Raw genomic sequence first — 115,343 nt, forward strand, 5'->3', positions numbered from 1 at the left:
CTAGCGCCGAGCCGCCAAAACCGACTAAGATGGCAAAGGTCGCCCCTAAGGATGCGCCGGAAGAGATTCCTAGGATATAGGGATCTGCCAGCGGATTTTGGACCACTGCCTGCATCACTGCCCCGCTGATCGCTAACCCCATCCCCACAAAAATAGAAAGCAAGACCCGCGGTGCCCGAACAAACCAGACGATATTGATGTTTGCGTCTGAAATGCCTGAAAGATCACCAACCAACCCGTGGCTGATTTTATAGAAGAGAATTTGGTAAACTTCGCCAAGGGTGATATTGGCTTGGCCGTTTGCCAAAGCAACTCCTGCAGATAAGAGAATGGCGACAACTAAAACACAGCAAATGATTGTCGACACCATCCAACGATTTGATTTAATCAACCCTACCGACATGTGATTCTCCTTTATTCAGCACGAACTCCTCTGATTTCACAGCAAAAACAACCTGAGTGTTGCCTCGCCGCCATCATAAAAGAAGCATCTGTGCGTTTTTTCGCTTATAAAAGTTCTTCTCATGAAAAGCGCCAAAGCCATGTGCTACTTTGACATCTATTTGCAAATGAGAATCACTCTCAATGAATAGAGTCATTATAAGGAACCTTTTGTGAAATGTAAATAATTTTCTGAAAATTTCCTTAAATAAGAGTTATTCTAATGTTCGGGATTGATTGGGCATTTTCCTTTCCATTGACCTATCGAAAACACGGTATCCGTGAAGAAGCAAATTCTTCGGCAAAATAATCCAGTTTTTTTAATGATGAAAAAAGACAGACTTCATTTCGTACGAAGTCTGTCTCCAGTCTGAAGCCTATGCTTAGGCAGGCTTTTTCTTGCTAGCTTCCCTTTGTTAGCACGTGAAACCTATGCGTTGCCAAGGATTTGCTGATTCAACGAAATCATCTCCAAAAGACCTTGAGCGGCTTCACTGCCTTTATTGCCGGCTTTGGTTCCCGCTCGTTCAACGGCTTGTTCAATCGTTTCAGTCGTCAATACACCAAACATGATCGGAATGTCGGCATTCAGACCAATTTGGGCTACGCCTTTCGCCACTTCATTTGAGATCAATTCATAGTGGGTCGTTGCTCCGCGAATCAAGGCACCTAATGTCACGATCCCATCGTATTGTTTGTGGTCAACGATTTTTTTGGTAATATACGGAATCTCATAAGCACCTGGTACCCAATACACATCGATGTTTTCTGCTTTGACTCCATGACGCACCAAATTGTCTTTGGCGCCTTCCACTAACTTGGAAGTGATAAACTCGTTGAATCGTGAAACCACGATCCCTACTTTGACTGCCTCTCCCTGAAACGTTCCTTCAAATACTGTCATCGCTCATTCTCCTTTGGTTGATTAAATAGATAGGTAATGGTGAAACTTTTCTTTCTTCGTTTTCAAATAGCTGCTGTTTTCTTTATGCACAGGCATCTCCAGCGGTACCCGTGCTACTACCTTGATCCCTAAGCTTTCTAATTCCTTCACCTTGTCAGGGTTGTTGGTCATCAGTTGAATCTCCTGCACTTCTAAGGAACGTAAAACATCGGCAGCAAACGTGTAATGACGGGCATCTGCTGCAAACCCTAATGCAATATTTGCTTCATACGTATCCATGCCTTGTTCCTGCAGCTGATAGGCACGGAGCTTGTTCCGCAAGCCAATACCGCGGCCTTCTTGGCGTAGATACAAAATCGCACCGCGGCCTTTTGCTTCGATCTGCCGCATCGCTTCTTGCAGCTGTTCGCCACAATCACAGCGATGAGAGCCGAAGACGTCGCCTGTTAAACACTCTGAATGGATCCGTAGTAACAGCGGCTCGGTAGTATGTTGAATCTCGCCTTTGGCTAGTAAAAGGTGTTCATTGCCGAATTCATCTTCAAATAAGGTCAATTGGAACGCCCCATAAGCCGTTGGCAGATCCACCGTGATAGGTGCAGTTCCTCGTAGATATTCCGCCAACTCATCAATGGTCAAAAACGGCAGCTGCCATTTTTCTGCTAATTTTTTCAATTCTGGGACCCGAGCCATTGTGCCATCTTCATTTAAAATCTCACAAATGTAGGCTGCTTCCACGCTGCCAGCAAGCTTTGCTAAATCCACAGCCGCTTCTGTATGTCCTCTGCGTTCCAACACGCCGCCAGGTTGAGCGGTCAATGGGAAGATATGGCCAGGGCGATAAAAATCCGCAGCCTGTGACGCAGGATCAGCCAACTTTTCAATCGTCACTGCCCGGTCTTTCGCAGAAATTCCCGTACTCGTCATAACGTGATCGACACTGATGGTAAACGCGGTACCAAAGGCATCCGTATTATTGGCGGTCATCTCAGGCAACGCCAGCTTTTCAGCGATCGCTTGTGAGAGGGGTGCACAGATCAAACCGCGGCCATAAGTCGCCATAAAATTGACGGCTTCTGGCGTTGCGTATTCAGCGATCCCAATCAAATCTCCTTCTGATTCCCGATTTTCATCATCGGCGACAATCACTAAGCCGCCTTTTTTTAGCCATTCCACTGCTTGTTCTACTTTATGCATCGTCTGCCTTCTTTCATTTTCGTTGGTATTTGACATATTTCCCAATCATATCCGTCTCGATATTGACCCACTCCCCTTGTTTCAACTGCCCCAGTGTCGTCTGGTCTTTGGAATGGGGAATCAAGCTAACGGAAAAGGCCTGTGCCGTCGTCTGGGTGACCGTCAAACTGACGCCATTGATCGCAATTGACCCTTGCGGAATGATTTCTCCTTGCACACTGGCGGGGTAAGCAAATGTCAAGATCAAGGCATTTTCCAACTGCTTTTTCTGGATCAAACGAGTCGTTACATTGATGTGGCCTGCGATAAAGTGGCCTTCAAACCGCTGCGTTGCTGCCATCGCTCGCTCCAAATTGACTTCGGCACCCACCGAGAGTTGTTTAAAGGTCGTTCGTTGAAAGGTTTCCGGCATGATATCCACCGTAAACGTCGTCGCTTGTTTGGCGATCGCCGTCAAACACGTCCCGTTGATCGCCATGCTGTCTCCGATCTGGTAATCCGCCAGCAAGCCTTCCGACGCACTGCAGGTTAGCTGGATCGTGCGGCTTTGCTTGCGGATCTCTTTGATGCGGCCTTTTTCCTGAATCAATCCTGTGAACATTTCTCTTGTCTCCTTCCTCGGATGCAAACATCTTCCCCAACTGCCGTCACCGTCACCTCTGTTAGCTGCTGCAGCTGTTTCGGGGTACGTTCACTGGCAAAACTAGCGAGACTATTGCCCCCAAGAAACTTTGGCGCCACATAGGTAATGCTTTCTTGCCACAGTCCGCTGGCTAAAAAGGCATCATGGATCGCAGCGCCTCCCTCCACGTAAAGCGATTGGACCTGTCGTGTGGCAAGCTCCTTCAACAATGCAGCGATCGTCAATTCTTCCAGTTGGATCACTGAGACATGCGCTGGCAAATCATTGACAGCTGCCTGCTGCGTAAAAACCCACACAGGTGCCGAATCGTCGGCAAACAGTGCCAGTTGGGGTTGCGACAGCGTTCGTCCCCGACGGTCTACCACGATGCGAATCGGCGGAAAGCTGGTTTCAATCGTGGTCAATAAGGTGGGATCATCCGTCAACACCGTCTGACTGCCCACTAAGATCCCTTGGTAGTCCCCACGTTCTTGATGAACGTTTTGCCAAACCCCTGAACCAGTGATCGCACTGCGGGTTAACGCATCATGAGCGATCCGACCATCTAAAGTGATCGCTTGCTTCAATGCCACGTAAGGTCGCTGATGCTGATGGTAAAAATTATAGTGTGGATTCAAATGGCGCACTTCTGTTTCTTCGATACCCACCAACACTTCGATGCCCTGATTTTCTAAAAAGCGCTTGCCTTGTCCAGCCACGATCGGGTTAGGGTCTAACTGGCCGACAACTACTTTTTTGATGCCGCTGTCGATGATCAGCTGGGTGCAAGGCGGCTGTTTTCCTTGATGGTTGCAAGGTTCTAACGTCACGTATAAAGTCGAATTGATTAGGTCTTCGGAGGAATGGCATTGTTCGATGGCGTTTCGTTCCGCATGGGGCTGCCCATAGACTAAGTGAGCCCCTTTGGCAATGACCCGTTGCTCTTTGACGATCACAGCGCCCACTAGCGGATTGGTAAAGGTTTGGTAACGCCCTTTTTTGGCTTCTGCGATCGCCAAACGCATGTATTCGTTATGCATCTTCCTTCCTCCTTTCAATAAAAAAATGCCTCGTGAGAATCTCACGAGGCATAGACAAACAAGACCGGCAAAAAATCAGTTTTAGACGCACTGCGCCCCTTGAAATTTTGTGGTTTTTCTTCTCCCATCCAGACTTTCACTGTCGGTGCCAGATTCACACTGGCTCCACCGCATAGCTATGCGGGTCACGGACTTCAAGCATTGTACTTGTCACCGTCGGTCGGGAATTACACCCTGCCCCGAAGAATACTATTCAATTCATGTGCATTTTAGCCCGACCATTTTTGTTTGTCAATAGGCCTGATTACAAGCCGAGAAGAATTCCTCTTGGCTTTTTCTTTTGGCAAACCCAAAGCAGCGACAGCAGAAATCCCTTGTCGTTCCGCCATTTTTCTAAGCTGCAACAAGGCGATTTTGCCTGTAAAAAAACACGAGAAAACCTAGGTTAAATATTTTTTCTCGAACGAAGCCATTTATCGAACTCCGTCACGAGTAAGACGACCATCCCAGAAGCTGCTGAGATGACCCAGCCGATCAAGGACATGTCCTCCGTATGAAAGGCGCTTTGCATAAATGGAACATAGGTCAATAACAGTTGCAGAACCAGCATCACACCAATGATCAAGAACGCTTTTGGATTGGTGAAGGAAGCTTTAGAAAACGCTGGTGCACTGGTACGGATGTTGAACAAATAGAAAATCTTACTCAAGACCACGATATTGACCATCATGGTACTGGCAACGGCTTCGCTGACGCCTTGCAGCAAGAGCCAGTCATGGGCGATCAAACTGATGACTGCCATCAAAATCGATACATACGCCATCTGCCAAATATCGTGGCGATTCAACAATTTATTGCCTGTCTTTCGCGGTTTGCGGTTCATGATCCCAGACTCTGCTGGTTCAAAGATAAACGCAAACTGGATCGTAATAGCAGAAACCATGTTGATCCACAGCAGTTGTGTCGCCTGCAACGGCAATTCTTTTTGCATCATGATCGTAAAGGCAATGATCAGCCCTTCGGCAAAAGATGTCGGCAACAGAAACAGAATGCTCTTTTTGATGTTGTCATAGATCCTGCGTCCTTCGCGAATCGCTAAGGACATGGTACCGAAATTGTCATCGGTCAAGATCATATCAGCAGAGTCTTTGGCTACATCCGTGCCGCTGATCCCCATCGCTACACCGATATCCGCCCGCTTCAACGCAGGGGCATCGTTGACCCCGTCCCCTGTCATCGCCGTGACTTTGCCTTTGGCTTGCAGCGCTCTGATAATGTCCAATTTATTTTTCGGCGTGGTTCGTGCAAAGACTTGATTCGTCAAGGCAGCATCTTGAAATTCAGCTTCACTCATCTGATCCAACTCGGCACCTGTCACGACGTGAATCTCATCCGCTAAGCCAAGCTTTTCCCCAATCGTTTTGGCGGTCAGAGGGTGATCCCCAGTGATCATTTTCACTTGAACACCGGCTTGGTTCATTTCCTTCAGGGAGGCAATCACTTCTTCTCGCGGCGGATCGATGATCCCGGCGATCCCTAGTAATTGCAGCCCTTGCTCAAAAATCGTTTCATCAATGTGATCAATCGAAACTTTCTGATAGCCCACCGCTACCACTCGTTTGCCTTCTGCCGACAAGCGGCGAACATGACCTGTCCAATAGGCTTCATTAAAAGGTGCCGCTTGTTTTTGCACCATTTCAAACAATTTATCTGGGGAGCCTTTAACAAATAACAAGCGTTCCCCCGCAGGGTTTGCCACTAGTTTCGCCATGTAGCGGTTGTCCGAATCAAAGGGCAGCATATCCAGTTCTTGGTAAACGGGTGCTTGCGGATAGGTAAATTGCTTATGATACAGCGTCAAAAAGGAGCCGTCTGTTGGTTCCCCATTGATCGTCCAGTGATTTCCTTCTGGGACTAATACCGTATCGTTGGCTTCGTAGCCAGCTTCCAAAAACAACTGCAAGGTGTCTTGCGCGTGGACGTCCTCCTGCTTTGGACGAATTTCTCCCACCGGCGCATAGCCGTCACCCGTCACTTCGTATTCCTGCTCAGCCAATACGATGTCTTTGACCGTCATTTCATTTTTGGTCAGGGTACCGGTTTTATCCGTCGCGATCACATCCACTGAGCCTAGTGTTTCAACTGCTGGCAGTGTTTTGATGATGGTGTGCTTGTTTTTTGCCATGTCGCTGACACCCATCGCCAAAACCACCGATGTCGTTGCTGGCAATCCTTCTGGGATCGAGCCGACGATCATGGTGACGACGGCTAAGGACAAGACAGAGATCGCATAGGTTTGCTGGAACAAACTGACGACAAACAGCAAGACCGCCACGCCCATGATCACGTAGGTGATGCCTTTCCCCAGTCCATCGATTTCTTTCATCAACGGCGTTTTTCGTTCTTCCGTTTGATTGACTTCTGTGGAGATTTTCCCGATCTCAGTCGTGGCGCCGGTAGCGATCACGATTCCTTTCCCGCTTCCTGACGTCACGGAAGTCGAAGCAAACGCCAAATTCCGTTGTTCCGCTAATGGGGTTGCTTCATCCACTAAGGTCTCTGTTATTTTTTCCACCGAATCGGCTTCGCCAGTCAAGGCGGATTCTTGGATACGCAAGTTGTCCGCTTCGATGATCCGCAGATCCGCAGGCACATTGTCGCCGGCTTCTAAGAATACGACATCCCCCGGAACGACTTCGGCAGCTGGAATATCTTGCCGAATCCCATTCCGATAGACCGTGGCTTCTGCTGATAGCATCTCTTTGATCCGCTCTAACGCATCGGAAGCATTGGCTTCTTGGTAATAACCGATCAACGCATTGACCAGTACGACGATGCCAATGATCACGGCATCAGAGAAATGCCCCATCAGCAGCGTTAAGATGGCGGAGAAAATCAAAATGTAGATGATCGTGTTATGAAATTGCCGCAGCAGCAACCGCCACTTGGCGGTTTTTTTGATCGCTAATTGGTTCAATCCGTAGGTTTCTAACCGCTCGGTTACTTGTGCCTCAGTCAATCCTTGATCGATAGAGGGCACCTGATACTGTTCGATTGTTTCTGACACTGATAACTGAAACTCTTTTTTATTCATTTTTTTTCTTCCTTTTCTTTTTCATTGATGGATAACACAAATAAGCCCCTTATTTAGAAACTGCTCCTAAATAACGCGCTGTTGTTGGTCTCCTATTCAATTAAAAAGTAAGGCAAGTCAAAATAGTGTTTCTGCTCACCGTCACTCGAGTCGCTTGACATTCGTTTACCACCCCCTCTAAAGTTAGCAATAAGCGTAACAAACTATTTTTCCAAAGTCAAGAGTCATCGCTTTCATAGCAATGAAGAGGCTTCTCAAAGTTTTTACGAAAAAAAGCCGCACGACAACGATTCGCTGCCGTGCAGTTCCTTCAGTACATTCTCTTCAAGCCCAAAGGCACGCCTTAAAGCTGATCCAGTGCCTCGCTGATCGGTGTTTCTCCTGCTTGGACTTTGATGACTTTTTGATAAGTTGCTGGACGTTCCAGCATTTCACCTAACAATACGGCGACATCCTCGATGGGGATCGCACCAGAGGTCGTTTCACTGATCTCGATCAAACTAGATCCTGGTGTTTCTTTCAACGCACCCGGCTGCAAAATCGTATAGTCTAGTGCGGTATTGTCGATCAGCCAGCGATCAGAGAAAAATTTGGCGATCGTGTAATCCATCAATGACGCCATGCCTTCCCTTTGCCACTGTTCAGGTTCTAAGGCATAGGCTGAGCTAAGGTGGATGTAGCGCTCGATTCCTTTTGATTCAGCGGCTTGCATCACTTTGACCGCACCATACAGATCAGATTGCAGCAAGTCTTTGCCTCGGGAACCCGCCACGAAGTATACCGCTTCCGCATCTGCGAATTTGGCCGCCATCTCTTCCGGTTCCGTGTGTAAATCAAAGAACACGGGCTTGATATTCTCCGTTTCTGTGATTTTCTCACTGCTGCGCGCACCAGCATAAACGATGTGTCCTTGTTTTTCTAGAAAGGCGATCAATTTTTGGCCCACCCGTCCGGTAGCACCAACGACAAAAATTTTCATTTTCTTTACTCCTCTCGATTCTTTTTCCAACTCTTTCTAGTATCATCGTAGGACAAAAACCTAGATCCAACAACTATTCTGTTTCTAAACGAAGGAGAAAAAGGCACAGCACAAACCAATTCTTGCTATTTTTCCCCATAGAAACCCATGTTTTTAAAAAAACACCCAAAAAAATGAAAAAAATCTTCTCAAACGATTGACAAAGCCTTGACTCTTTTGTAGACTAGGTAGAAATAATTTAAATATTTAGAAAATTCCAAATAAAGAAAAGGACGGTGGCGTATATGACCTGCACCAATGATAGCAAACGAATTATTTTATTATTATAGCCGGGACTGTTTGATTTATACATTCAAAGAGTCCCTATTCACATTGCATCCAAAAAGAAGATCAACTTCTTGAGATGGAGTGTTTTTTTATACCCATTTTCAAGGAAGCGGCCTTTTGCAAACTGACACATTGATGTCAGATAGATCCAAAACGCTCGTTGAACAACTGCTGCCGATTCCCCGCGGTTATGCACTGCACTTATTCTAAAGACCCCTTCTGTTTGAACACTTGATTGGTCAAGCAGAAAAAGGAAGGATGATTTTTCTTATGAAAACCGTCAACACGATCGCTGCTTTTGTAAACAAGTATTTGATCTATATCATGATTTTATTGATGATCGTCTCTTATTTTTTCCCGCAACCCTTCTTATGGATTCCGCCTCGTACAACGATTCTTTTGAGCATCATCATGTTTTGTATGGGGATGACTTTAAACGTTGCTGCTTTTAAAATGGTCGTCTTACAGCCTAAAGCATTCATCTTAGGGGTGCTTTTCCAGTTCACCATCAGTCCTTTGGTGGCTTACGGCTTAGCGCAGCTGTTTGGTCTTTCTTCCGGTTTGATCATCGGGTTTGTCCTACTAGGTTGCGTTTCTGGTGGAACCGCCAGCAATGTCATGACCTTTATCGGCAAAGGCGATGTCGCCCTCACCGTTTCCATGACCACGGTATCGACCTTGTTAGCGACCGTCGTTACCCCCTTTTTGGTTTACATCTTGGCTGGTCAGTATACTGAGATCTCCTTCTGGGAAATGCTCTTGTCTGTCTTGCAGATGGTGCTTTTGCCGATCATTTTAGGGGTGATCGTCCACAAACTCATTGCCAAGCACATCGAGCGATTTCTGCAATCATTTGTGTTGATTTCTTCCGTTAGTATCTTATTGATCGTTGCCGGAACTGTCGCTCGCAACGGTGCCGTGATCGTCCAATCTGGCTTGATCGTGATTTTCTTAGTCTTGCTCCATAACTTGATCGGCTACGGCGCAGGCTATGGTCTGAGCCGTGTGATGGGCGTCAGTGCCACCCAAGCCAAATCCATCATGTTTCAATTAGGGATGAAAAATACCGGCCTAGCGATCTCGTTAGCCAATGCCCACTTTGCCGCCATTGCTGCAGCCGTTACCCCTGCCGCAGTCGGCATGGTGATCCATCAAATTACCGGACCAATTTTAGCCAATCTCGTGGCCAAGAAAGAAGGAAAACAGTATGAGTCAAAGTATCTTTTTGCCAAACTACACAATCGGGGCGGACGCCTACGAAAAAGTAAATGACATCGTAAAACCATACGGCACCAATGCCGTGATCATCGGCGGAAAAACCGCCCTTGAAAAAGCCGAAGACAAGATCAAAGCCGGTTTAACGTCAGAAGTCAAAGTGACGGATACCTTGTGGTACGGCGGCAACTCGACCTATGAAAACGTCGATCAGCTGTTAGCCAATCCAAGCGTCCAAGCCGCCGATGTTCTATTCGCCGTTGGCGGCGGCCGCGTTTGCGATACCGTCAAAGTGGTTGGAGAAAAAGCAGGCAAACCAGTCTTCACCTTTCCAACGATCGGCTCCAACTGCTCACCAGTCACCGCGGTCTGTGTCATCTATAAAGAAAACGGCGAGATGCAAGGGCTGTTTTTCCCTTCGCAACCACCGACCCATGCCTTTATCGACAGTGAGATCATCGCCCAGGCCCCCGATAAGTACTTATGGGCAGGAATCGGCGATGCCCTCTCCAAAGAGATCGAATCGACGTTTTCAGCGCGGGGCGATGAGTTAGACTACACCGATGGGTTAGGCATCCAAATCGGCAAAATGTGCACGGAACGCTTATTGCAATACGGCACACAAGCCTTGAAAGACAGTGCCGCCAATCAGCCATCTTATGCCATTGAGCAAGTCGTCTTGGATATCATCGTGACTACCGGCTTAGTTTCCGTCTTAGTCATCAATGATTACAACTCCGCCCTTGCCCATTCCTTTTACTACGGAACGACCGTTTTGGAAAAAATGGAAGACTATTTACATGGTGCTTCCGTTAGTTACGGCGTTTTGGCCTTGTTGCAGCTAGATCAGCAAGAAGCCCTCTTCCAGCGCATCTACGCCTTTATGAAGGAAAACAAACTGCCGGTTTGCTTAGCTGATATGGGTCTTAACGCCACCAGCGACCTTGAGGCAATCTTAGACAAAGCAATGACCACCAATGACATCGTCCACGTGCCTTATGAGATCACGCGAGAAATGTTCAAACAAGCAATCTTAGACGTAGAAGCCTACCATGCCAAGCAAAACCAAGCGTCATTGGCAGCTGCGAATTAAATGAAGCCCTCCAGCAATTCGTTGCTGGAGGGTTTTTGTATGGCCTTTTTTTCTCTTACGTTTGATTGCAGTCGGTTTGGATTTCATAAAAAATATTCATAGCAAGTTCATACGATACTACTCATTATCTAGGTCTTTAGAAAATATTAAAAAGCACAATCAGCCTATGATACGACTGAGAGACTGCTTACCTCCCTAATTATCTACTTGTGAATAAAAGCGCATGTAAAAGCAATCCTTGTTATACTTATAAATAACACGAAGTCCTTAGGAAAAGGAGGAACCCTCATGACCCGTTACAAACGATTTCGCTTTGTTCATTTAGGCGCTTTTTTGGTGTTGGGCTTACTTCTCACTGGCTGCAGTGCGGATACGGCACCAATTGAAGAACAACCGACTACTGACACGGTCACTCCTTTTGAACCAGCGGTTTCCTATGAAACTTTTCCATTGCCGCAACCGATCTTAGATGGGGAAACCAGTGTGGCGGAAGCTCTCTTCAATCGGCGCTCGCAACGGGATTTTCAAGACACCGAGCTAACACAAGAACAGCTGGCACAGCTTTTATGGGCCGCTGCCGGTGTCACTACAGAAGATGGTCGCCGGACAGCGCCTTCGGCTGGTGCCTTGTATCCCTTAGACCTCTATGTCGTGGTCACACAGGTAACGGGGCTTGAGCCAGGGCTTTATCTGTATCAACCTGAGCAACATGCCTTAGAAAAAATCCTTGCTGGTGATTTCCGGACCGCATTGGCGGAAGGTTCGTTGGATCAGCAAGCGATCCAACGAGCACCTGCTACATTGCTTTATACAGTGGTTTATGAACGACTGATCGAGCGCTATGGGGACCGAGGAATCGAACGTTATGCCTATATCGAAGTCGGACATTCCGCCCAAAACGTCCTTTTGCAAGCCCAAGCGTTAGGATTAGGCGCTGTGCCGATCGGCGCCTTCACGGATCATGAACTTACAGAGCTGCTGCAGCTGCCATCGGAAAATGAACCCCGCTATTTGATTCCTGTAGGCGTTATTGAGTAACACTGCCGACGAACGAAACCCAATTTTAATGGGACTTCCGAACTGCTGTTAGAAAACGGCAACTGGCAAGGTTGATTTTCCCAGCAAAACCAGTAGAATCGAAAAACCACCTGCAAAAACAGCAGGTGGTTTTTCGATGGACTTACAGTTTGTATGCTCGGACTTCTTCTGGTATTTCTTCTAGCGGTAGCTCTTTTACTACCGCTTCGGTACCTGCTGCCATCGCTGTATCGTAGTACCAGCATTTGTATTTGATCGTATTCATCGTTTCTTGCAAGGCTGCCATTTGCTTGGTGACTTCTTCCAAACGTTCATGAAACAGCTGCTGCCGTTTCTGCAAAGACGCATCGCCTTCTTCGCCCCAATCCAAGAAATTCTTGATGTCTTTGATGGGCATGCCGGTATTCTTCAAACAATCGATCACTCTGATCGTCGCCACTTCTTTTTCTGAAAACACCCGAATGCCGCCATTGCTACGGGCCATATTCGGAAACATTCCTTCTCGATCGTAGTAACGTAGTGTCGAGATGGGGATGTTAGTCGTTTTTGATACTTCACCAATCGAGTAACTCACTTGCATCGCTCCTAAAAAAAATTTTGTTTATCGCTTGACCTAAACCTAACTTCAGGTTCTACAATAAAAATACACCGCAAGCACTGTACTGTCAATCACCCGTCATCTCGCAGGTTTGGGTTTGGCAGCAGCAGGATTCGATGAAAAAATCATTCACTGGAGGAAAGACAAATGACAGAAATCAAAGAAAAAGTTATCGTAATTATGGGAGCCTCTTCGGGAATTGGGGAAGCAACCGCCGTTAAGCTAGCCGAACAAGGGGCAAAAGTAGTAATCGCAGCCCGCCGCGAAGAGCGCATTAAAGCCCTGGCTGAAAAACTAGGAGAAAATGTTTTGTATCAAACAGCCGATGTCACGAATCGCGAACAAGTCCAACAAGTCATTGATTTAGCCATGACCTCCTTTGGTCGTATTGATGTCCTTTTCAATAATGCTGGCATCATGCCTCAAGGAAACTTGGCAGAGTTGAACTATGACAGCTGGCAAAAAATGCTGGATATCAATATCATGGGGGTATTGAACGGGATCGGCGCTGTGCTGCCCATCATGCAAAAACAACAAGACGGCTTGATCATCGCCACTGACTCAGTTGCTGGACATGTCATTTACCCGGGATCTGCCGTGTACAACGGGACAAAGTTTGCGGTTCGTGCAATCATGGAAGGTTTGCGCCAAGAAGAACGTGAACATGGCATTCGTTCCACCATCGTCTCTCCGGGAATGGTCTCCACGGAATTGTTTGAAACCGTCGGTAATGCTCAACTAGAAGCAGCCTTGAAAGAAACCTCTCGCGTAGAAGGCAACAGCCTAACGCCAGAAGATGTAGCAAATGCAGTGGTTTATGCCATTCAACAGCCCAAACATGTGGCGATCAGCGAAGTCTTGCTGCGCCCAGCAAAACAAACCGTTTAAGCTATTTCTACTAGCCCGTGAAACCTGCTACCCGCCTGAGGCGATCGCAGGTTTTTTTGTCGTCAAATCCCGCCGTTTCCCTGGAAAAAATTACTTGTTTTTCTTGTAACACCCACTTGTCCGAGTAATGTAAACCAATCGTTGCTTAATGTAAACGACTAGGTTCTGTTGCTACGGGGGAAATTTTTTTATACTTAGTACAAAGCTTCCGTATAAAACGACCAATCAGAAACGAACCTACCGTATTTCTCTTATTTATGAATAGCCGAGCATGATTGATATCCCGCCTTCACCGTTGACTTGCAAGTATTATTAGCTGTCCTCTTTTAGTACTTGCTTTTTATAAAAGAATGGAGTGAGTGTATGAATGTGAAACAGCTGCTCGTCATTGCCGAGCAACGAAGAAACATCACGAATCAGAAATTGACCTATGCAGAAAACTTCTTGGCGGCCGGCTACTCCGCGGCCGAATTGCTGGCAGACGAAACCTTTCTCGAATTAGAGCGAAGGGAAACCCAACTGATTGCAGAACGCAATGCTATCTTTTACGAAGAAGTCAGCCACAATTAATCTCCCCTGTCCAATTGTAGGCGACGAAAAAGCGAAGGATCAGCAGCACCTTCGCTTTTTTCTATCCCCCTCAAAGGCGTCCTTTGCCCTGAGGATAACGCTGCTTGATCGTCCAATAAAACAGCCCTGCAAAGAAACTGCCGAGAATCAGGAAATTCAAGCCGTATAGACAGTAGAGGAAGAAAAAGTTCAGCTGCCCAACGCTCCAAAAGCCCATGATTCCCATTAAAACAAGACTGTTGACACATCCTGTCAACACACAAACCATGCGACTGCGCTCCAAGCTTTGTAATAGGTATTTTGTAATTTCATATAACGGACTGACGAGCATTATCCCCAACATGATTGGTAGAATAGCTGGCAACAAGTCTAAAACTACGACATCTGTAGTAAACAACTGAAAAAAAGCGGGACGAAAGACCCAAATCAGACTGGCGATTCCGACATAAGCCACGAAAGAAGAAGCGAAGGTACTTTTTCCCACTGCTAAAATCTTCTGACGATTTTTCTGACCATTCGCCTCACTCGCAAAGACGGTCACTGCGTTGCCATACATCAAAGCAGGCAACCGTGCGATCATCAATCCTTGGCTGCCGATCGCATAGGCGGCCAGCGTACTAACACCCAACCGTGAGACGAAAGCTTCAAAAGCAATAATAAAGACTAAGCCTTCAAAGCATTCCTGAATCATTAAGGGGATCGATTTTTTCAATAAAAAGGCGCGTTTTCGTGGTCTTTGTTTTAGCCCTCTTGCTAGACTTTCTCTTAAAAGAACCCCATAAATCCCCAGCAAGCACAAAGTCGCAAGCATATTTGCGATGCCACTGCCTAAGACCCCCATGGCGGGAAAACCGAGATTGCCGTTGATCAATAAATAGCTAAGCAACACCTGTACCAACGCACTAATGATCGAAACACCGAGGATGTAGTTCGTTTTCTTTTCAATTTTTAAAAGGCTAGTAAAAACAAACGTGACTAACGTAAGTAAAATATAGGGGGACATGATTGCAAGATACAACGTCGCAGTTCCTAGCAGCTCCCCGCTAAATCCGTAGACAAGCTGTAAAATGTCTCGTCCAAAAAGCAGGAAAATCAGCAAAAAGCTCACACCGATCGCGACTGCTAGAGAAAGAACCGACGACAGATAATCATTTAACTGCGTCTCTTCTCTTTGCCCGACTGCCTTTGCACCATAAATATTAAAAGCCAGCCCAATCGCACCTAAGATACCCGCAAAAGCATAGAGAAACCCGTCGATCAGTGCGATCGCCGCCAGCGCTTCCGTGGATCTTCTTGAAATAATCGCTAATGAAACTTGTGCAATAATGATTTGAAACAAATTGGAAGCAATCAAAGGCAATGTAAAAGACTGTATTTTTTTGTTCAAGAAGCTCTCCTCTCTCCTTCGCCATAACTGCGCAACGCCCACCCGCTAATTGTGATTCACATCACAATACAAGCGATCGTTAATAGTCGCAAATACTCAACGACCCATCAGGCGTTTTGACGTTTCTCCCTCCATTTAACCATACAGCCTTCTCGGTGTATATTCCTTCATAATTAAAAAACAAAACATCCCGACAATCTCCGCTTGTTTCCTCTATTGGTGTCGACAAGCAATCACTGATGAAGAATAAAAAGGTTCAGAAGAACATACTGCTCTTCTGAACCTTTTCTATGGGATGATAAAAAACGCGACAAACCTTTCAAAAATCCCGCTATTTCTTCACGATCAGCTGAACGGCTTGATCGATTTTCTGCTTTTGGGTTTCCGTGTCGCTGTCTGGATTTTCCAAACAATTTTTCAAATTCTCAGCGACAATGATCCCCATAATACGGTTGACGCTGGAACTGACGGCGGACAATTGCGTGATGACATCGACGCATTCTTTCTCGTCTTCGATCATTTTTTGAATCCCCCGCAACTGGCCTTCGGTTCGTTTTAACCGATTCAAAATATCTTTGTTGCATGCGGTCATCGTTTGATTTCTCCTCTCCATGCTGACATGCCGCCGAGGACATTGGTCACTTGAAACCCTTGCTGGTTCAAAAACTCAGACGCCATTTGCGAACGAGCCCCTGAATGACAGATGACATAGTAATTTTTATCCTTCTCTAAGTTGCTGATTTGTTCCGTAAGCTCGCTCAACGGTAGGTTTTGTGCTGTTTTGATGTGTCCTTGTGCAAACTCATCAACTTCTCTGACATCAAGGATCTCAAGCGCCTCACGTTTTTCTTTTTGGGTAAATTCCTCCATAGATATTGCTTTAATCATGAATAATCATCTCCGGCTTAATAGTATTATACAACGAAAAGGCACCATCGAGGTTTTGACAATTGATGCCCGCTTGTTTTAAGATGCGTTCGGCAATGTAGCTTCTCAATCCGCTATGACACGTAACAACATACGAAACACTTGGATCCAATTCAGACAACCGATCTCTCAATTCATCTAACGGAATGTGGAGCGCCTCTTGAAAACGCCCATTATTGGCTAATTCCATCTCTGAACGAACATCCAACAACTGCTTACCGTTTTCTAAGGCCTCCGTCAATTCGTGCCATTGGATATTCTCACTGATTCCTTCTGCCAGATTGATCGCTGCATAGCCAATCATATTCACTGGATCTTTCGCTGAGCCAAAAGGCGGCGCGTAGGTGAATTCCAGTTCAGGCAAGTCAAAGATCGTTAAGCCGCCTTTGATCGCTGTTGCCAAAATATCGATCCGTTTATCGACCCCTTTGGCACCGATGCCTTGCGCACCATAGATGTTTCCAGTGTCAGCATCAAAAATCAGCTTCAAATAAATATCCGTCGCATCAGGATAATACCCAGCATGGTCTTTGCCTGAAAGATGAACCACCTGAGGATTTAGCCCCGCCAGTTTGGCACTGCGCTCACTCAACCCAGTGGACGCTGCGGCAAGATCGAATACGCGCACGATCGCCGTCCCAATACTGCCTTTGTTTTTGCGAGTCAGTCCTCCCAATACATCAGCCACTTGCCGACCTTGGCGATTGGCTGGTGACGCCAAGGAGATCAGCGTGTCTTCGTTAGTGATTTGTTGTTTCACAACGATGGCATCTCCCACCGCGTAAATGCCTTTCTTGCTGGTTTGGTATTGCTCATCTACTAGGATACCCCCCCGGTGTCCCAGTTCAATACCGGCACGTTTCGCCAAATCCGTTTCTGGTTGGACACCTACCGAAAGAATCGTGATATCTGAGGCCAAGACCGTGCCATCTTCCAGAACGATTTCTTGCCCTGCTTTTTCAAAAGCAGTCGCTGACTGCGAGGTCAAAACATTGACCCCTTGCTTGATCAATTCATTTTTGATATACGCCGCCATTTCTTCATCCAAAGGCGGCAATACGTGGGGTGCTTTTTCCACGATCGTTACTTCTAGGCCCTTTTTATGTAAATTTTCAGCGACTTCTAAACCAATAAACCCAGCGCCAATGATCGTCGCTTTTTGAGGCTTTTTGTCTTCAAGATGCGCCATGATTTGGTCCAAGTCAGGAACATTGCGCAAAGAAAAGGCGTTGGTTGCTTCTTCTAGCCCTTTGATCGCTGGTACTAGCGGTTTTGCCCCCGGCGATAAAATCAACGCATCATAAGATTCCGTGAAGACGTGTTCGCCATGTTTGACCGTCACCGTTTTCTCCTCTGGCTGGATCGCCAGTACTTCATGAAAAGGTCGCACATCTAAGTTGAACCGTTTTTTTAGTGCTTCAGGTGTTTGGACCAATAGGGCGTCCCGCTCTTCGATCTCACCAGAAATGGCATACGGCAGCCCACAATTCGCAAAAGAGACAAAAGGCCCTTTTTCAAAAACAATGATCTCCGCTGCTTCTTTAAGCCGACGTAAGCGCGTTGCTGCAGACATTCCTCCTGCTACCCCACCGACAATAACTATTTTTTCCATCATTACTTTCCTCCTTTGGTTGTTCCCCGCCATTGATTCATGCCACCACGAACGTTGGCCACATCAAAACCTTTTTTATTTAGGATTTTGGCTGCTTGTTTGCTTCGCATCCCTGATTGGCAAATGACTGCCAGTTTCTTGTCACCTTTTTGAGTGAAGCCCGCAATCTTGTTTAACGGTACATTTTTGGCGTAGGCAATGTGTCCGCTACGGTACTCCGCCGGCGTGCGAACATCCAGAACCGTCCATTCTTTGGCTCCTTCTTTTTGTAAATCTGCTGTTGACATACTTGGTATGCGTTTAAATAATGAAAACATTTCTTGCTCCTCTCTTATACCCTTCGGGGTATATTAAACAAGATGTTTCCCTATTTGTCAACTAAGTGATTTTCTTTAAGAAAAGAAACTTGCTGTTGCGTTGCTCCCCACTCGATACTCTCGACAGCTGTCAGACAGCTACCGATCAAGCAGCGAAAGACCAGTATCACACATTTCCCTCCCATCGATCACAATGCTATAATAAAAGAAAAGATACACTGTAAAAATAACACATATAAAATCGTTTATTTAGCAGCTGATTGCTTCGGTTATTACAGATGATTGGCTCCCGCCCTAACCAAGAGCGGACAAAAAAGCGACGCAAGCACCACTTTCCCTTGATTTATCAAGCAGCAAGCCCTGCTTTCTTGGAAGCAACGCGGGTTTCGACTATGCTTAAGTCACATCAGCGAAAGGAAAAAAAGATGGAATTTGGCGAAAAAATCAAAGAAGTACGCACAAGAAATAACTTGACCCAAGAACAATTTGCCACTCAACTACACGTGACGAGACAAGCCGTTTCGAACTGGGAAAACAATCGCAATCTACCAGATTTAGAAATGTTGATTGCCATCGCCACGATTTTTCAACTCTCGCTTGATGAATTGATTTTAGGAGGAACTCAAGTGAACAAGATCACTGAAAAACTAATCAAAGACGGCAGCGAGACCCGACGCGCCAAACTCAATTTGATCACGACCTTGATCGGAACATTTTTACTACTATTCGGCTTTGCCTGCTTCTTCATCAAAGCAAGCTCCGTGGAATACATCGATCAATCCGGCATTTTACATGAAAATTTCTATCTAATCCCCGTAGGATTTTTGTTCCTATTGGCTAGTTTCGTAGTATTTGCAGGAACCGGGATCAATTATTTTCGAGCTGCTAGAAGAAAATGACGCAAAAAAACTCGATTCCAGATGATGGAATCGAGTTTTTTTCTCTGTTCACTATCTTCCTTCAAAGAATCGGAACAAACAAGCCACTGATTTTTTCTTTTGTTTTCGTCAAAAGGCTTCTGGCTTGCCATTCTTCTTTTTCTACTAATTTTGCATGAGCTAAGTCTTCCATAAATTGCTGATTTAACTCTGTGATTATTTTCGACGGCCCATAGATGAACATAGATAACTCATGGTTAAGGTAAAAACTACGAATATCAAAATTTGTTGACCCGATCGTTGCAGCAAACTCATCGACGATCATATATTTACAGTGAATAAAAGCAGTCTCATCATAGGTGTAGACTTCGACGCCGGCAGATAATAATTCATCAATAAACGAATTCGTGCCATGAAAAGAAATTCCTCGATCCCCTTTTCCCGGCACAATCAATTGCACGTTGATCCCACACCGTGCTGCTCTTCTAAGCGCACCTAAACTTTCTTCATCAGGAATAAAGTAAGGCATTGCGATCTTAATCGAATCCGTTGCCTTTCCAATGAGGTCATTAAAGGAATCCTTAATGATTCGCTCGCTATCATAGGGTCCGCCGTAGATTACCTGAACGATTTCCGAACCGCTTTGAACGTCGGTCTTCAACGGAAAATACGTAGCTGTCTGTGTCAAAAAATGAGTGACCGTTTCTTCCGTTTCATCAAGAAAGAGCCAATCATAAATAAAGCACTCTTGTACTTCTAGAACAGCAGGTCCTTCTATCCGGATGTTTGTGTCTCGCCAATAAGAAAACTTACTGCCTCGCCCACTATATTCATTTCCAATATTCATGCCTCCTGTATGTGCAATCTCACCATCAATAACGACCATTTTACGGTGATTGCGCCAGTTCGCTTTATTACTTAGCCAAGGCGAGTTCAACAAATCATACGTGCGTACCTCTACCCCATTCTTTCTCATCAATAATAATAATTGATTAGGAAAGGCGATCGACCCCACGCTATCGTACATAAACCGAACTTCCACCCCTTGTTTGGCCTTTTCGACCAGAACATTTGTCAGCTCCTCCCCTGTTTCATCCCCTTTAACGATATAAAAAAACACATGCACATGATGCTTGGCTTTCTTGATATCTTCTAGCAAAGAAGCGAACGCCTCAGCGCCTTCATTTAATACAGTCAGATGATTATTGGTTGTGGGATATTTGCCTGAAAGATGAAAAATCTCAGTGGAGAGATCATGTTTCCCATGAATGACCTCTGAATGTTCTTGCAAAATAGCCGAAACCGTTCGCTGCACTTCCCGTTCATTTTGTATCTGCTGTTTGGGCAACTTCCTTAATCGAGGTTCACGACCAATTAAATAATACAACATGACTCCTACAATCGGTAAAAACAATAAAGCTAAGATCCAAGCAATCTTCGAAGTTCCATCCCTTTGATCAAAAACCACTAAGTAGCCACAAAGAAGAATCGCCAAAATTTCAATGGCCTGCCAAGCATAAATCATCTGATTTAAAAAGAGAATTAATCCAACCGTCACAAGTATCAGTAAAATCGTTAAAATTTTGTATTGCTGTAATTTGTTTTTGATCATCCTTCACTCCATCCAAATATGCGCTTATTAATAAACGCTAAAGTAAAAAGCCTCACTATATACTATGATTATATACGTTCTCGTTACGCAAATGTAACTCATTTCATCCCCTACTACTCATTTTTTACCTATTATTTATTAAGAAGAGACGATTTGCAGAAACGAAACGGTAAATGACAAGCGCCTATTCAAATCGGTGCACCAATTAAAACAAACCCTGTAAGCATCCTCGACTTGTTGCAACAGCAATTTTCCTTACGCAATCGCCAAATTTGAATAAATCCCATCTTTCCTTTACTATAAACGAAATCCGATCGTTTTTTTAGCACGGTTATACTATCAAGGAGGTTGTTATGGCAATTCATGTGATGTGGTTTAGAAAGGATCTGCGCTTAGAGGACAATACGGCGCTTACTGAGGCACTTTTGTCTCTTCAAGCAAACGACCAATTGTTGTGTGTGTTTCATCTCAATGAAAAGCAGTTTCTCCCCGATGCACCAAGCCATGATTACTTTTTTAGCGCGGTTGCTCACTTTATCGAGGCTGCCAAAAAGCAAAATCTGACGATCCACCTCTTGACGGGGACTTTGACAGAAGCCTTTGATCAGTTGTTCGCTCACTATCCAGAATGGAGCCAACTGTACTTCAACTTTGATAACCGTGGATTTGGTCGTAAACGCGACCTCTATATAAAAGAATTGGTCGAGAAAAAAGGCGTCACTGTCCATTTCTTTGAAGAACATCATCTGCACCAACCAACGGAAGTCACCAAAGAGGACGGGACGTATTACAAAAAATTTACGCCCTATTATAAGAAATGGATCCAGCTGCCCAAACCGGTCTATCAAAAGCAGGCCCTTGATTTTGAAAAAGCCGCTCATTTTAATGATGCCCCTCACTTCAAAGCAGGGACAGCGCTGCTTGCTGAGCTGCTAAACAATAGAAAGACCGATTTTTCAACGATCGTTGGGGAAGACTATGCGCATAAACAATTGCAGGCCTTTGTGCAAAAGCGTTTGGCCGCCTATGAAAAAGACCGTGATCTCCCTTCGATCAAAGGAACCAGCCGCCTGTCCCCTTTCTTGTCTTTTGGACAAATCTCTATTCGGAAGGTTTGGGCCGCTTTCCAAGGAATGCCACCCAGCACTGGCAAAGCGACCTTTTTAAAAGAACTGGCTTGGCGAGATTTTTATCATATGATCTACTTCACTCATCTGGAGCAAAAAAACTATGAACTCATTGAGAAATATCGAAACATGGATTGGCAAAAGGATGAAGAGGCGTTTAACAAATGGCAAGCAGGACAAACCGGCTATCCGATCATTGATGCCGCGATGCGGCAGCTGAATCAAACCGGTTGGATGCATAACCGTCTACGGATGATCGTCGCTTCCTTTCTAACCAAAGATCTACTGATCGATTGGCGGCAAGGAGAAGCCTATTTTGCTCGACAATTGATCGACTACGACGCTGCCAGCAATATCGGCGGCTGGCAGTGGGCAGCTTCGACCGGCACCGATGCCGTTCCTTACTTTCGAATTTTCAACCCCATCACTCAGGGGAAAAAATTCGACAAAGAGGGGACGTTTATCAAACAATTTGTTCCCGAACTCGCCCAGTTGCCGCTAAAATTCATCCACGAACCTTACCTGATGACTGACGAAGAACAAGCCGACCTAAAGGTAGTTTTAGGCACCAACTATCCGTTGCCTATAGTTGATCACAACGAAGCCAGAAAAAGAGCCCTCGATTTGTATAGTAAAATCGAGCCGTAAGCAGCTGTCATGGCCTGCGCTCAAACATTTTCAGTAGAAAAAAACCAGCAAAGACGCTCCGTAAGAGCTCGTCTTTGCTGGTTTTTTATTAAACTGATGCGCCGTTTTTCATCTTTCTATAGTGAAAAAAACAACGACACGTCTTATCAAATAGTCTGCTGGTGAGCATACAAAAAAGAAACATTTTCCATGCTGCGTTTTTTTATTAAGGTCTTTTCGCCTGATTCCGCACTTATTTCTAGTCACTATAAGCAACAATCCCCTGACGATTTATAGATAGAACCCTTTATTAGCGGCGTTTCCCACTTTTCCACGACTGGCTAGTAACATTTCTCCTTGCAAAACTGTTCGTCTGATGAAAGGTCATCTATAGAACCATTCTGTTATAATAGCTCCATATTTGAGGATAAGGATGGTTTATATGAAAAAAATAATCGGATTCGTCTTAGTCGTACTTTTAGGGTTTGCCGGATACAAAGGCTATGAATATTATCAATCCACCTACTCAGGACAAACAGCTTACGCGTATGTCCCATCTGAGATTCCCCCTAAGGTAGAACATGAAAGTAAAAGCGGCATCGGCGACCAGTCGCCTTGGTATTCTTACGATTACACGTTAAACTTTGTAAAAGAAGATGGTAGCACACAAACACTCGAGGTTTCATTATCAGAAGATAACGCAAAACCCTTAACCCCAAATTCTTATGTAAAAGCGGTAATCAGTGAAAAGCGTACAATAAAAGGCCCGAATAGCGTTGAAAAAAACGCAATTCCCAAAAAGGTTCTAGAGAAATTAGAAAATAAGAACTAACGCTTGCAGACTCACATCATTATGTGGGTCTTTTTTTACATCTTTCTAAAATCAGCATTTTGAATCCCTTCTGTTATTTTCACGCTTGATGTCTTCTGCTCTGTTGCGATACGTTATACAAGGATACTGGACACATTTATCTAGCAGAAAGCTGCTTGACTGACTCTGTTTTCATCTCGGCATCAATGACAAGAGCAATTCAAGCGCCTTTTCCTTTCCCTACTTCGCAGATAATTGAAAAAGCAGCGAATCACCTATCCGTTGACTCGCTGCTTTTTAACTAACAAGTGATGGCTCACACCACAAAAGAATGATACTTAGAATAAGCAATTTGATCGACGATCGCAGAAACCTGATTGACATCTAAATCGGCACCAATGGCGGTCACTTGATAAAATTGGTCATAATTGTTCCCTAATTGGGGGAGATTGGCATTGGAAATCAACAAGTCAAATGTCTCGTCCGGAGTATAGGGTAAAACAACAACATTTTGCTTGCCTTTTAGTTCATTTTTTAACAAGTAAATCGAAGCATCCGCCAAAAGACTGGAGCACATATTTAAGACCCCGATCCGTACCCGATATTCTTCTTTAGGCGATAACATATAAATTAAAAAGACTAGGCGTTTCTTGAGATAGTTGAGTTTCGTGGGCGTAAACAAGTTGGTCGGTGCAATAATGTGTTCCAGAATGTCTGAGATCACTTGATCCCGCAAGGAATTGTGAAACATTTTGTGGTAATAATTTAGCGTGACTCGATCGATGGAATAATTCACTCCATGAAAGTAATAAACTTGTGCGATTAAGGAAAAGACATTGGCTTTGATATCGATCGTCGTATGCGAGGCATCAAGACGATAAATGGACTGGATTGCTGCCATGACTTCATCGGTGATCTCAAAGACGGGATTTTTATTAGTGTACAGTCCTAAGCGAAGTTCCTCGTAAGGAATCCCGCCCACCGTAATGAGGAAGAGACAGATAAAGAATGGCACGATCTTCGCTTCATCTACTGAGCAGATACATTTTTTAGAAGCATAGATCTGTCGAATAAAGTGACAGAGGGGCATCTCTTGGCAACGCTCAATTTTGGATTGTTCTTCCGGACTTAAACTTCCCAAGGTCGTGTGAGACGTGACTTTTTTCATAATCACAAACAACCAGATCTTCAGCTGCTTTTGTTGGGCAATCGATAAGGTTATTTTTTTCGCTAACTCCGCAACCAGGTCATCGATCAAAACAGAATCGATCGTTGTTGCACCCATTTTGAAAAAATTATAGTAAAAATAAATGCGTTGTGTCATCGTTCCAACTAGTTTTTTGTTTCTGATCTTTAATTCAAAATGCTGCAACAACTGATTGCACTCAGCAATCAATCGATTGAGGGTCCCCACACTTATGTTTAATTCATCAGCCAATACGAAGGCATCATAGCCTGCATGTTGAAACAAATAATGGATGATTTGATATTTAGCAGATTTTTTCAATAGCGTGTCGGTCAAATCATCCAGTGAGACACTATCGGTTACTTGCAGTTCCAACGTATAACGATTGATGATAAATGAGACCTTCTCATTTTTTAGTTGCCGTTGAAGGCTCTCTGATAATTTCGTCAAGGTCGGCATCGTAATATCTAATTCCCGACACGCATCACTTTTTTTGATATGACCGGTCGATAAATACAAAAATTTGAGCAAGATATACTCTAATTTTAAGTCCTTATCCAGTAAGTCTTCTTTATACATGACTGTTTTTCCTCCAGTGTAAATCTATATTCATTCAGAATAGTTACAACCAATTTACAGAAAAAGATAGCAGTACGTTACTTATGAAACAAACAAGCGCAGTAAAAACAGGCCCTTTCTACACATACTTTTCCTTCACTTACTCCCCAACAAACCATGACTGACAAACAAAAACCCTCGATGCAAGACGAATTTCCCTAAGAATTCCCTCACGACAACGTTCTAAGATTTCCTTTTTGTTTATGTAAAACGTTCTTCTCTAAAAAAATATATTTAGACCATAATTATTAATACTATCACAAGCCAGAAATGTCAATAAATGAAATTATCAAGCACTGTTTTTTTACTTTCTCTTAAAAAACGACACTATCAAGTGCTTACCCGTTCTTACAAACAAAAAAATCAAAGGCAGTCGATGCAACCGCCTTTGATTTTTCTATAAACCAATGTTCATTCAGTCTTGCAAAAAACGTTTCATAAAGGGACTTTTTATTCATTGAAAAAAGCAATGAAAGGGTTTCTAGCGATACCGTTTCTTAATGTGAAAAGCCATAGGTTTGATCGGATGAAACATGACGGCTTGGTCGCTTGTTCAAGCGCTCGATTCCTTCTTTCATGTCTTGCACCAGATCCATTGCCATTTGCATACTTAAATCTGCCCGGCAGACAAAGCGTTGGATATTGATATGTGATAGATTATCAGGTAATGGATAGGTAGGGACTTGCCAGCCTTTCATCGCAAATTCATCCGTCAAATCATACAGATTCCAAGAAATATCGGCATCTTCTTTTAATTTGTAGCAGACGATCGGCAACCGTGAACCATCATTATAAATATCGAAGTAACCCATGTTTTCAATCTCTTTTGCTAAATATTGGGCAACATCGCTGGTCTTTTTGTGGATCAAGCGGTAGCCTTCAAACCCATTGCGGATAAAGGTGTAATATTGTCCGATGATTTGGCTGGCGCTTCTTGAAAAGTTGATGGCCATCGTTGGCATTTCACCGCCAAGATAACTTACTTTAAAGACCAACTCTTCTGGTAAGAAATCTTTTTCTTTCCAAAGCACCCAACCGATACCAGGATAGACTAACCCATATTTATGTCCAGACGTACTGATGGAACGAACGTTTTTCAAACGGAAATCCCATTCAAGTTCTGGTTCCATAAATGGTGTGTACAATCCCCCACTAGCCGCATCCACGTGGATGTAGACTTTGTAGTCGGTGTGTTTGTTGTATTCCTCTAATTTCTTATCTAGTGCTTTGATATCATCGTATCGTCCAGTGTAAGTGATCCCTAAAATACCGACGACCCCGATCGTATATTCATCTAAATAGTCCGTGACCTTTTCGACATTGATGCTGCCATGTTCTTCATCGATAGGGATCGTCCGCATTTCAATGTCCCAGTAGACACAGAATTTTTCCCAAACGACTTGATAGGCAGAAGAAATCACTAAGTTTGGTTTTTGTTTATTGATATCTAAGCCAAGTTTTTTTGCCCGATTGCGCCAAGCAAATTTTAAGGCCAATCCACCTAGCATACACGCTTCACTTGAGCCTACCGTTGATGTACCGATAAAATCGGACGCTTCTGGGGCATGCCATAAATCAGCGATCATGTTGACACAGCGGTTTTCAATTTCAGCCGTCCGTGGGTACTCGGTTTTATCGATGGCGTTTTTATCAAGGGTTTCACTCATAATTTTGACTGCTTCTGGTTCCATGTAGGTTTGACAGAACGTCGCCAAATTTTGTCTTGAGACCCCTTCATCGATCAATTGATCTTTGACTAATTCATAGGCATCCCGCGGTACCAAGGACTCTTTTGGTAATTTGTACATAGGGATCGCTTGATCCATTGCCTCATTCCCATAGATAGGCTCCAAATATTGGGCTTCTTTTCGATTTTTTTTACTAAATAACATGCAGCTCTCCTCCTCATAGGTTGTGCTTTTTATTTTTTATCGCTTGCTTTTTCACCTACATATTTATAGATGACAAACGGTATCACGACAATAATCAGCCAACTGATGATCAAGATGGCTAAATAGGTTCCGCCCTTTCCGGAGCCGATATCGCTCGGTGGAAAGAAGGAAATAAAGAAAGAAAAAATAGAAACAAGCAAACCAACCATCGCAACACCAATTTTCACATTTTTCCCACCAGGAATATGATACGTTCTTGTTAAGTCGTCTTTTTCTTTGACTAATTTAATATAGGAAAGAAACAAGAGGACATAAGCCACCAGATAGATGCAGACCGTCAACGCCATCGCAACGAAGAAGGATAGATTGGCGCCTCCACCGCCTAATGTCAAGACAACCGCCCAAATGGAAACAATGATGCCTTGTACCAAAACGATATTGATTGGGACGTTGTGTTGATTGACTTTGGCCATTTGTTTTGGCAGCAAGCCATTTTCAGCTGCTTCAAGCATCGCAGTCGATGGGCCGACCACCCAAGCAGCAATTTCTGCAATGACACCTAAACAGATGACCACGGCAATCAAACGAACCAGCCATTCTCCGCCGCCAAAATGATGGATCAAATAAGAATAGGCTTGAATCACGCCAGTATCAAGAGACAATTGATTTTGGGGAATCGTGGCAGCCACCGTTGCCCCACCTAACGTATCCAAAAGAATCGTTGCTACAACTAAAATCAAAATAGCTTTCGGGTAATTCTTTCCAGGATTGTCCATATCTTTTACGTGACTGGCAGAAGATTCAACCCCTGCATAGGCTAAAATAAAGGAAACAAAAACGACCAGCGTATTGATTTTCGTGAAATCAGGAATCCATGCACCTGATCCAAAAGAAACTTTGACGGGATTCCCTTGAGCAATGTAGACAATTCCTAAGATAAAAAGAATGATCCCTGTTGCGACGATCCCCACAAAGAACCCTACTTTGGCAATCTTCGCAGTATTTTTTGTTCCGCCAAATTGCGAGATCGTGATCAGCCAAAAGATCACTAAAGTGGCAATCAGCTTCAGCCAAACATTCGTATTAAGAGCCGGCCAATTTAGGGCATAGGAAAGCGCCCCGACAATAAAGTAAATCATCGTAATAAAGCCTACCGTGATTTGGAACCATTGGAAGAAAATGGCAGCAAAGCCCCATTTTCTCCCTAATGTTTTTGAGACCCAGGTATAGAGTCCCCCTTTTTCCCATCCCTTTACAGTAGCCATCTCCGCAGAGCAAAGGGCTACAGGGATAAACCAGAGGAAACCGCCGACGAGTAAATAAAAAACTAAATTCATCTTCGATGTCGCAAAGGTTGGATACTCATATACCGTCATCACCATTGAAGCAGTTATTGCAAAAAAACTCAACAATGATAGTTTTTTCTTGCTAGTATCCATTTTTTTTACCTCCTATCGTTAGATACTATTTTTCAGCAGCGGAAGATAGATCAATATGGTACGTATGTGTCAAATCTCCATCTGCTTTAAATTCGATTTCGACCGCTTTGATCGCTGGCAAACTTTGTTCTTGCGCCACTTTAAAATGAATAAAGCCATCTTTATGTTTGTCATGGGTCAAAATCTCATCATCTAAGTAGTCCACAAACACTTCCGCTTCTACTTTTTTGCCATCATTCAACACCAAATAGGCTTTGTCAGGTTTGATTTTTTTGTCTTTCGAATCTTCATTAAACAATTGATATTTCAGTGAAAGCAATGTTTTGTATTCTTTGTCTTTGTCTTTGAATTCTTCTACATTCACGATTTTTACATGATTCACTAAAAAGCGAATGTGATCCCAACCAGCATTTTCATAATTCGTTTCATACCAAACGACGTCTTTGATTTTCGGATCGATTCCCTTAGTTACGATTTCTTCAAAATACCCGTCATCACTCAATTTTTCACTTCCCACAACTACTTCATCTGACGAATCGCTGATCAACGTTTCCGTTCCAGACCCAGAGACCACTTCCCCTGATTCTTCCACTGCTGAGCATGCACCTAGAGTAAACAAAACGCCTACACCTAAAACGAAACCTGCAACTAATGATGTTTTCTTCATTGTAAATCCTGTCCTTTCTTTTATTATTTTTATTCCATCTCAGGTATACCATTTAACCCAAAAAAGCGAATATCTAATTTTTTATTTTAAAAACAAAAAAACGCGAAAAATAATTCGCGTTTCGGTGCTATCATGAAGTGCAGATAAGAACAATGACCATTGAAAAGAAAGGACTGAGTTTTTTTGAGAGCGCTTGTGGTCGTCCTAACTGCCGTTTTGTTAAGTATCAGCCCTCTTTCAGCTGACTTTTATCTGGAAAGGACGGACAGACATACTTCTAACGCAACGATTTCTCGGATAGAAGTTGCCCAAAATGAGTGGGCGACTACTGGATCAAAAAAATTTGTTAGAACGCTGATGCTTCCTGATGCAAAAGGCAGCCTGTTGACAGCTGACGGGCATTTTCTGAGAAGACCTTCCAAGCTTGCGACGAATAGGCGAGCAGCAATAGCAGCTTGTAGGGTTCAAAAAACACCAAAAACCGCACGGGGCAGCCAACTTATTCAGCGTTGCAGCTCTTCAGCCCTTACGACTTTGCGGTTAGAAAAAGCATGTCAGGCACAGGCAATGAACCGTCCTTAGCTTTTCCTTCCGAGTATCTGGTGTCGTACATGACGCCTTCATCCACAGGGTTTTCGCAGTGATGGCACATAGGTAAGTCAAAAACAAATGATCCTCAAAACGTTTATCCTCACGTGTATCCTAGACAAATCTACTTCCCCATCCTGAACACAAAAAATAGCCACTACCTACTTTCCACTTACTTGTGCCATCCTCTGCTTGATAAAATGATCAAAATTTTTTGATTGAAAAGAAAAAATTGCCTATTCTGTTTCTTGATCACTTTTTAGTGATCGATCATTATTTAGCTAGCTAAGCCCCAAACCCCAAGCGCCCTCCGAAACTATTTTTCGGGGGCTGCTTGGGGTGAGCTTTTCATTCAAATCGGAAAGTTTTTTGGAGGCATTGCAAATGAAGCTGACTTGATTGAGTAGCAGCCTTTCACATTAAAAGCGTAATCTAAATGATGACGACCTATAAAATGATGAATGATAGACAGTCGGATATAAAGACTGCTGAAAATAAAAAGCTTGTGACGCTTATCTTGTTTCTAAAATCGTCTTCAATCAACCTAATCTTAATGCTTCTAGGCATATAGCCAAGCAATCCTCAAAAATAAAGAATTAAAAAACAGCTACTTGTTATCAACTTTCTTCATATACAGAATCGGATAAGGGTTTCCTTGTTCATCTAACTCGCTTCTTTTGTATACCTCAAATCCCATATACTCATAAAATCCTTTCGCCTGAGGATTCTGTTCATTTACTCCCAGTTCATTTACAGCATAGTTTTCCATCCCGTATGCCAAGAGTTTTCTTCCTAGTCCCTTGCCTCTTTGTTCATTTGCTATAAAAAGCATTTCAAGATTTCGATCCGAGATCCCCATGAAGCCAGCTGGCTCTCCATTTTCACTTTCTACGATAATCAAATGTGGCACATGATGCAATGCCTCTGGAATGTATTGCTTAATGGCTTGGATTTCGGTCTCTGACAAAAAGGTGTGCGTCGCCTTAACAGAACTCTCCCAAACTTCAATTAATTGTTGCTCTAACTTTTGATTCATACTACTTACTTCTTTTATATTCATGGATAATCACACTCTCATCAGCTTTTTTTCGTTTTTCATAACAAGAACCGATTGTTTCCTTGATCCAAGTTAACAATTTTCATCATCATCATAACATGAGACGGATTTATTTAAAATCTATGGATATAAAATGCCTCACTCATATAGATAACGAAATAATAAATTCTAAGAGAGTATGACTTGCTTTGAAAAACACTAAGAAAGGAGCTTTCAATACTGATGATTTCTCAAATCATTCTGTTGAAATAAAAATGCTTGAAACTTTTTCTTCCTATATAGTCGTCCTGACGAACAAAATATATTCTTTTAAATAAATAATTTTAAACCACTTGCCCTAGAGTCCACTTCAGGGTTTATGATTACTTATAGAAAAAGATAAGGAGAACCAACGATGAATATAAAAAAAGCAGCGGAAATGTTTGATTTGAGCGTAGACACATTGCGCTATTATGAACGAGTCGGTGTGATTCCACCTGTCCAACGCAATGAGAGTGGCTATCGGGTGTACACAACAAATGATCTAAACTGGATCTATCTAGCAAAACATTTACGAAATGCAGGATTGTCCATCGAATCGCTAATTGAATTTGCTCAATTGGCACAAGTACGTGAAAGTCAAAATGTCGAAAAAGCTCAGAAACAGATTTTAGCCGATCAACTCGAAGAATTAGAGAAAAAGTTAGCAGAAATGCAGGAAGTACGAGACCTACTTATTTATAAGATAGAAACGTATGATGAGCATATCGCAAAATTCAAAGCAGGAAATATGACTCCTGATAAAGTGGAAAAATTATGGGAACGAAAAAAGTAACATCTTTCACTTGCTATAGACCCAACTCCAAGGTTTAGGATAGAACATGTAATGAAAATTAGAGGAGGAAACACTATGCAAACAATCACACTCAATAATGGTGTCACCATGCCGCAACTAGGATTTGGCGTTTATCAAATTCCTTTGGAAGAAACAGCTGAGGCTGTTTACCAAGCAATCAAAGCTGGGTATCGCCTGATCGATACTGCTTCTATTTATGGAAATGAAAAAGAAACAGGCGAGGGAATCAAGCGCGCCATCAGTGAAGGTCTAGTCACTCGAGAAGAACTTTTTGTTACCTCTAAATTATTTATTCTCCAAGCTTCCGAAGATAAAGCGAAAGAAACGATTGAACATTCGCTTGACACAATGGGATTGACATACCTTGATCTTTATCTTATTCACCAACCATATGGAGATATTTATGGTGCTTGGCGCTCAATGGCTGCTGCTCAAAAAACAGGAAAATTACGTGCAATTGGCGTTTCAAATTTCAAATCAGCTAAGATGATCGAGTTTGTCGGCTTGAATGAGGTGAAACCTCAAATCAATCAAATCGAAGTGAACCCTTGGAATCAACGAGCGGAAGATCAGGAATGGCATGAAAAATATGACGTCCAAGTTGAAGCTTGGGCACCCTTTGCAGAAGGACGCCATGACCTATTTACCAATCCGACATTAGCAGAAATTGGCAAGCAATACGGCAAAACGGTTGGTCAAGTTGTTCTTCGCTGGTTGATGCAACGAGGCATCGTCGCTTTAGCAAAAACAGTTCGTCCAGAACGGATGGCTGAAAACATTGCTATTTTTGACTTTGAGCTTTCCCAAGAAGACATTGAAAAAATAGCCGCTTTAGATAAAAAAGAGTCCGCATTCTTTGACCACGATGCCCCCCAACAAGTGGAATGGTTTATGGAGCGGATGCTAGATACTGAAAGTTAATAGATTTTTATTGAAGAAAACTAATACAAGTCCGCTTCCTTTCGTAGTGGAAGCGGACTTGTACTGTTCCTTACTGAGTCGTATCTTGTCTCTTTTCATGGTAATTCTTACAAAATTTTTGGAAATTCTGCCTTGATCAAATAAATGAAAAATCCATCGATTAAACAAATTGCTCTGGAGCACTTTGCTTGTAGCTAAACAACGGACAGCGTTCTGTTACGCTCGCTCTTAAAATCTCTATTGTACGATTTCTATTTACTACTCCCTATTTATCAAAGACAATGATCTTTTTGCCAGTATTTCCGCCTGCTTGGAAATCAAGGTGAGCTTGCTTGATTGCTTCTAATTCAAAGGGATATGTCTTGTCTACAAGGACATCAAGTTTTCCTTGCGCATAAAGATCAATGACTTTTTCCAGCTCTTCAACAGTCATGAACCCCATAGAATACATACCAGTAATTCCTCTACGCTCCGTTTCTTCTTGGTTGATTGGCGCATTAACAGAAGTGACGCGCCCGCCTTTTTTGATTACTTGATAACTGTTCTCCAATGTTTTAGGACCAGTTAAATTAACCACTAAATCGGCATTAGAAACCAATTTTGTGAAATCTTCTGTTTGATAATCGATCGTTTCATCTGCCCCTAACTCCTTCATATAGTCAGCTTGTTCAGCGCTGCCTGTTGCTATGACATACGCTCCGGCATGTTTTGCCAGCTGAACAGCTTTAGACCCGACACCGCCAGCACCGCCATGAATCAGTACTTTTTGTCCATCTTTTGCTTGACCATCACGAATGGTTGCACCGTAGGCTGTGGCCACGCCAAGGAAAAATCCACCTAACGGCACCAAGTCCAGCTCCTTCGGTACAGCAGCAACAACTGCTGACTCGTCTAACAAAATGTATTCAGAATATGTACTCATAAACGCCATCCCAACCACATGATCACCTACTGAAAAGCGGGTCACATCATCTCCGACAGCTGTTACGATACCAGAAAAGTCTTGTCCCAAAGAGTGTGGAAGCACAGGTTTCAATTCTTTTGGCATCGTTGGAAATGGTCCATTCGCACGAATAACAATATCAGGATCATTCACGCCGATCGCTGCGGTTTTGATCACAATTTGCTTAGCAGCTGGCTCAGGGATAGCAGTTTCAACCATTTGCATAACATCTACAGAGCCATATTGATTCAGTATCATTTTTTTCATAAAAAAAACCTTCTTTCTTAAGATGATTTCATTATGACCTGTTACCTCAATAATAAAAAGTACCATATTTTTTGATAGGTACTATCGTTTTCAATAGATTTGTGTAATCATACGGATTTCAGGCACAAAAAAAATCCTTGAACGCTTCAAGGATTGACTACTTTTTCGTTTTCTGACTCATAGGTAGAAGCAAATGTTTCTAAGGCATCCAAAACTGGCATGAATTTATGCCCCATTTCGGTCAGTGAGTATTCAACTTTTGGCGGCACTTGCGGATAGACTTCACGATGAATGAGGCCATAGCTTTCAAGCATGCGCAATTCCTTTGTCAAATTTGCTTGGGTCACCATGGGCATTTTACGACTAAGCGCACCGAAACGAAGCGTTTTGTGCCGTAAAAAGGACAAGATGACCATGGACCACTTGCCGCGTACGACCTTCTGGACGCTAGCCACTGGGCATTCTACAAATAATTCAGTTTCTTCTGTTTGCTGCATCACTACTTCCTCCTATTCGCTCACTTTTGCTGCGGTCTTTCATATCAGCAATACTACCGAAATGATGACGACATACGAAACCATGAAGTATAGACATCAGTATATAACGACTGCAAAAAATAGCAAGCCCGTAACGCTTATCTGAACTCTCAAATCGGCTTCAATCAACCTAATTTTAGAGCTTCTAGGCGTACAACCAAGCCATCCTCAATTCCTTTACGCTTATAGACAGCCACTGCACAGTAATTTTTAGATCAAGATGGCTGCTGCCAGCACAACGAAAGAAGAGACGACATGCGCAATAATCGGTTCTCCACTATTATCTCTGCATCAAAGGCTACCCCTTTATTTCAATTAAATGATAGAAAGAGTGATCAAGGCAATCCCAAAAGTGATGCCATCTAGAACAAACCATTCTTTTTTACCTTGAGACGCCTTGGTAGCAATCAAACAACTTACTCCATAAAGAATCAATAGAATTCCTATGTTTATGGGAAAAGATAACCAAGCTGTCAGGGCATTAACAAATAAGAGAAGCATCAATGGTAAAATATAAAATAATGCATACCACTTTTTTAAATAGTGCGGCAGCTTCTGGTAATTTGAATACATCTATTTATCCTCACAATTCATTTCATATTGGTCATTTATTTCTGATATGAGCAGTAAGTACTTTCGTTATAAAATGAGACAAAACAAAGCTTAGGATGATAATCCCAAAAGTAATAGCAAAAGATAAAATCGTATTCTCCAGTAAATTAGCAAATAGGGGCAGCTTAATATACAAATAACACCCAATTGCCGCAATAATACTACCTGCTAAATAGAAACAAAGCATTTCAGCGACTGTTTTTGAAGAATGAATGTTTCGATCAACTGATGAAAAGTCGCCATTTTGAAAAGGTATTGGTGATCCAGTTTGTGAAGGATCAGATTTTGTATTCATTACGTTAAAGGAATTACTAGATAGATTGCTAATTGAATGTTGTTTTCGATTCTTTTCGTGATTGTTCATAGCTATTCAGACCTGCTTCCCTAAAAAAATTCATTATTTTCAATTCCTTCAAAATAATCTCAATACCATGATTTCATGCATTGTGCTATTGCATCTATTCAAAAAACTCTATATTTTCAAAACCAAGTCGAATCAACAGCACGTTGTAGGGTCATCGGTCCATGTTTTGCTTCATATATAAAATCTTTTGACTGTAATCCAGTACGCTCCTTAAAAATTTTCTCAAACATAGAAGAATCGTTAATGGGATCGTCATTGTGTGTCAAAGTCAATATATAGTGTTTCTCTTTTGGATTACTCCAGACCCCCATATTACTTAAAGAAGCTAAATCAAGCGGTGGAGTATTAGAAGATAAATTAATCGTATACTGGCGTCTATGCAAAACATCATTTATTTTCATAAAGCACTTCCTTAATTAGTTAGTATTTCCTCAAACATTACAGATCCAAACAAACAATATTTACCTTTTCATTTAAATACAAACGTACATAATATTATATTGCGTTCCTCTTAAGCATTTTTTTTAGATAAGCTTCGTTATCTTTCAAAACTAATTTACAGATGTTACTAGTCAACGCACGTATGATTTCTGTTATAAGTTTCGAGATCCGCACTCTTTCTTTTGTGATGAAAAGTGGTGTTTGTATGAGTGATTTTCCTTTTTAAGGGATACAAAAACAGCTTCAGTTCTTCCTATCTCTAAAATAACAAAAAACCAAATAACCACTCGAGCATACTAACAAAGGAAGCCCGATATAGAGCATACCAGTTCCTAATGGATAATTAATAGCAAGATCAAGTTGGATATTCTTAAGTTCTTCTTTGCTGATTGTGTCAAAATCTTGAATAGGGATCAAAATCGTCTGTAAAAAAAGGCCAACGATCGTCATAAAAAGGCTGATCCCAAAACAGCCAATTGCAAATTTTTTCATAAGAGTCCTCTTTTCAGCATACACTTTCTTACTGTATGTTCTTATTATACATATCAATCATTAAAAAAAGAACCTTAAATTATTTTTTAACATTAATTTTACCACAATAAAAAGAAAATGAATCAATCAGTGAATAAAAAATTGACAAGACTCAATTAGTACTATATAGTTCTATTATGGCAAATTATAAACATTCAAATAAAAACAGAGTGATCGAAACAGCCGCCAGCCTTTTTCTCAAAGTCGGCTACACGTATACCAGTATGGATGAGGTAGTGCAGCAAAGCGGTGTGTCAAAATCAAATGTCTATTACCACTTCTCAAGTAAGGAGGAATTATTACTAGCAGTGATTGATTTTTGGATCACTGTATACCGAGAAAAACTAGCAGACATTTTGAAACAGACCAATCTAACTTTGGAAGAAAAAATGCTGACCTTTCTACAAAGTTTGGCTGAAGAAATTGAAGAGCGGGACTATCAAGGCAGCTGTCCCTTCATTACTTTCATTATGCAAGCGCCGAAAAATGATTGGCAGGTCCAAGAAAAAATCAATCATTTTTTTGATTATTTAACGCGTATCTGCGAGGGATTGATTCAAGAAGGAATAAATACTAAAGCGTTTCGTGAAGACATCAACGTCAAAGAAACGGCGGAGATTTTTGTGAATAACCTTGAAGGGGCACTCTTTTTAGCAGAAGTAAAAAAAGAGAGTCAGTATCTCACTACTACAGCCAAAAATTTATTTAAATTACTCGTTTAAGAGTAATTTTTTTATATTAAAATAGGACTGAGAAGTTCTAAAAAGGAGAAAATAATGAATATTTTAATTATCGGGGCAACTGGGTTTATTGGCAAAGAAATCGTCAAACAACTCGCAAGGGAAGTTGTTTTCTTAACATTACTTGTCAGAAATCCAGCGAAAGCAAGACCATTGCAAGCATTAGCTCCTGAAAAAATAGCGTTGGTAACAGGCGATTTAACAAAAGAGAACTTAGGCTTAAATGCGATCGACCACGAACGAGCGATGCACTGCAACATGATTCTTCACTGCGGCGGTCCGATGGATATCACCTTATCAGAAGCAGCCGCGAAGAGCTCCTTTTTAGAAGGCAGCAAAAACCTCATGACCCTTGCAACAGAAATCAACAAGAGAAACAAATTGAAAAAAATCATCCACGTAGCTGGGTACATGAGCCCATTCACGGATGATTCTTCTGTCTGGGAAACGACGGATGTGTTCAAAGAGGTGCATCCAGCGTTACTTGGAACCCCGCCCTATGAGCAGATGAAGTTTTTATCTGATATTTATATTCGACAAGAAGCGAAAAAGCACCATATTCCTTTAGCAGTAATCAATCCGCCAACCGTCATCGGTGATGAGCAAACAGGCAGCACCGAACAACTCGAAGGCTTTGGCTTATTTATAAAAATAATCCGAAGTGGAGCCTTACCTGTTATCCCCGGAGGAACCGACTATCGACTGCCGTTGATCAATAAAAATGTACTCGCTCAATTTATTGTCAAAACCATATTCAATGAGACAAAAGACGAAATGACGTATCCCCTTGTTGCCGATAAACACGCCGATAAAGAGATCGTTCAACTGATGGGACTGATTTCTGAAAGTCTTAATCGAAACAAACCTCGGCTGACTGTTCCTTTTGGTTTACTCAAGTTCGTTATGGCAGCTGGCGGAAGCAAATTAACGGGTATTCCTGAAAGCAGTTTAAACTTTTTGACCAATAGAACCTTTGACAATCGGCTGACAAAACGCGATTTTGAATCGGAACTGATTAAAAAAATAGCAGCATCAAACATCCCATTAGCAGTAGCTGACATTGATTTTCGCTTGACCTATGGGGAAGAAAGCCTAACACCCTACACACGAATAGCTGTCAACGAAGCGACGGTCTATCAATTGGAGGGCTCTGCTACTCCTCTCGTGCTTTTGCATGGCTTATTTAGCGATGGTACCGATCTCTTTCAACTGGGGCTAGCATTGAATAAGCAAACAGGCAGAAAAATTATCATTGCAGATTTACCAGGATTCGGAAGATCTCCGTTTATTAAAAAGCAACAGCTGTTGACACCATATCTTGAGTTGATACGCTCACTAAAGAATATCCTGCCTGACGGCTCTGTCTTTATCGGCCATTCTTTTGGTGCCGCCTTGTTATTAACAGCTGCTGAACAGCGCTTCTTTTCAGAGAACGATCAACTGATTCTTTTACAACCACCTGTCCACAAAACCGATTCGGTCCCTGCAACATGGCTCAGTAAACTAGCTTTAAAGCATGCCTCTGAACGACAATTACTCGCCTATTTCACAAAAAAAGGACTGCTGATAGACGAAGCAGCCTCTTCTAGTGAATATTTAAAAAGAGTGAAGAAGAGTGTTCGTTCTTCACGGATAGTCAACACAACACTTCAACTAAATCGGTTGTTAAAAGAAATGACCCTTCACCAAAGAATAGATCCTTCGATTCCAATCGTATGGGGAACCGAGGATAAAAGCTATTTACCGCCAAGAGAAACGACTAAAATAGTCGATCTGCCATTGGGTCATCATTTTCCAATCAGCCATCCGCAAGAAACAGCTAATGTGCTGGTAGAATTGATCGAAGGTTGATTTTAGGGAGGCATGATTTTATCAAGTACACTAATCTACTTACGAAAATTCCTACTTAATATAATTAGTTATTGAAAGGTGTCCCTCTCTTTGATGAGAATAGTGTCAGTACCTTCCTAACATCCTCCATGTAAGAAGATATGTTCCTCTATGAAATAAATTTACATGGCCTCTGTGAAGGTTTCTATCTCTCAACTATCAAGAAAGAGAAGCTTGGCTGAAGTCTTTTTCAAATAAAATAAAGTACCCGGAAATAATTTCCGAATACTTTATTTTTTAGCCATTACGCTTTATTCGCTTTTCTTTTTTTCCAAAAGAAAATTACACCTGTTAGAAGCACAATTATGACACCTGCTACTAATTCAACTACTGATTTGTTTTCATTTGTTTTAGGAAGTGTTACCTGTTTCTTACTATCAGAAGTTGTTTTTTTCCGATTCTCTTTCTTTTGTTCTGGTGTCGTATGCGTTGAATCATCTTCAGGTTTTTCTTGGCTAGGTTTTTCTTTTACTGTGACTGTAGCCGTTACCGTAATTCCATCATAACTATACGATACTTCGTACCTACCTGCTTTGCTCGTATCAACTTGACTTGCGTCTACTGTCAAGTCTTCGTACACGACTTTCTTTCCTGCTTTGTCTAATGCATTGTCAAAATTTTCTTTTGCCGTCCATTTATCTCCGACATAGATCGTAGAATCATGGACATTGACAGCTGTCATTTTCTCTTTAACTGTGACAATCGCTGTACTCGTTATACCATCGTACGTATACGTGACTTCAAAGCTGCCTGCTTTACTCGTATCGGCTTTACTGGCATCAACCGTCAGATCTGAAAGTGCAACGTCGTTACCATCTTTATCTAACGCACTATCGAAATTATCTTCTGCTTCCCAGTTATCCCCCACATAAATCGTAGAATCATGGACATTGACGGCTGTCATTTTTTCTTTAACTGTGACAATTGCTGTACTCGTTATACCATCGTACGTATAGGTGACGTCAAAGGTACCTGCTTTACTCGTGTCTGCTTTACTAGCATCGACCGTCAGTTCTTGGAAATCTATCGGATTACCATCTTTATCCAACGCACTATCGAAGTTATCCTCTGCTTGCCAGTTATCCCCCACGTAGATTGTTGAGTCATGGACATTGACGGTGGTCATTTTTTCTTTGACCGTAATGACCGCTGTACTCGTTACACCATCGTACGTATAGGTGACGTCAAAGCTGCCTGCTTTACTCGTATCGGCTTCACTATCATTGACTGCAAGATCTTGGAAATCTACTGAATTACCATCTTTATCTAATGCACTGTCAAAGTTATCCTCTGCTTGCCAGTTATCCCCCACGTAGATCGTTGAGTCATGGACATTGACGGCTGTCATTTTTTCTTTGACCGTAATGATTGCTGTACTCGTTACACCATCGTACGTATAGGTGACGTCAAAACTGCCTGCTTTACTCGTATCGGCTTCACTATCATTGACTGCAAGATCTTGGAAATCTACTGAATTACCATCTTTATCTAATGCACTGTCAAAGTTATCCTCTGCTTGCCAGTTATCCCCCACGTAGATCGTTGAGTCATGGACATTGACGGCTGTCATTTTTTCTTTGACCGTAATGATCGCTGTACTGGTTATACCGTCGTACGTATAGGCAACTTCGAAGCTACCTACCTTACTCGTGTCGGCTTTACTAGCATCGACAGTTAAAGCTGAAAAATCAACATCGTTGCCATCTTTATCCAACGCACTATCGAAATTATCTTCTGCTTGCCAGTTATCCCCCACATAGATCGTGGAATCATGAACATTGACTGTCGTTTGTTTTTCTTTGACTGTCACGGTTGCTATACTGGTTACACCATCATACGTGTACTTGACTTCAAAGGTCCCTGCTTTACTCGTATCGGCGTTACTCTCATCAACTACAAGGTCTTGGAAATATATCGGATTGCCCTCTTTGTCTAGTGCACTATCAAAGTTGTCCTCAGCTTGCCAGCTATCTCCTGCATAGATCGTGGAATCATGAACATTGACTGTCGTTTTATTATCTTTTACTGTCACTTTAGAGATACCGCTGACAGAATTAGTAGTATTGGCACTATTATAATAGTACCGATATTCTACTTCATAAACGCCTGGATAACTTAAGTCTACTTGATCACCAAGGATCTTAATATCATTAGTCAGAGAATATAGTTCATCTCCCAAATCGTCTGAGGCAGAAATAAAACCATCTTGTGGGTTCCAGCTTTCCCCTGTATATAAGGTAATGTTCCTTACATTTAATTTAGGAACTTTCGCCCACATATAGTCGCCAGCCATCGTATCACCATCATAGGTTTTAGTTAGTTTTTCTCTATCATACCTAGCTTTAGTTTCAAGATTTATCCAAACGCCACCGTAAACTCCGTCATTCGGTGGCGCATTTAAATAATAACCGCCAAGTACTGTTTTTTTACCTAATGTTATATGATTCAAATTGGGAGGAAATGCGCTAGTATCATACTTCCACGTATCAATATTAGACATATCCCAACTTGAAATATCTAAAGTCGTAAGTGCACTTGAACCAAAAAACATAGAATCCATTGAAACCAAACTAGCCGTATTAAGACCGGATACGTCTAGTTGTTTAAGTGCAGGCAGATGTTGAAAAGTACCTATCATAGTTGTTGTGGCATTCGTATTCAAGAAATTTAAATTATCGATTTGAGTTACATTTGTAAGGTACGCAAAAAAATAGTCAAGGTGAGTACCTGCAATCACCTCTCCCTCCAACACAACTTTTTTAATTGACTGTCCGTAGTCAAACCACGATGGCTTATCACCTCCCGCTGGAAATTCAGGAAGCTTCCCTGAGTAAATATGTAAAATCCCATTTTCATCAATTACCCAAGCACTCGTTCCATTTGTTCCCGTAGCTATGTCGCCAACAGCGGAACTATTTGCTTGCTTCTCCTTGTCATTGCCCCCCTCCTTACTACTTAATTTTTGGTCGCTCGAAACTGTCTTACTTTCCGTTGGTTCAGTATGTTCAACGCTCTCCATCGTTGCATTGGTTTCACTGACAAAATCAGCCCCCTCGGTCTGCGATGCACTTTTTAAATTATTATTAGCATCGATCTCTTTACTCATTGTATTGCTTTCACAAGTTTCTTCTCGACTACCATCAATGCTTGTTTCATTTGGAGTAAGACCTTCTTCATTTTGTGTTAGCTGAGTTTTAATAACATCAGCTACTACCTGACTGGAATTTATCATAGAAGGGATCATCAATATAAACATACTAAAAAGTATTACAAATTTTTTTTTCATTTTCAACGCTGCCTCTCTTTTTTATATTTACCACATATTTGATTTGTTAATAAAAAATTATTTTCGCACAATATTTATTTATAAATAATAAATGCATTGGTAATAAAAAAATATTAGATTATTTTGCGTTTTTTTAATCACGGTGGTATGATAGCACACAGCAAAAGTACCCGCTATTTACAATTCTGGTATAACAATGTACAGAAATTGTGTTGGGGAAAGGAGGCGGATTGTGTGATACCTGACTACTTAAGAAGAGAATTATCTGTTTTATTTTTCATCATAAACAAGGAGCAAACAACCACAAAAGAAATTGCAGAAAGCTTGCAGCTCACTCCTCGAAAAGTACGGGATACCTTAACAATCATCAATAAGCATTTTGAGGAATTTCAAGGCATCAATAGTTTTATCTTCATAAAAAATTCTGGTGTGGTGCAAATCAGCTCTGAATTTAAAGAACATTCAGTCTCTTCTGCCTACTCTCTGAAATTGCATCTACTAAAAAACAATGCAGCTTTTAATTATACCGTTTTGTTGCTTACTAGAAGCTCACTGAATAAAGAGCATATATTAAATGAGCTCTTTATTTCCACCAGTTATCTGAACGTACTAACCCAAAAATTAAATGAGTTTTTCTCAGGTTTTGATTTCCGCATTACAGTTAGGGAAGGCTACTATAATTTAGTTGGAGATGAAATGAATATTCGCTTGTTCTCTTATCTATACTTGCAAGATTCTTTTCAAGATTTAGAGTGGCCATTTCAAGATATCTCCCTTCACAGTATTCGCACATCAGTTACCGAAGAAATCCTGGAAGAATCTTACAAACTTTCTTTTACAAAAAATAGATCACTTTATATTTTGTATGCTATTTTGCAAACAAGAATTCATAGTAATCATCGTTTGATTCAACCAGAATCCTTATTGACTCGAACTTTGTTTACAATTATTTTTGAAAGTTTTGGTGCAGCAGTAATCTTTCAAAAAAACAGCTTCGGATCCCTTGATGATAGTACGAAAAACAACGAGATTCTCTATTTTAATTTTCTTTCCCATCTTTTTATTTCAGACATTATCCCTATAGAAGAAAAGATAAAACTAGGAAAAACTTTTTTCGAATCAGATCATTCTTATTGCACTTTCTCTCGAGACGTTTTGGCAGCTAGTTCTGTTCTAATAAACGACAAACTCTCTGATCAGAACAGGCATCTTATTCTCTATTATTTAACCTTATTCAACGCTTTTTATTTTTTAGTAGGGGATAGGATTGACTGCTTCGCCCAACTATTTATTCCCCCCTTATCTTTTCGATTAAATGTTCAAAATGACTATATGAATGTCATAAAAAAAACTGTTTCTATCTACACCAAAGATGAAAATCACACCAAATTTTTATCAAGTCTGCTCTATACGCTCCACACAGCTAATATAAAGTCAGAAGTTACAATCTACTTACAAGTAGTAAAGGACTATTCCGCCAGTTTTTATATAGAAAATAGTCTAATGAACTTCTTTAATAAGGAACACATCAATATTACCCATAATTACGAGATAGCCGATATCGTCGTTACTGATACATTAGTACGATCCGATCCCAAGAAAAAAGTGTTTTATTTGAACTCGATAGAAAATGACAGAAGATGGGCTGAGTTACTTTTTCTGATTCAACGTGTTTATTTGGAAAAACAGCACATCCAAAAGGAAAAATTCAGTTTATAAAGGATAGAAATTTGCACTCTTCTCGGGAACAAACACTCAACATACGATCTATTCATTCATCGTTGGGAAGAAATTCCTTTTTCAAGAAAACATATAAAATCATCTATCGAAGTGATGCATCCATAACAGAATGAATTAGTCCATGCCAATATACCGCTCGTCTTTTTGGTACTGTTTTTCAATAATCCCTTTAAAAAATTGAGACTAATTTCTGAGATTCTTCTATCAACCATTTTCGATAAATAACAATTTGCGACTATAAAGGTACATTTATACCTTTTGTTCTGATAAAAATTTGTATTACACACATAAAGTACTTAGGAAATGATCCCAAGTACTTTATTTAATCGTTACGATCTATTCGCTTTTCTTTTTTTCCAAAAGAAAACTGAACTCACCAATAACACAATTATGAAACCTGCTGCAAATTCTGCTACTGACTTACTTTCATTTGTTTTAGGAAATGCTTCATGTTTCCTACTATCAGAAGCTCCTTTTTTCTGATTCTCTTTCTGTTGTTCTTGTGAAGTATGCGTTGAATCATCTGCAGATTCTTCTTGGCTAGGTTTTTCTTTTACTGTGATGATAGCCGTCACCATAATTTCATCATAACTATACGTTACTTCGTAATTACCTGCTTTGCTCGGATCAACTTGACTTGCGTCTACTCTCAGGTTTGAAAATGCGACGTCGTTGCCTTCTTTATCTAACGCACTATCGAAATTATCTTCTGCTTCCCAGTTATCCCCCACATAAATCGTGGAATCGTGGACATTGACAGCAGTTTGTTTTTCTTTGACTGTGACAGTCGCTGTACTGGTTACACCGTCATACGTATACGTGACTTCAAAGCTCCTTGCTCTACTTGTATCTGCTTGACTAACATTGACAATCAAATCTTGGAAATCTACTGAATTACCATCTTTATCCAAACCACTATCGAAATTATCTTCTGCTTCCCAGTTATCTCCTACATAAATCGTGGAGTCGTGAACATTGATGGCTGTCATTTTTTCTTTGACCGTAATGATCGCTATACTCGTTACACCATCATACGCATACGCGACTTCAAAGGTCCCTGCTTTACTCGTGTCGGCTTTACTGTCATCTACTGTTATGGCTGAAAATGCCACTTCGTTGCCTTCTTTATCTAACGCACTGTCGAAGTTATCTTCTGCTTGCCAAGTATCTCCTACATAAATCGTAGAATCATGGACATTGACGGCTGTCATTTTCTCTTTTACTGTAACAGTCGCTGTACTCGTTACACCGTCATACGTATACGTGACTCCAAAGCTCCCTACTTTATTTGTATCTGCTTTACTGTCATCCACCATCAGGGCTGAGAATGCCACTTCGTTTCCATCTTTATCTAACGCACTATCGAAGTTATCCTCTGCTTGCCATGGATCACCCACATAAATCGTAGAATCGTGGACATTGACGGCTGTCATTTTTTCTTTGACCGTAATGATTGCTATACTCGTTACACCATCGTACGTATATGCGACTTCAAAGGTCCCAGCTTTACTCGTATCTGCTTTGCTGGCATCGAACGTTAGTTCTTGGAAATCTACCAGATTACCATCTTTATCTAACGCACTATCGAAATTATCCTCTGCTTGCCAGTTATCCCCCACGTAGATCGTTGAGTCATGAACATTAACGGCTGTCATTTTCTCTTTGACTGTCACGATTGCTTTACTGGTTACACCATCATACGTATAAGTGACTTTAAAGCTACCTGCTTTACTCGTGTCGGCTTTACTAGCATCGACCGTCAGATCTGAAAGTGCAACGTCGTTGCCATCTTTATCTAATGCAGTATCGAAGTTATCCTCTGCTTGCCATGAATCTCCCACATAAATCGTGGAATCATGGACGTTCACCGCGGTTTGTTTTTCTTTGACTGTAACAACCGCTGTACTCGTCACACCATCATACGTGTATGTGACTTCAAAGCTCCCTGCTTTATTTGTATCTGCTTTACTGGCATCTACCGTTAGGGATGAAAAATCAACATCGTTGCCATCTTTGTCTAATGCACTCTCAAAATTATCCTCTGCTTGCCATGGATCACCCACATAGATTGTTGAGTCAGAGACATTTATGGCGGTCAGCCGAGGCTTAACAACTATTGTTGCATCCTTGGTTAGATTATTGAGAGTATAACTAATCGTATAAGTACCCGCTGTCTGTGTGTCTACTGTACCAGAAACAATCCCGCCGTTTGCCAAAAATTCCTCATAAGTTAGCTGGTTTCCTTCTTTTGATGAAGCTTCGATAAAGTTATCAACTGGTGACCATGTGTCCTGTGTATAAATAGTACTATCTTTAATCAAAATATCGGTGTAATCAATTTGCGCTTTCTGATAAACATAGGTAACTGTAAACTCACCACGTTTAAATTTTCCAATAGCATCGACAGGTAAATTACTTGTATCTAATTCATATCCAGGAATATCTGGAATATAGTCACTAGTTGAAACGTCATAGGGCTGGTTTGTACTATCATCTATTCTACGTGACGGATAGATTTCATTACCTGATTCATCTACATATTTAATGGTTAAGTGACTGTTTGTAAAACGGATATTATACGTGGCTGTAAATAGGTCATTCCCGTTAGCATCTTTATAAGGAATAACCACAGTAAAACCAAGAAAGTTAAAACCCTCAAGCCCCCATCCCTGGAGGAAACTATCCCATGATATATGCAATGGATTTACACCTATTACTGGATTATTATGTGATGATCCTAGGACAAGAAATTTTTCATTTGATTTATACTCGTAAAAATTACCATAATCGCCACCCAATGTAAGACGAAAATATAGCTCATCCTGCTTATACTCTTCAGGGATTGGTAAATCTACATCCAATGAAATATATTTTAAAGGATCATATTCGACTGTTAAATCATAAGTGAACGTCTCTGAAGCTTCCGTTGGAGTCATAAGCATCTTCGAGTCTTTTTTATGTATTTGATTCTGATCAGCATTATCTGTCATACTTTCGCTCGTATCGGATTCAGATGACTGGCTATCGGATAGTTCTTTACTATTATCCGCTTGCTCCTCATTACTAGCAGCATCATCTTCTTGACTGCTTGACGTTTCATTCTCCAAAAGGTTTTCCTTTGCTTCACTTTCAGAAAATACATCTTTGTTATCAGGCGACGGTTCCTGATTTTCACTTTTTTCAAAGCTGTTCAAAGATTCCGATAAAAGATTGCCAGCTTCTTGTTCTTGAGCGGGTGCTATTCCAAGCGTATCTGTCAATGCTTGTACTGGATTCATTACAATTGACCCAAACAATAATCCAACTAAAAAAAGGTGCATATGTTTATTTTTCATTTTTTTCTCCTCGTTTCGATTTAACAAACGGCATCTTGGCATTAAATTACGCATTTTAATTTATTAAAAAAACCACCTAACTAAGGTTATTACATAAAATTATTTGCTAAATGCTATGGTTTATAATGTGTATCTTAAAAGTGCGTAACCTACAATTCAAAGGGCCTTACTATCGATTATTTCTTCATCTTAAACCTCTCATCCATATAATTATTTAATCAAAAACAATAATCGTACTTTTTCTATTATCCTTTTTTTGTGTGTATAGGAATTTCTATTTTTTTCATGGAATTAAAATATTAGAACGGCAGACTTTGGATGCTTCTCACTAGAGAACTGACATTTTGGTATAACAGTATACGAGAATGGTGTTTTAGAACCAGGTATATTATCTACTTTTTTCATAGGTTCTTGACTGTGTGGTTATCCGACACTATATTGATATCGATTTACTCACACCTAAGGGACGGAGTCAAAACTGGTATATTTTTTTTGATAAAGAAAATATCTATAAACTCCATCAAATTCTCGTTTTTAAAAATAACGGATACAATCAATTTATAACTTCCGATATTATCTTAATTGTGGTGACAGCTCGGAGAACAGCGGTTGTTGTTAAAGAATAGAGAATGTTGTACATTTCTATAAAAAGCGTTTCAAAATAAAAAAAGCACGGTGCGGATTGCCGTGATCTAATTTATTTCTTTACGCTAAAGGAAGATACGTAAATGGGTTGTTACAACATTCGTAAGAATACGCAACGTGAACAACCGCTGTTCAGTTTCTGATCGATGATTGTTTTTTTGTCTCGCTAAAAAAACCTCTCAAATGGATGAGAGGTTTTCGATCTATTGAATACAAATCAATTTACCGATATATAAATGGCACTTCGTAACGAATACATAATGCTCTATTCAACTTTTTTCTACATCAACTAAAAGTAAATAAAGATCTACAAACACTAACAGTTACTTCTTTTTCATATTCTCTATAGTCACACCCCCTCTAGACAAGATTTAAATAAATTACCAGAAAAATGACGAAACAAGTGACGGTCAGTTCGATTATATTTTCTGTACGTCGCGTACGGTTCTTTAAAAAAATACCCGGAGCAGTCGAAGAAAATTGTGAGCGATATTTTTCGGGAATAAAAAATCCTACTAATATTCCTACTAGGACCAAGTAGAAGGGCCAGTTCGGTGAGATCCCACGATTGAGAAAAGCCATGGCGAATGCAATCACGTAAATCACTACCTGAATCATCGTAATACTGTAAACCTTTTTTAAATCTTTCGACATCGTTGTGCCCCTCCATTTGAAGAAAAAATTGATTGTAATAGAAGTTTTACGGAGTAGCCAAAGTTTATAATACTAACTGACCAGATTACAACATCCTTTTCAACCGCATAAGCTGTCAATGAAGCGAATCTGCCTCCCTTTTGAAAGGCTGGTGTTGGCTGATTCCCTATCCGCTATCTCTCGGTTAACTCATCCCTGAATTTCAGGAATAGCTCTTTCCCTTGTCCTGTGCTCATGTTTGTCAGGTCTTTGATTTTCTTGACCATGCCAATATCATTTTCGTTTTTTGAAAGCATTTGTCGTGCCATTTCTTCTTTGATCTCTGCTGCTTCTTCCTTCGTTAAATTTCTGACTTCTTTCTTTTTACCAAATAATCCCATTCTGCTCTCTCCTTCTTGTAAAATCCATACGCTTTTCACACCAGCCAGACTGCGCACGCTTTTTTATCTAAAATGCCGTTTTTCTGTCCATGACTTGATTCCTATAATCTAATCTACCATTTCCGTCGAAATCGAGGAAATGGTTCGTTCTCCTTTTTATTTTTAGGGAAGATATAAAAATAAAACACGCAGCCAATGATGATCGCTGGCGGCACAGAGATGCTCAATAATTTTAAAGCGGTGCTTAAAAATACGCCTAACTTTTCTTGAATAGAAAGATTCATAATCGTGCTGAAGTCTTGATTGAACGAAGTAACGATCATCGTGACAAAAAAAATCAAACAAAAACTAATCACCCCATACTTGATACTTGCTTTTAAATCCTCATTGTCTTTCTTAGTTTCTTCCAAAAGTAATGTTTCTAATGAGATATCCAATTCTTCGGCTATTTTGATCATATTTTTTTTGCTAGGGTACGTAGCACCTAACTCCCATTTTGAGATTGTCTTGTCACTTACTTCTAATAATTCTGCTAGCCTACTTTGCGTTAGCTTGTTTTTTTCTCTATATTCTTTCAGCTTCATTGCTAATATCGTTTCTTTCATTTCAACCACTCCTCATCCATTTCTACCCTTCATTTTGACATAAAACCTACCATTTAACAGGAATTCTTGAAAAAGAGAGTAGAATAGAGTGGCTTTTTTAGCTATTTCTGGCGATTTGCCTGAAACATACTACCGAATCCTTCCTTACAACAATAGTTGCTGTGCATTCTGATATCTTCTAAATACTATCAAACCAGAAATTATAAGCATCTGTAAATAATTAAAGGAGAAGCAAAAACTTCCCAGTTTTTGCCCTCCCTCATTTCTCAAGAAAATATGTTAATAGAAGATTTTCTATCTATCATTCTTATTAGAAGAAACCAAAGTATTTTTTCACTTCAATATACACTAAAGGAAAAATGGATAATCCGATTACCCATAGCCAGTCAACTGCACGAAGAGAGACAAAGCCAAAAATGGTTTGCGTGAATGGAATCGTTACTAACAAGATAATGATCAATGCACCTATGAAGGTTGTCATTACTAACAACGGATTGCTCAAAAAACGCAGCTTCAGGATAGATTCTTTACTTCTACAATTAAACATGTGCACAATAGTTGATAATCCCAATACAATAAATGTCATTGTCTGAGAAACCTCTATCGATTCTAGACGTCCAATTAGAATCGCGCCTAATGTGACGACTGTAAAAACAATTGAGATTTCTACAATTTTTACCAATAATCCTTGCGCAAAAATGCTCGTGTATTTAGTGACAGGGGCTTCCTTCATTGCTTTTTTATCGACTGGTTCAATGCTAAGACTCATTCCTGGGATTCCATCTGCAACTACTTTTATGATTAACAATTGAACCGCTGTAACAGGTGCTCCCCACCCAACGAGCAAGGAAATTAAAACGATCGTCAGTGCAGAAATATTGCAACCAAGCATCGCGTATAATGATTTTCTGATATTGCTGTATACCCGTCGTCCTTCTTCAACCGCCTGCACAATCGTCGCAAAATTATCGTCTACTAAAACCATATCAGAGGCTTCCTTTGCTACTTCTGTGCCACCTCCCATTGCGATCCCTACATCAGCTGCTTTTAATGCAGGTGCATCATTGACACCATCGCCAGTCATGGCGACAATCTCATCATTTTTTTGGAATGCTTTTACGATTCGAATTTTATCTTCTGGGGAAGTACGGGCAAAGACTCGATAGTCATCAATCACACGGGCTAGTTTTTCATCGCTCATTTCATGTAAATCCGCTCCGGTCATTGCTTTCTTTCCATCGGTGAGAATTCCTACATCCTCTGCGATTTTTTTTGCTGTCAGTAAGTGGTCCCCTGTGATCATTACGGTTTGAATCCCTGCTTGTTTTGCAATAGAAACAGCCGGATAGCTTTCGGGCCGAGCTGGGTCGATAATCCCAACAAATCCTGCAAATTCTAACTGACTTTCAAGAATTTCTTCAGTAAGACGTGTAGGTCTTTCATCGTATCTTTTATAAGCAACGCCCAAAACACGATAGGCTTGATTGGCCAACTCATCATGCTTGCTCACGTAGGTGGGGTTGTTCGCATCAATGAGATCCAAGCGATCAAAAGCCCCTTTTGTGACAGAAACATATTGGTTGTTTACTTTATATAAGACAGTCATCCTTTTTCGTTTTGAATCAAAGGGAACTTCATGAATCTGTTCAAAGGTTGAAGCGACTTCACCTAGTTCCTCTTTAGTGAAGAGCGATGCCAGTTTTTTTCTGATCGCCAACTCTGTTGGATTACTGGTTACTGTTGCATTTTCTTCCATCGAACTAGCAAGATAGAAGAGAAATAAGAGATTTTTTTCCTTCTCTTCTGTTATTTCTAAGCAGGAAGTCAGTCTATCCTTCATCATAATAACTTCTTTCACGATCATCTTATTTTCGGTAATTGTTCCAGTTTTATCTGAGCAGATAATTGAAACACCTCCAACGGTTTCTACTGTTGAAGGAGTCCTAACGATGGTTTTCTTCAGTGCCATATTCCTCATCCCAACAGCTAGAGAGATTGTTACTACGACTGGCAAAACCTCTGGAATAGCAGCAACAGCCATTGATATTGCGGTCATGATACTGGTCTCTAAAGACAATCCTTTGCTGATTCCTATAGCAATCGCTAGAAAGCCAGAGAGAATAGCGATTAGTCCTAGAACTTTCCCAAGTTTTTGCATTTTTATTTGTAGAGGTGCTATGGTTGTTTCTTCCTTGCTTAATAAGCTCGATATTTTACCAATTTCCGTATTCATTCCTGTCTTTTCAACTCGAACGTTTGCTTTTCCTGTGACTACTAATGAGCCAGAAAAAACCAAGTCTTTTCTGTCCCCTAAAGAATCTTCTTTAGAAGAAATATAGGTGGGGTCTTTTTCACTTGGTTCACTTTCACCAGTTAGAAACGATTCATCAACAAAGAAATTACTACTCGTTAAAAGCTTAGCATCTGCTGGAATACGGTCCCCTAATGCCAACTGAACAATATCACCAGGAACAATGTTCAAACTTTCAATCTCTTTTAACGCCCCATCTCTGAATACTTTACTTACGGGAACACTTATCTTATTTAATTCACTCATTGATTTTTCCGCATGTTTTTGCTGTCGAATCGACAAATATAGATTAAGAATGACAATTGAAAAGATGACTATTGGTTCCGTAAAATCATCAGGGTGGTTTTGAAATGCAACGTAACTAGATAAGAGCGTTGCAACGATTAAAATCAAGATGGTAATATCCTTCATCGACTCTTTCAAATAGTCATAAAAATGCTTCTCGTCTTTGCTTTCTATGGAATTAAACCCATATTTTTCTAGCTTCATTTCTGCTTCTTTACTGGAAAGTCCCGACTGGTTAGGGCTCTTTCCTTTTTCTTTCAATTGTTCTTTTACCATCTGCCTATACCTCCTAAAACAAAAAAGAAGTCAGACAAACTAACCATAAAAGCCTAAGGTTAGTTTTTCTGACTTCAATAAGATTTATTCCGGCGAACAAATCTAATGTCATTATTTAAATTCCACCTAATTATTGCACATCCGAATATTTGGGTCAAGATTTTCACGATGACCGATCAATCAAAATGAGAGAATGGTATGCAAAATCGAGAAAAAGTACGTGTACATCCTTATCCTATAGACAAGAAGCTCGCCCTTACAAAATGATTTCAGGACTTTCTTTACTTAGCACATAATCATTACCTGCTACTTTAAAATACTCTTGAACCAACTGACTTAACTCTTTGATTGCTTCATTCGCCCGAGCCCGTTGCGTTTCATTGATCGATTCAATGAATAAAACAGCATGGGTGGTCTCTTCTGTTAGCATCGTACGTTGGGCTTCCCGCCAATTTAAGCATCGACAGATTGCACCTTTCTCATCATAGTAAATGACTTCCTTTTCCAAGGCTGGGGAATCAGTATCTGCACCTAAGGGAAAGAAAGATTCGCCACCTTTTGCAACCCCTAAATGAAGGTCGCCAACGATTGTATCGAGGTCTTCTCCGCCTAAAGGGACACCATATTTCAAGGAAATACTATTATAAATATCTACTAAAGGATTGATGGGAGAAAATTCTCTGTCTTGATTCACCCGTTTCAACAGTGCTTCGATGGAAGAGCGTACCCCTTTTTTCGTTTTAAATTGCTGAAAAGCACTTCGCCATTCTTGGATCACTTGGTTTTCACTGAAGGTGTCGGTCGTTAAGTAGCGCTTTGCTTGTTCTTTACTACTTTTTAGCAAGTCAGTAAAAAACGTTTCGTGTGCAGCATCGGCAACATTGTTTATATTTTTTACAACAAGGCAGTTGATTTGTGCTTCTGGAAATAGTGCCCAAAATTCTTGATCGATCATTATTTTCTTCACTTTCTCTACACTCCTGTTTAGTTTATTTGAACAAATTCATGTCCTTTATTTTTCAGGCTCTCTGTTTTTTCAGCAGCCAGCCGAGCTATATCCTTTTTAACAAAATATCAGCTACCTGTGCTTCCTACCCTAGGTAGCATGAATGTACATTCAATCAGATCCAATCTCCCCAGCGGCGTTATTCGTTTAATAGTCTCTTTTGATCCCATTCTTGACGTTGACCCAATCAACTTCTACCGAAGATTTTATTTTTTTCAGCATTTCCGCAAGATTTTTTCTTTCTAAAGCAGATAACTGTTGAATCGCTACTTTATTTGAATAGTTATTTTCTCTTATGATTAATTGAACCGCTTGTTTCCCTTTGGCGGTTGTGTATAAGTGTTTGATTTTTTTATTTTCTTTGTCTGACTCTTTTAGAATAAACCCATTTTCCTCTAACTTTTTTACCGCCCGGGACAAAGTCGTGCGATCAACTTTGATCAGTTCGGCTAATCGTTCAGGAATAATTCCTTCATTTTCAAATATACGAACTAAGTAAATGTATTGTCCTTTACTGAGTTGAACCTCTTTAAATTCAATATTAGCAATTGATTCCAACATTCTACTGATTGATCCTATCTCACGAAGTATATCCTCCACGAACTATCCCCTCCCTATCTAGCACTATAATAGCCCATTATTGTTGCATATGCAACAATAATGGGCTTGATTTACTTTATTACTCACTCTTAGAAAATGGGTCTATTGAATAAGCTTGTCTCAAAAAATCAGGAGAATACCGAGAAAAACTTCTCTGTACTCTCCTTTTACAAACATTCCAGGTGGGAATACTATCCGAATTTCTCCTAATTTCAAAATCAAATTCATGAAGATGATTGCTTAGTACAGTAGTGAATGAATCAACTTCGTTTTCATTTACTTTCCCCGAATCGTATAATTTCTTTCTTTTTGCTTGCTAAGTTTTTATTTAACCTTGTCTAACGCAGATTGATTGGTTACATCCAATTCGTTGTTTAAAATCACTAAAATTCACATTAGATTTACGACATAAGTTTATGACGCTCTCTCGAGCTTATTTCAATGAGAGTTTACCAACGTATCAAAAACTATTAAGTTTCTGACTCTTTCTAAGAATTGTCCTAATATTCATGAACCTAAATTTTAAATGAACAATGATTTATTTACGAGTTTATGGACACAAAAATACAGTGATACATATAAATTATAGTATCTAAAAAGAGTGTCCAGAAATTCGTCACTTTCTTAACACTCTTTGTCGAAAAATTAAGAAGATCAAAAGCTATTAAATTTCTTCCCCTCATATAGCTGTTAAAAAAATCATGAACTAAAATTCTTATAAACACCTTTTTTAATTGTTGTTTTTTGTATATCTTTTCAGATGTTTTGCTGTGTATGAATCTTCTAACGTTAATAAGTCTATTGGGTACCCTTGAAACAATACTTTACCTCCAAAGTTCCCCCCGCCAGGTCCCATTTCGATAAGCCATTGAGCCTGACTAATTATTTTGAGATTGTGCTCTAGAACAATCAATGTATTTCCTTTTTGCAAAAGTTTATTTAACAATAATAACAACTTGTCAATATCCGCCTCATGAAGGCCGGTAGATGGTTCATCTAATATTAGACAGTTAGAAGTATTTTGAGCAATTATTTTTGCTATCTTTAAACGCTGAAGTTCTCCACCAGAAAATGTATCTAGCGACTGCCCCAACTTCATATACTCTAGATGAACATCCATGAGAATTTGCATCGTTCTGATCAATAAGCGATCATCAAACAAATCTACTGCTTTTCGAACTGATAATTGTAAAATATCGTAAATAGTGAAACCATGCCATAAAATAGATAAGGCTTCATCGTTATATCTTTTTCCTCGGCATTTCTCACAAACTTGCTCTTCATCCCCCATAAAAGCCAAATCCATTTTTATCACTCCTTTGCCTTTGCACAGAGGACATGCTCCTTTACCGTTATAGCTGAAAAGAGAGGCACTTTTACCAGAACATTGCGCGTAGATGCTCCGAATTTTATCAAAGACATTTAGATACGTGAGAACATTTGAGCGAATGTTGCCATTTATCTGACTCTGGTCTAATATACTTGCTTCAGGATATTTTTTTTTTAAAAGATAGCGAATGAGTGTGCTCTTCCCAGAACCAGCGACTCCGGTTACAACCGTTAATGCTTGTTTTGGCAACACCACAGAAGCGTTTACAACATTGTGCAAACTAACCTCATTTAATTCGTAATAGGAAGAAAATTGTTGTCTTTGTGTATTAACGTTCAACTGATCTGCCAACGCTCTTCCAGTGATGGTGTTCGACTTCAGTAGTTCATCATAGGTTCCTTCAAAGGTGATAGTTCCACCGCTATCCCCGGATCCTGGACCGATCTCAATGATATGGTCTGCAATTTGTATAATATCCGGATCATGGTCAACAAGAACAACAGTATTTCCTTTATCTTTTAACCCCCTAATTATCTTTGCTATTTTTTGAATATCTTCTGGATGGAGTCCAATACTAGGCTCATCAAAAATGTATAGAATATCACTAAGTGCACTGTTAAGATGTTTAACCATTTTTATTCTTTGAGATTCTCCACCAGATAATGTTGCTGTTGGACGGTTAAGAAACAAATAGCCTAGGCCAACCTCCTCCAAACTCTGTAGTTTCTTACTTAAATCTTTCAAAATCACCTGAACAGCAGAAGAATGAATCTCTTTAATAAATTTGTTTAGTTCAGGAATAGGCATCCTCACACAGTCTGCGATCGATTTTCCATTTATCTTTGCAGAGCGAACGAGTTTACTTACTCTAGTGCCTTGACAATTGGGACATTCTTTCACTTGCAGAATGTGATTTAATGGTGCACTATATTGCGTGCTTTCTTTTTCGATAAAATTTTTGGTAATTCTGGGAATGATCCCTTCATAACGTGCAGTTTTTGGCCATTTATTCGTAGGATTACTTGGAGTGCTGCCGAGATCATTTAGTAAACGGTCCAATTCTTCTGCTAGGTAATCTTTAATTTTTTTATTGTTATCGAAATTACCAGATTCTGTATACCTAGACAGGCGCCATCCTCCCGGTTGAAAAGTAGGAAATTGAATAGCTCCCTCTGATAAAGATTTGTCAAAATCGATTAACTTATCGACATCAATCTCTTTGACCTCACCTAATCCCTTACAAACTTCACACATGCCCTTGGGATTATTAAACGAATAATTCATAGAATATCCAATAAAAGGGGTTGCAACCCTCGAGAATAGCAGCCTTAAACTTGAATATATATCTGTTACAGTTCCAACTGTGGAACGTGCATTTCCTCCTAGTTTCTTCTGATTAATCACAATAGACACTGGTAGATTTTCTATTTTATCAACGATTGGTTGAGAATAGTGAGGTAGTAGCTGTTGGATATAACTCGAATAGGTCTCGTTTAGTAATCGTTGGGATTCAGCTGCTAAGGTATCAAATACCAAAGAAGATTTTCCCGAGCCTGAAACACCTGTTACGACAGTTACTTGATACTTAGAAAGTTTCAAAGAAAGATTTTTTAAATTGTTTGTTTTAGCTCCTTCGATAGAAATGAGATCATTCATCATACCTCAGCCTTTCCGTTTTAAGCGCTTCTAAATATTTCTTTGCTAGTTCAGCGAACTGCTCTTTTTCCTTCCGATTAAAAACTGCATTTGCGATTTCAGATAAGTGCGTATGTCCATTATCAATAGTTGTTAATAAATGACTTCCCTCTATTGTCAAAAAAGTGAGTAGTTCTCGACCATCTGCATCATTGGGTTTCTGTTGAATATAATTCATTAATTTTAGCTCTTTTAACGCCTTTGAAAGTTTTGTCCTACTAATTCCTAGCAAAACACTCATTTTTGACGGGCGCATCTCAGTTTCAGAATTTAGAATATTTAAAATATCATATTGAAGCCAACTAATTGTTTTAGGATTTAGTCTGGTTCTTTCCGCCACCAATTCACATTGTAAGTTTACTAATACCTCTTCTAAATTATTCATTGAAAACTTCCCCTCAAATTGATTTCTATTTGGAAACTATATCATTTGGGAAATCAGATGTCAAATAGGTAGTCTATCCATCTGGCGCTTATCATTGTTGTGCGTTGATTCCTGCTTAGTCAAGCAGCCTCTTTCGTAGAAAAACGACAAGTTATTGGAATGGCTAAAAAGGAGTCATGATCCAATGAATTTCTGACACTGGAAAACTTAATTATCGGAAATTCATCGGCCCAAACTAAAAATAGAGTACTCAGAAAATAGATATTTCCAAGCACTCTATGTATTAAAATTCTTTCTTTCACTATCAAAGCAAATGATTTAACTCAAACGATCAATTTGAGCAGGACATGCGTACTTGAATTCATTTGTTCAACAGGTTTCCCTCGTTAACCATGGCTGCTTTTCTTAGTGTATGATTCTAAACTAAATTCAGTTTCTTCATAAGGAACATCTTCCGCATATATGCGATTGTATCGCTGCTTAAATTTTCGAAACCCAAACACCACTAACACTTTCACGATTGCATAAAGTGGTATACCGAAAATCAACCCAAACATGCCGATAAGTTCACCCATTATCCATAGCACAAAAATAATTGTTACTGGATGGATCACCATATGTTTTCCCATGACCTGAGGTTCGATCAGCTCCCCATTTAATAATTGAACAACGATCCAGACAATGCACAACTGAATGAACATCGTAGGAGACGTCATGATTGCAATGATTGCACAAGGGAAAAAGGCGACAACCGGTCCGATATAAGGAACGATAGCTGTTGCGCCAACAAGAAATGCTAAGCTTCCAGAAAAAGGCATGTCGATAATTAAGAAGCCAATAAAAGTCAATGTTCCTATGATCACACAAACGACTAGTTGGCCCTTTAGATAGGCGCCCACCTGATTTTCCATTGTCCGAATGATTTCTTTGACTTCATGACGTAATCTAGGGGGGAAGATACCTAAAGAATACTCTACAAATTGACGGTCATTTTTCAATAAAAAGAACGTGATGATCGGCACTGTCAATAACAACAATAGGACATGGGTAATCGTTGAAAACACTTGTGAAGCACCGAAAATAATATTGCCCAGATATACGCCCACATTATTAGAAACTTGATTTATCCAATTCGCCAGAACCTCGAGTCCCTCATGATATGCTTGTTCATATCTAGTATTTTGTATAAAAGTTTCTATTACTCGTTCAGCTTCAATCAAATAATTTGGGAAGTTTTCGATCAATCGTTCAAATTGTTGGATAAGTAACGGCAGTGCGAGGGCAGTTGACAAGATGAAGGCAGCAGTAAGTGTGCATAATGTAATAATAATACTCAGTACTTTTGAAAGTCCTAGCCCTACCAAAAACTTTACAACTGGTTTAAGTACAAAATATAAAACGAGCGTCATAGTTAACGGAGGAAGAACCACCTGAAATACTTTAACTACTGGCTCAATCAAAAAGGTAAGATTTTTGAACAGCAATAGTGTTGCGCCACCTATAAACAGGACCGCTAAGATGTATAAGAGTGTAGCCCCACCCAACATTTGTATCACTTTATGTTTCTTTTTCATTTCTTCTCCCCGTTCTTTCATTATCTAAATCAATCTTCTTTTCTTGTAAAGATTAGCTCACCCCAAATGGACCTTTTCATTCACTAATCTCCCCCACTTGAGGATTCGATGCGATTTGAAATGAAGACAACTTTTATTTAATAATCTTACCATAATTAGTCATAAAAATACCTCTAAGCTATATCTCTAGCCTAGAGGTGTTTTTCAGATTGATTAATGAGCTATCTTCTCTATATTATTTGACAAACTCCCTTTATTATTTTAGTATTTTCAGAACTTTTTATAATCATTCACAATAAATAAATTTTAATTATCAATGAAAAATCAGCCTCCAAAAAAATTATACCGTTAGCTTAAATGAACATAATAAAAAGAGCCTAATCAAAAATGAAAAACAGGTGAAACATTAATGAATCAAGAACTTTAAAGTTTGCAATTCCTTAAATGAATTATTCTTATATTTAGCGACTCCTATTTTATCTAGACATAGATTTCATTGTAGGTTTCTATACACAATATCGAATAGTATTATTAGAAATTTGATTCAAAAAGAGTGTCCAGAAACGATCATTTTCTGAACACTCTTTCTTCCTCTTATCGATTACTTCTTTTACGTTTTTTAATTGCTACAAATACGAGTGTGACTAACAAAGCTCCGACACTACTTAAAATCAGTTGTCCTTTAATCTGTTGTCCAGTTTTTGGTAAATGATTATTTGAATTACCATTGTTCTTAGGATTATGCGCTTTAGTGTTATATACGTACACCACTTCTTGTCCTGTATCACTGAAGGTGCCTGAAGCATTATCTGGGGTTTCTACTACATACCACCCTGGGATCTCTTTGGCTTCGCTTGTATATGGTAACCCTACTTTTCCGCTTAATACCGTTGGGTCTGCCAACTGATTCCCTTCGGAATCTTGATATTTCACCGTGACTGGTGCTGCATCGCTGCGTTCGTACACGTACACCACTTCTTGCCCTGTATCACTGAAGGTGCCGGAAGCATTATCTGGGGTTTCTACCACGTACCAACCATGGATCTCTTTGGCTTCGCTTGTATATGGTAACCCTACTTTTCCGCTTAATACCGTTGGGTCTGCCAACTGATTCCCTTCGGAATCTTGATATTTCACTGTGACTGGTGCTGCATCGCTGCGTTCATATACGTACACGACTTCTTGCCCTGTATCACTGAAGGTGCCGGAAGCATTATCTGGGGTTTCTACTACATACCACCCTGGAATCTCTTTGGCTTCGCTTGTATATGGTAACCCTACTTTTCCGCTTAATACCGTTGGATCTGCCAACTGATTCCCTTCGGAATCTTGATATTTCACTGTGACTGGTGCTGCATCGCTGCGTTCATATACGTACACCACTTCTTCAGCTGCGTCACTGAAAGTACCTGAAGCATTATCTGGGGTTTCTACTACATACCACCCTGGGATTTCTTTGGCTTCACTTGTGTATGGTAACCCTACTTTTCCGCTTAATACCGTTGGGTCTGCCAACTGATTCCCTTCGGAATCTTGATATTTCACTGTGACTGGTGCTGCATCGCTGCGTTCATATACGTACACCACTTCTTGCGCTGTATCACTGAAGGTGCCGGAAGCATTATCTGGGGTTTCTACTACATACCACCCTGGGATTTCTTTGGCTTCGCTTGTATATGGTAACCCTACTTTTTCGCTTAATACCGTTGGGTCTGCCAACTGATTTCCTTCGGAATCTTGATACTTCACTGTGACGGGTGCTGCATCGCTGCGTTCGTACACGTACACGACTTCTTGCCCTGTATCACTGAAGGTGCCGGAAGCATTATCTGGGGTTTCTACTACATACCACCCTGGGATCTCTTTGGCTTCACTTGTGTATGGTAACCCTACTTTTCCGCTTAATACCGTTGGATCTGCCAACTGATTCCCTTCGGAATCTTGATATTTCACTGTGACGGGTGCTGCATCGCTGCGTTCATATACGTACACGACTTCTTGCCCTGTATCACTAAAGGTGCCGGAAGCATTATCTGGGGTTTCTACCACGTACCAACCAGGGATCTCTTTGGCTTCACTTGTGTATGGTAACCCTACTTTTCCGCTTAATACCGTTGGATCTGCCAACTGATTCCCTTCGGAATCTTGATATTTCACTGTGACGGGTGCTGCATCGCTGCGTTCATATACGTACACGACTTCTTGCCCTGTATCACTGAAGGTGCCGGAAGCATTATCTGGGGTTTCTACTACATACCATCCTGGGATCTCTTTGGCTTCGCTTGTATATGGTAACCCTACTTTTCCGCTTAATACCGTTGGGTCTGCCAACTGATTCCCTTCGGAATCTTGATATTTCACTGTGACGGGTGCTGCATCGCTGCGTTCATATACGTACACCACTTCTTGCGCTGTATCACTGAAGGTTCCCGTCGGATTACCTTGAACTTCTTTTATAGTATACCCGTCTATTTCTAACTTATACTCTGGCGTTGTTGCATCAAAAGATTCACCAATATTACCGCTAATTTTTTGAGAAGGCTTCAATTCATTCCCTTCAGTATCAATATAACTCACCGTAACATCTGCAGCGGCTTCTTGATGATTGATCGAAAATTGGTGCAAATAGGTTCCTGAAGAAATGGCGTAAAAACTATATCCATCTGGTTGAGCATAGGATCCGGCAGGATTATTCAGTCGTGCGTTATACTCCATTGTTTCGATACTTTCAAATTCACTTTGAGTAACCCCAGATACAGTAATCCCATCTTCTGTAATACTTAATCTTGAGGAGGGTACCTGTACACCATTCAAATCAAAGTACGTCTGACTAGTACTATTCGATTTTGTAAAAGGAGGCTGATATCCATCAAAATTTGTTAAACGATTAGGCATAATGGAAAATGGAACAAAAAATGATTGATTATCGGGATCGTAATTTAACTCTTTTGCAGATAATGAAGTAATCGCATCATTTCTTCCTGTGTTTTGGCCATAAGCAGCTAAGTTTGATAATTTGGGAAACTCATTTATCACAGTAAAATCTGTCACGCCACAGAACTGTATTCTTAATTCTGTTAGATTTGGTAATGCAACCAGAGGTGCAATTGTCGTAATATTCATATTGGACTCGAAACTTAGCGACTCTAGTCCTTTCATATTAACTATTTTTGAAAATACAGCATCGGTTACATTTGCGGAACTAAGATTTAATCTAGTTAAATTGGCACCAAAGTTTGGTACATTATCATCCGTTACATTAGCACCCATCAAATATACATAAACTAAGTTATTTAACGAAGTGAGAACGGAAAAGTCAGTAACCTGATTTTGGCCGCTCATATAAAATGATGATAGATTTGTTGCATATTCCAAGCCTGTCAAATCAGCAATAGCGGAATCTGCAGCGTAGATATAGAGAGTCTGAAGTTTGCTCATCTGTTCCTTCGTGATTTCGGACACATCTATACCTAAAGATTTAGCAACTACGGATTGTAGTGCTGGATCCGGAAGCCAAGCTGCAAAATCTTCTTGATCATTATTTACTGCGACCTCAGATGGATTTGCAGAACTTTGACTTGTCGTCTCATTTTCAACTTGGCTATTCCCCTGATCTTCGCCAGAATATTTTGCGTTGTTAGAAGAGCTTTGCGTTGTTGTTTCTTCCGTGGATTCATTATTATCTTCTGTCGAAGTATCAGAAGATTCACTTTGCGTTGTTGAAGAATCCAGCGTTGTAATCGAATTACTCATATTTTCAGATTCTTCATTAGTTGCTTGTGCTACACTTTCTTGTTGCTCATCTGATCGAACATTCACAATGGGAACAAAAAAAGAAGGTACTATTAAACTTGCCAAAGATATGTAGGAAAAAATTTTCTTTTTCATCTGCCAACTCCATCGTGGTATTTTTTTAACCACCTATTTTTATATCTTATCTATTGTAGTAATAATGTATTCTATAGTAAATACTTTTCAAGCAAGGACAGAGTTCCTTCAACCAAAAATAATCATTATTTTTATAAGATACTTGGTATTATGTAATAATAGTTCCTCTTTGTTTTTTAACAACCCCAGAACAAAATTTAAAGAATGAAAGTTTCTATCTTTGTTAAATGATAGTTAGTGAAAGTCTTCCCGACGTGGACCAAACGTCGAAGAGATGCCCAGATTCATGATAAGATAGATCATTTCTGCATTACCTTTGACCAATTCTGCTTTTCCCGTGTCATAGTTGGTAAGTGCATAGGATTCAATAAGCACGTTTAGCTTCTCGCAATTTTTCACGTCTGTCCTCTATCGTTCGGTTAGAAATTTTATTACGTCTTCATAGGATTCCATCCCTGACTTCAAAATATATTATAAAAGACTACTTTTCCTTGATTCTTTTTCCAGATCACTTTATTTTAAAAATTAGTGAATGGCTAGTTACATCATTCAATTTATATCCACATAATTCTTTATTGTAGTATGGATAATCTTGTTCTACTATTTTTAACACTTCTTCGTCTGGAAAATCAAAATCTTCAATAGTGATAATGAGTTCTCGTAATAATACTAACTTAGAATCTATTCCCATAATTATTGGAATATCAATCCAAAAATTCGCGGACGTTAATTCTTCTATCAATTCTTTTAATTTTTGAACTTGATTTTCAATATAATTTTTTATCAACGGATGTGCTTTTAACTGCTTTTCTTCAAATTGAAATTCTTTGATATATTCAGATAGATTACTGATTTCGATCATAATTTTCGTCCTTTCCAAAATGAAATCAATACTATAAGCCGGTTTCATTTATTGTTTTTCCCTAGATGAAAGCCTCTGAAAGAAGATGCTTCCTTTACAGGTGAACAATGACCTATTTGAAAATTAAAAGAAAAACGCAAGTTGTTTGTTGCGCTGAACTATACACATTAAAGTTGGTTTGAGGTCTAGTTTTTAAAAAGCAATCGTCCTCTTAATAAATAATTGATATTTCACTCGTTATCCAAATGCCAAGTACTATAAGATCTATAATCTAAGTGGATTGGAAGAACCTTTAAGTATTTGTAAATTTTTATTTATCCTTAGGTAAGAAAGCTCAATTCAATGACAATGCTTTTTTTATAGAAAATGAGTTTCTTTATTCATTTCCTACTACAGCTTATTAATTTCCCTTGAATCTATACCTCATTAATACTACCCTTCGCTTTATTTCAAAATACGAATTTGTTGATTTTTTAAACCTTCAAAATCAACAGTTGGTGATTTATACAAAATAGAAGAATTGCGTTTTTACTTTCATAATGTCCTGACTGATTAGTTGATAGAATTAAAATAATGCATTACTATTCTTTTAAATAGAGTTGAAGAATATGGTCTATTTGTTTATAGTATTTTAGAAAGTTAAGATTACTTTAATCAAATTTCAAAGTCGAAGATGATGTGTTCTACTACTTATATATCTCTATAAGTTACAAAAAAGAGGAGGAATTGTTATCTCAAATAAAAAAAGAACGATAACGGAAATTGCTAATCTATTCAATATTGAACCTTCAACTATACGGTTTTGGGAAAAAAAACAACTAATTTCGTTGAGTAGAGACGAAGAGAATAACTACAGATATTTTGATGCTCATTCTATATTACAGTTAGTTGATATTACTTTTTTTAGAAACTTAGAAATTCCCATTACCGATCTAACCCTTCATTTAAATGGTGATTTGGATCAAAGAAACCAAATATTAAACAATACTCTTATTACCGTTGACAACTGGATCAAACAATTAAATGCTGTATCAAAAGTACTTAATACAAGAATAAAGGATATTGCTCATATCAATCATTGTTTAAACGGAGAGAAAAACCTAAATCTAGAGTTTCCTTTTTCGAAATTTGAACCTCTTGATCTTTACAAAAAAGAACACATTTCTTCTTTATTAAATAATCCAACAAATTTTTTATTATTATTTACTGGAGATCATTTTGATACCATAACAGAAGAAATTGGCATTATAGACATTCCCAATAACACTATTCCTAAAGATCTCCTTGCGGAATCAAGTGAAATATTCTTTGGTGGGGCGTTAACTGTTGATAGATACGACTATAGTGAAAATAACTTGAATCAGTTATTGGATGATATACAAGATTCTGCCGATTACTCCAGTGTAGTCGCACAGTACATCGTCGGAGGTTTAGAAAATAATCGGCCTATTGACTACTACTTTTTTTGGCTTCTGTAACTGATCATTATCTATGAAAACAATCAAAGCAGAGGGATTAAAATGAACATTTTCTAAGTAATCATTCCCAAAGTTTCATCATGTATGTAGTATTATTTATCGTAGGAATGATTTCCTAAACACTACACTTTTGCAATCTATTATTTCTCGATTATCAAGATATTCCTTTATAAAATGATGTTAAAACTACTACGTTACTTTAATTGCTTATTATTAAGATATTAAGGTACTATATGTTTCTATTATATTTTTTCATATTGTTAAACACCAAAACATATAGTACCGAAAAAAATCAACTTGTCTTTTCTTTCTTTTTTATTAACCAAACTATTAAGATTACGCTGCCTCCCAAAAAGCTCATTGAAGAAATTACTCCTCCTGTTTGTGGCAGACTCTTCTGAATATCTATTTCTGATGGTTGACTATCTAATTCATTTTGTTCAGAACTTACTGTCTCTTCTCTCTGATAAAATTGTACCCCCGCTTGATTCTCATAAGTAGATGCTTCTACGCTTGGCAAAGAATTTGAATAATTCATATAAAGAGAAATTATACTGAAAAAGAGTACGATTAGTATTTTCTTCATTCGCTTCCTCCCAACGTAGGATCACCCACTAGTTCCCAAGTGATCACTGAGCGATACGTCCCATCATCCACTGGCGTATTCGCCGGCAATCTCAATTGAACGCCTGTCAAAGATCCATTCATTACTTCCCCAATTTGAATCTCTGTTGTACCGTGTTCTCCTTCATATAATTCATTGGGATTGCTCATTGCCCCAACTAACTTCGGAGTGTGGCTCAATACAATGTCTTTTGACGGAACCGTTAACCCCGTATGGACCGTTTCTTGGACACTTAAATCTTTGAGTATCATCGTTGCCCCAGTCAACACTTGCTTTTCTGAATTCACAAATGGACTAGCAGAAACAAAAATGGACCATTGCGTAGTATTGCTGTAATCATCAATCGTAATGGTTGGTGCGTGTTCACCCTTGGCCGCTACCTCTTGATGGCGGCTTGATTGCTCAATGATTCCAAAATTAAAATTTCCATTCGTTACATTAGCCAGCTCCAACCGACCTGGTTCAACCGTAAAAGGCACTTCATAATCACGTAGAATAAATTTCCCAGTACTCAAACGTTCTTCAACACGAATAATTCCGACTACTTGTCCGATTTTGGATGTATCGGGATATTCTTGAAAACCGCTAACCGAGACATGACTGGTGTCAGAAAGATCTAAATATTTTGATATGTTTGCCTCCAATTCTTTTTCAGACATTCCTAACTGAATAGTGGTAGGATTTGGGTGTGCTCGATCAAATGTCAATAGGCTGTATCCATTACTTGTCAATTCAAAATATGCACGATTATTCAAGCTATTTACTCTTTCAGATTCAGAATGGGGGGCGTCATATTTTCTGAGTCGTGTAGGTTCACGATGATAGACTTCGACAATATCGCCAACTTTAGCATTTGTCTCCCCAAAACCGTTCCCAAAGTCAGAAACAGCTGAAGCAATCGTTTGAGTTCCTCTTACATCATACGAATAGGTCAACGTATCAGTGCCTATGACACGCCGCGTGTTATCACCTAAATCATGTATGCTAAAGTTATAATAAATACCAGAAAAATTGTTGTGTACATTTCCTGTCGTGCTTGTCGTTCCTCTTCGAGCAGTGATAATTCCAATGTCGGAATGCCAAGTGTAGATCCCAGCACTATAGTCATTAAACCCACTGAATCTTATTGCGTTTCCGAAAGTAACTGTAATTGGTATCTCGAGTATTAATTGTTGACTAGTTCTGTTGTGGTTTAATACTACAGAAGCACTGGTTGTTGTTCCGACAATACTCGTATCTGGAGATTTATTTATATTAAGGGTATACTCATCACTCGATAACAAGCCTCCATTAAGCGAAACATTGGTTATGGCCTGGGTAAGCTGACTTTCCGTCAATCGACCACCTAAATCAATTGTTTGAGGCACAACTTCTGCTGTCAATGCACTCTTCGCATAAACATAGGTCACTTCGATGACTCTTCCTAAAATATAGTTTCCAGAAGCTTCACCTCTGATTTCTAGAAGATAAAATTCGTCCAAATTTAAAGCCTCTGTTGTATATTCCGCCCCTGGCATCCCAAGATTTGACTCAGCATCACCTATCTCCTTTCCAGACTCATCAATATGAGTTACATTGAGTATTCCCCCCAAGGCCATTAAACGTGTACTGGATGTCACATCCGGTTCTCTTCTAACCGTATCGCCACGCATATTTACGACAAATATTCCGAAAGTAAGTTCCCCAAAATCGAAATATCCTCCTAAACCGTCAAAGATAATATCTACAGGCGCATGTTTATTAACAAAACCAAAAATTTCAAGAGTAATCCAACCATTTCCTGGAGAACTATCTGCTCTCGTTCGAAAATCTACATAATCAGACCTAATGTCCGTAAAAAAGGCAGCACTGATATCATTTCCATGCGCATCAACCGCTCGAACACTAAATCTTGAAAACTGATTACTGATTCCATAAACACGTGCCACATTGTACGCTCCGGGATTCACTCCGTTAAACGCAGTCGTAAGTTCCATATTAATAGTAGCGATTAGAATTGGTTCATCTATGTGCCAATCACTTATTGTGCTGGTGACAATGCTAGTTAATCTTTGATTTCTTTGCAATTGATCTTCAATAACTCCCTCGACAGTATCTTCAATTGATGACTCTTCCAGATTTTTTGCACTTGTTTGATCAGAGGATCCATCTGATTCTGTCTCCGATTCTTCTCCCTGCTGCTCCTGATTATTACTAGTTTCTTGGATCTCTTCTTCGTAATCAGATTCACTCGTAGACTCTTCGATCACAGTGGCCACAACGATCGCGGGAAATAAAAAATGAGTTGATAGAACTAGGCTCAACACAAAAACAAGTAAGACTTTTTTCATTGGACTATCCCTTTCTCTTTGGTTTCTGTACTGGAGAATAGGGGACATCCCCTTATTCTCCAGATGCGTTTGTTGGATCCGCGACCAACTCCCAAACTAGTGCAGTTGAGTAAGCCGTATCATTTTTTGTGGTATTGGCTGGAATACGTAAGACAACGCCATCAGTCTGTCCTTCTGCATTCGCATTCCCCAGAGCTAGTGTCCATGCACCGGCACCCTGTGAAGCATTGGCGGTTGCCAAAGTTTGTGCGGCTTCTCCTAATACAATCTCGTTTTGATTCGCAATGGGCGTAGCTGATGTGGGATTCACATAACGCAGACCACTCAAGGTGATCGTTGCTCCTTGCAGCTCATGTCCGCTTGCATCACTCAATTGTTTAGGCTGTGAAACTTGCAGCTCCCAGCCTAATCGATCACTCCCACGACGATCTTCTGTTGCGACAAATGGTACCCGTCCTTCTTCTGATGTACCAGAAAATACATGGTCCAATCGTGCCTCTTGAACGATTTCACTTGAAATATTCGGAATCTTACCAAAATCAAAGTTTGAAACATAATTGATTCTTAGTCGGCCTGGGTGGGGGTTAACTGGTACTTCAGGATCTACTTCTTCTCCTGGATTTTCTGGATCTGGAATCACCGGATTAGATGAATCATTTTCTAAAATAATCACCGTTCCCTCTGTCCTTGCGTTCGTCGCATCCTCATACTCTACTTCTGCTGCCTGACTAATTAATGTACCTAGTCCCATACTTCCCGCTAAAAGTGCTGCTGCTATTGTGATTGTTGTTTTCTTCATTGTTCATCCTCCAATTTTTTTATTTTTTCTTTGTTTTGTTCGTACGTGTTGCTTTCTTATTCTCCTTTATTCTCAATTGATTTAGTATTTTTCCCCTTCCGGTTTCAGCTGGATGAACACTATAAACCAGCATTTTTTTAGAGCGATTCAGCCTTCTTTCTCCCATTAATTCTAATCCATCTGCCAATAATCAGGAGAATAAGAAGTCCAATTCCCCCTAAAATCAGATAAGATAGATAAGGCGTCCTCTCATCAATATTCACTGCACTTTGGTTTAACTGGCGGGCTTCTGACGCGGCAATCGTGAAATTTTCTTCAAAATGATACTCCTTCCCATCTGCTTTTACCCTCATTTTAAGAACATAGTCCCCAGCCTTTATGGGTCGTTCCCCCGTTGGTATACCAAAATTAAAATTAGAATTGGGCGCCATGCGAAGATCGTAGACATCGTACGTATAAATCGCTGCTTTCCCCCCTTTTTCAGTCACAGTAGATTCAACACTCATATTGCGAACAATCGATGCTGCACTATTTTGAATGTTAGCTTCAATAAAGTTTCGATAATTTCTTTGTCCTGTTGTAATGTCTTGTAAATGCAAGTCATTTTCAACTGTTTCCCCGTCTTTTTTGTTTAACAAAATACCAACGGTGTACGCAACTTCATGAACTACTGTTTGTTCGCTTATATTTTTAACTTCTTCCGTAAACCGAATCCCTCCGAGAATGTCTCCCGCCCAGTCTTCTTCTGGGAATAAAACTACTACTTTCATGGTGACAAAACCTAACGCTGGAATCGTACGTTTTGCTTCGTCAATCTTGACCAATTGATCCATTCGATGCGTTAATGAATCATCGTACGTGTCTTCTGCCAAATAACCAGGTATACCATTTTCATTGGTGGAAGCGGGATTCACCGCAGCTTTTACCGTAATTGCTACATCAGACGCATTATAAATCCTAATAGAAACTTCACGTTTTTCTCCCGGCAGACCGTCGAAATGGTAATAGCCTTGCGCATTTACATTTCCATCCTCATCTAACGTTTGAATCGAAAAATTATTCACCTCATCTGCATAGCCTGTTTGATAAAAAAAACCAAGACTTAGGATTACCGTAAATAGAATCCATCGGATTGCGTGTTTCTTTCGTTCTTTCTTTGTTTTCAATATAATTTCCTCATTTCATAAAAGTGAGATAGTTCATTATTAAATATTTAATTCACAAATTAATATACGGGTTAAACCAGGTTTAAGGTCAATGCCTTTTTTTCAAAAAAAAACTACAAAATAAAAAAAATTCAAAAACAGACTTGTAAATGCTGATTTATTAGGCGTTTTCAGGAAAATAAATTAAAATGATTTTTCTTAATTTTTATAAATCAGCATTTATAATAATCAACAGTCTTATTATTTCCTTTCCCACTTGAAATATATTGAACAATTGATTTAATAAACTCAGCTCTATAGAATCCTTCTCTCTTAACACGTACAATGTACTTTCTGATTGCTTTCAATATCAACTTCTAGCAATCCGTCAAAAATAATCCGAGCGCTCGCCACTTTTTTCTAGAGGATCTTTTTGATTTACCGATAGGTTGAATGATAATCCCATCTTTCATTACGTTTGTTGAATTTTGTTCAAAAAACAATACAAAATACGCAACGGTAGTTACGTATTGTTACATATGTTATTTCCGCAACAATTAAAGTGTCTCTATTTCTATAAACTTTCTTTTTAAATGAACAATATTTTGTATATCAATAGACACAAAACGAAAGCTACGTGCTTCAATTGTCATAAAAAAAGAGGGTCCAGAAACTAGTCATTTTCTGAACACTCTTTTAATAGTTACATAATGCACATTCCATTATCCGAAATTTATTTTTGCGCAACATATTTAGCTGCCAATAATGATTTGTATATTTCATTCGGCAAAAAATCCATGGAGTATACTCTACTGTTCTCTGAAATAATACCTTTTTGATCTAGTTATTGAATTACTTAAGGAGTTATGAAATAAGTAACTAAAAAGGATCAAAACCTTTTAAGTTTCTGTTCACTTTTGATGAGCTGTTCTAATACTCACAAATCTGATTTTTAAGTGAACAATGAGTTGTATCCGATTCTATAGATACAAAAATAAGCTACTCGTTCAGAAAATAAACGAGTAGCCTTGAACTGCCAAAATCTCTAAGGTGTAAATTCTTTAATTTTGTAAAAAATGATTATTGATACAAGAGAATTTCCTTAACAATTTTGATTGAATCTACCATAAAAAGCGATCTTCCTACTTAAGTGCATAAAAAAAGTATCTAGAGAGTATTCATTTTCTAGATACTTTTCTTTAAAAATAGTCCCAGCGAAAGGAAACATTGCTCCTAAAATATAAGCGTATGTTCACTCGTTTTTCTATTATACACTCAAAAAATTATTCAAGCAGCACGACTATTGCAGGGAAAACCGAATCTATCTTAGAGATTCTATGCTATTTTGCTTTGTTTGCTTCATCGACAGCTTGTTGCGCTTTTTCCTTACTTCCATTGCTGTCATTAGCTTTACTAATTGCGGCTTGCAGTTCACTGTCCACTTGACTCAACGCATCATTGGTATTATCGACGCCTATGGAGCTATCGCTTAAACCGGCATCCGCAGCAACTGCGTTCGCATAATCCTTTAGCTTCGTATTTGCAGATTCTAAATCTTTTGCATATTGCGCTACCTTATTAACATTGGCGTTCGCACCACTTACAGCAGCAGAAGCTTCACTATTTTGGGCTTGCACGTTTTCGATTGTTTCATTGGCCGCTTGTAAATCACTTTCCGCTTTTGCTTTTGCTGCTTCAGCTTCCGCTTTTTCTTGGACTAGTTGTGCTATTTGGGCTTTTTGACCTTTAATCTCTATCCCCAAAGCGCTTAAAACTTGTGCAATTCTTATGGAATCGTCTTTTGTCCCCAAAAAATGAAACGTCGTTGCAATCGCTGCATAGGCGCCCACACTAAATGAAAAGATCATTCCCAGTGCAGCAAGAGCTAGGACACACCCTTTCTTATGCTCTTCAATATACCTTCCGATCCTTGTTTGTTTCCTTCTTTCTCTCATACACTTCTTCCCTCTCTCATTTTAATTATTTATACTTCTATCTTTCGATAGTTTTTTTATATTGTTTGCTAACTTAGACGATGATAGTCGCTACTCACTCTCTCATTACCCTTTGTTGAAAAGCAACGAAAATAAACTCAGTTACAAATCGACTCCATCCCATCCATAATTGAAAAATGGCCAATGTCAATGTCCTAGATTTGATTACAAAGTAAATCATCAGAAAACCAGTTCTGCCGGAACACTATTGTGACATTAAGCACAATGTATAGTTTATCAAACCTCGTTTGTTCGAATCATTTTGGTCTGGTATTTCGGACTTTCCAGATTTGCTGAATTCCACTTTCCTTTTATAAACCTATGAAAATAAGCAATAAAAAAAAGAGTTCAAAAACGTTTTAGTTTTTTGAACCTTTGCTTCTGTAATCCCCTATACTTTTTGAACTATATTTACACAAAGCGCCTATCTATGAGTCACCTTGCATGGCGCTGTCTTAAAAATTATATTTAGTAGCTTCTAACTTCAACATAGATTTAATACACTGGAATCAGCATGTTACTCCAACAATAACGAGAACATTTTTGATAAAGGTGCTTGATCTAGTTCAATCATGATGTCTAGCATTCTTGTTGCCATTGTTCTTCCCTGCTCCTCATTGACTGTCCTCATAATCAGTAATCCTTCAAAAAATTTGTACAGCGTTCTCGAAAAAAAGTCTTGGAAACTGGTGGATAACAATCCCAATTGGGTAAGTAAAACTTCTGCAAACTCATACTGCTTTTTTATAAATGTATATTCAATAATATTAATCAGGAGACCACAATATACTTCTCTGCCTTTCTCAAATTGAATGTAATACTCCAGCAGTTTAGAAACTCTTTTAAAAAAGATAAATATAAATTCGTGATCTAAAAAATCTAGTGTATTGGCAAATAAATGTATCTCTTGAAGCGTCCAGCTTTCAATCCCCATTAAATAAGACAAAATCAGTTGCTTATCTTCTTCTAAAACGACAGCGGTATTGTATACTCCATAAACTTCTAAATGCTGTAAAATTCTTATTCTCGAGCGTACCTCAGCCACTCTGATCGCATTTATTTGTCCTGATTTTCTTTCTAGTTCTTTTAAAAGTAACGCTAATCCTTTTATGTCTTGCTTATTAGATAGGTTGGCGTAATTATAAGTGTAATGATTTTGTTCATTTAATTTATAGCCATTGGCAATAAACAAGAACTCGCTAATATCCATAGACAAGTTTTCTAATATCTTAATAAGGACATCAGAAGATATATTATGTTTTCCTTTTTCAAATTCAATCGCATATGATTTTGAGATAATATTTCTATAGACTTCTTTTTGACTAAATCCTTTTTTTAGCCGTATTTCTCTGATCGTTTCTCCAAACATGCATTATCCCTCTCTAAAAACGTGATACATTTCTAAATAAAACTGAGTAATACTAAAGTGCATATCATAAAAAACCATTTCATAAATTATTCTCCTTTTCTATTTTTGATGTTCTATGGCACCTAAAGATTATGCTTTCACTGAGAATCTAGACAAAGACTGATCACAATAGCTTCAGTCTTTGCCTATTTTGATTTCTATACAGTTTCTGCGTACCCGGCAGATGACGTTTGGAGAAAATTATTATCCAAATCAATTAATTAAATTGATTAGTTCTTTGTTTTCTTCACTCTTATGCTAACTACACCTAGAACACTTATAACTAAAAAACCTACAGCTTGTAAAATATTGGAAAATAGCGTACTTTCACCAGTCTTTGGGAAAGTATGACCGTTGTTTTTAGATAAAATATTAGAAAAAGCAGTGTCTTTTTTGATAGCTCTCATGGGAACGCTTTTTTTAGCTGAACTTAAAAACCTAACAGGTTTCGCTACAACATCCGTTTTTGTCTTTTCTTTTGATGTTGATCCATTTGTTCGGTTCGATCCTTTTCCACTAGTTTCGGCTATCCTTGTATCTTCTTCGGACTTTGTTGCTTCTGTTTTGGTTGGTACAGCTTCTTTTGTGATTGTTGTCGTTCCTAATGTCGGATCTGTTGTTGTTGGTTGTTCTACAGTTGCTTCAACGGTCATTCCCGTTTGACTTTCTATTGTTGATTCATTTGTTTGGTTTGATCTTGTCTCTGTGGTACCAGCCATTCTTGTATCTTCTTCGAGCTGTGTTGCTTCTGTTTTGGTTGGTACAGCTTCTTTTGTGATTGTTGTCGTTCCTAATGTCGGATCTGTTGTTGTTGGTTGTTCTACAGTTGCTTCAACGGTCATTCCCGTTTGACTTTCTGTTGTTGATTCATTTGTTTGGTTTGATCTTGTCTCTGTGGTACCAGCCATTCTTGTATCTTCTTCGAGCTGTGTTGCTTCTGTTTTGCTTGGTACAGCTTCTTTTGTGATCGTTGTCGTTCCTAATGTCGGATCTGTTGTTGTTGGTTGTTCTACAGTTGCTTCAACGGTCATTCCCGTTTGACTTTCTGTTGTTGATTCATTTGTTTGGTTTGATCTTGTCTCTGTGGTACCAGCCATTCTTGTATCTTCTTCGAGCTGTGTTGCTTCTGTTTTGCTTGGTACAGCTTCTTTTGTGATCGTTGTCGTTCCTAATGTCGGATCTGTTGTTGTTGGTTGTTCTACAGTTGCTTCAACGGTCATTCCCGTTTGACTTTCTATTGTTGATTCATTTGTTTGGTTTGATCTTGTCTTTGTGGTACCAGCCATTCTTGTATCTTCTTCGAGCTGTGTTGCTTCTGTTGTGGTTGGTACGGCTCCTTTTTTAATCGTTGTCGTTCCTAAGGTCGGATCTGTTGTTGTTGGTTGTTCTACAGTTGCTCCAACAGTCATTCCCGTTTGACTTTCTACTGTTGATTCATTTGTTTGGTTTGATTTAGATTCTGTGGTACCTGCTGTTGTTAAGATTTGTTGGTGTACCGATGTTCCTTCATCTTGCACTTGTATTTGAACTAATTCGTTCGGTTTGTCTGAGTCAGGTTCCTTTAGTTCAGGGTAATATGATGAGCCTTGTATTGATTCTAATGAATCGGAGACGATCTTGCCGTATTCTCTTGTTTCATCATTGAACCAGACATTGCCGTCCTTAGACCATCTATCTCCCTTATCATCAACTGCTCGGCTTTCACTTAAACGTGTAACATGATGACCATTGATTGTATCCGCATGAGCTTCCGCTGCAAACACTAGAATAAATCCCGCAGCTAAAGTAGTAGTTATAACTCTCTTTTTCATTATTTACTCTCCTATAAATTTCTAAATAAATGTTTCAGCTGAGCATCATTGTGATAAAAAACACAACCAAAACATTTTTAAATTCATTCCTAATTTTCTGAAACTAATCTTGCAGTTTTCATTATAGTCTCCTTTAAATAAAATTTGCATTAGGTCTTATATTTGAGACTAAGTATTTTGGGCATATTTACTATATCTTAAGTAGATAGCCAAACTTGTTGGCCCCACCGTTCAATTTGTTAGCATACTGACGGAAAAAATCTGTCTAGGACCTAGAAAAAAAGCTTATAAGCATGATCTCAGACTGGTAAAATAAGCTATTATGCTGGCCTCCACTTGCTAAGCTGCTAGTTAAAAAACTATTTCTCCGCCTGAACACAAAAAGAGAGCGTCCAGAAATTCATCATTTCTGAACCCTCATTCAACTAGACCATCCGTTATCGTTTCTTACTGACGATTTAACTTCCTTCGACAATTTGACCGCTAAGAATGGGCTATTTTTCTTTTCACCGAAACGAATGGATCGTTTGGTACCTGATAAAATTTCATAGCGAAACCAAACTGATTTTTGTTCCCCTTCACTTAGGCTTACTTTTCATCAATCTCAATCCATTCAAAGTGACAAGCAAAGTGGCTCCCATATCAGCTAGAATGGCAATCCATAAGGTCAACCAACCAGGAACGACTAGTAATAATGCTAGTAGTTTGATCCCTAGTGAAAACGTGATGTTTTGCTTAATGATCTTCAATGTTTCTCTGCTCAGTTTAATAATAAACGGCAGTTTTTGTAAATCGTCTCCCATTAAAGCAACATCTGCTGTTTCTAGTGCTGCATCAGTGCCAATGCTTCCCATGGCAATACCAACTGTTGAGGCAGCTAAAGCTGGGGCATCATTCATCCCATCCCCAATCATAGCCACTTTCCCATAAGTTTGCTTGAGTGCCTTTATATAATCTAATTTGTCTTGGGGCATCAAATCACCTTTTATTTCAGTTAGGCCAGTTTGTTTTCCAATGGACTGAGCTGTTGTAGCATTGTCTCCCGTCAACATTATCGTATGTTCGATTCCTAAATCATGTAGTTTTTTAATGACTGATTTACTTGTTGCTCTGACCTCATCCGCTACTGCAACGACTGCCAAAATTTGGTGCTCTGTTCCTAAAAGCATCGCTGTTTTTCCTTGCTGCTGAAGTGTTTGATACGGTTCAATCATCTTCGAGTCAGCGATGACCTTAGCTTCAAAAAGCTTTGGACTTCCCACAAAATAGGTGCTGCCTGCAACATTTCCCTGTATCCCTTTTCCCGTAAGTGAAGTAAATCCGTCAACAACGACTGATCGAGATGGCCGTGTTCGTTTGTCAGCTTCTTTTACGATAGCAGATGCGAGGGGGTGTTGAGAGTAGGATTCTATTGCCGCAATGATCGAAAAATATTTTTCTTCATTCGTTGGATCAACTGAAATGAAATCTGTTACGACAGGCGTTCCTTCCGTCAATGTTCCAGTTTTATCAAAGGCGATCGCTTTCAGTCCGCCAATTTCTTCAAGATAGATACCGCCTTTAACTAAAACACCATTTTTGGCAGAGTTACCAATCGCTGAAACAATCGATACAGGGGTCGAGATAACTAAGGAACACGGGCAACCTACAACTAATAAAGAGAGCCCTTGATACACCCATGTATACCAAGCTCCCTGAAAAAACAAAGGTGGAATAATGACGGTCAGTGCAGCGATTATCATGATAGCTGGGGTATAGAACTTCGCAAACTTATCGACGAATGCTTGAGCAGGTGCACGCTCACCTTGGGCCTCTTCAACCAAGTGAATAATCTTTGCAATCGTCGTATCATTTACCTGTTTTGTCACTCTGACTTCTAGCGCACCTTCTTCGTTGACAGTTCCTGCAAAAATTTCATCACCAATGTTCTTTTCAATAGAGACAGATTCACCGGTAATGGCCGCTTGATTTACTGAGGAATATCCTTTGATCACGCGACCATCCATAGCAATTTTTTGACCAGGTTTAATGATCATAGTATCGCCCACTTCGATTTTTGAAACATCAATCCAGTGCTCAATGTTATTTCTTCTAATCAATGCTTCTTTCGGAGCAATATCCATCAAGTCTCGTATCGATTGTCGGGCTTTATCCAATGAGAAGCGTTCTAACGCTTCGCTGATTGCGAATAAGATGACCACAATCGAACCTTCCGTCCATTCACCAATAAGGGCGGCACCAATGATCGCAATCGTCATAAGTGTTTCCATTGTAAAATTCAGTTTTAAAAGATCCGAAACTCCTTCTTTAAACAAACGAAAACCGCCGATAATAATCGCAGATACAAATAATCCTTCCGTTAAAAGCGCCTCTTCTCCATTGATTATTTGAGCAATGAATGCCAGAATGATCAAAAAAAGTGAGAGCAATAAATACCAATTTCTGTTCACAAAAGGCGTTTTTACTGCCACTTGAGAGACTGGATCATGTTCGGATTTGATCCTTAAGTTTTCGAAAGCACCTGCTGCTTCAATTTCTGCAATCGTCGCTTCACCTTCAATAGAGAGTTTACTAGCCCCAAAGTTTACTTTAGCAGTTTTCACATTTGGCAGTTGAGAAACGTTTTTTTCGAATTTAGCTGCACAATTTGTACAACTCAAACCTTCCACTCGATAAACCTGTTGTTTATTTTCACTCATATCAAAACCCCATCTTCTAAAGATAGCTTAGCATTTAGGAGCTGAACAACTTTTTCATTTTTAATAGAATAAAAAACGAACTTCCCTTTTTTCCGACTGACAATGAGTCCTTTTCTTTTCAAGGATAATAAATGATGTGACGTCGTTGCCACTGTTGCTTCGATGATTGCCGCAATGTCGCAGACACACAATTCATCCTCATAACTCAAGGCATAAAGAATTTTTAGGCGATTCTCTTCTGCTATTATTTTGAAGAAGTTTTTCACCTTCAAGATGTCTTCGTTTTGTAACTTCGTTTTTCCTCGCAATACTTTATCTTCATGTATACATGTCATTTCACAAACTTCGTTATCCATATAGACGCTCCTTAAACATTCAAATCTACATTTGAATATACCTTAACACGAGTGAATGATTAATTCAAATAGCGGCTAGTAAAGGACCAAAGCAATCTTTTTTGGAGTTTTTCCATTTTACAGATCCGTTTCCAGAAGAAAAACCAGATCATTCTATCCATCTTTCATAAATTCGACACAATATTGTTTTTCGCACCAGTTTAAAACCGGCTTTTTCTAACACTCTTAAAGAAGCCATATTTTTATGCTCAACTTTTCCAAAAACGCGCAACTCTTCTTGCTTTTCTTTTAGATATGGTTCCACCCATTTTATGACGTGATTCACTGCTTCTGTGGCGTAGCCCTTCTTTTGATAGGCTTCGCCAATGTAATAGCCGACTTCAAAATGCTTCAACCTTTTTTTACCATGGTATTTGGAAACTTCCACAGACCCTATTAGATCGCCTGAGCACTTTTCTTCTATCGCAAAAGCATATTGAGCTTTTGTCATATCAATTGTATTCTGCCATAGGTCTCTATTTTTCTCGATTTGTGCTTTTGCTCTTTTTTCATTCAGTCTTGGCAGGAAATAAAACCATCTGCGATAGGTTTTCTCATTGCACAACTTGATTAATGCCTCCAGATCTTTCTTCTCATAGGGCCGATAGATCAACCGCTCACTAGTATATGTATTCATCGTTTCCTCCCGATCCTTTCTTATTGTCCACACTTGCTAGTTTTCTATTTTTAAGCACAATTCCATTGTAGGGATGGATGCTGTTTCCTGGTATCTTTCGACTGAAAAAGCCTCCACCTTTATTTCATGTTTTGGAAGCCAGACATCAAACAAATACCTATATGCTTCATTCAAAGCATTCGTTACTAGCATTTCTTTCGTCTCCGCCTCGATTTTGCACACCAGATAATAGCCAGAAGGAACACGTTTTATGACCCTACTTGTCGGCGGGACTACTGTCCGGTCTAATTCTTTTCCGCCGACAAAATACCCGAAATGCGTTTGAGAATGACTTGTTGCAAAAGAAATACCAGCTTCCACTGCCTCATCCACAATTCCCTTAAGTAGCGGTTTTTCTTGATAAAATCTCTGCCAAAGCTCACCTGGTTGATCAATGCCGGTTTGTTGCCCGATAGGAAGTTGCTGATCGACTGAGACCATCCCCTCGATTCCCACATACCGTTCTTCCGTGAGTTGTCTTTTTTCAATCTCCAAGACGATTCCGTTTACGATCAGTGGCACCTTCTCATCAACCAAAAGATAGCTTAAGGCAAGATACGGCTGTCGGATCAGATTCATTCGCGGCCTTTTTTCTCGGTAATCTTCAGGAGTCAAGTGATAGGTCTCCTTGAACATGCGAGTGAAATTTGAATGATCCGAAACGCCTAAATGGTTAGCGATTTCTATGATTTTCCAGTCTGTGTTCTTAAGTAAATCAACGGCAATTGCTAATCGTCGCAACTTAATATACTCCTGTACCGACTTAAGAACCAAGCGCTTAAATAATCTTTGAAAGTAAAAGGGTGAAAGATACACCTGTTCTGCTAACTGCTTTGTGTTCAATTCCTCTGAAATATGCGCGTCAATGTAGTTTAATGATTGATCGATCGCTTCCCATGCATGCATCTTCTCCCTCCTTTTTAAACATTTTAGCAACCTCTAAAGCATTTCGCTGGTTATAGGGTGCTCATTTTGAATCTTTTTAAAAGGAATCACTAAATCTTGTACGCCTGCTCTAAAAACTTTCTATTAGAGACGACACTCTTTCCTCTAAATCGTTGAAGACCATTCAAAACTTTCAGAGTGCGAACCTCTCTTAGCTCCATAAAAACAAACATGTGAATTGCATCAGCTCTTGCAATTTAAAATCGTAAGTTTCAAAAATTCCTATTAAACCGTTAGAACTAGCGCTACTGTATCTTTCTTCCCCATTTCAGAAGCTGAATGTAAATGTTTTTCATTAATTGTGTTACCATTTGAATAAATAGAAACTATCGCTAGACACTTACCAAGGAGAAGAACTATGAGAGCTTTACACTTGAATTTTATATTGGACAAACGAACCATCCGCTTCCTTAAAATTTTGTCCGTATTTGAAGGAAAATCGGATTATTTATTACGAGATCTGTCAGACGCAACTGAAATAAATGAGCGAACACTTTTGGTCGATATCAAGAATATACGCCTACATTTTGACGGGTGTTTAGAGATAGAGAGTACCCATACGGGTTATCAGTTTCAATTACTTGATCCAACTGGCTATGCAGAAGCTAAGCGAGAACTCATTTCTCAAGAACCGCTTTTCGTTGTGATAGAGAGCATACTGAGCGGAAAACTGCTTTCTTATGAAGAATGGGCCGACCACTTTTTTCTTTCTGAAAGCTCCATGCGCAGACATCTTCTGCGCGTATCTGAAGCACTGGAACCGTACCAGCTACAATTTTCAATAAATCCAGTCGATCTGATTGGGGAAGAAGGAAATATTCGAAAGTTTCTCAAAGATTTTTATTATGAAGCCGACGAAATTTCCCCCTTCACCCTAAAACCGTCTGTAGAAGTCAATGAACTCATGCATTATTTAGAAGAAAATCGTTATCAGCCATCTATGGGAACAGATATTTTGCCTACGGATTTCTATTATCAATTCTATATCATGATTTACCGAAGTTCTCAGAGAAAGTATATGCCCGTCCCTAATATTGAAGGCATGGATTGGGAAAAAGACGACACTTACCAGTTTCTTTTATCACTTAAGCCTAAAATCCAAAAGCGTTATGGCTTTGTCATACCTGATAGCGAGCTTCTTTGTTTGTATCTGTATGCCATTTGTAAGAGAACGATCGACGCTCCAGCTAAGGAAGAACTCTTTTGCCAACAGTTTAATCATTGGTCAACTATAACTGAACTAGCAAGAAAGTTCGTAGCGTATTATGATCCGATCTTAGCCGATCCTCGTTTTCCCACGACAACATTCATTGAATCATTTTTCACTTCGGTAAAATATCTTGATCAACTCACACCGATCATGAATAAAAATATTACTGAAGTAAATGCATTTGCTCGTCACTCATATCCAGATTGTTATACGCGTATTCACTCTTTTCTAGAAGCCAATCTGAGGGATTTAAAAGTAGAAGATACATACATCGAGGATATTACTGCGAGTCTTCTCTTAACGATTGAAGCAATTCGTGATAGCTATGTTCAAAATCCCAAACGTATCGCTTTCCTGCTGGAGGGCTCCTCCTTTGTCTGCCGCAGTGTGAAAGCAAAAACCCTTCGCTACTTTCGAGGGTACCATCAGATATTTTTCCCAACGATCGAGCAAATGGACAACCACTTTTTTCACCAGAACCAGATTGATATTTTCGTGACCAACTACGCAGACTATGTATCCTACTTAGAAAAAGACATGGAGTATATTTTGTTCCAATCCATTCCGACGATCGACGATTGGAATCATCTGCTTGAACGAATCAACCCTCAAATTTTAAAAGACTTCTCCTTGAACCCTCTAACTGATCTCAAAGGCTAGCGCCTTTCCAATAGTAATAAAATAAGGATCCTACCCATACTGGCAGGATCCTTATTTTATTTATCCTCGACAGCTTATTTGTTTCTTAGGGAATTGCATTGACCGTCCAAATGATCGTTGTATTGTATTCTTTAGAATTGGGCATCGTACTTCCTGGAACAGTCAGTTTTATGCTTTCAGACATCGTTTTTGAATCGCCGAAACGATAGATCCAGGTGCCAGTATCTTCCTCAACTATTGTTTTAAAAAGTAAACTCGTTTCTTCAGGAACGAGTTCAACTTGGGTTGGATAATCGGTTGGGACCTTTTGATCGTGAATACTGATTAATTCTGCATTTTTAAAGCTCAAAGAGGCCCCTAATAAAAGATCGCCCTCGCTTGTCTGGAATTGGGACTCTTGTCGAACAGATAGTGTCCAAGAAGTGATCGTTCGATCAAAATTACTTACCTGAACAAAATTTGGTCGCTCCTCATTCGATCCATTGATTTTTAGCGCACCTGCATAATATTCTTGTTCATGAATCGTTATTTTTTGTGTGCCGAATAGAATGGTTGGGACGAAATCAATACGAAACCTTTGTGTTTCTTTTGGAAGCTCTGGCATTAACTCTGGGGTTATTTCTACCTCTGGATTGATTGGATCCAAGATGGATGTCTCATTCAAGCGATAGAAAAGATTCACTTCCGTTGTTTCTCCTGTAAATCTTCCTTGAAGTGGCCAATCCGAATAATCAAAATGCCAACCTAACACAGACGGAGGAATGATCGAATAATCTTCTAAATAACCCCCTCGGATCGTTTGTTTTTCAGTCAGAAAATTGCCTTTTTGATCGATGGGGTTGATTGTAATCGTTTGCCATTTTTCTAAGACATAGGTTCCCGGCTGTGATCCATCATAAAAGGCAGACAATAAGGAGCTTCGAGGCGCCACTACTCTTTCCTCCACCTGATTCCCCAACTGATCTTTTGTATGCACCCAGTTTCCTGTATATTCATTTGAAGGCACTTCACTAGGAAAACGCGGACTGCTGGATCCCATATGTAAAAAAGTCGTATTTTCTCCCAAGTGTATAGTTCTTAAGTTTCTCGCTTCAAAGATAAACCAAGAGTTCGTAGTCACACTAGCAAGATTCGTCGTATTCCAACTTGAAAGATCCAATTCCACTAATTCAGTCATATTATGAAAAGTCCTGTTCACAGTACGTACATTCCTTGTATCCCAACCGTTCAAATTTAGGACGGATAAAGACGTACAATTTGCGAACAGGAAATCCATCGTAGTTACCTGGCTCGTGTCAAAAGACAATGCATCTACGTACGTCAGACTCGTTAAATTGGAAAAGAGATTTGCAGCATTGCTTTGTAAAATCACCTTGTCTTCAACAATGATTTTTTGTACAGCAGGGTATATTTTCCATGGAGCTGTCGCAACCGTTCCAGCATTGCCGCCCTGCAATGTTAAGGTAGCCATTTCTTCATCCCATTCCCAAGAAACGTCCCCCCAGATTCCTGTATCCTGAGAAACAAATTCTTCTTCCACGGAATCATCTTTTTGTATTTCATTCTCCAATTCCGATTTCTTCTCTTCTTGGGATAGAGTATTCTCCGATTCTTGGCTCTCATCAATAACAGGATCTGCCAGCACTTGAGAATCATCGGATAGCGAAGACTCACTCAACCTTTTTTCAGGTGCTTCTCCATCCAATATAGTACCTTGAGCTTCAACAATTGGTATGCAAAGAAGAAACGCAAAAACAATGATTCCACCGAGGACGATCAAACAAACTTTCTTCATCATTATCTCCACCCTTTAGCAAAAAAGGATCACTACACATTGTGTAAGGATCCTTTTTCATATTCTTCACCCAAATAGATCAAGCCCCATTTTGGTTTTTGATGTAAATTCCCACCAGTAATTTCTCGATAAAAGGAATCTTTATCTTGACGAGTCATTCGGATAATCTCTTCCTCTGTCATCCCAAAGTCGCTGATAATATCTTTTTGGGTAATTTCTGCTAATTCCATCAAGATTTGTATTTGGGCATCAATGCTCAATAATTTCCCCCACTGCAAGAAAGGATTTTGTTGGTGATTGTGATATACGGTCTCAAATTGTGTACAAAGTTCCTCATAATAAGCACATATTTTGGGGTAACTATTTAGGAACCCTGATCCTTCTAGCAATTGCTTGGAATAAGCCAAATACTCTTCAGGGTTATGAATAGATTCTGCTAACATGCTCTCACCTCTTTTCTTCGTTTATTCATTACTTGGTAAAACACGCATTGGATCAATCAACTGGCCTTGAGCCAAGCTCGGAGACAAACTCACTTCAAAATGCAAATGGGGACCGGTGCTGTTTCCAGTACTCCCCATCGACGCAATGATTTCTCCTTGAGCCACTGTTTGACCAACAGTGACCAGGTTTTGATTATTATGCGCATAAAGTGTGGTTAGTCCATTTTCATGTTCGATCGCCACATAATTCCCCCAGGAATTATGGTATTCAGAACGAATCACAGTTCCTGCAAGACTTGCGAGAATTGGTGTCCCTAGGGGTGCCGCAAAATCAACGCCGCGGTGAAACCCGTCTCCTCGTGGACCAAAAGTAGAAGAAACAACGGGATTCATGACCGGGTGGATCATTTCGTCAGTGCCTTCTGGCAATGCTGCTTTTTCTTTGTCATAGCTAGTCAATGCGTAGGCTTCAATTAGGGCATTCAACTTTTCGCCATATTGCGTGTCCGTCGCATACCGTCCCGTTAAAAATTCTGTTACATCTTCATAGGTTTCTGTTTCTGACTTCCAGGTGCCTTTGTAAAAGTCACTATTATACGTGAAGCCTTCTTTCAACAACTTTGCATAATCATTGAAGCTGGCTTCGTAATCTTCGTATTGTCGGAACGTTGCATCGATCGTATACAGATTCCCTGATCCATCATCTTCTTGCGTTTTGAAGGTAACACCCTTTCCTTCATATGTTCCTTTGATCCCAAAGAGGTTATGGTACGGGACTTGGCTTAGCTCACTTTGGCCGCTGGCGGATTCAAGAATCGCTTGGGCGATCATAACCGATCCGTAAAGGTCTTCCTCTAAACCGATTTTCCGTGCCTCTTCACCAATTTCTTTAATGAACTCCCACGTTTCTTTCACAGGAGTGATTTCAATAGCCGCCGATTGATTGACTTCAGCTGGCGTGCTCTTTGTTAGCTCTGGTAAGGCCGGACGGTGATTTTCAATAGGTGCTGGCTGCACGGTCTCCGGTGTTGATTCCTGGTTCGTTGATTGATTCGATTGAGGAGTTGGTGCTGGTTTCACTTCTTCTTTTGGCGGCTCCACCGGTGTAGGTTCTTCTGGTTTCGGCGCTGGTGTAGAATCCTCTGGCGCTTCTTCAGGAACTTCTGGTAGAACAGGTTCCTCTTCAATCGGTGGATTCACCTCTTCTAAAGGCAGGTCTTCAGGTCCTTCTTCAGGTTGTGTTTCCTGATCATCAGGTGCCATTTGCGCTTGTTCTTCCGACTCTTCACTATTGGTCACTACAGCCGCTGAAGCAGGCAATGTGGTCAAAAATTGACTACAAACCAGTACGAGGGCAAACCATTTTTTTGATTGTTTCAAAAAAATCCTCCTTACATATTAATTACTAAAAAGGAAAGTAATGCTAGAAACACGAGATAGTTGGTCATTCAATCTAGCACTACTTTTCTTTTAAACTGAAACATTTGTTAGACTTACTTATTTTCTGGAACACTACTCAATTCCCAAATTAATTTTGTCTGGTAAACACTAGCTGTTGGTGTGGATGAATGGGGGACGTCTAGTGCTACACTTTTATCCGAACTCTCTTTATCCCCAAATCGATAAATCCAAGTACCGGTTCCTGTCTCTTCATCCGCTGTAAGTAAAATTTGCTTCTGTTCTGGTATCAAAATTACTTCTTCAGGCGTTCGAATTGAAGGATCAGAACCTCCTTGAGCTGTTGCTAGTTGCTGATTCATAAATCGAAGCTGAGCACCTGCTAATACATCCCCATCATCATTTGTAAACTGAGTATTTTGGATAACAGATATCTCCCAGCCAACTCTATTTGCATCCGAACGTCGATCACTAATTTGAACATAGTTAGGACGTTTTTCACCTGCAATAACCTCGCCCTCTTCATTCAAGAGACGTTGAGGTTGTGCGTAATAAGTTTTATCCATAGCAGAAATTGACTGATTACCAAAATTAAACTGGGAAACAAAATCAATACTCAAAAGCCCCTGATCTTCTGGGATTTCAGGTTTATTCTCAGGGGAAACTTCAAATTCTGGTTCAAGTGGATCAATCGGTGGAACTGGAATTGTTGGAGTATATTCTCCAACAATTGTCGAAGCAGTATCTGTTTTACCATCTAGAAATGCATAAGCGATAACTTCATTGCCACTCGTAAACCTAACTCCATCTGGTAAATCATATTGATATGTTCCATTTTCGTCTGCCATCACATGAAATGCTTTATCATCCGAAGTATTAGGAGAATCTGACGTTCCTTCAGGAATTGCTGGGTCCCCAGAAAAACGTACTAAACTCTTCGGTGTTGCCGTTCCCGTAATTCGATACGAGTTTATTTGACTCGGGTCTCCGGTGAGCGGATTGATGGTAACTTCGACATCTGGTATTCTTTCAAATAAAACTCGCTGTACATTACGAGTGGTAAAGTTTGCAGAAAAAGTCTCAACTATCTCTTGTTTAATGGAAGAAACATTCATAATTCTTGGTGTAAATGTTGTAAAACGAAGATTTAAATTAAAAATAGGGGTCCACGAAAAAGTAGGCTGCTCTTCAAAATTACCTCTATTCCACTGCTTGACTGATTGAACATCAACATCTAGCAAGCCTGTACTGCCTTCTATTCGTACTAATCCATTGTCCATCGAAGTTCCGGATATTGCACTAGTGCGTTCTAGATTGACTCTTTTTGCATCAGAAAACGTAAATCTGGAACCCGCTGAGGCAAAATAGATAAGATTCTGATTAATGGAAGTACTATCGCTTTTTATATCTAGAACAGCATCTTTCCCAACTGAAAACTGAGCGTTTCCCGCTACATGAATGATATTCGAAGGAGAAGAAGCCATATTTGTTGCTTGAATATTCAATTCTCCACTATTTTCAACAATAAGGCTTGTGCCTGCAGCCATCCAGATAACATTATAAATTGAACCATTAGCGTTGGCTTTTGTTCCACGAGAATCAATAGATAAGGAAGCATTCTCACTTATTTTTAACATTGCATTAGAGGTTCTCAAAGAAATTGCAGATCGTGAAGATTGAGGTATTAGTGTAGCGCTAGCTCCTTCTGCAATTTCAACACTTCCCCTACGAACTAAAAGTGGAATTCCCTCAGCTTCTCCTCCACTACCATTTGATGTTGCTAGAAGGGTAGTGTTTTTCACCATTTTAAACTGATTGTTTGTTGTCTGTACCTCTCCTAAATCCAAATTTCCTGCACTGATTGTCTCTAATTCTACTTCAGAATCCTCTAAAATCGTTAAGTTTGAAGCATAGATATTTGTCTGATCTGTTGCGTTGATTCGCCAGGTTCGAAAAGAAGAAGTATATTCTCTCATCTGTTTGCTGCTAGTCTTTCCAGAAATTCTTACACTACTTCTTGGTGAATGGATTAATTGATTTCCACAATTTGTGATGTTGTGATAGGTAATAGCACTTGCATTCTGATTAGTCGCCACTAAATCATTAAATGTTAACGGTCCATACCAATTACCATGATAGATTGTTAAATCTTTGAGCGTGATATTCCATGGGTTTGCTGTCGTTGCCGTTAAATCATAAAAACATAATGTTATTGATCGGAAGTCTATCTCGTGTCCATTTCCTTCGACAACAAGTGTACGCGAAATATTTCTAACATTCATATAAACAAATCGCTCAGTTGCAGTGACATTTGTAGTTGCTCCACCGGTAATACTCGTCAAATTTTGTCGTGGGTTATCTGGGGTCTCAAAATCTGATGTAATATTGATTGTTGTAATTGAAACATCTGCTATTGCTTGAATAAATTCTACCCAATTACTCACGTTTTGAATGCCAACTTCTGCATCTTCATCAAACTCATAATTATTTTCTTCCAGGTCCTGAGATCGTTTCATTTGATCTGAATCATCTAAATTACTTTCAGTTTTTCCTCTATTACGCTCACTAGTTGATTCTTCTAAAAAATCTATTGTGCCATCAATATTATTTTCAGTCCTAATTGTGAACACTCCAACGGTCTCAGAAGTTACAGGGATCCTGAACTCCGTACTTTCTTCTGCCGTAAATGACCATTCCTCTTCGGTCATTTGCGTAACTTCAAGTCCTTCTGACAGTTCTTCTCTCTGAATGGTGATCTCTTGCGGGATCGTGACTTGTACTTGCTTCGTTGGGCGATCCACCAGAATCACAACTTCCGTTGTCTCTCCAATCGTCCCAACCATTTGTTCCTTTTCAAGAGAGAATGTCGGTTGCTCTCCTACAGTGGGTTCTTGGTGAGTGTCAGAGGACTCACTCGTTGGTGCCTCTAACAAATTGTCATAAGGCAAAGTCACGTCTTGTGTTTCTGTGTTTTGTGTTTCATTGACCGTCTCCGCAAGCACCATATTGACCGAGGGCAACGTTGTTGTTAGCCCCAATAAAACAATACTGCTTAGCACCCAACTTTTTTGTAGCTTTCCTTTCAAAGTATCACTCCTTTTTGCCTAGACTCGCTTTATTCTTTTTGTTTTGCAGGATCAGGTAAGCAATCACTGCTAATAGGCAGACAACAAATATTGCACCACTAATAAGCAGCCAATTCGGGCTAGAATCAATCGTTACGTCTTCTCGGTTTAGTGAACGAGCTTCATCAGCTTTGATCGTGAATTCTTCCGTCCAGCTCCACTCCTCTTCACCAGAACGAGCAGTCAAATGCAACACATAGTCACCACTTCTAAAACGATCACCATTTAATGAAATTGGAAAATTGAAATGAGAATTCGGAGCCATTTGCATTTGCTCTTTGCTGGCTTCATAAAGCACTTCATCCTCACCTTTACGTTTTACACTTGCTTCTACTTCCAAACGATTCACGAAGGTCGAAGTAAAGTTCTGTAACGTCGCACTGATCACATTTCGATAGTTCAGCTGGTCAGGAAAGACATCCAATAAGGCAAGATCTGGTTGAACCGTATCCCGAGAATTGCTTACAATAACCCCGACAACATAAGAGAACTCATTCTTGATCGCAAGTCCTTCTTCTTCACTTGTCTCTTCCTCAGCTTCTTCTTTCACTTCTGACAAGCGTAAGCCGCCAGCTAAAAATCCTTCAAAGGATTCTTCAGGCATCTTTAATGTCAAACTGACTGTTCTAGTTTCATTGCTCGCTAATTCGATCGTTTCCGGCACTTCAATCAGTTCATCTAGTGAATGAACAAGAGAAGGATCTACTTCTTCGGCATCTTTGCCATATTCCACGACGCCATTGACATTTGTATAGGCGGTATGGGGCGTGATCGCTACTTTGACTGGCTCATCGATCGCATTTTGTAAGGTTAACGTTAATGTTTCAGTCGCACCTGGCGCTATATTTAAATCAAAATAGCTGCCCGATCCTTCAACTTGGCTCTCCGGAAATTCAGGAGTGACATAAAAATTTAAGGTACCCTCTTCTGCGAATCCATTCATTGGAAAAGATAAGAGTAAGCTTATAAGTACTAGGAAGAACGCTGCAACACGATTGTTCTTGCTCAAAATTGATTTTTTCACTTGTTGATCCTTTCTAAAAACAGCCCAATAAGTAGAATTGGGCTGTAATCCATTGATTGTTTTCTATGTTTAGATTGCTTCACCAGCATTCGCGCCTGGTGTTGTGGTCAACTCCCAGTTCAATGTTGATGTATAAGTGGTCGCATCTTTGGCTGTTGATCCTGGAACAGATAAACGGATCATGTCATTCTCAACAACTTCAATTTCTTCATCTGCAAATTGTGCATTTAAATCTTCTTGATCGCCCCAAACAACAGAAGACGCACCGGCACCTTGGCCTGTTTCAGCTGTCATTACAGATACCCCAGCATTATTCGGGCTTAATACTAAGCCAGCAGCGTGGTTACCTGGTGCATTGTCTTGATTAATTCCTTCGTATTGGATACGTGAATCCACGAATTCGATTTCTGCTCCAGTCAAAACGTTGTTTTGTGTGTTTGAAGTAAATTCAGACATACTTACTTGTAGATCCCATCCAGCGTTGTTCCCACGGACATCTTGTACTTGGGCGAAGCTGACGTAAGGAACCAATTCCCCGGTTTCTCTTAGTGGTTGCATTTCTGCCACCATGTTATACGTTTGGTCTTGGTTAGAGATTACTTGTGAACCAAAGTCCATGTGAGCAACTTTCACGATTGACAACGGTCCTGTTGTTCCCGGTACCTCGGGTTGGATTTCAACATCTGGTCCTTCTTCTGGTGGCAGAACTTCTAACTCTTCGTTATCACTTGGTGTAAATTCGATTTGACCAGTACTACCTACCTGACGAGTTTCCTGAGCAAATGCACTCGCTACGCCTCCTGCTAAGATAGTTGTTGTTAATGCTGCGACTGTTGCTAAACGGATCAATTTCATGTAATAATTCCTACTTTCTGTTTGTTTTTGGTTTTAAATTGTCCCTCAGTGTTGCTTTCTTTCTGTTTTCTTCGTTTCCATAAGAGGATCACAAAGAACAATATGCCGATTCCTATCCAATAAAGGTAAGTTTCACCAATCATGTTGGTTTTCGGCAAAGACCCATCAGGCCTGTTTACGCCGCCACTCGGTGGTTTTTCACTGCCATCGGGCGGCGTGGGTTCTGGCTTTCCAATTGGTTCATAAATGCCAGTAAACTGGACAGAACCTTCTGTTTCTATCTCTTGGACTTCTTTTCCTTGTGCATCTATGGGGGATAGAATACATAAGAATAAAGCTACCAATGGTAACAAGAACCCGAGTTTTATACGCTTCCTCATTTCCCTCCTCCTGAATGTTTGTCTCAAATTTCGTCGTTTTCTAGATAAGAGTATTTTATTTCACCAGCATTTTGATAAAACCTAATTTAATAGACTTTATAGGACATTCAATAATTTTTGGGTGTCTTTTTTGTATATTCTCAAAAACGACGGTTTTTAAGAAAACGATTATTGTCTCTCGACAAATCAAACTATAACAAGTTCAGGAAAAAGTGTTAAATCAAGATATGTCGTGATCCCTACATATTTTGAAATTCTCTTTCACTTTACGAAAAAAAAGACACTCAAATAAGTAATTTGAGCGTCTTGGATCAATAGGTGTGTTTAGGTGTATCTACTGAAATTTTAAGTCATATAGTTGTTTCTGATAGTATGACATTCTTTTCATATCATCGGACTCGTGCTGTTTGCTGCATTGCATCATGTTTAGAAATTAGTCATTTTCTGAACACTCTTTTTAACAATTCCATCATACACATTCTATTTTTATATCTAATTTGCTCAATTTATCTGGTCGCCAAAAACGGTTTGTATATTTCAATCGGCAGATAGACCAACAGGGTATACTCTGATGTCCTTTAAATGGAGATACTTTCTGACCTAATTAATTGAGCTGCTGAAAGAGCTATGAAATGAGGAATCAAAAAAGGATCAAAAACTTAAAAGTTTCTGACCCCTTCCATTATGAATTAAATCAATTTCAAAATTCGCTGGTAATATCTCTTGCTACGGCTGATAGTAGAATTCAAAATTATTTTAGATATTTCTAAAGTCTTGAAAATTCTCTAGTTTTCTATCTTTTAACATGTATAGCTCATCGCAAATATTTGCTACGGAAGCATCATGTGTCACCATTACAAAGCTCGTATTATTCCATTCAATTCTTTGAAAAATATCTAATACCATTAATTCTGTCTCTGAGTCTAGTGAACCAGTTGGTTCATCTGCCAAAATAAGTTTTGGATCAGTAATCAGTGCTCGAGCAATTCCTACTCTTTGTTTTTCACCACCAGATAAATAGCTAGGGTTCTCAGATAGTAAGTGTGAAATATCTAAGCGCTTTGACATAACATGAACTTTTTTCTCTACATTTTTTTTTTCCACACCTAAATATTTTAGTGGTAAAGCAATATTTTCAAAAACATTCTTACTTTCAATCATCGGATTATCTTGAAATATAAAACCAATATTCCTCAAACGATTGAAGCTTCGCTCATTCGCGCTCATATTGCTTAAATTCTTTCCATCAAAAATGATAGCTCCTGTTTCTACTTTGATCAATCCTGCAATTAGTTTTAACAATGTTGTTTTGCCACTGCCGCTTTTTCCCATGATTGCGACTTTTTGGCCTTCATTTAAAGTTAAGTTAAGATTTTCAAAAAGTTCTTTTTTATTCCTACCATCTTTTATTTGAAGTGCAACGTTTTGAATACTAATCATTTGTAATTCTCCATTTCTTAAGAATTATGGTTACTGAGAGATAAAATAGTAAAAATAGTAATAACGCCAGGCATAGTAATGATATCAGAAAACTACTGGTAACTACCCCTAAGTAATTGGTTATAATCACACTTATAATTACAACACTTGATAAAAGTAATATTTTTTCTCCAAGGAAGTACTGGCGAATTTCTTTTTTTGTAGCACCTAAAAACAAATGTAAATGGTAAACCTTTTTATCACGAAACATTTCTAAGTAAGAAAATACTATCGTTACCGCTATTAATACAACAATTGAAAAATAAGCAACTAGTTTTAGTAACCTATTGTTTTTGGTGATTGTATATAGAATAGAAGATAGATGAAATCCTGATTCTCCTATCAAATCAATTGTACCAACTTGGTAAGGCTGAGAAAGTTCATTTACGAATTTATACAATTGTTCTTGCGATAAAGAATCAGGTACCTGATAGTATCCATTAATTCCGTTTAAAAAATGTTTTTGAAAAAATGAAAAATCTTCTTTATTTAGTTGTTGGGGAGCCTTTTCGATGAAAGGAAGAATAATACGATCATCTAATACATAATCATCATACTCATTAAAAACAATTCTTTCCCCTTTTTCAACAAAACCGATTACTTTAGCTTCGAAATTCTTAAATAAATAAGAAATTTGAATTTTGTCTCCAACAGAAAAGTATTCTGAATAATTGTCTCCTAATATCACCGAAATTTTATTGTCATTGTATTGATAATCTTCTTGTGAGAACAAATTTCCTTGTGATAACCTAAGTTTAAAACGTTGAAGCACCTTATTGTTTATTTGCAGTGATTTATATGGAATTTCATCACTACTCATATTATCAATAACATTAACAATATGTTCATAGCTATCAATAAACTGAGTATCCAAATTGTTTTCCTCCAAATAGTTTATACCTTGGCTTCCAATCACTTGGTATTCTCCTATTTTACTTTCCAATAATTCGTTATACAGGGACGAGAGGTAATTTACACTCTGAAGATTTTTTAAAAAGTTCTCTTCGTCTTCTCCAATTAGAGTGTCCACTAACTTGAACGTTTTAGTATCTCCTGTGGAGATCCTTTTCTCTTCATTACTATTTTCTTGAGACATAACATTTGAAACTGAAAGCGTTAGAAATGAAAACAACAAAAACAAACTGTAGAAAAATAACAAATATTTTTTTCGTTTAACAGATTCAAAAATCTCGGACAGATAATTATTAAATTTCATCAAGCTTCCTCCAATTTCTCAAGAAAAGAAGAATAAATAGGGTTGCTGCACTACATATGATAAGAAACTGAGAAGATATATAATTAGTTGTAAATGAATGTATCGAATCATAAATATATTTTTTAAACGGAAAATATAGAATAGTTAAAACTAGAACACTCTCAACCAACCATACAGCTAATAACTGTTTTATCTCTTCTATAAGAACCGTATTTCTAGATATCCCTATAATTTTTTTCAAATAATTTGTAGATTGAGATAAACTAAGATAGAAAAATATACAAATTCCTACCCCTAACAAGCAGAGTATTTGAAAAGAATAGCGCAACAAATTATTATTGCTTTCTGTATTTTTCGCATTATATATTTTGGTATCATCGGAATACGTAATGGCGGATATATCATTGATCAAATGTTTTTTTACTTTTTCCATCGCTGATTCATTTGAGTTAATTTGATAAACCCCTTGAGTTTGAGTTCCCTCCAATGAATCAATGTTAATTAAAGCCGTTTTGTTTAAATTTTTTGAATATGCTCCGTCTAATACGCCAATGATTTCGTAATTTTTCCCTTCAATATTTACATTGTTTTTATTTTTAGAAGCCAATTCTTTTCCAACAATCGCTCTATTCTTCCCATCATAGAAATCTTCTTTAACAAAGTTTCTCCCCTCAGAAAGTGGCAGATACCAGTCGTAGTTAGTATAAATTGCTTTATAGTAAAAATTGCTTTCTAAATTTTTCACAACAAGCATTTTCTTTTGATCACCTAGCAAATTTCCCCATGTTTCGGAAGCTAGATTATTATTAACAATAAGACGTACTGACTCTTTAGACGTAAAATTATTGGAAACAAAATCTAAATTACTTTGATAATAAAAATAAAAAAAGGAAAAAGCATTTATGAGTGTTGCAATCAGAAAAATTAGATTTGTTACGAAAAAAAGTGTTCTTTTCAAAAAATCCCCTCTTTTCTCTTTCCTAATGTTAGCATAATCTTTGACGCTTATTGAATTAATCGGCCTAAATAAATATACCCAACTTCAAGAGTTGGGTATCCTAATTCGAACATTAGATTTTTTCAGCAATCAGCTTCCCCAGTAAGTATACGTTACTAGATCTCGAACCCCTGTTGCTTCAGCATATGAATAAGCTTGCCCGTATTTTCTTCCTGAATCTACACGTACATCTTTAAGTATAGGGGCTTTTAGCTGCACACGAGAATAGTGGTAAACATTACGCCAGTAAGTTTCAGCCCATCCAGTTTTTTGTCGGGTAGTAACATTCTTGTTACCACTCTTATGATAGAAATCTTTTGCTCTTGCTGAAACTAAAGAGTTTGCATTTGTTGGTTTGTTTCCAAACTCCCCTTCTCCTTCTATCCAGCCACCAGAAAACTCAGACGTAGCTTCTGACGCTACAGCGGAATTGGGTTGATACGTAAAAATACCTAATGATACAACACCAACTAAAAATAATTCTTTGATACTTTTTTTAGCAACACTAATCATTTCCATTATTTCCTCCTTGCACATTATATTTTATTCATTATTTCATAATAAAACAATATCATACGATAAGATTAAAAATCAATAATAGAATCTAAATAAATTCATTCAATAAATTTATAATTCATATTATTTATGAAACGATTCGGTTTAATAATATCATTATATATAAATTCAGCTAAATCCTATAGTTTCTTTCAATGCTTAACTTTATGATATGTCTAACCGCTGAAAATATTGTATCTTGAGCAAAAAATGTTTCCAGGGTTTCTATTTTTTTATCTGCCGTATTTGTAAACAAGACAAACAATTTTCTAAAAAAGAAAAATCCCTTCCGTTTGCAGCAGAAGGAATAAAAGTGTTACAAATTTGGTTCCTAAAAAGGAAATATGTAATCATTGCTTTCCTTATTTTTGAATATGGGGGGTGTTCGGTGTAACGATTACCTCTCCTTGGGATATCGAGACAGTAATGTTCTCAAACTCTCTAAATGCTTTATTCTTCCTCACTTGTTTCAACTTATAGTTTTTTGGAATGTTAAATTCTGTAGATATAAGTATAGCACAAGAAACAGATACTAAAAAACTCAACATGCTCATATTCTTTCTTCAAACTACTAGCAAAATTCCTGCATTTTTTTCAAGTCATACTTTCCCCAAACTAACGTCTCAGGACTAAAGAAGTGAGCACTTTCCATATCGTTGAGCTCACCTTTTTCACCAAAGAATCCAGTCCTTTTGAGTTCGTCTATAGCGCCCGCTCCTCGCGCAGTATAATTAATATTATAGAATAACATGGCCATTTGATTTTCGTTCATGTTTGCTCGTAGAAAACCGATATAATTTTTCTTGATTTCTCTATCATTCACATTCTCATTTAAATACTTTATTATTCTGTGAAATATTCTGAAATAGGATCCGACTTGTTTGTGATATGACGCTTGAGCTTTTTCAACTACATCTTTTTTTCTTTCTTCTTCAAGTTCAACATTTTGTTTTACTTCAGTGTATCCCTCGAGAAGATGGTATATTTGCATAACTGAATTTTTATCTTCCGGCTCTATTAGTTTGTTCCTATGTATGACAAAATTTAAATTATTTAGTAGTTTATCAACTCCAATTAGTTCACTTGAACTTGAGTTTAATTCAAAGAATTCCTCATTTTCAATATCTTCTTTTAGATTTCGAATATTTTTTATTCGAATTGACTCAAAATATACATCTTTGAAATCCAGACTACCATAATTTTTAGGTGTCGTAACCGCCCAATCCAATTCTGACATAGTTTCTAATGATTCACGCTCAACTTCTTTTAAGATGGGCATCTTGGTATCTACATATGTTTCTGAAGCTTTCAATGCTTTATCCAGTAGAAATAGTAAATCTGATTTATTCTTATAAAAGTAGCATAGTCCTTGTTCCCTATAAGCAACCTTAGAATTTTCTTTTATTTTTTCCAACATGTCTTCAAATAGATCTCGATTAGGATTTTTCTCTAAAATCAGAGAATTTTGTTGAGAAATAAAGAGATTCAACAGATTAAAGAAGGTATTATCTACTTGTTCCGATTTTCGAGCCTTTTTCTCTTCTTCTAGCTCTTTATCCCTAGAAGTACTTTCCTTTTTAAAACGCTTTTTCTCATAGGATAGTTGAGGTTGAATAGCCATTAAAGCGCCAACAACCCCGATAATAGCACCAAGATATCCTCCCCAAAAACCTAGCCACCCATCATCCCATCCTTTATGCATTGTATCCCCATTTATCAACCATTGAACGAATAAAGGGATAAGAATTAAACCAACGACTGCTATACCTACTATCCATATTTCCTTTTTATATTGTTCATAAAAACCTTTTTTATCCGCTTCCGTACCATCTCTCCTTTCAATTTTATTTCGACCAAGCCACTTATAAATCTAACCTTTTTACTGCTGTATCTTTGTCTTCTTGCGTAATTCCAATATACCGTAACGTTTCACGCTGCGAGGAATGGTTAAGCAGAGATTGAATGATTTCTGTTTTGGTTCCTTGCTTGTAGAGAAAGTAGCCAAATGTTTTTCGCATCGAATGTGCTCCAATATCTTTTAATCCGATTGTGGTACCAGCATCATGTATGATTCGCCAAAGGCTTTGGCGATTGAGCGGTTCGTTTGTTCCTTTGCGACTTGGGAACAAGTAGTGATCAAATTCCTGCTGAAGGAGCTGCTCTGAGAATTCCTGCTGCACATATTCTAAAATCGTTTTTCGCAATTTATTGGAAATGTACACCGAATTGTGTTTCGCCGTTTTTTGTTCCTTCATTGATAGTCGATCTTTGACCACTACACGGCCACGAGTAATTTCTAACACATCGGCCAGTTTTAATTGACGCAAATCAGAAATTCGATACGCCGTATTGATCCCGATTGAAAAAAGAACTAAATTTTGTTGGCCATATTTTCCGGAAGCCAAAATTGCTTTCATGGCATCGATTTTTTTGTCTTGAATAGGTTCAACTGTCTTCATTTTCTCTCTTCCTTCTAATAAGACTTAACATCATTATAATATGCAATATGTCTTATTTAAAACGAGTGAAAGAAAAAGGCTCAAAAAGAAATGTGCATTTCTCATAGAGCCACAATGGATAGCGCCTGTTTCACCAATGAGACACAACCTGCTTGTGTCTCTTTCGAACCGGATCTAGTATATAAATTGTATTAGAAAAAGCATCTAATATAAATTATATACTGAAGAAATAAAAAAAGTACTTTGCTTTACTTCAAGTGAAAAAATCTTTAAGTTTGTTTAGTTCAAAAATACCATAAAATATTTAAACTTCCTATACCTGGTTAAGTCAATATCTGTAAATAAAATATATTTTTTTATAATAATAACTATTCAATATCTTCATGAGTTTATTTTATTTATTATTTTATTTGGTATATAATTAATTGTAATTGTAAAAATACTAGGAGGAATAAGAATGAACAGATTTTTTAATAAGATAAGCAATGATAGGGTTGAATCATTTAATAATTTAAAAAAGACCGATTTATTATATGTATATTGCCTAAGTATTCTATATATTCTCTTTGGCATTATATCTATTTTAATAGAAAAGTCTTTTTTTTTCCCCTTTTTAATACTAAATATTATTTCTTTAATTTTAACTATTCTTAATTTTATTAAAAATAAAAAAACGGTATATACAATATTATTATTAAATTATTTAGATATGAGCGTAGGAGACTTTTCAATGAAAAGTGAAAAGTTTATTAGTAAGCTTTATAAGATTAACAGCAATAAATGTAGAGTGAATATTTTTAGAGGAATATCCATATTATTTAGTGCTGTTATTGCAATCATGCAAATCGTTGTATTACTAAGAACATTTGAATACACGTTTACAGGACGTGAATTCATTGTTAACTATATACTTAAAATTACAAGCGGCGATCTTCTGAAAATTAAATTTTTCTTTATAACAGCTATTTCTACAATTTTAATCATTAACTTAACGTCATATTTAATTAGAGATTTGAAAAATATTATAATATCGGAAAAAGATTATTTCAAACTCAAAAATATAAAGTCTGCTTAATTTATATAATGAGATAAGGTGTCCAGAAATGAGTCCTTTTTCTGAACATTCTTTTTAATAATTTAATCATCCAGATTCTATTACTCAAAATCTAAATTTGAACAATATATTTGACCCCTAAAATAGGTTGAAAACGACAGTCAAAGAAGATTACAGTAAGGTCTACTTTGATGCCTTCTGAATGAATTGCTTTCTCAACTGATTAATTGAGCTGCTGAAAGAGCTATAAAATGAGAAATCAAAAAGTGATCACAAACTTTTAAGTTTTTGTCTCTCTTGTACCTCACCTTGACCATAAAATGCATTGATAAAATATTATTATCATCTATACTTGTTCAATATTAACCAACAACAATCCAATGATAAAAAACTTTCAACTAATTTTAAAGATAATCATATAATATATTATGTGATAGTTTATAATGAAGTAAATATGTTATTAAGGAGTAATTTTATGGGATTAAAAGAAACAAAAGTCTATAGTATCAATGATTTTTTACAATGGGATAGAAACCAGGAGCTATTCATATCTCCTAAATATCAAAGAAAAGCGGTATGGAATGATCAAGCAAAATCATATCTAATTGATACGATTATAAGAGGGTTACCAATACCGCAAGTATTTGTTCGACAAAAAATTGATACCCAGCTAAGTATGACAACTAGAGAGGTTATTGATGGCCAACAAAGGCTTAGAGCAATTATAGGTTTTTATAAAAATGAATTTCCTATTATGAAAAAGCACAATAAAAAATTTGGCGGCAAGTACTATTATAATTTAGAAGAAGATGAAAAGCTTGAATTCCTGGATTATCAAATACCAGTAGAATTAATAAAATCTCCTGATGATAATGTAATATATGATATGTTTATGAGGGTCAATACAAATAGCATTGTTTTAAATAAACAAGAACTGAGAAATGCAAAATACTGGGGAGATTTGAAAGTTCTTGCATATAATTTATCAAGTAAATGGAGACCTACACTCAAAGAACACTATATTGTTAAAGAAAAAGATATTATTAGAATGTATGATGTAGAGTTTTTATCAAGATTGTTAAGAGTAGTAATCGAAGGTGTTAAAACTGATACACCTAATGCATTAGATAAGTTTTATGAAAATTATGAAACTTTAGAAAATACCGAAGAAATAGAAAATAAATTCAATTATGCACTAGAACAAATAGATATACTATTTTCAAATAGTACTTATTACACACAAACTTTTAATAAACCGAATTATATATTTACACTATTTTCTTTTCTTATAGAAGATGAATATAAGATATTAAGTTTTGAAAGATCATATAATGATGGCTATTATGATCATGATCATTTAAATTTGAAACTAGGTGAATTAGAATCTTTAATTATTAGCAATCCAAAGGATCCATTTGTTAGCGAATTCGTGGAATTGCATAGTGTAAGAACAACTTCAGAATCAGGAAGAACCAGAAGAATTAATATGCTTGCCAATTATATTTATCATGGAAGGCTTGACGACGAAGATGAGTAAAAAAAGAACTGAGATAATTAATGAAATAAACAAATGGCAGACTAAAGTAGCAGCAGACACAGGTTTTTTAGAAATAGCATTTTTTAAAATATTTGTGAAATTTGAAAATTTTATCACTGATGTTATATTTGATTATGCTACTAAAGCTGCTGTAAATGAGTCTAAAGTTAAACTGAGAATAGAATTTTCTGATAGAGATCATTTTAAAAAGGTTACCGGACTTAAATATCTAGATACGGGAGCCAAGACAAAAGAATTGGTAGATCAAATATTTACAAACAGCAATAACATTTCTGTTTTTTTTAGTAGTGAAGATTCTCAATTTTTTGAAGAAATGAAATTACTAAGAAACTATATTGCACATGAAAGTGAAGAATCTAAACGTAAGTATTTAAATAAAACTTTAAATACTTATTCAGGTTTTATGGAACCTAATGATTTTTTAAAATCAAAAAAAAGAGGAGAATCGGATAGCATATACACCAAATTTGTTTACATGGTTTTAAAATATTCAGAGCTGATAGATTATGATTAGGCAGTTAAATTTTTAAAGTAGCCAAATATAAATACGCTATTATTATTGTTTAAAAGAGATCTCATATTGATTCTGAGATCTCTTAATAATTTGTAAAGTATTTTATTTGTCTTTTCTCTTAAAATCTATTAGAGCAACATAGCATTAAGGAATGTTTTTTCTACTTGCTAACCTGATTAGTAGGAATATAAGTCTTATTTTGAGAGGTAATAAAGATGATAATAAAATTTAGACTAATTGAACAGTCATATTCAGGCAAATATCAAGAGGCAATTTTTGACGTAGAGAGTAATCGGAATTCAGCTGATTGGACTTATGTTGAATTCATAAAACATTTTTTATGTATTCTCTAAAATAGAAAACCTAATTTAAAAACTTTTGCAAGACATTCGATAAGATTGGATGTCTTTTTTTACGGTCTCCCTAAAAACGAAGAGGTTTTTAAGACTTATAAGTGAACAAGATAACAAAACCTAAGAGGTCCTTCTTGCTTCTCTTAGAGTACAAGAATTCCCGTAAAATAAAAATTCAAAATTTGCATGCCGAAGCGAAAATTTAGAATAACGACCGAAAAATAAAAGAAGGTGACTTGTTTTATCAACTTTCACGGCCACTGAGAGTAAATTGCATACTAAAACTAACAATTGGGACAGTGGCGTATTCTTTGTTACATTCGAAGTAAATATCCTACTGATCTAATTAAATGGGAAAATAAAAAGGATCAAAAACTTTTAAGTTTCTGACCACATCCAAGATTTGTCCTAATACTCATAAATCTAAATTTCAATTGAACAATGATTTAGTTACGAGTCTATGAACACAAAAATAGAGTGATACATATAAATTATAGTATCTAAAAAGAGTGTCCAGAAACTAGCATTTTCTGGACACTCTTTTTAATCAAAATATTTCATTTTCTTTTCTTTAACAAAATCATTACTACTGCCGTCAGAAGAACAATTCACATCCTCTTCATTTTTTAACGCATGTATGGAATCAAGGATTGCCTTTGCTTCGTTCTCCTTAAAAATACCTAACTCTTCTTTTCTTTGCGTAAATTGCAAATTCTCAACCGTCGCAGCGTTGCTTAAAAAGCCCATCAGTTCCTTAGAAAAATGGTTGAAAACGATCACTGTCCAAGCCTTTTCTCTTCTATCTTCAAGAGAAATTAGTTTACCACCTACATCATTCTTCATTTGGTTTAACCAGGATAAAGTGATCTCTTCCATCGACCTTCCGATACTCCCGTTGACACGCTTTACATAAATATTGACCATTAAGATAAAAAAAGTCGCCTTTCCTGACACGAACTTGTTTTGCTAACTCACCGCAATCACATTTGATCCAGCTAGGCGGCCAGTATAAGCGTCGATTGTAGGGCGTTATTGGTACTTTCCATTGCCCACCGTAACATTGTCTTTCTTCAGCCATCTTTATAAGTCCCCTTTCAACATACGATTAAGCACCTAATCGATCCTTATCCTTAAAACGGACACCTTCTGCATAACCGGAGTAAAATGCTTCCCGATCCCTCACGGTGTGAGAGGTATCTTTCCCAGGTACCAGTCCAATTTTTTCGACTTCAGCCTGAACCACTTCAGGTACTTGCAAAGCCAATTCATAGCCGTTTGTCAGCACTTGTTTTCGAAATGTTTGCGACAAACCTTTCAAGTATCCTTCCAAATAGTCTTGTTTTAACTGCCATTTCCGTTTGTATTTTCGTCTGATATCAGGCAACTGAAGAAACTGCCTTGCACAGTAGCTGGCACTACCACGAGCATACTCAAACGTGATTTGAGCAATTTGTACATCGGACACGATCCCAACAAAGTGAAGTTCAATCGGTTTTCCGGACACATAGTAATACCGGACACGAAAATTTTTAGCAATGATCCTCGCTAATCGGTAAAGCCATTTTTGTGGCCGGCCTTCATAAATCACCGTATTGATCACTGCTTCTGACTTTTGTTCTTGCTTATAATGAAAAACGTCTGATTCATCGATATTATGCTGAAGCATCAACTCTTGTGCTTTTGCCAAGGCTGACATCGACTCTTCGTCATTGGCATCATTTGCAAGAGCTAATAATTTTACGATTTTCTTTTTGGCTTTTTCATCCATTGGATCTCACCTTTTGTCTGATTTTAGTTTACCACGTATTGGATAACGGTTTCACTGATAAAAGTAATGAGTAAAAGTGATAGCACTTCAATGAAATAGAAAATAAAGTGCGGTCACTTTCTGAGCGCAGGAATTTCAAATCCCGCTTTTTCTTGCTCAAGCAACATATCTAAAGCGATACACATTAATTTCGATTCACTTTTCTTGTACTTGGTGTTCAAGTGCTTCAGTCCCTGCTTCCTCTTTTCATTAAGCGTTACAGGAAGACGTGTGTTTCCTTTTGCAATGGTCATAACTCGCTCTCCTTCATTGAAACGATCAAAGATTTAATCAAAGACGCAGCGAGCGTGTAACCACACTCGCCGCAGCTTTGAACGGACTCTTTTCTACTGATTGTTTTTCATGACTTCCTTTGCTTCTTCTGTAAGGGGAAAGACTTTTGCAACAGCCATGCCACAAGGAATTGCCCCTACAGCTTCCTCACAAATGACACCAGCTTCTATCAGTACATCTTCAATGCCCGTATTTTCAGACCACCCTTTGATTGCGACGAAATCTTGTTTGATTCCGACACTCGTGTTCACCGTAGCCGTAGCAAGCAGCTCTTCTTCAGACTGACCTCTTCTTTTCTTAACCAGTTGAATCGCTACATTGTTATTATCTTCATAGTGATCAAATGTCACAATACATTTTTTCTTATTTAAAACGGCGTTCATAGTTTTTCCTCCTAAAGATAAGGAGTTACAAAGCAAAACCCTGATTATTCAGTGATTTCTTCTTTTAATTGATCCGCAAGTTTTGTAAGCTTTGCAGCGTTATCGAATCGCATTCTTTCTATAGAAGATTTCTTGTGCATCAAATCAGAGACAGTCATTGCTTTGACTTCGGATCTATTCTTGATTTCAGTGATCGAGTGACCGCTTTTAAATAGCAGCCATTCAATTTTTTCTTTATCTGCATACATATTTTTTCCTCCTGAAAGGAGTGTGACAATTAAAGCTTGCCACTACTCGCAATTATGGTATATTTTGAGTAGTAGCGTCCCGTGAAAGGATTTGTTACTGTGCATTTATTCTGTTCCCAGCAGAATAAATGCTTTTTTTGTTCCGTCTATTTTTAATAAAATCCCTCCTTAACCTAAACAAAATAACGGTACACCGTATATTTATTATATCACGGCATACCGTTCTTTCCAAGAACTATCTATAATTTTTTACCTTTCGCTAAAGCGATCAAAAGCCGTCGTATCGTTTATTTCGAAGTGCTTTGCTATGAAATAAATGACTGATACAGTAACCGAATTTCCAGCTTGTTTGTACAGCTGACTGTCCGAAGTTTTTTGATCGTATCTGCAGTTATAGTGATCAAGCCCGTTACTGATTATTTCTTCAGCGATCTGCCTACTACCGAATTTCGCTGACAAAAAGGCCCAATCAGGAAACGACTGCAGTCGCCAACATTCAAGTGGTGTTAGTTTCCGGATCTGAAAATCATCGGTTACTACGGCTTGCTGATCACCTGTAACGACGGTATTTGCTTGCTGATTTCCCACACGTCCCCGACGTTTTGTAGATTTAGGATAAGCGAAATTGATACTATCGCCTGGTAGTGCTGCAGTATAGCCTTTTTTCGTGGCTTCTTTCACCAGTATTTTGGGTTCGTGGACGCCACCACTCATGGTGGTAAGTGTAGGGCATAACCCTTCTACGGAATGGATCGCTGCAGCTGATCGATAGGAACCATCGATCGACCCTGCCACGATAATTCCGTGACGATCTTGTGTGGTTAAGGTAAACATCGGCGCTTCATTTTCCTTCATTCTACGGCCGTTTTGACGAATAGTAGCTTTATCTGGCGTTAGGATCGGGATCGCAATTTTATTTCCTTCTCCTTTGTTTGTGGTGATCGTAGGACTAAGTCCTGAAGCGTCATACACTTGGCCATTCATTCCTCCACCGCTTGGATTGACGTTGCCAACAACGATTTGTTTCGGTGTTTTGTAGTCCGTTGCGGTCAAAGTCCCCATCAGACCGTCCGTATAGTACGTTCTTTCTCGTGTAAATCGACTGAAATCATTCGCTGCATGTGACGCCAGCTAAATGGATCCTTCCTGATTTTTGATCAGCTGATCCTTCTTCTCTTGTGATAGGAAAATCTTTTTGGTACCTGCTCCTCTAAGATGTCCGATAATAAATAAACGCTCTCTGTTTTGGGCGACAAACTCTTTGCTTTTAAACAGTTGCCATTCCACTTCATACCCCAATTCATCCAAGGTTCGGAGGATTGTCTCAAACGCAGCCCCTCGTTCATGGTTGAGAAGTCCTTTGACGTTTTCAAGGTATAAAAGCTTAGGTCGCAAGGTAGATGCTAAGCATGCATTATCAAAAAAGAGAGTTGCTCTAGTATCTGAAAAACCCTTTCTTTTTCCAGCAAGGCTGAAAGCTTGGCACGGAAATCCTCCCGCGATAATGTTCACACGTCCGATTCCTCGAATAAATTCATCTGAAAATTTTGTGATATCATACATTTCTACCTCCTGTTTTGTGTCAGGAATTGATTGATAACTTTTTCTGGCATGGCCATCGATCTCACAATACCCAACACATCGGTAGCCAGCTTGTTCCATCCCTAAACGAAATCCTTCGATTCCTGAAAAAGATCTAAAAAGGTGCCTTTATTTTCTGTTGTACCATTTTCCATTGTTCACTCAGTTTCTTCATGCGCATGAAAGGTATTTCAAGTACCTGATGGATTAAGAATACCGAGAAAATGGATGGTTAAATTGCGGAAAAATGGTGGTACTTAGACCTTTTTAAAGAAAGAAAAGCGATCTTTTTTGCCCTCCACCTTCCAGCTGCTCCCCACCACTTAGGAGGACAAAAAAATAGACGTGCAATAGCACGTCTGTAGCGTCAATGATTGATATCTCACCGAAATCTTGCTATAATTATTGTGTAAAGAGGAGTTGCGTGAACAACTCCCCTACAGCACCGTTTAAGACGGTGGCAAGTTTTATATTATTTTAGTAATCAGTCAACTCGCCAAAGTTTAGTGACTGGTTACTTTTTTTTGTCGTTTTTTGCTGCAGTTAGGATGCCAAAGATAATCGTTGCGATTAAAGAACCGAAACTAATCATTAGCCCTAATGCTTCAGCTACAGACAAAAGGCTTCTCCTTTCTAAAGAGTGAACACTTACTTTCATAAGCACCACCACCTTTCAAAAGATAGCCACCGTCACAAACTTTACTGTCCTACTATTATACCAAAAATCCACGCTAAAAACCGATATTTATCAAGGCTTCCAGCGTTTTTCCATGCGGTAAGAACGGTCTAAGTAAAGGAATTTTTTTCTCGTTTCATCGTTTAAAGGAACCATCCATTTGTTTTTTCCACGTTGAAAGATCCCTTTTATTTCAGCAGCTCAAGAACACATACCGACACCATTTTTCTCTGACCTTACCTCAAGAAACCCCCATTCCTCACCCTTCATCCTCCCAAGACAGCTCATCCAAGATCCTGATCAACTTTTGGACCTCTTGATTCAACATCGCACTCTTTAAGTAGGCATATTGAATATAAAAGATCTCCTTATCTTCAGGGACCAGTGGTATTTTCACTAAGCCTTCCATTTCTTGAAACACGGGAAATTCCGTCATCAGGGTAATGCCGATATTGGAACTGACCAGTTGGCCAATCGTCTGGACGTCTGAAAAATAAAAGGGGACTTCGGGCTTCTTCTTTGATTTCTCACTTAAATTCTGAAAGGCCCGCATGTGGGTATAGCCTTTTTCCAATAGGATAAAGGGATATTCGGCAGCTTCTTCGAATGAGATTTCCTTTTTTTCTGCCAATGGATTTTCTTTTGACACAAAGAAAAAAAACTCTTGCTGGTGCAGCAACTTCACCTGCAGATTCGGGTGGACGAGGGGATTGACACTGCCCAACAAGCTGAAATCGATTTTTCCTGATAATAGTTTTGAAAGCAATTCATTGGATCCCCCAGATACCAAGTGAAATTTCGAAATAAAGCGGATGATCTCTTTTTCATCTAAGAGTTTTGAAAAGACTTTGGAACGAATGATCGGCGGCAAACCGATATGGGTCCGATTGTTTTTGGCATGGTCGATGGCTCTGTCTAAGGTCACAAATTCATCTAAGATATATTGCGCATGAGCCTTCAAAATTTCCCCTTCCGTGGTCAATGAGATGGATCGATGTGAGGCTTCTCGCACGATCAAATCACAGCCATAATGCTCTTCCAAGCGTTTGACAGCGTAGCTGACGGTTGGTTGACTGACCGCAAATTTATGCGCCACTTGGGTAAAAGAAAGCATATCAGCCAAAGCGTTAAAGTATTCTAAATCTCGTATATTCATCGTCTGATTCCTCCCTTAACCGGTTTAAACTAGCAGCGGTTTTGTTATAAATAATTTTTATTATACCACCGATAGTTGACTATAATTCTGTCCGAGGATTAAAGTAGCTAATGGAAATGAACGAGTACTCAAAATATATCCATTGGAGGAACATAATGAAAGCACATGACATTTTAAATAACCCATTTTTAAACAAAGGAACTGCGTTTACACAAGAAGAACGAAAAGAACTAGGGTTGATCGGTTTATTGCCCCCACACGTGCAAACGATCGAAGAACAAGCAGAACAAGCCTATTTGCAATATGTCACCAAAGAATCAGACATTGAAAAACGTCACTTTTTAATGGAGATCTTTAATACCAATCGGACATTGTTCTACTATTTGTTCAACCAACATATCGTTGAATTCAATCCGATCGTCTATGATCCAACGATTGCTGATACCATTGAAAATTACAGCCGCCTATTTGTGGATCCTCAATATGCAGCGTACTTAGATATCAATCATCCAGAGAATATCGAAGAAACGTTGAAAAATGCCGCTGGCGATCGGGACATTCGCTTGATCGTAGCCACTGACGCTGAAGGGATTCTTGGGATTGGTGACTGGGGTGTCCAAGGTGTCGATATTTCTGTCGGTAAATTGATGATTTATACAGCTGCTGCTGGGATCGACCCTGCTTCTGTTTTACCAATCGTGATCGATGCCGGTACCAACCGTAAAGAATTGTTAGAGGATCATTTGTATCTAGGCAATCGTCAAGAACGTGTCTACGGTGATGCCTACTACCAATTCATCGATCAATTTGTTCAAACGGCAGAATCATTGTTCCCTAAACTTTACTTGCATTGGGAAGACTTTGGCCGTTCAAATGCTGCAACGATTTTGGACAAATACAAACAAACAATTCCAACTTTTAACGATGACATCCAAGGAACGGGAATCGTTGTGCTGGGCGGTATCTTCGGTGCACTGGATATTACAGGTGAAAAATTAACGGATCAAGTCTACTTATGTTATGGCGGTGGTTCCGCTGGTGCCGGGATTGCCAGCCGTGTCCATGCGGAAATGGTCAGCGAAGGTCTTTCAGAAGAAGAAGCCTACAATCATTTCTTTATGGTTGACAAACAAGGGCTTTTGTTCGATGATATGTCCGATTTGACTCCTGCACAAAAACCATTTGCCAAAAAACGGGCTGACTTTGCCAATGCTGGCGATATGACGCAATTGATCAATGTCATTAAAGTCGCAAAACCAACGATTTTGGTCGGTACCTCAACCAATGCCGGTGCCTTTACCAAAGAAGTTGTGGAAGCGATGTGTGAAAACACTGCTCGTCCAGTGATTTTCCCTATCTCGAATCCAACCAAAAAATTAGAAGCAACGGCTGAACAAGTGATCGAATGGTCTGATGGAAAAGCCTTTGTGGCAACCGGTGTCCCTTCAGGAACGATCCAATACAAAGGGGTCGACTACCAAATCGGTCAAGCAAACAACGCCTTGATCTATCCTGGTCTAGGGTTAGGTATGTTGGCTTCAGAAGCCTCTCTCTTGACCGACGAAATGATTGGTGCCGCTGCTCACTCATTAAGTGGTTTGGTTGATTTGAGCCAACCCGGTGCACCTGTTCTCCCACCATTTGAATACGTTGCGGACGTTTCTATCAAAGTGGCTGAAGCAGTTGCCAATAAAGCCAAAGAACAAGGACTAGCCCAAGCGCAAGAAACCGATATGGCAAAAGCTGTCCAAAATCTTAAATGGTATCCAACATACTAGGAAGGTCTGAAAAATGAATAAATTAAAAACGATGACGATTTCGGGAATTAGTCTTCCCTTGTATCTCTTTTTCATGGTTGTCATATTCAGTGCGATTGCCTTAGACAAGTTGCCATTAAATATGGTCGGGATCACCATTTTACTGGTTGCCTTAGGACACCTGCTGTATTTCATTGGGGAAAAACTCCCTATCATGAATTCTTATCTTGGCGGTGGGTCAGTTTTTACCCTGCTTGGTGCCACCCTTTTGGCCTCCTTCCATCTCGTTCCCACGAAAGTCATTGACGCGGTCAGTGACTTCATGGGGGGCGGTTTTGGTTTTCTTGATTTCTATATTGCCGCTTTGATTTGCGGCTCGATTTTAGGTATGAACCGCAATTTGTTGGTGAAGGCTTCTACGAAATTCATTCCTGTTGCTTTGATCACCATGGTAGTAGGCTTTTTCTCCGTCGGCCTTGTCGGTATGCTGCTAGGCAATGGATTCGCTGATTCGGTGATGTATGTGTCTCTACCAATGATGTCTGGCGGGATGGGGGCGGGAATCACCCCACTTTCACAAATTTATGCTGATGGCTTGGCAAACGGCAATCAAGCCGCCATCTTTTCTCAATTAGCGCCAGCAGTTACTTTCGGGAATATTCTTGCCATTATTGGTGCTTTATTTATCGCAAAGGCCTTTGCTAAAACCAAATACAATGGCCATGGCACCCTGATCAATGCCACGAAAGAAGAATTAGAAAAACCAAAAATAACGCTTGATGCCCAACAAATCGGGGTCGGGATGCTGTTTTCCTTTTCACTGTTGGTTGTTGGTGCGATTTTAAGCGACTTTTTCCCTAAAATTCACGAGTATGCCTTTATGATCGTGATTGTCTTTATTCTGAAAGCCTTGAATATTGTCCCTAAGAAACTCGAAGATTCTGTGGTGATGTTCAACAATGTTGTAATGACGAATTTGACCCACGCGGTTTTGGCGGGGATTGGTTTGGCATTGATCGATCTGTCAACACTGGCCTCTGCCTTTACTTGGCAATTTGTCGTGCTTTGCCTAACCAGTGTCGTATCTATGGGGGCTGCCAGCTGGTTCTTCGGGATGGTATTAGGGATGTATCCCGTTGAAACCGCAATTGGCGCCGGTATGATCAACAACTCGATGGGGGGAACAGGTAATATCGCTGTATTGTCTGCCTCTGATAGAATGGAAATGATTGCTTTTGCCCAAATGGCCAACCGTTTATGCGGTGCGATCGTGCTGATTCTAGGTGGAATCTTGATCCGTTTCTTCTATTCTTGATCTAAAACAAAAAACAGGTGCTGCTACGCATGATGCATAGCAGCACCTGTTTTTGCATTCCTCAAACGAATTCGTCCAATTGGTTGCACGAATCGAACAAAGATTCAGCCATTCACTCATAAAAGAGCCAAAAAGAGCAGTGCCTCCGCACTGCTCTTGCGTTACTGATTCATTCAAGGGTTACAGCTTCTGAAACAAGGTTGGTGCTTGATCAGGAGACCAAGTGGTGTCCCCGTAATTTGAGTGGGTGTTAATCACGACATAATTGCTGCCTTTATGGCTCACGATTTCACCACTTGTATACACTTCTGGTGCAGAGAATGTACCTAGTTTCCACACACGGTATTCTGACTCCCCGCCTCCAGGTGTTTCCGTTTCTTCTTTGGCATTGGTTTTCACGCTCAGCTGGTTACTGAAAGCGGATTGTTCGCCCGTTTTGCTGATTGCTTTGATTTGGTAATTGTAGGTTGTATCCGCTGCTAGATTCGTGTCTTCATAGGTTGTTCCTGTGGCCGTAGCAATTTTGACGCCATTGCGGTAAACATCATATCCAGCGATCCCATTTGTATGAGTCGATGCTTGCCACATTAAGGAAACGCTGCTGTCTGTCACGCTCATTTGATGCAGGTTGCCTGGTGTCGAAGGGGTTTCGACTTGATTGTCTGCTGAGGTAGTCACTTTCACTGCAGCACTTTTTTCTGAAACTAACGCAGTAAAGCCGACTGCTTCTACTTGATAGCTATAGGTTGTGTTGGCTTTTAATTGTGTGTCGGTAAAAGTTGGCTCAGTCGTCGTTGCCACTAAGGCACCATCGCGATACACGTTGTATTCTTTCGCATCGGTTTGACCGTTCCATGCTAAAGCCACCGTGCTGCTAGTCACTCGTTCTGAGCGGACATTTGCTGGTGCTGCTGGTTTTTCGGGAATGACCGTTGAGCCGGAAACGTTGACGTCGATCACGTTATAAAAGGCATTTGGCGTATCTGCAACATCCCAGACCGCTAAAATGACATGGTAACCGAGACGATTTTCTGGAATGGTAATGGTATGGCTTGGGCTATTGCTGGCAGCCGAACCATCGTGATTCACAGTAGCGATCAATTCCAAGCTATCTCTTGAAAGTGGCGCGTTTTGATCCCAACCTGGTTTCGTGATATAGTAATGCCATTTTGTGGTCTTGTGAGGCGCTGTATAATGCCAATTGACCCGCAATGGTCCTTGATTGATGTCTTGTTTGGTCCAACGATTGGTTCCTTGTTCATCAAGAACAAAGTCCCCGATTTGTCCGAGTCCACCATCTGCCGAAGCGATGCGACCATCTACTGGTCCTGCTTCTGGAAAGCCTTTTTTCGTTTCCAATGATTGTGGGTTTGAAATGACATTGCCATATTTCTCAAACGCAGCGCTCCACCCTAACGTATTGCGATCCAAAGACCCTTGATAGCCCCGACTGACCGGTGATTCCACATAACCATGAGCAAATACTTGTTTCCCCGTGAAGAACAAGCTCCCTCCAAGTAAGATTGCCACCCCGACCGACCATTTTACCAATGCGTTTTTCATACTCTGCCTCCTAAAATTTTTTATCATCGAATAAACCAATCCTATCCGTTTATTCCTTGATTCCGATTCATTGAAAAGCAAACCCTACATTTATAAATAGTTTATTTATATATGTATGATAAACGACTTAATCATTATAAGATTATAATGACTAGTTTTCCGTCCTTTCAGTTAGAAATACAAAAAAACTTGAAACGATTCTCCTCCTAATCACTTAAGAGGATTCGTTCCAAGTTTCTTTCTTTATAGACGATCTTTTTCAGGAAAAAACAGCCGCTTATTTCCCGTTTTCTTTCACATAGTCAGAGGATTGCGCGCCTGCTTGGCGACCAAAGACCATAATGTCGGCTACAGCATTGCCGCCGATTCGATTTTGTCCGTGGATACCGCCGGTCACTTCACCTGCTGCATACAAGCCAGTGATTGGTGTGCCATCTTCTTTCAACACTTGGGTCTTCGTATTGATCTTGACGCCGCCCATTGTATGGTGGATCCCAGGTGCAATTTGAATCGCATAGAATGGTCCTTCCGTCAAATCATAGTCCATCGCCGTTTCACGACCGAAATCTTTGTCGGCTTTGTCTGCCACTGCTTGGTTCCATGTATCTAAAGTTTTCTTCAAGGTTGCTGGATCAACATCAATTTTTTCAGCTAACGCTTCGATGGTGTCAGCTTCTACCACTACACCTTGTTCTTTGTAGTAATCGACTTGTTTGGCTCTACCTGCTAACGCATTGTCAAAAATCAAGTAGGCATAGCTTTCTGGCAGATCCGTAATAGCAGCTGAAACATTGTCGCGGGTTTCTAATTCATTGTAGAAACGTTCCCCTTGTTGGTTCACCAAAATGGCGCCTTCTCCACGAACGGTTTCACTGATCAACATACCTGTATCTTGAACCACTGTTGGATGGACTTGGATTTGATCCATATCAACCGTTGCGCCGCCTAATTCTTCGATCATCTTGATGCCATCGCCTGTACTTCCTTCAGAAGTCGTGCTGACATAGCCTTTCAGATCTGGACGATATTTTTCGATCAGTTCTTTGTTGGAGCCAAAACCACCAGTAGTAACAACCACTGCATCACCAGCGATTTCTTTTTCTTCGCCATTGATTTTCACGTTGACGCCAGTGACTTTGCCGTCTGTTTCATTGATTTTTGTCACATCAGCATTTACAAATAAAGGAATTTCTTGCTCATGAATGTTTCTCAACAGGCCATCCACCAAATACGTACCGACTGCTGAACCGTCGTGAGGACGATGGATCCGTTTTACGCTGGCACCACCGCTATAGCTGATATTGTCTAAAGTGATCCCCATTGAATCCAACCAATCAATCGCTGAAGCAGAGTTGTCTACTAAATAATGCAGCAATTCTTGATCGTTGGTTCCTTTACCACCTTTAAGGGTATCTTCAAAAAATTGTTCATTCGAATCTTCAATGCCTTGTGCTTCTTGGAATTTGGTTTCTGATGCGTTCATTCCGCCAGAAGATTTCAAGGTATTTCCGCCTGCGATCGGCATTTTTTCTAAAATGACTGGATTCATTCCAGCATCTTTAGCCGACAAGGCTGCTGCCATCCCTGCACCGCCAGCACCAACGATGACGATATCATATTGATCTTTTAACTCTGCTGGATCGGTATACTCTTGTTGGGAAGCACCTGAAGTGACTTCACTTTCTGAAGAAGAGCTTGCCGCACTGCTGCTGGCTTTTGTTCCGCCATCGGCACCACATGCACTAAGCAACAATAATGAGGCTGCCCCAATCACCCATTTTGACCATCCACTTTTTTTCATTTGTTTCCCTCCGTTTTTCTTTTTGCCCTTTTCTCCTCACTGATCCCCGTCATATATGATGAGAAAAGAAGCATTTTCCTTGCGAATCCTGCTTAACTTGTTACTTTATTAACAATAGTAAACATCTTGCGATCGGACTATTTTTCTATTCGATAGCGATAAAAACATTGTTTAAGCAACATTTAAACAGAGTTCTATTTTATTTAACCATTGTAACAAAAAAAGAAACTAAGTGTCTCGTAATAATTTGTGTATATTTTAACTATCCATTCTCATCTTTTTCTAATTTTATCGGAAAAAGATACTATATTTTCCTCGCTACTTTCTGCTATTCAAAGCTGCCACAAAGGTTCCGCTCATAGAATGACCGTTAAGTTCGCGGTCAAAAAGATATTGCCGCGATTGTTCTTTCACTGTTCTTTTCCCTTTGTCCTGCGCCTTCTTTTGTATAATAAAAGAAAAAGCAGAAATGGAGTGGCAAATGGAAAAATTGACCCGGATGTTCGAGCGAGTGATCAGTATCTGTATTGATAGCATGTTAGCGATCTTAGTCGTTGTCGTCTTGATTTTTATGGGAAAAGCGATTTTTATGATCAGCACGACGCTCTTTCCTTTAAGTGAAGCGCCCCACCTGTCCTTTTTGATTGAAGAAATTGCCACGTTATTCATTTTGTTAGAAATCATTTTGATGTTGCTGCGGTATATGAAGGACGGACACCATATTCCCGTCCGTTACTTGATTTTGATCAGTATTACTGCGATTTTGCGCGAGCTATTGCTGACGCAAGGCATGGCGAACGATGCCCTATTTTTTGCTCTAGCGATTTTTGTCTTGGTACTGGTCTTGCTAGTCCTGCAAAAAATCAATGCCTTCCAGCATGCCCAAGAAAAAGACCACTGAAACCATCCCATTGGATCAGTTGGGTTCAGTGGCTTTTTCGGGATCAGTTAGAGGAATACCAATATAAAAGGTGGTTCCTTTAGGCGTACTTGTAACATCGATCAACCAGTCGTTTTTTTCCACGATCGAAGAGACAGTAAAGAGTCCTAGACCAGTACCGCCAGTGGCACTCTTGGTCGTGAAGAAGCGGGTAAAGATTTTTTCTTGGATCGCTTCTGGTATGCCGGGACCGTTGTCGACGATTTCGATCAAAGCAAACTCCTGTTGTGCGGAGAAAGCTTGCTTACGAAACGGAAAGGTGGCGCTCTCTGTCGAAGTGCGACTCAATCGAATGCTGCAATCGGCATTTGCTTGGTACACATTCATCAACAAATTGTAAATAATGACTTGCAGATCGATCTTCTCGTAGACGGCATATCCTACTTCTTGGATATCATACGTAAGGGAAAAGGCTTTTGGCAACAGTGCGCGCATAGTATCGATGGCTTCTGTCAAGGTAGTAGCGATCGACTGCACAGTTTTATCGGCACTTTCGAGTTTCGAAAAACGTAGCACATTGCTGGATAACTCTTTGCCTTTTTCCGCCGCTTTGCAGACTTCTTGCAAGTCCTCCACTAAGACTTCATCGTGTTGGTTTTCCTCGATCAGCAATTGCAGATGACCAATCATAGGCGTCAAAAAGTTGTTTAGGTCATGGACGATTGAGGTCGTTAGCAAGCCAATGGTTTCCAGTTTTGATTCTTGCAAAATGTTTTTTTCGATTTCGTGCTTTTCTTTTAACAGCCGTTGTCGT

95 protein-coding genes, 1 pseudogene and 1 riboswitch (2 of these 97 only partly in view) are annotated in these 115,343 nt (G+C 39.3%); of the genes and pseudogenes, 21 read left to right on the forward strand and 75 right to left on the reverse strand.

The window, feature by feature from the left end; translation table 11 throughout:
- The 7 genes from IGI92_RS15380 to IGI92_RS15410 form a co-directional block, all read right to left on the reverse strand.
- Positions 1–403, reverse strand: the 5' portion of a protein-coding gene (locus IGI92_RS15380; protein WP_005233272.1) for a FecCD family ABC transporter permease. 671 nt of this gene lie to the left of the window's left edge; the window shows 403 of its 1,074 coding nt (coding positions 1–403); its start codon is at positions 401–403; the stop codon falls past the left edge of the window.
- Positions 404–871: 468 nt separating this feature from the next.
- Complete coding sequence (gene ribH / locus IGI92_RS15385) at positions 872–1,345, reverse strand: 6,7-dimethyl-8-ribityllumazine synthase (RefSeq protein ID WP_005233264.1); 474 nt, start codon at positions 1,343–1,345, stop codon at positions 872–874.
- 21 nt (positions 1,346–1,366) lie between these two features.
- Entirely contained in the window at positions 1,367–2,578 is a 1,212-nt protein-coding gene (ribB, locus tag IGI92_RS15390) for a 3,4-dihydroxy-2-butanone-4-phosphate synthase (RefSeq protein WP_430607331.1), read from the reverse strand.
- Positions 2,556–3,143 carry a riboflavin synthase gene (locus tag IGI92_RS15395; RefSeq protein WP_430607332.1) on the reverse strand — a complete coding sequence of 196 codons (588 nt, stop codon included), beginning with the start codon at positions 3,141–3,143 and terminating at the stop codon, positions 2,556–2,558. The genes ribB and IGI92_RS15395 overlap by 23 nt, the downstream gene beginning before the upstream one ends.
- A complete protein-coding gene (gene ribD / locus IGI92_RS15400) occupies positions 3,128–4,204 on the reverse strand; it encodes a bifunctional diaminohydroxyphosphoribosylaminopyrimidine deaminase/5-amino-6-(5-phosphoribosylamino)uracil reductase RibD (protein ID WP_430607335.1) in 1,077 nt (358 codons plus the stop codon). The genes IGI92_RS15395 and ribD overlap by 16 nt, the downstream gene beginning before the upstream one ends.
- Positions 4,205–4,316: 112 nt before the next feature.
- A riboswitch (FMN riboswitch) is annotated at positions 4,317–4,455 on the reverse strand.
- Positions 4,456–4,649: 194 nt separating this feature from the next.
- On the reverse strand, positions 4,650–7,298 hold the full coding sequence (locus tag IGI92_RS15405) for an HAD-IC family P-type ATPase (protein WP_430607338.1): 2,649 nt from the start codon (positions 7,296–7,298) through the stop codon (positions 4,650–4,652).
- 343 nt (positions 7,299–7,641) lie between these two features.
- A complete protein-coding gene (locus IGI92_RS15410; RefSeq protein ID WP_430607340.1) occupies positions 7,642–8,277 on the reverse strand; it encodes an NAD(P)H-binding protein in 636 nt (211 codons plus the stop codon).
- A 597-nt stretch (positions 8,278–8,874) separates the two neighbouring features.
- Between IGI92_RS15410 and IGI92_RS15415 the strand changes: the two genes are divergently transcribed.
- The 3 genes from IGI92_RS15415 (at position 8,875) to IGI92_RS15425 (ending at position 11,950) form a co-directional block, all read left to right on the forward strand.
- Positions 8,875–9,876 (forward strand): bile acid:sodium symporter family protein, encoded by a 1,002-nt coding sequence (locus tag IGI92_RS15415; protein ID WP_005233246.1) that lies wholly within the window; start codon positions 8,875–8,877, stop codon positions 9,874–9,876.
- A complete protein-coding gene (locus IGI92_RS15420; protein ID WP_275626504.1) occupies positions 9,812–10,912 on the forward strand; it encodes an iron-containing alcohol dehydrogenase family protein in 1,101 nt (366 codons plus the stop codon). The genes IGI92_RS15415 and IGI92_RS15420 overlap by 65 nt, the downstream gene beginning before the upstream one ends.
- Before the next feature lie 288 nt (positions 10,913–11,200).
- Positions 11,201–11,950, forward strand: coding sequence for a SagB/ThcOx family dehydrogenase (locus tag IGI92_RS15425; RefSeq protein WP_016612021.1), 750 nt, complete (start codon positions 11,201–11,203; stop codon positions 11,948–11,950).
- Between the two features lie 142 nt (positions 11,951–12,092).
- On the opposite strand, the gene IGI92_RS15430 is transcribed toward IGI92_RS15425, so the two are convergent.
- Entirely contained in the window at positions 12,093–12,530 is a 438-nt protein-coding gene (locus IGI92_RS15430) for a MerR family transcriptional regulator (RefSeq protein ID WP_005233239.1), read from the reverse strand.
- Between the two features lie 165 nt (positions 12,531–12,695).
- On the opposite strand from IGI92_RS15430, the gene IGI92_RS15435 reads away from it, so the two are divergent.
- Together IGI92_RS15435 and IGI92_RS15440 are read left to right on the forward strand one after the other, a co-directional pair.
- Entirely contained in the window at positions 12,696–13,436 is a 741-nt protein-coding gene (locus IGI92_RS15435) for an SDR family oxidoreductase (protein ID WP_008380252.1), read from the forward strand.
- Between the two features lie 363 nt (positions 13,437–13,799).
- Positions 13,800–14,006: a hypothetical protein gene (locus IGI92_RS15440; RefSeq protein WP_008380254.1), complete on the forward strand. Its 207-nt coding sequence runs from the start codon at positions 13,800–13,802 to the stop codon at positions 14,004–14,006.
- A gap of 70 nt (positions 14,007–14,076) precedes the next feature.
- Here IGI92_RS15440 and IGI92_RS15445 read toward each other — a convergent pair whose 3' ends face one another.
- The 5 genes from IGI92_RS15445 to IGI92_RS15465 form a co-directional block, all read right to left on the reverse strand.
- Positions 14,077–15,393: an MATE family efflux transporter gene (locus tag IGI92_RS15445; protein WP_430607343.1), complete on the reverse strand. Its 1,317-nt coding sequence runs from the start codon at positions 15,391–15,393 to the stop codon at positions 14,077–14,079.
- Between the two features lie 331 nt (positions 15,394–15,724).
- A complete protein-coding gene (locus IGI92_RS15450) occupies positions 15,725–15,985 on the reverse strand; it encodes a metal-sensitive transcriptional regulator (RefSeq protein WP_005230585.1) in 261 nt (86 codons plus the stop codon).
- Entirely contained in the window at positions 15,982–16,281 is a 300-nt protein-coding gene (locus IGI92_RS15455) for a rhodanese-like domain-containing protein (RefSeq protein WP_016612023.1), read from the reverse strand. The genes IGI92_RS15450 and IGI92_RS15455 overlap by 4 nt, the downstream gene beginning before the upstream one ends.
- Positions 16,274–17,932, reverse strand: a complete 1,659-nt coding sequence (locus tag IGI92_RS15460) for an FAD-dependent oxidoreductase (RefSeq protein ID WP_430608506.1) — start codon at positions 17,930–17,932, stop codon at positions 16,274–16,276. Before IGI92_RS15460 ends, IGI92_RS15455 begins: the two co-directional genes overlap by 8 nt.
- A gap of 2 nt (positions 17,933–17,934) precedes the next feature.
- Positions 17,935–18,249: a rhodanese-like domain-containing protein gene (locus tag IGI92_RS15465; protein WP_430607344.1), complete on the reverse strand. Its 315-nt coding sequence runs from the start codon at positions 18,247–18,249 to the stop codon at positions 17,935–17,937.
- Between the two features lie 425 nt (positions 18,250–18,674).
- Here IGI92_RS15465 and IGI92_RS15470 point away from each other — a divergent pair, with 425 nt between their 5' ends.
- Positions 18,675–19,148: a DUF3955 domain-containing protein gene (locus IGI92_RS15470; RefSeq protein WP_052533231.1), complete on the forward strand. Its 474-nt coding sequence runs from the start codon at positions 18,675–18,677 to the stop codon at positions 19,146–19,148.
- Between the two features lie 61 nt (positions 19,149–19,209).
- Here the strand turns inward: IGI92_RS15470 and cls are convergent, their stop codons facing one another.
- Positions 19,210–20,739 (reverse strand): cardiolipin synthase, encoded by a 1,530-nt coding sequence (gene cls, locus IGI92_RS15475; protein WP_086298818.1) that lies wholly within the window; start codon positions 20,737–20,739, stop codon positions 19,210–19,212.
- A 353-nt stretch (positions 20,740–21,092) separates the two neighbouring features.
- Here cls and IGI92_RS15480 point away from each other — a divergent pair, with 353 nt between their 5' ends.
- On the forward strand, positions 21,093–22,514 hold the full coding sequence (locus IGI92_RS15480; protein ID WP_430607346.1) for a cryptochrome/photolyase family protein: 1,422 nt from the start codon (positions 21,093–21,095) through the stop codon (positions 22,512–22,514).
- 421 nt (positions 22,515–22,935) lie between these two features.
- Entirely contained in the window at positions 22,936–23,325 is a 390-nt protein-coding gene (locus IGI92_RS15485) for a YxeA family protein (RefSeq protein WP_228085367.1), read from the forward strand.
- A gap of 295 nt (positions 23,326–23,620) precedes the next feature.
- On the opposite strand, the gene IGI92_RS15490 is transcribed toward IGI92_RS15485, so the two are convergent.
- The 5 genes from IGI92_RS15490 to IGI92_RS15510 form a co-directional block, all read right to left on the reverse strand.
- On the reverse strand, positions 23,621–25,069 hold the full coding sequence (locus IGI92_RS15490; RefSeq protein WP_430607348.1) for a helix-turn-helix domain-containing protein: 1,449 nt from the start codon (positions 25,067–25,069) through the stop codon (positions 23,621–23,623).
- 536 nt (positions 25,070–25,605) lie between these two features.
- Entirely contained in the window at positions 25,606–27,000 is a 1,395-nt protein-coding gene (locus IGI92_RS15495; RefSeq protein ID WP_005233215.1) for a glutamate decarboxylase, read from the reverse strand.
- 29 nt (positions 27,001–27,029) lie between these two features.
- The gene (locus IGI92_RS15500) at positions 27,030–28,439 is read right to left on the reverse strand and encodes an amino acid permease (RefSeq protein WP_016612532.1); all 1,410 of its coding nucleotides are present in this window, start codon (positions 28,437–28,439) and stop codon (positions 27,030–27,032) included.
- A 25-nt stretch (positions 28,440–28,464) separates the two neighbouring features.
- A complete protein-coding gene (locus tag IGI92_RS15505; protein WP_430607351.1) occupies positions 28,465–29,106 on the reverse strand; it encodes a hypothetical protein in 642 nt (213 codons plus the stop codon).
- 1,195 nt (positions 29,107–30,301) lie between these two features.
- Complete coding sequence (locus tag IGI92_RS15510) at positions 30,302–30,754, reverse strand: GNAT family N-acetyltransferase (protein WP_430607353.1); 453 nt, start codon at positions 30,752–30,754, stop codon at positions 30,302–30,304.
- A gap of 391 nt (positions 30,755–31,145) precedes the next feature.
- On the opposite strand from IGI92_RS15510, the gene IGI92_RS15515 reads away from it, so the two are divergent.
- Together IGI92_RS15515 and IGI92_RS15520 are read left to right on the forward strand one after the other, a co-directional pair.
- Positions 31,146–31,565: a MerR family transcriptional regulator gene (locus IGI92_RS15515; protein WP_016608514.1), complete on the forward strand. Its 420-nt coding sequence runs from the start codon at positions 31,146–31,148 to the stop codon at positions 31,563–31,565.
- A 75-nt stretch (positions 31,566–31,640) separates the two neighbouring features.
- The gene (locus IGI92_RS15520; RefSeq protein ID WP_429960266.1) at positions 31,641–32,507 is read left to right on the forward strand and encodes an aldo/keto reductase; all 867 of its coding nucleotides are present in this window, start codon (positions 31,641–31,643) and stop codon (positions 32,505–32,507) included.
- Positions 32,508–32,772: 265 nt separating this feature from the next.
- Here IGI92_RS15520 and IGI92_RS15525 read toward each other — a convergent pair whose 3' ends face one another.
- The 6 genes from IGI92_RS15525 to IGI92_RS15550 form a co-directional block, all read right to left on the reverse strand.
- Positions 32,773–33,717, reverse strand: coding sequence for an NADP-dependent oxidoreductase (locus tag IGI92_RS15525; protein WP_429960267.1), 945 nt, complete (start codon positions 33,715–33,717; stop codon positions 32,773–32,775).
- Between the two features lie 146 nt (positions 33,718–33,863).
- Complete coding sequence (locus IGI92_RS15530; protein ID WP_015510556.1) at positions 33,864–34,214, reverse strand: winged helix-turn-helix transcriptional regulator; 351 nt, start codon at positions 34,212–34,214, stop codon at positions 33,864–33,866.
- Between the two features lie 354 nt (positions 34,215–34,568).
- Entirely contained in the window at positions 34,569–34,826 is a 258-nt protein-coding gene (locus IGI92_RS15535) for a hypothetical protein (RefSeq protein WP_005230538.1), read from the reverse strand.
- Positions 34,827–34,857: 31 nt separating this feature from the next.
- The gene (locus IGI92_RS15540) at positions 34,858–35,229 is read right to left on the reverse strand and encodes a hypothetical protein (protein WP_005230536.1); all 372 of its coding nucleotides are present in this window, start codon (positions 35,227–35,229) and stop codon (positions 34,858–34,860) included.
- A 116-nt stretch (positions 35,230–35,345) separates the two neighbouring features.
- Positions 35,346–35,630, reverse strand: coding sequence for a hypothetical protein (locus IGI92_RS15545; protein WP_016608520.1), 285 nt, complete (start codon positions 35,628–35,630; stop codon positions 35,346–35,348).
- Between the two features lie 283 nt (positions 35,631–35,913).
- Entirely contained in the window at positions 35,914–36,162 is a 249-nt protein-coding gene (locus tag IGI92_RS15550) for a hypothetical protein (protein WP_005230532.1), read from the reverse strand.
- A 176-nt stretch (positions 36,163–36,338) separates the two neighbouring features.
- Between IGI92_RS15550 and IGI92_RS15555 the strand changes: the two genes are divergently transcribed.
- Both IGI92_RS15555 and IGI92_RS15560 read left to right on the forward strand, forming a co-directional pair.
- Positions 36,339–36,923 (forward strand): TetR/AcrR family transcriptional regulator, encoded by a 585-nt coding sequence (locus IGI92_RS15555; protein ID WP_429960269.1) that lies wholly within the window; start codon positions 36,339–36,341, stop codon positions 36,921–36,923.
- A 54-nt stretch (positions 36,924–36,977) separates the two neighbouring features.
- On the forward strand, positions 36,978–38,792 hold the full coding sequence (locus IGI92_RS15560) for an alpha/beta fold hydrolase (RefSeq protein WP_429960270.1): 1,815 nt from the start codon (positions 36,978–36,980) through the stop codon (positions 38,790–38,792).
- A gap of 283 nt (positions 38,793–39,075) precedes the next feature.
- Here the strand turns inward: IGI92_RS15560 and IGI92_RS15565 are convergent, their stop codons facing one another.
- Complete coding sequence (locus IGI92_RS15565) at positions 39,076–41,937, reverse strand: bacterial Ig-like domain-containing protein (RefSeq protein ID WP_430607356.1); 2,862 nt, start codon at positions 41,935–41,937, stop codon at positions 39,076–39,078.
- 414 nt (positions 41,938–42,351) lie between these two features.
- On the opposite strand from IGI92_RS15565, the gene IGI92_RS15570 reads away from it, so the two are divergent.
- The gene (locus IGI92_RS15570) at positions 42,352–43,836 is read left to right on the forward strand and encodes a helix-turn-helix domain-containing protein (protein WP_430607357.1); all 1,485 of its coding nucleotides are present in this window, start codon (positions 42,352–42,354) and stop codon (positions 43,834–43,836) included.
- A 350-nt stretch (positions 43,837–44,186) separates the two neighbouring features.
- Here IGI92_RS15570 and IGI92_RS15575 read toward each other — a convergent pair whose 3' ends face one another.
- The 13 genes from IGI92_RS15575 to IGI92_RS15635 form a co-directional block, all read right to left on the reverse strand.
- The gene (locus tag IGI92_RS15575; RefSeq protein ID WP_430607359.1) at positions 44,187–47,135 is read right to left on the reverse strand and encodes a bacterial Ig-like domain-containing protein; all 2,949 of its coding nucleotides are present in this window, start codon (positions 47,133–47,135) and stop codon (positions 44,187–44,189) included.
- A gap of 1,062 nt (positions 47,136–48,197) precedes the next feature.
- Positions 48,198–48,491, reverse strand: coding sequence for a hypothetical protein (locus IGI92_RS15580; RefSeq protein WP_375820219.1), 294 nt, complete (start codon positions 48,489–48,491; stop codon positions 48,198–48,200).
- A gap of 173 nt (positions 48,492–48,664) precedes the next feature.
- Positions 48,665–48,871 carry a hypothetical protein gene (locus tag IGI92_RS15585; RefSeq protein ID WP_430607361.1) on the reverse strand — a complete coding sequence of 69 codons (207 nt, stop codon included), beginning with the start codon at positions 48,869–48,871 and terminating at the stop codon, positions 48,665–48,667.
- 113 nt (positions 48,872–48,984) lie between these two features.
- Positions 48,985–49,476 (reverse strand): helix-turn-helix domain-containing protein, encoded by a 492-nt coding sequence (locus IGI92_RS15590; RefSeq protein WP_430607364.1) that lies wholly within the window; start codon positions 49,474–49,476, stop codon positions 48,985–48,987.
- Between the two features lie 310 nt (positions 49,477–49,786).
- Positions 49,787–52,348 carry a cation-translocating P-type ATPase gene (locus tag IGI92_RS15595; protein ID WP_430607365.1) on the reverse strand — a complete coding sequence of 854 codons (2,562 nt, stop codon included), beginning with the start codon at positions 52,346–52,348 and terminating at the stop codon, positions 49,787–49,789.
- A 256-nt stretch (positions 52,349–52,604) separates the two neighbouring features.
- Complete coding sequence (locus tag IGI92_RS15600) at positions 52,605–53,303, reverse strand: B3/B4 domain-containing protein (protein ID WP_430608509.1); 699 nt, start codon at positions 53,301–53,303, stop codon at positions 52,605–52,607.
- A gap of 198 nt (positions 53,304–53,501) precedes the next feature.
- Complete coding sequence (locus IGI92_RS15605) at positions 53,502–53,954, reverse strand: MarR family winged helix-turn-helix transcriptional regulator (RefSeq protein ID WP_016620262.1); 453 nt, start codon at positions 53,952–53,954, stop codon at positions 53,502–53,504.
- 730 nt (positions 53,955–54,684) lie between these two features.
- Positions 54,685–56,940, reverse strand: a complete 2,256-nt coding sequence (locus IGI92_RS15610) for an ATP-binding cassette domain-containing protein (RefSeq protein WP_430607369.1) — start codon at positions 56,938–56,940, stop codon at positions 54,685–54,687.
- Positions 56,933–57,364 (reverse strand): MarR family winged helix-turn-helix transcriptional regulator, encoded by a 432-nt coding sequence (locus IGI92_RS15615; RefSeq protein ID WP_016612169.1) that lies wholly within the window; start codon positions 57,362–57,364, stop codon positions 56,933–56,935. Before IGI92_RS15615 ends, IGI92_RS15610 begins: the two co-directional genes overlap by 8 nt.
- A 386-nt stretch (positions 57,365–57,750) precedes the next feature.
- Positions 57,751–58,959, reverse strand: a complete 1,209-nt coding sequence (locus IGI92_RS15620) for an AI-2E family transporter (protein WP_430607371.1) — start codon at positions 58,957–58,959, stop codon at positions 57,751–57,753.
- A 573-nt stretch (positions 58,960–59,532) separates the two neighbouring features.
- Complete coding sequence (locus IGI92_RS15625) at positions 59,533–62,826, reverse strand: MucBP domain-containing protein (protein ID WP_430607373.1); 3,294 nt, start codon at positions 62,824–62,826, stop codon at positions 59,533–59,535.
- A gap of 234 nt (positions 62,827–63,060) precedes the next feature.
- Positions 63,061–63,225 (reverse strand): N-acetylmuramoyl-L-alanine amidase, encoded by a 165-nt coding sequence (locus IGI92_RS15630; RefSeq protein WP_258185921.1) that lies wholly within the window; start codon positions 63,223–63,225, stop codon positions 63,061–63,063.
- A gap of 109 nt (positions 63,226–63,334) precedes the next feature.
- On the reverse strand, positions 63,335–63,688 hold the full coding sequence (locus IGI92_RS15635) for a DUF7006 family protein (RefSeq protein WP_430607375.1): 354 nt from the start codon (positions 63,686–63,688) through the stop codon (positions 63,335–63,337).
- Between the two features lie 761 nt (positions 63,689–64,449).
- Between IGI92_RS15635 and IGI92_RS15640 the strand changes: the two genes are divergently transcribed.
- Positions 64,450–65,166: a MerR family transcriptional regulator gene (locus IGI92_RS15640; RefSeq protein WP_430608511.1), complete on the forward strand. Its 717-nt coding sequence runs from the start codon at positions 64,450–64,452 to the stop codon at positions 65,164–65,166.
- 292 nt (positions 65,167–65,458) lie between these two features.
- Here the strand turns inward: IGI92_RS15640 and IGI92_RS15645 are convergent, their stop codons facing one another.
- From IGI92_RS15645 to IGI92_RS15695, 11 genes are all read right to left on the reverse strand, one after another.
- Positions 65,459–65,752, reverse strand: coding sequence for an LPXTG cell wall anchor domain-containing protein (locus IGI92_RS15645; protein ID WP_016612618.1), 294 nt, complete (start codon positions 65,750–65,752; stop codon positions 65,459–65,461).
- Positions 65,749–68,121 carry a WxL domain-containing protein gene (locus IGI92_RS15650; protein ID WP_430607377.1) on the reverse strand — a complete coding sequence of 791 codons (2,373 nt, stop codon included), beginning with the start codon at positions 68,119–68,121 and terminating at the stop codon, positions 65,749–65,751. The genes IGI92_RS15645 and IGI92_RS15650 overlap by 4 nt, the downstream gene beginning before the upstream one ends.
- Before the next feature lie 52 nt (positions 68,122–68,173).
- Positions 68,174–68,920 (reverse strand): WxL domain-containing protein, encoded by a 747-nt coding sequence (locus tag IGI92_RS15655; RefSeq protein ID WP_008381643.1) that lies wholly within the window; start codon positions 68,918–68,920, stop codon positions 68,174–68,176.
- A gap of 137 nt (positions 68,921–69,057) precedes the next feature.
- On the reverse strand, positions 69,058–70,086 hold the full coding sequence (locus tag IGI92_RS15660) for a DUF916 and DUF3324 domain-containing protein (protein ID WP_400451158.1): 1,029 nt from the start codon (positions 70,084–70,086) through the stop codon (positions 69,058–69,060).
- Positions 70,087–71,405: 1,319 nt separating this feature from the next.
- Complete coding sequence (locus IGI92_RS15665; RefSeq protein ID WP_430607379.1) at positions 71,406–72,020, reverse strand: hypothetical protein; 615 nt, start codon at positions 72,018–72,020, stop codon at positions 71,406–71,408.
- Positions 72,021–72,576: 556 nt separating this feature from the next.
- The gene (locus IGI92_RS15670) at positions 72,577–73,428 is read right to left on the reverse strand and encodes a helix-turn-helix domain-containing protein (RefSeq protein ID WP_429947878.1); all 852 of its coding nucleotides are present in this window, start codon (positions 73,426–73,428) and stop codon (positions 72,577–72,579) included.
- Positions 73,429–73,697: 269 nt separating this feature from the next.
- Positions 73,698–75,278 carry a hypothetical protein gene (locus IGI92_RS15675; RefSeq protein WP_430607380.1) on the reverse strand — a complete coding sequence of 527 codons (1,581 nt, stop codon included), beginning with the start codon at positions 75,276–75,278 and terminating at the stop codon, positions 73,698–73,700.
- Between the two features lie 578 nt (positions 75,279–75,856).
- Positions 75,857–77,977: a heavy metal translocating P-type ATPase gene (locus tag IGI92_RS15680; RefSeq protein WP_430607381.1), complete on the reverse strand. Its 2,121-nt coding sequence runs from the start codon at positions 77,975–77,977 to the stop codon at positions 75,857–75,859.
- Positions 77,974–78,333 (reverse strand): ArsR/SmtB family transcription factor, encoded by a 360-nt coding sequence (locus IGI92_RS15685; RefSeq protein ID WP_430607383.1) that lies wholly within the window; start codon positions 78,331–78,333, stop codon positions 77,974–77,976. The genes IGI92_RS15680 and IGI92_RS15685 overlap by 4 nt, the downstream gene beginning before the upstream one ends.
- Positions 78,334–78,481: 148 nt before the next feature.
- Positions 78,482–79,009, reverse strand: a complete 528-nt coding sequence (locus tag IGI92_RS15690) for a GNAT family N-acetyltransferase (RefSeq protein ID WP_430607385.1) — start codon at positions 79,007–79,009, stop codon at positions 78,482–78,484.
- A gap of 36 nt (positions 79,010–79,045) precedes the next feature.
- Positions 79,046–79,954 carry an AraC family transcriptional regulator gene (locus IGI92_RS15695; protein ID WP_430607386.1) on the reverse strand — a complete coding sequence of 303 codons (909 nt, stop codon included), beginning with the start codon at positions 79,952–79,954 and terminating at the stop codon, positions 79,046–79,048.
- 397 nt (positions 79,955–80,351) lie between these two features.
- On the opposite strand from IGI92_RS15695, the gene IGI92_RS15700 reads away from it, so the two are divergent.
- Positions 80,352–81,863: a helix-turn-helix domain-containing protein gene (locus tag IGI92_RS15700; protein ID WP_430607388.1), complete on the forward strand. Its 1,512-nt coding sequence runs from the start codon at positions 80,352–80,354 to the stop codon at positions 81,861–81,863.
- An 85-nt stretch (positions 81,864–81,948) separates the two neighbouring features.
- Here the strand turns inward: IGI92_RS15700 and IGI92_RS15705 are convergent, their stop codons facing one another.
- From IGI92_RS15705 to IGI92_RS15765, 13 genes are all read right to left on the reverse strand, one after another.
- A complete protein-coding gene (locus IGI92_RS15705) occupies positions 81,949–83,658 on the reverse strand; it encodes a WxL domain-containing protein (RefSeq protein ID WP_430607390.1) in 1,710 nt (569 codons plus the stop codon).
- A gap of 32 nt (positions 83,659–83,690) precedes the next feature.
- Positions 83,691–84,101 carry a DUF7006 family protein gene (locus IGI92_RS15710; protein WP_016621968.1) on the reverse strand — a complete coding sequence of 137 codons (411 nt, stop codon included), beginning with the start codon at positions 84,099–84,101 and terminating at the stop codon, positions 83,691–83,693.
- Between the two features lie 21 nt (positions 84,102–84,122).
- Positions 84,123–85,481: a peptidoglycan DD-metalloendopeptidase family protein gene (locus IGI92_RS15715; RefSeq protein WP_430607393.1), complete on the reverse strand. Its 1,359-nt coding sequence runs from the start codon at positions 85,479–85,481 to the stop codon at positions 84,123–84,125.
- Between the two features lie 113 nt (positions 85,482–85,594).
- Positions 85,595–88,585: a WxL domain-containing protein gene (locus IGI92_RS15720; protein WP_430607395.1), complete on the reverse strand. Its 2,991-nt coding sequence runs from the start codon at positions 88,583–88,585 to the stop codon at positions 85,595–85,597.
- A gap of 4 nt (positions 88,586–88,589) precedes the next feature.
- A complete protein-coding gene (locus IGI92_RS15725; protein WP_430607397.1) occupies positions 88,590–89,648 on the reverse strand; it encodes a DUF916 and DUF3324 domain-containing protein in 1,059 nt (352 codons plus the stop codon).
- Between the two features lie 69 nt (positions 89,649–89,717).
- On the reverse strand, positions 89,718–90,503 hold the full coding sequence (locus IGI92_RS15730) for a WxL domain-containing protein (RefSeq protein WP_430607400.1): 786 nt from the start codon (positions 90,501–90,503) through the stop codon (positions 89,718–89,720).
- Complete coding sequence (locus tag IGI92_RS15735) at positions 90,500–90,883, reverse strand: LPXTG cell wall anchor domain-containing protein (RefSeq protein ID WP_430607401.1); 384 nt, start codon at positions 90,881–90,883, stop codon at positions 90,500–90,502. Before IGI92_RS15735 ends, IGI92_RS15730 begins: the two co-directional genes overlap by 4 nt.
- A gap of 756 nt (positions 90,884–91,639) precedes the next feature.
- A complete protein-coding gene (locus tag IGI92_RS15740; protein WP_081119388.1) occupies positions 91,640–92,323 on the reverse strand; it encodes an ABC transporter ATP-binding protein in 684 nt (227 codons plus the stop codon).
- A complete protein-coding gene (locus IGI92_RS15745; protein ID WP_430607403.1) occupies positions 92,316–93,578 on the reverse strand; it encodes a hypothetical protein in 1,263 nt (420 codons plus the stop codon). Before IGI92_RS15745 ends, IGI92_RS15740 begins: the two co-directional genes overlap by 8 nt.
- The gene (locus tag IGI92_RS15750; RefSeq protein ID WP_429968874.1) at positions 93,568–94,536 is read right to left on the reverse strand and encodes an ABC transporter permease; all 969 of its coding nucleotides are present in this window, start codon (positions 94,534–94,536) and stop codon (positions 93,568–93,570) included. Before IGI92_RS15750 ends, IGI92_RS15745 begins: the two co-directional genes overlap by 11 nt.
- 129 nt (positions 94,537–94,665) lie before the next feature.
- Entirely contained in the window at positions 94,666–95,094 is a 429-nt protein-coding gene (locus tag IGI92_RS15755) for a hypothetical protein (RefSeq protein WP_430607405.1), read from the reverse strand.
- 607 nt (positions 95,095–95,701) lie between these two features.
- Positions 95,702–96,832, reverse strand: a complete 1,131-nt coding sequence (locus IGI92_RS15760; protein ID WP_430607407.1) for a putative phage abortive infection protein — start codon at positions 96,830–96,832, stop codon at positions 95,702–95,704.
- 160 nt (positions 96,833–96,992) lie between these two features.
- Positions 96,993–97,589 (reverse strand): tyrosine-type recombinase/integrase, encoded by a 597-nt coding sequence (locus IGI92_RS15765; RefSeq protein WP_430607409.1) that lies wholly within the window; start codon positions 97,587–97,589, stop codon positions 96,993–96,995.
- Positions 97,590–98,046: 457 nt separating this feature from the next.
- On the opposite strand from IGI92_RS15765, the gene IGI92_RS15770 reads away from it, so the two are divergent.
- From IGI92_RS15770 to IGI92_RS15780, 3 genes are all read left to right on the forward strand, one after another.
- A complete protein-coding gene (locus IGI92_RS15770) occupies positions 98,047–98,664 on the forward strand; it encodes a hypothetical protein (RefSeq protein ID WP_430607411.1) in 618 nt (205 codons plus the stop codon).
- Between the two features lie 454 nt (positions 98,665–99,118).
- Positions 99,119–100,180: a DUF262 domain-containing protein gene (locus tag IGI92_RS15775; RefSeq protein ID WP_430607412.1), complete on the forward strand. Its 1,062-nt coding sequence runs from the start codon at positions 99,119–99,121 to the stop codon at positions 100,178–100,180.
- Positions 100,173–100,715, forward strand: a complete 543-nt coding sequence (locus IGI92_RS15780) for a hypothetical protein (RefSeq protein WP_430607413.1) — start codon at positions 100,173–100,175, stop codon at positions 100,713–100,715. Before IGI92_RS15775 ends, IGI92_RS15780 begins: the two co-directional genes overlap by 8 nt.
- An 896-nt stretch (positions 100,716–101,611) precedes the next feature.
- Here the strand turns inward: IGI92_RS15780 and IGI92_RS15785 are convergent.
- The 9 genes and pseudogenes from IGI92_RS15785 to IGI92_RS15825 all read right to left on the reverse strand — a co-directional run bounded on the left by IGI92_RS15785 (position 101,612) and on the right by IGI92_RS15825 (position 107,213).
- Positions 101,612–101,944: a hypothetical protein gene (locus IGI92_RS15785; protein ID WP_226818121.1), complete on the reverse strand. Its 333-nt coding sequence runs from the start codon at positions 101,942–101,944 to the stop codon at positions 101,612–101,614.
- Positions 101,901–102,146, reverse strand: a complete 246-nt coding sequence (locus IGI92_RS15790) for a hypothetical protein (protein WP_096742288.1) — start codon at positions 102,144–102,146, stop codon at positions 101,901–101,903. The genes IGI92_RS15785 and IGI92_RS15790 overlap by 44 nt, the downstream gene beginning before the upstream one ends.
- 27 nt (positions 102,147–102,173) lie before the next feature.
- The gene (locus tag IGI92_RS15795) at positions 102,174–102,836 is read right to left on the reverse strand and encodes a DUF2786 domain-containing protein (protein ID WP_154694672.1); all 663 of its coding nucleotides are present in this window, start codon (positions 102,834–102,836) and stop codon (positions 102,174–102,176) included.
- 113 nt (positions 102,837–102,949) lie between these two features.
- Positions 102,950–103,129: a hypothetical protein gene (locus IGI92_RS15800; protein WP_301405427.1), complete on the reverse strand. Its 180-nt coding sequence runs from the start codon at positions 103,127–103,129 to the stop codon at positions 102,950–102,952.
- Between the two features lie 93 nt (positions 103,130–103,222).
- The gene (locus IGI92_RS15805) at positions 103,223–103,552 is read right to left on the reverse strand and encodes a hypothetical protein (protein WP_005233105.1); all 330 of its coding nucleotides are present in this window, start codon (positions 103,550–103,552) and stop codon (positions 103,223–103,225) included.
- A 44-nt stretch (positions 103,553–103,596) separates the two neighbouring features.
- Positions 103,597–103,800, reverse strand: coding sequence for a hypothetical protein (locus IGI92_RS15810; RefSeq protein ID WP_005233104.1), 204 nt, complete (start codon positions 103,798–103,800; stop codon positions 103,597–103,599).
- Positions 103,801–104,049: 249 nt separating this feature from the next.
- Positions 104,050–105,462, reverse strand: a pseudogene (gene dcm, locus IGI92_RS15815) (DNA (cytosine-5-)-methyltransferase).
- Between the two features lie 433 nt (positions 105,463–105,895).
- Positions 105,896–106,039, reverse strand: a complete 144-nt coding sequence (locus tag IGI92_RS15820) for a putative holin-like toxin (protein ID WP_015510573.1) — start codon at positions 106,037–106,039, stop codon at positions 105,896–105,898.
- A gap of 277 nt (positions 106,040–106,316) precedes the next feature.
- Positions 106,317–107,213 carry a LysR family transcriptional regulator gene (locus IGI92_RS15825; protein ID WP_430607416.1) on the reverse strand — a complete coding sequence of 299 codons (897 nt, stop codon included), beginning with the start codon at positions 107,211–107,213 and terminating at the stop codon, positions 106,317–106,319.
- A 116-nt stretch (positions 107,214–107,329) separates the two neighbouring features.
- Between IGI92_RS15825 and IGI92_RS15830 the strand changes: the two genes are divergently transcribed.
- Together IGI92_RS15830 and IGI92_RS15835 are read left to right on the forward strand one after the other, a co-directional pair.
- On the forward strand, positions 107,330–108,991 hold the full coding sequence (locus IGI92_RS15830; protein WP_276525021.1) for a malolactic enzyme: 1,662 nt from the start codon (positions 107,330–107,332) through the stop codon (positions 108,989–108,991).
- Positions 108,992–109,004: 13 nt separating this feature from the next.
- On the forward strand, positions 109,005–110,285 hold the full coding sequence (locus IGI92_RS15835) for a 2-hydroxycarboxylate transporter family protein (protein WP_005230514.1): 1,281 nt from the start codon (positions 109,005–109,007) through the stop codon (positions 110,283–110,285).
- A gap of 180 nt (positions 110,286–110,465) precedes the next feature.
- Here IGI92_RS15835 and IGI92_RS15840 read toward each other — a convergent pair whose 3' ends face one another.
- Complete coding sequence (locus IGI92_RS15840; protein WP_008381854.1) at positions 110,466–111,848, reverse strand: lytic polysaccharide monooxygenase; 1,383 nt, start codon at positions 111,846–111,848, stop codon at positions 110,466–110,468.
- A gap of 277 nt (positions 111,849–112,125) precedes the next feature.
- Positions 112,126–113,649: a flavocytochrome c gene (locus tag IGI92_RS15845; protein ID WP_005233089.1), complete on the reverse strand. Its 1,524-nt coding sequence runs from the start codon at positions 113,647–113,649 to the stop codon at positions 112,126–112,128.
- A 481-nt stretch (positions 113,650–114,130) separates the two neighbouring features.
- Between IGI92_RS15845 and IGI92_RS15850 the strand changes: the two genes are divergently transcribed.
- Positions 114,131–114,550, forward strand: coding sequence for a phosphate-starvation-inducible PsiE family protein (locus IGI92_RS15850; RefSeq protein WP_008381850.1), 420 nt, complete (start codon positions 114,131–114,133; stop codon positions 114,548–114,550).
- A gap of 15 nt (positions 114,551–114,565) precedes the next feature.
- Here the strand turns inward: IGI92_RS15850 and IGI92_RS15855 are convergent, their stop codons facing one another.
- Positions 114,566–115,343 carry the end of a sensor histidine kinase gene (locus IGI92_RS15855; protein WP_430607421.1) on the reverse strand. Its footprint extends 1,028 nt past the window's final position, so 778 of the gene's 1,806 nt are visible here — the last part of the coding sequence; the start codon falls outside the window, past its right edge — the gene reads right to left on this strand; the stop codon is at positions 114,566–114,568.

This window comes from Enterococcus sp. DIV2379, from assembly GCF_050542965.1.
Taxonomy (GTDB): domain Bacteria; phylum Bacillota; class Bacilli; order Lactobacillales; family Enterococcaceae; genus Enterococcus_D; species Enterococcus_D entomosocium.

Excerpts from the sequence above, each read along its gene's own strand:
- ribH (WP_005233264.1), bottom strand. The coding sequence starts at position 1,345 with ATGACAGTATTTGAAGGAACGTTTCAGGGAGAGGCAGTCAAAGTAGGG.
- ribB (WP_430607331.1), bottom strand. The coding sequence starts at position 2,578 with ATGTCAAATACCAACGAAAATGAAAGAAGGCAGACGATGCATAAAGTA.
- IGI92_RS15395 (WP_430607332.1), bottom strand. The coding sequence starts at position 3,143 with ATGTTCACAGGATTGATTCAGGAAAAAGGCCGCATCAAAGAGATCCGC.
- ribD (WP_430607335.1), bottom strand. The coding sequence starts at position 4,204 with ATGCATAACGAATACATGCGTTTGGCGATCGCAGAAGCCAAAAAAGGG.
- IGI92_RS15405 (WP_430607338.1), bottom strand. The coding sequence starts at position 7,298 with ATGAATAAAAAAGAGTTTCAGTTATCAGTGTCAGAAACAATCGAACAG.
- IGI92_RS15410 (WP_430607340.1), bottom strand. The coding sequence starts at position 8,277 with ATGAAAATTTTTGTCGTTGGTGCTACCGGACGGGTGGGCCAAAAATTG.
- IGI92_RS15415 (WP_005233246.1), top strand. The coding sequence starts at position 8,875 with ATGAAAACCGTCAACACGATCGCTGCTTTTGTAAACAAGTATTTGATC.
- IGI92_RS15420 (WP_275626504.1), top strand. The coding sequence starts at position 9,812 with ATGAGTCAAAGTATCTTTTTGCCAAACTACACAATCGGGGCGGACGCC.
- IGI92_RS15425 (WP_016612021.1), top strand. The coding sequence starts at position 11,201 with ATGACCCGTTACAAACGATTTCGCTTTGTTCATTTAGGCGCTTTTTTG.
- IGI92_RS15430 (WP_005233239.1), bottom strand. The coding sequence starts at position 12,530 with ATGCAAGTGAGTTACTCGATTGGTGAAGTATCAAAAACGACTAACATC.
- IGI92_RS15435 (WP_008380252.1), top strand. The coding sequence starts at position 12,696 with ATGACAGAAATCAAAGAAAAAGTTATCGTAATTATGGGAGCCTCTTCG.
- IGI92_RS15440 (WP_008380254.1), top strand. The coding sequence starts at position 13,800 with ATGAATGTGAAACAGCTGCTCGTCATTGCCGAGCAACGAAGAAACATC.
- IGI92_RS15450 (WP_005230585.1), bottom strand. The coding sequence starts at position 15,985 with ATGACCGCATGCAACAAAGATATTTTGAATCGGTTAAAACGAACCGAA.
- IGI92_RS15455 (WP_016612023.1), bottom strand. The coding sequence starts at position 16,281 with ATGATTAAAGCAATATCTATGGAGGAATTTACCCAAAAAGAAAAACGT.
- IGI92_RS15460 (WP_430608506.1), bottom strand. The coding sequence starts at position 17,932 with ATGGAAAAAATAGTTATTGTCGGTGGGGTAGCAGGAGGAATGTCTGCA.
- IGI92_RS15465 (WP_430607344.1), bottom strand. The coding sequence starts at position 18,249 with ATGTTTTCATTATTTAAACGCATACCAAGTATGTCAACAGCAGATTTA.
- IGI92_RS15470 (WP_052533231.1), top strand. The coding sequence starts at position 18,675 with ATGGAATTTGGCGAAAAAATCAAAGAAGTACGCACAAGAAATAACTTG.
- cls (WP_086298818.1), bottom strand. The coding sequence starts at position 20,739 with ATGATCAAAAACAAATTACAGCAATACAAAATTTTAACGATTTTACTG.
- IGI92_RS15480 (WP_430607346.1), top strand. The coding sequence starts at position 21,093 with ATGGCAATTCATGTGATGTGGTTTAGAAAGGATCTGCGCTTAGAGGAC.
- IGI92_RS15485 (WP_228085367.1), top strand. The coding sequence starts at position 22,936 with ATGAAAAAAATAATCGGATTCGTCTTAGTCGTACTTTTAGGGTTTGCC.
- IGI92_RS15490 (WP_430607348.1), bottom strand. The coding sequence starts at position 25,069 with ATGTATAAAGAAGACTTACTGGATAAGGACTTAAAATTAGAGTATATC.
- IGI92_RS15495 (WP_005233215.1), bottom strand. The coding sequence starts at position 27,000 with ATGTTATTTAGTAAAAAAAATCGAAAAGAAGCCCAATATTTGGAGCCT.
- IGI92_RS15500 (WP_016612532.1), bottom strand. The coding sequence starts at position 28,439 with ATGGATACTAGCAAGAAAAAACTATCATTGTTGAGTTTTTTTGCAATA.
- IGI92_RS15505 (WP_430607351.1), bottom strand. The coding sequence starts at position 29,106 with ATGAAGAAAACATCATTAGTTGCAGGTTTCGTTTTAGGTGTAGGCGTT.
- IGI92_RS15510 (WP_430607353.1), bottom strand. The coding sequence starts at position 30,754 with ATGAATATAAAAGAAGTAAGTAGTATGAATCAAAAGTTAGAGCAACAA.
- IGI92_RS15515 (WP_016608514.1), top strand. The coding sequence starts at position 31,146 with ATGAATATAAAAAAAGCAGCGGAAATGTTTGATTTGAGCGTAGACACA.
- IGI92_RS15520 (WP_429960266.1), top strand. The coding sequence starts at position 31,641 with ATGCAAACAATCACACTCAATAATGGTGTCACCATGCCGCAACTAGGA.
- IGI92_RS15525 (WP_429960267.1), bottom strand. The coding sequence starts at position 33,717 with ATGAAAAAAATGATACTGAATCAATATGGCTCTGTAGATGTTATGCAA.
- IGI92_RS15530 (WP_015510556.1), bottom strand. The coding sequence starts at position 34,214 with ATGCAGCAAACAGAAGAAACTGAATTATTTGTAGAATGCCCAGTGGCT.
- IGI92_RS15535 (WP_005230538.1), bottom strand. The coding sequence starts at position 34,826 with ATGTATTCAAATTACCAGAAGCTGCCGCACTATTTAAAAAAGTGGTAT.
- IGI92_RS15540 (WP_005230536.1), bottom strand. The coding sequence starts at position 35,229 with ATGAACAATCACGAAAAGAATCGAAAACAACATTCAATTAGCAATCTA.
- IGI92_RS15545 (WP_016608520.1), bottom strand. The coding sequence starts at position 35,630 with ATGAAAATAAATGATGTTTTGCATAGACGCCAGTATACGATTAATTTA.
- IGI92_RS15550 (WP_005230532.1), bottom strand. The coding sequence starts at position 36,162 with ATGAAAAAATTTGCAATTGGCTGTTTTGGGATCAGCCTTTTTATGACG.
- IGI92_RS15555 (WP_429960269.1), top strand. The coding sequence starts at position 36,339 with ATGGCAAATTATAAACATTCAAATAAAAACAGAGTGATCGAAACAGCC.
- IGI92_RS15560 (WP_429960270.1), top strand. The coding sequence starts at position 36,978 with ATGAATATTTTAATTATCGGGGCAACTGGGTTTATTGGCAAAGAAATC.
- IGI92_RS15565 (WP_430607356.1), bottom strand. The coding sequence starts at position 41,937 with ATGAGTAAAGAGATCGATGCTAATAATAATTTAAAAAGTGCATCGCAG.
- IGI92_RS15575 (WP_430607359.1), bottom strand. The coding sequence starts at position 47,135 with ATGAATCCAGTACAAGCATTGACAGATACGCTTGGAATAGCACCCGCT.
- IGI92_RS15580 (WP_375820219.1), bottom strand. The coding sequence starts at position 48,491 with ATGTCGAAAGATTTAAAAAAGGTTTACAGTATTACGATGATTCAGGTA.
- IGI92_RS15585 (WP_430607361.1), bottom strand. The coding sequence starts at position 48,871 with ATGGGATTATTTGGTAAAAAGAAAGAAGTCAGAAATTTAACGAAGGAA.
- IGI92_RS15590 (WP_430607364.1), bottom strand. The coding sequence starts at position 49,476 with ATGAAAGAAACGATATTAGCAATGAAGCTGAAAGAATATAGAGAAAAA.
- IGI92_RS15595 (WP_430607365.1), bottom strand. The coding sequence starts at position 52,348 with ATGGTAAAAGAACAATTGAAAGAAAAAGGAAAGAGCCCTAACCAGTCG.
- IGI92_RS15600 (WP_430608509.1), bottom strand. The coding sequence starts at position 53,303 with ATGATCGATCAAGAATTTTGGGCACTATTTCCAGAAGCACAAATCAAC.
- IGI92_RS15610 (WP_430607369.1), bottom strand. The coding sequence starts at position 56,940 with ATGAATGATCTCATTTCTATCGAAGGAGCTAAAACAAACAATTTAAAA.
- IGI92_RS15615 (WP_016612169.1), bottom strand. The coding sequence starts at position 57,364 with ATGAATAATTTAGAAGAGGTATTAGTAAACTTACAATGTGAATTGGTG.
- IGI92_RS15620 (WP_430607371.1), bottom strand. The coding sequence starts at position 58,959 with ATGAAAGAACGGGGAGAAGAAATGAAAAAGAAACATAAAGTGATACAA.
- IGI92_RS15625 (WP_430607373.1), bottom strand. The coding sequence starts at position 62,826 with ATGAAAAAGAAAATTTTTTCCTACATATCTTTGGCAAGTTTAATAGTA.
- IGI92_RS15635 (WP_430607375.1), bottom strand. The coding sequence starts at position 63,688 with ATGATCGAAATCAGTAATCTATCTGAATATATCAAAGAATTTCAATTT.
- IGI92_RS15645 (WP_016612618.1), bottom strand. The coding sequence starts at position 65,752 with ATGAAGAAAATACTAATCGTACTCTTTTTCAGTATAATTTCTCTTTAT.
- IGI92_RS15650 (WP_430607377.1), bottom strand. The coding sequence starts at position 68,121 with ATGAAAAAAGTCTTACTTGTTTTTGTGTTGAGCCTAGTTCTATCAACT.
- IGI92_RS15655 (WP_008381643.1), bottom strand. The coding sequence starts at position 68,920 with ATGAAGAAAACAACAATCACAATAGCAGCAGCACTTTTAGCGGGAAGT.
- IGI92_RS15665 (WP_430607379.1), bottom strand. The coding sequence starts at position 72,020 with ATGAGAGAAAGAAGGAAACAAACAAGGATCGGAAGGTATATTGAAGAG.
- IGI92_RS15670 (WP_429947878.1), bottom strand. The coding sequence starts at position 73,428 with ATGTTTGGAGAAACGATCAGAGAAATACGGCTAAAAAAAGGATTTAGT.
- IGI92_RS15675 (WP_430607380.1), bottom strand. The coding sequence starts at position 75,278 with ATGAAAAAGAGAGTTATAACTACTACTTTAGCTGCGGGATTTATTCTA.
- IGI92_RS15680 (WP_430607381.1), bottom strand. The coding sequence starts at position 77,977 with ATGAGTGAAAATAAACAACAGGTTTATCGAGTGGAAGGTTTGAGTTGT.
- IGI92_RS15685 (WP_430607383.1), bottom strand. The coding sequence starts at position 78,333 with ATGGATAACGAAGTTTGTGAAATGACATGTATACATGAAGATAAAGTA.
- IGI92_RS15690 (WP_430607385.1), bottom strand. The coding sequence starts at position 79,009 with ATGAATACATATACTAGTGAGCGGTTGATCTATCGGCCCTATGAGAAG.
- IGI92_RS15695 (WP_430607386.1), bottom strand. The coding sequence starts at position 79,954 with ATGCATGCATGGGAAGCGATCGATCAATCATTAAACTACATTGACGCG.
- IGI92_RS15700 (WP_430607388.1), top strand. The coding sequence starts at position 80,352 with ATGAGAGCTTTACACTTGAATTTTATATTGGACAAACGAACCATCCGC.
- IGI92_RS15705 (WP_430607390.1), bottom strand. The coding sequence starts at position 83,658 with ATGAAGAAAGTTTGTTTGATCGTCCTCGGTGGAATCATTGTTTTTGCG.
- IGI92_RS15710 (WP_016621968.1), bottom strand. The coding sequence starts at position 84,101 with ATGTTAGCAGAATCTATTCATAACCCTGAAGAGTATTTGGCTTATTCC.
- IGI92_RS15730 (WP_430607400.1), bottom strand. The coding sequence starts at position 90,503 with ATGAAATTGATCCGTTTAGCAACAGTCGCAGCATTAACAACAACTATC.
- IGI92_RS15735 (WP_430607401.1), bottom strand. The coding sequence starts at position 90,883 with ATGAGGAAGCGTATAAAACTCGGGTTCTTGTTACCATTGGTAGCTTTA.
- IGI92_RS15740 (WP_081119388.1), bottom strand. The coding sequence starts at position 92,323 with ATGATTAGTATTCAAAACGTTGCACTTCAAATAAAAGATGGTAGGAAT.
- IGI92_RS15745 (WP_430607403.1), bottom strand. The coding sequence starts at position 93,578 with ATGAAATTTAATAATTATCTGTCCGAGATTTTTGAATCTGTTAAACGA.
- IGI92_RS15755 (WP_430607405.1), bottom strand. The coding sequence starts at position 95,094 with ATGGAAATGATTAGTGTTGCTAAAAAAAGTATCAAAGAATTATTTTTA.
- IGI92_RS15760 (WP_430607407.1), bottom strand. The coding sequence starts at position 96,832 with ATGCATAAAGGATGGGATGATGGGTGGCTAGGTTTTTGGGGAGGATAT.
- IGI92_RS15765 (WP_430607409.1), bottom strand. The coding sequence starts at position 97,589 with ATGAAGACAGTTGAACCTATTCAAGACAAAAAAATCGATGCCATGAAA.
- IGI92_RS15770 (WP_430607411.1), top strand. The coding sequence starts at position 98,047 with ATGAACAGATTTTTTAATAAGATAAGCAATGATAGGGTTGAATCATTT.
- IGI92_RS15775 (WP_430607412.1), top strand. The coding sequence starts at position 99,119 with ATGGGATTAAAAGAAACAAAAGTCTATAGTATCAATGATTTTTTACAA.
- IGI92_RS15780 (WP_430607413.1), top strand. The coding sequence starts at position 100,173 with ATGAGTAAAAAAAGAACTGAGATAATTAATGAAATAAACAAATGGCAG.
- IGI92_RS15785 (WP_226818121.1), bottom strand. The coding sequence starts at position 101,944 with ATGGAAGAGATCACTTTATCCTGGTTAAACCAAATGAAGAATGATGTA.
- IGI92_RS15790 (WP_096742288.1), bottom strand. The coding sequence starts at position 102,146 with ATGGCTGAAGAAAGACAATGTTACGGTGGGCAATGGAAAGTACCAATA.
- IGI92_RS15795 (WP_154694672.1), bottom strand. The coding sequence starts at position 102,836 with ATGGATGAAAAAGCCAAAAAGAAAATCGTAAAATTATTAGCTCTTGCA.
- IGI92_RS15800 (WP_301405427.1), bottom strand. The coding sequence starts at position 103,129 with ATGACCATTGCAAAAGGAAACACACGTCTTCCTGTAACGCTTAATGAA.
- IGI92_RS15805 (WP_005233105.1), bottom strand. The coding sequence starts at position 103,552 with ATGAACGCCGTTTTAAATAAGAAAAAATGTATTGTGACATTTGATCAC.
- IGI92_RS15810 (WP_005233104.1), bottom strand. The coding sequence starts at position 103,800 with ATGTATGCAGATAAAGAAAAAATTGAATGGCTGCTATTTAAAAGCGGT.
- IGI92_RS15820 (WP_015510573.1), bottom strand. The coding sequence starts at position 106,039 with ATGAAAGTAAGTGTTCACTCTTTAGAAAGGAGAAGCCTTTTGTCTGTA.
- IGI92_RS15825 (WP_430607416.1), bottom strand. The coding sequence starts at position 107,213 with ATGAATATACGAGATTTAGAATACTTTAACGCTTTGGCTGATATGCTT.
- IGI92_RS15830 (WP_276525021.1), top strand. The coding sequence starts at position 107,330 with ATGAACGAGTACTCAAAATATATCCATTGGAGGAACATAATGAAAGCA.
- IGI92_RS15835 (WP_005230514.1), top strand. The coding sequence starts at position 109,005 with ATGAATAAATTAAAAACGATGACGATTTCGGGAATTAGTCTTCCCTTG.
- IGI92_RS15840 (WP_008381854.1), bottom strand. The coding sequence starts at position 111,848 with ATGAAAAACGCATTGGTAAAATGGTCGGTCGGGGTGGCAATCTTACTT.
- IGI92_RS15845 (WP_005233089.1), bottom strand. The coding sequence starts at position 113,649 with ATGAAAAAAAGTGGATGGTCAAAATGGGTGATTGGGGCAGCCTCATTA.
- IGI92_RS15850 (WP_008381850.1), top strand. The coding sequence starts at position 114,131 with ATGGAAAAATTGACCCGGATGTTCGAGCGAGTGATCAGTATCTGTATT.